Origin of the sequence: Mycobacterium sp. MAC_080597_8934 (assembly GCF_000523975.1) — a bacterium.
GTDB lineage: Bacteria > Actinomycetota > Actinomycetes > Mycobacteriales > Mycobacteriaceae > Mycobacterium > Mycobacterium avium.
Genome location: NZ_JAOS01000031.1, coordinates 1 through 111,393 on the forward strand (window position 1 = coordinate 1; position 111,393 = coordinate 111,393).

Annotated in this window: 119 protein-coding genes and 6 pseudogenes (1 of these 125 only partly in view); 34 read left to right on the forward strand and 91 right to left on the reverse strand. The window is 70.6% G+C overall.

The window, feature by feature from the left end:
- Together NF20_RS18285 and NF20_RS18290 are read left to right on the forward strand one after the other, a co-directional pair.
- A partial coding sequence (locus NF20_RS18285; protein ID WP_033717375.1) for a tyrosine-type recombinase/integrase occupies positions 1–952 on the forward strand: 952 nt, incomplete at its 5' end.
- Between the two features lie 43 nt (positions 953–995).
- Positions 996–1,217: pseudogene (locus tag NF20_RS18290) on the forward strand (transposase); the annotation flags it as partial.
- Positions 1,218–1,280: 63 nt separating this feature from the next.
- On the opposite strand, the pseudogene NF20_RS26575 reads toward NF20_RS18290, so the two are convergent.
- The 14 genes and pseudogenes from NF20_RS26575 to glmS form a co-directional block, all read right to left on the reverse strand.
- Positions 1,281–1,640 (reverse strand): annotated as a pseudogene (locus tag NF20_RS26575) (adenylate/guanylate cyclase domain-containing protein); the annotation flags it as partial.
- Positions 1,641–1,734: 94 nt separating this feature from the next.
- On the reverse strand, positions 1,735–3,351 hold the full coding sequence (groL, locus tag NF20_RS18295) for a chaperonin GroEL (protein WP_003873390.1): 1,617 nt from the start codon (positions 3,349–3,351) through the stop codon (positions 1,735–1,737).
- Positions 3,352–3,439: 88 nt separating this feature from the next.
- Positions 3,440–3,742, reverse strand: a complete 303-nt coding sequence (gene groES / locus NF20_RS18300; protein WP_019732443.1) for a co-chaperone GroES — start codon at positions 3,740–3,742, stop codon at positions 3,440–3,442.
- Positions 3,743–3,947: 205 nt separating this feature from the next.
- The gene (gene tsaD / locus NF20_RS18305) at positions 3,948–4,973 is read right to left on the reverse strand and encodes a tRNA (adenosine(37)-N6)-threonylcarbamoyltransferase complex transferase subunit TsaD (RefSeq protein WP_024637255.1); all 1,026 of its coding nucleotides are present in this window, start codon (positions 4,971–4,973) and stop codon (positions 3,948–3,950) included.
- Positions 4,970–5,440, reverse strand: coding sequence for a ribosomal protein S18-alanine N-acetyltransferase (gene rimI, locus NF20_RS18310; protein WP_003873393.1), 471 nt, complete (start codon positions 5,438–5,440; stop codon positions 4,970–4,972). Before rimI ends, tsaD begins: the two co-directional genes overlap by 4 nt.
- Positions 5,437–6,063, reverse strand: a complete 627-nt coding sequence (gene tsaB, locus NF20_RS18315; protein WP_033712140.1) for a tRNA (adenosine(37)-N6)-threonylcarbamoyltransferase complex dimerization subunit type 1 TsaB — start codon at positions 6,061–6,063, stop codon at positions 5,437–5,439. Before tsaB ends, rimI begins: the two co-directional genes overlap by 4 nt.
- A complete protein-coding gene (tsaE, locus tag NF20_RS18320; RefSeq protein WP_003873395.1) occupies positions 6,060–6,539 on the reverse strand; it encodes a tRNA (adenosine(37)-N6)-threonylcarbamoyltransferase complex ATPase subunit type 1 TsaE in 480 nt (159 codons plus the stop codon). Before tsaE ends, tsaB begins: the two co-directional genes overlap by 4 nt.
- Positions 6,532–7,581 carry an alpha/beta fold hydrolase gene (locus tag NF20_RS18325; RefSeq protein WP_011726034.1) on the reverse strand — a complete coding sequence of 350 codons (1,050 nt, stop codon included), beginning with the start codon at positions 7,579–7,581 and terminating at the stop codon, positions 6,532–6,534. The genes tsaE and NF20_RS18325 overlap by 8 nt, the downstream gene beginning before the upstream one ends.
- Before the next feature lie 52 nt (positions 7,582–7,633).
- Complete coding sequence (alr, locus tag NF20_RS18330) at positions 7,634–8,800, reverse strand: alanine racemase (protein ID WP_170945465.1); 1,167 nt, start codon at positions 8,798–8,800, stop codon at positions 7,634–7,636.
- A 110-nt stretch (positions 8,801–8,910) separates the two neighbouring features.
- Positions 8,911–10,302, reverse strand: a complete 1,392-nt coding sequence (locus NF20_RS18335) for a glutamate decarboxylase (protein WP_019732664.1) — start codon at positions 10,300–10,302, stop codon at positions 8,911–8,913.
- A 22-nt stretch (positions 10,303–10,324) separates the two neighbouring features.
- A complete protein-coding gene (locus NF20_RS18340) occupies positions 10,325–11,746 on the reverse strand; it encodes a bifunctional ADP-dependent NAD(P)H-hydrate dehydratase/NAD(P)H-hydrate epimerase (protein ID WP_033712153.1) in 1,422 nt (473 codons plus the stop codon).
- 63 nt (positions 11,747–11,809) lie between these two features.
- Positions 11,810–12,541: a rhomboid-like protein gene (locus tag NF20_RS18345; protein WP_023862258.1), complete on the reverse strand. Its 732-nt coding sequence runs from the start codon at positions 12,539–12,541 to the stop codon at positions 11,810–11,812.
- A gap of 66 nt (positions 12,542–12,607) precedes the next feature.
- Positions 12,608–13,498: a DUF4436 domain-containing protein gene (locus tag NF20_RS18350; protein WP_033712155.1), complete on the reverse strand. Its 891-nt coding sequence runs from the start codon at positions 13,496–13,498 to the stop codon at positions 12,608–12,610.
- A gap of 115 nt (positions 13,499–13,613) precedes the next feature.
- A complete protein-coding gene (gene glmS / locus NF20_RS18355) occupies positions 13,614–15,488 on the reverse strand; it encodes a glutamine--fructose-6-phosphate transaminase (isomerizing) (RefSeq protein WP_003879511.1) in 1,875 nt (624 codons plus the stop codon).
- Between the two features lie 13 nt (positions 15,489–15,501).
- Here glmS and NF20_RS27330 point away from each other — a divergent pair, with 13 nt between their 5' ends.
- From NF20_RS27330 to NF20_RS18370, 4 genes are all read left to right on the forward strand, one after another.
- Positions 15,502–15,804 (forward strand): hypothetical protein, encoded by a 303-nt coding sequence (locus tag NF20_RS27330; RefSeq protein ID WP_088294911.1) that lies wholly within the window; start codon positions 15,502–15,504, stop codon positions 15,802–15,804.
- A gap of 99 nt (positions 15,805–15,903) precedes the next feature.
- Positions 15,904–16,098 carry an Rv1535 family protein gene (locus tag NF20_RS18360; RefSeq protein WP_009978920.1) on the forward strand — a complete coding sequence of 65 codons (195 nt, stop codon included), beginning with the start codon at positions 15,904–15,906 and terminating at the stop codon, positions 16,096–16,098.
- A gap of 56 nt (positions 16,099–16,154) precedes the next feature.
- Positions 16,155–16,994, forward strand: coding sequence for a hypothetical protein (locus NF20_RS18365; protein ID WP_023900739.1), 840 nt, complete (start codon positions 16,155–16,157; stop codon positions 16,992–16,994).
- A gap of 25 nt (positions 16,995–17,019) precedes the next feature.
- Positions 17,020–18,060 (forward strand): LLM class F420-dependent oxidoreductase, encoded by a 1,041-nt coding sequence (locus tag NF20_RS18370; RefSeq protein WP_023900738.1) that lies wholly within the window; start codon positions 17,020–17,022, stop codon positions 18,058–18,060.
- Positions 18,061–18,064: 4 nt separating this feature from the next.
- Here NF20_RS18370 and NF20_RS18375 read toward each other — a convergent pair whose 3' ends face one another.
- The 9 genes from NF20_RS18375 to eccCb all read right to left on the reverse strand — a co-directional run bounded on the left by NF20_RS18375 (position 18,065) and on the right by eccCb (position 28,105).
- Complete coding sequence (locus tag NF20_RS18375) at positions 18,065–19,582, reverse strand: hypothetical protein (protein ID WP_179944215.1); 1,518 nt, start codon at positions 19,580–19,582, stop codon at positions 18,065–18,067.
- Positions 19,583–19,585: 3 nt separating this feature from the next.
- The gene (locus tag NF20_RS18380; protein WP_003873428.1) at positions 19,586–19,915 is read right to left on the reverse strand and encodes a hypothetical protein; all 330 of its coding nucleotides are present in this window, start codon (positions 19,913–19,915) and stop codon (positions 19,586–19,588) included.
- A gap of 48 nt (positions 19,916–19,963) precedes the next feature.
- Complete coding sequence (gene glmM / locus NF20_RS18385) at positions 19,964–21,298, reverse strand: phosphoglucosamine mutase (protein WP_023862253.1); 1,335 nt, start codon at positions 21,296–21,298, stop codon at positions 19,964–19,966.
- Between the two features lie 162 nt (positions 21,299–21,460).
- Positions 21,461–21,961 (reverse strand): 30S ribosomal protein S9, encoded by a 501-nt coding sequence (rpsI, locus tag NF20_RS18390; RefSeq protein ID WP_009978929.1) that lies wholly within the window; start codon positions 21,959–21,961, stop codon positions 21,461–21,463.
- Positions 21,958–22,401, reverse strand: coding sequence for a 50S ribosomal protein L13 (rplM, locus tag NF20_RS18395; protein ID WP_003873431.1), 444 nt, complete (start codon positions 22,399–22,401; stop codon positions 21,958–21,960). Before rplM ends, rpsI begins: the two co-directional genes overlap by 4 nt.
- Positions 22,402–22,623: 222 nt before the next feature.
- Entirely contained in the window at positions 22,624–22,920 is a 297-nt protein-coding gene (locus NF20_RS18400; protein WP_003873432.1) for a WXG100 family type VII secretion target, read from the reverse strand.
- A gap of 15 nt (positions 22,921–22,935) precedes the next feature.
- Positions 22,936–23,253, reverse strand: a complete 318-nt coding sequence (locus NF20_RS18405; RefSeq protein WP_009978933.1) for a WXG100 family type VII secretion target — start codon at positions 23,251–23,253, stop codon at positions 22,936–22,938.
- A 47-nt stretch (positions 23,254–23,300) separates the two neighbouring features.
- Positions 23,301–24,518, reverse strand: a complete 1,218-nt coding sequence (locus NF20_RS18410) for a type VII secretion-associated protein (RefSeq protein ID WP_033712919.1) — start codon at positions 24,516–24,518, stop codon at positions 23,301–23,303.
- The gene (gene eccCb / locus NF20_RS18415; protein WP_033717377.1) at positions 24,515–28,105 is read right to left on the reverse strand and encodes a type VII secretion protein EccCb; all 3,591 of its coding nucleotides are present in this window, start codon (positions 28,103–28,105) and stop codon (positions 24,515–24,517) included. The genes NF20_RS18410 and eccCb overlap by 4 nt, the downstream gene beginning before the upstream one ends.
- Positions 28,106–28,234: 129 nt before the next feature.
- Here eccCb and eccD point away from each other — a divergent pair, with 129 nt between their 5' ends.
- Genes eccD through mycP4 form a run of 3 tightly spaced genes read left to right on the forward strand, consistent with a single transcriptional unit; the run spans position 28,235 to position 30,887 of the window.
- Entirely contained in the window at positions 28,235–28,948 is a 714-nt protein-coding gene (eccD, locus tag NF20_RS28970; RefSeq protein ID WP_416332324.1) for a type VII secretion integral membrane protein EccD, read from the forward strand.
- The gene (locus tag NF20_RS28975) at positions 28,945–29,592 is read left to right on the forward strand and encodes a hypothetical protein (protein WP_416332325.1); all 648 of its coding nucleotides are present in this window, start codon (positions 28,945–28,947) and stop codon (positions 29,590–29,592) included. Before eccD ends, NF20_RS28975 begins: the two co-directional genes overlap by 4 nt.
- Complete coding sequence (gene mycP4 / locus NF20_RS18425; protein ID WP_104123821.1) at positions 29,589–30,887, forward strand: type VII secretion system ESX-4 serine protease mycosin MycP4; 1,299 nt, start codon at positions 29,589–29,591, stop codon at positions 30,885–30,887. The genes NF20_RS28975 and mycP4 overlap by 4 nt, the downstream gene beginning before the upstream one ends.
- Here the strand turns inward: mycP4 and eccB are convergent.
- A complete protein-coding gene (gene eccB / locus NF20_RS18430) occupies positions 30,852–32,222 on the reverse strand; it encodes a type VII secretion protein EccB (RefSeq protein ID WP_033712920.1) in 1,371 nt (456 codons plus the stop codon). The genes mycP4 and eccB overlap by 36 nt on opposite strands.
- A 118-nt stretch (positions 32,223–32,340) precedes the next feature.
- On the opposite strand from eccB, the gene NF20_RS18435 reads away from it, so the two are divergent.
- Together NF20_RS18435 and NF20_RS18440 are read left to right on the forward strand one after the other, a co-directional pair.
- Positions 32,341–33,210, forward strand: coding sequence for a cutinase family protein (locus NF20_RS18435; RefSeq protein ID WP_009978946.1), 870 nt, complete (start codon positions 32,341–32,343; stop codon positions 33,208–33,210).
- Between the two features lie 57 nt (positions 33,211–33,267).
- The gene (locus NF20_RS18440) at positions 33,268–33,888 is read left to right on the forward strand and encodes a cutinase family protein (protein WP_011726052.1); all 621 of its coding nucleotides are present in this window, start codon (positions 33,268–33,270) and stop codon (positions 33,886–33,888) included.
- Here the strand turns inward: NF20_RS18440 and truA are convergent.
- The 8 genes from truA to infA form a co-directional block, all read right to left on the reverse strand.
- Positions 33,885–34,727 carry a tRNA pseudouridine(38-40) synthase TruA gene (truA, locus tag NF20_RS18445; RefSeq protein ID WP_075362335.1) on the reverse strand — a complete coding sequence of 281 codons (843 nt, stop codon included), beginning with the start codon at positions 34,725–34,727 and terminating at the stop codon, positions 33,885–33,887. The two genes, NF20_RS18440 and truA, sit on opposite strands and share 4 nt — an antisense overlap.
- Positions 34,723–35,283, reverse strand: coding sequence for a 50S ribosomal protein L17 (gene rplQ / locus NF20_RS18450; protein ID WP_033712921.1), 561 nt, complete (start codon positions 35,281–35,283; stop codon positions 34,723–34,725). The genes truA and rplQ overlap by 5 nt, the downstream gene beginning before the upstream one ends.
- 28 nt (positions 35,284–35,311) lie before the next feature.
- Positions 35,312–36,355 (reverse strand): DNA-directed RNA polymerase subunit alpha, encoded by a 1,044-nt coding sequence (locus NF20_RS18455; protein WP_003873443.1) that lies wholly within the window; start codon positions 36,353–36,355, stop codon positions 35,312–35,314.
- A 78-nt stretch (positions 36,356–36,433) separates the two neighbouring features.
- The gene (gene rpsD / locus NF20_RS18460; protein ID WP_003873444.1) at positions 36,434–37,039 is read right to left on the reverse strand and encodes a 30S ribosomal protein S4; all 606 of its coding nucleotides are present in this window, start codon (positions 37,037–37,039) and stop codon (positions 36,434–36,436) included.
- Positions 37,040–37,047: 8 nt separating this feature from the next.
- On the reverse strand, positions 37,048–37,464 hold the full coding sequence (gene rpsK / locus NF20_RS18465) for a 30S ribosomal protein S11 (protein ID WP_003879486.1): 417 nt from the start codon (positions 37,462–37,464) through the stop codon (positions 37,048–37,050).
- A gap of 6 nt (positions 37,465–37,470) precedes the next feature.
- Complete coding sequence (gene rpsM, locus NF20_RS18470; protein ID WP_003873446.1) at positions 37,471–37,845, reverse strand: 30S ribosomal protein S13; 375 nt, start codon at positions 37,843–37,845, stop codon at positions 37,471–37,473.
- Positions 37,846–38,050: 205 nt separating this feature from the next.
- A complete protein-coding gene (gene rpmJ, locus NF20_RS26580; protein WP_003879483.1) occupies positions 38,051–38,164 on the reverse strand; it encodes a 50S ribosomal protein L36 in 114 nt (37 codons plus the stop codon).
- A gap of 25 nt (positions 38,165–38,189) precedes the next feature.
- A complete protein-coding gene (gene infA / locus NF20_RS18475; protein WP_003418601.1) occupies positions 38,190–38,411 on the reverse strand; it encodes a translation initiation factor IF-1 in 222 nt (73 codons plus the stop codon).
- A 254-nt stretch (positions 38,412–38,665) separates the two neighbouring features.
- On the opposite strand from infA, the gene NF20_RS18480 reads away from it, so the two are divergent.
- From NF20_RS18480 to NF20_RS18510, 7 genes are all read left to right on the forward strand, one after another.
- Positions 38,666–39,514, forward strand: coding sequence for an LLM class F420-dependent oxidoreductase (locus tag NF20_RS18480; RefSeq protein ID WP_003873448.1), 849 nt, complete (start codon positions 38,666–38,668; stop codon positions 39,512–39,514).
- A gap of 16 nt (positions 39,515–39,530) precedes the next feature.
- Positions 39,531–40,397, forward strand: a complete 867-nt coding sequence (locus NF20_RS18485) for an LLM class F420-dependent oxidoreductase (protein WP_033717379.1) — start codon at positions 39,531–39,533, stop codon at positions 40,395–40,397.
- A 27-nt stretch (positions 40,398–40,424) separates the two neighbouring features.
- The gene (rfbB, locus tag NF20_RS18490; protein WP_003873450.1) at positions 40,425–41,420 is read left to right on the forward strand and encodes a dTDP-glucose 4,6-dehydratase; all 996 of its coding nucleotides are present in this window, start codon (positions 40,425–40,427) and stop codon (positions 41,418–41,420) included.
- A 1-nt stretch (position 41,421) separates the two neighbouring features.
- Positions 41,422–42,027, forward strand: coding sequence for a dTDP-4-dehydrorhamnose 3,5-epimerase (gene rfbC, locus NF20_RS18495; RefSeq protein ID WP_003873451.1), 606 nt, complete (start codon positions 41,422–41,424; stop codon positions 42,025–42,027).
- Between the two features lie 232 nt (positions 42,028–42,259).
- A complete protein-coding gene (locus NF20_RS18500; protein WP_033712925.1) occupies positions 42,260–43,384 on the forward strand; it encodes an acyltransferase family protein in 1,125 nt (374 codons plus the stop codon).
- Between the two features lie 99 nt (positions 43,385–43,483).
- Positions 43,484–44,629, forward strand: a complete 1,146-nt coding sequence (locus NF20_RS18505; protein WP_033712926.1) for an acyltransferase family protein — start codon at positions 43,484–43,486, stop codon at positions 44,627–44,629.
- 84 nt (positions 44,630–44,713) lie between these two features.
- Positions 44,714–45,802, forward strand: a complete 1,089-nt coding sequence (locus tag NF20_RS18510; RefSeq protein ID WP_033712932.1) for an acyltransferase family protein — start codon at positions 44,714–44,716, stop codon at positions 45,800–45,802.
- On the opposite strand, the gene NF20_RS27725 is transcribed toward NF20_RS18510, so the two are convergent.
- The 6 genes and pseudogenes from NF20_RS27725 to NF20_RS18540 form a co-directional block, all read right to left on the reverse strand.
- Positions 45,723–46,127, reverse strand: a complete 405-nt coding sequence (locus tag NF20_RS27725; protein ID WP_075362336.1) for a hypothetical protein — start codon at positions 46,125–46,127, stop codon at positions 45,723–45,725. The genes NF20_RS18510 and NF20_RS27725 overlap by 80 nt on opposite strands.
- On the reverse strand, positions 46,124–47,044 hold the full coding sequence (locus NF20_RS18520) for a metallophosphoesterase family protein (RefSeq protein WP_019734348.1): 921 nt from the start codon (positions 47,042–47,044) through the stop codon (positions 46,124–46,126). Before NF20_RS18520 ends, NF20_RS27725 begins: the two co-directional genes overlap by 4 nt.
- Positions 47,041–47,427 carry a cupredoxin domain-containing protein gene (locus NF20_RS18525; RefSeq protein WP_263869621.1) on the reverse strand — a complete coding sequence of 129 codons (387 nt, stop codon included), beginning with the start codon at positions 47,425–47,427 and terminating at the stop codon, positions 47,041–47,043. Before NF20_RS18525 ends, NF20_RS18520 begins: the two co-directional genes overlap by 4 nt.
- A 30-nt stretch (positions 47,428–47,457) precedes the next feature.
- Entirely contained in the window at positions 47,458–48,165 is a 708-nt protein-coding gene (locus tag NF20_RS18530; protein ID WP_033712934.1) for a Rieske (2Fe-2S) protein, read from the reverse strand.
- Positions 48,162–48,701, reverse strand: coding sequence for an RNA polymerase sigma factor (locus NF20_RS18535; RefSeq protein ID WP_023862245.1), 540 nt, complete (start codon positions 48,699–48,701; stop codon positions 48,162–48,164). The genes NF20_RS18530 and NF20_RS18535 overlap by 4 nt, the downstream gene beginning before the upstream one ends.
- Positions 48,702–48,745: 44 nt before the next feature.
- A pseudogene (locus NF20_RS18540) lies at positions 48,746–50,166 on the reverse strand (NAD(P)-binding protein).
- 110 nt (positions 50,167–50,276) lie between these two features.
- Here NF20_RS18540 and NF20_RS18545 point away from each other — a divergent pair.
- From NF20_RS18545 to mmsB, 3 genes are read left to right on the forward strand one after another with little or no spacing between them, the layout of a single operon-like run.
- Positions 50,277–51,797: a CoA-acylating methylmalonate-semialdehyde dehydrogenase gene (locus NF20_RS18545; protein ID WP_033717382.1), complete on the forward strand. Its 1,521-nt coding sequence runs from the start codon at positions 50,277–50,279 to the stop codon at positions 51,795–51,797.
- 26 nt (positions 51,798–51,823) lie between these two features.
- On the forward strand, positions 51,824–52,984 hold the full coding sequence (locus tag NF20_RS18550; protein ID WP_033712939.1) for an acyl-CoA dehydrogenase family protein: 1,161 nt from the start codon (positions 51,824–51,826) through the stop codon (positions 52,982–52,984).
- A 12-nt stretch (positions 52,985–52,996) separates the two neighbouring features.
- Entirely contained in the window at positions 52,997–53,884 is an 888-nt protein-coding gene (gene mmsB / locus NF20_RS18555) for a 3-hydroxyisobutyrate dehydrogenase (protein WP_033712940.1), read from the forward strand.
- Positions 53,885–53,959: 75 nt separating this feature from the next.
- On the opposite strand, the gene NF20_RS18560 is transcribed toward mmsB, so the two are convergent.
- From NF20_RS18560 to NF20_RS18580, 5 genes and pseudogenes are all read right to left on the reverse strand, one after another.
- Positions 53,960–54,466 carry a MarR family winged helix-turn-helix transcriptional regulator gene (locus tag NF20_RS18560; RefSeq protein ID WP_009979012.1) on the reverse strand — a complete coding sequence of 169 codons (507 nt, stop codon included), beginning with the start codon at positions 54,464–54,466 and terminating at the stop codon, positions 53,960–53,962.
- Between the two features lie 8 nt (positions 54,467–54,474).
- Positions 54,475–55,533: a pyridoxal phosphate-dependent aminotransferase gene (locus tag NF20_RS18565; protein WP_003873466.1), complete on the reverse strand. Its 1,059-nt coding sequence runs from the start codon at positions 55,531–55,533 to the stop codon at positions 54,475–54,477.
- On the reverse strand, positions 55,527–56,552 hold the full coding sequence (locus NF20_RS18570; RefSeq protein ID WP_003873467.1) for a 3-oxoacyl-ACP synthase III family protein: 1,026 nt from the start codon (positions 56,550–56,552) through the stop codon (positions 55,527–55,529). The genes NF20_RS18565 and NF20_RS18570 overlap by 7 nt, the downstream gene beginning before the upstream one ends.
- A 4-nt stretch (positions 56,553–56,556) precedes the next feature.
- Entirely contained in the window at positions 56,557–57,204 is a 648-nt protein-coding gene (locus NF20_RS18575; RefSeq protein WP_019733687.1) for a hypothetical protein, read from the reverse strand.
- A pseudogene (locus NF20_RS18580) lies at positions 57,185–58,952 on the reverse strand (thiamine pyrophosphate-binding protein). Before NF20_RS18580 ends, NF20_RS18575 begins: the two are co-directional and overlap by 20 nt.
- A gap of 92 nt (positions 58,953–59,044) precedes the next feature.
- Here NF20_RS18580 and NF20_RS18585 point away from each other — a divergent pair.
- Entirely contained in the window at positions 59,045–59,740 is a 696-nt protein-coding gene (locus NF20_RS18585; RefSeq protein ID WP_019734455.1) for an ABC transporter ATP-binding protein, read from the forward strand.
- The gene (locus tag NF20_RS18590) at positions 59,737–62,235 is read left to right on the forward strand and encodes an ABC transporter permease (protein WP_033712942.1); all 2,499 of its coding nucleotides are present in this window, start codon (positions 59,737–59,739) and stop codon (positions 62,233–62,235) included. Before NF20_RS18585 ends, NF20_RS18590 begins: the two co-directional genes overlap by 4 nt.
- On the opposite strand, the gene NF20_RS18595 is transcribed toward NF20_RS18590, so the two are convergent.
- From NF20_RS18595 to secY, 8 genes are all read right to left on the reverse strand, one after another.
- Positions 62,222–62,848 carry a class I SAM-dependent methyltransferase gene (locus NF20_RS18595; RefSeq protein ID WP_033712943.1) on the reverse strand — a complete coding sequence of 209 codons (627 nt, stop codon included), beginning with the start codon at positions 62,846–62,848 and terminating at the stop codon, positions 62,222–62,224. The two genes, NF20_RS18590 and NF20_RS18595, sit on opposite strands and share 14 nt — an antisense overlap.
- Complete coding sequence (locus NF20_RS18600) at positions 62,845–63,411, reverse strand: DUF4389 domain-containing protein (RefSeq protein WP_033712944.1); 567 nt, start codon at positions 63,409–63,411, stop codon at positions 62,845–62,847. Before NF20_RS18600 ends, NF20_RS18595 begins: the two co-directional genes overlap by 4 nt.
- A 23-nt stretch (positions 63,412–63,434) precedes the next feature.
- Complete coding sequence (locus NF20_RS18605; RefSeq protein WP_033712945.1) at positions 63,435–64,676, reverse strand: FAD-dependent oxidoreductase; 1,242 nt, start codon at positions 64,674–64,676, stop codon at positions 63,435–63,437.
- Between the two features lie 15 nt (positions 64,677–64,691).
- A complete protein-coding gene (locus NF20_RS18610; RefSeq protein WP_003873476.1) occupies positions 64,692–65,411 on the reverse strand; it encodes an anti-sigma factor family protein in 720 nt (239 codons plus the stop codon).
- A 33-nt stretch (positions 65,412–65,444) separates the two neighbouring features.
- Complete coding sequence (locus tag NF20_RS18615; RefSeq protein ID WP_255250719.1) at positions 65,445–65,972, reverse strand: sigma-70 family RNA polymerase sigma factor; 528 nt, start codon at positions 65,970–65,972, stop codon at positions 65,445–65,447.
- Between the two features lie 87 nt (positions 65,973–66,059).
- Positions 66,060–66,860, reverse strand: coding sequence for a type I methionyl aminopeptidase (gene map, locus NF20_RS18620; RefSeq protein ID WP_033712946.1), 801 nt, complete (start codon positions 66,858–66,860; stop codon positions 66,060–66,062).
- 2 nt (positions 66,861–66,862) lie between these two features.
- Positions 66,863–67,408, reverse strand: coding sequence for an adenylate kinase (locus NF20_RS18625; protein WP_003873479.1), 546 nt, complete (start codon positions 67,406–67,408; stop codon positions 66,863–66,865).
- Entirely contained in the window at positions 67,405–68,730 is a 1,326-nt protein-coding gene (secY, locus tag NF20_RS18630) for a preprotein translocase subunit SecY (protein WP_033712969.1), read from the reverse strand. The genes NF20_RS18625 and secY overlap by 4 nt, the downstream gene beginning before the upstream one ends.
- A 213-nt stretch (positions 68,731–68,943) precedes the next feature.
- On the opposite strand from secY, the gene NF20_RS18635 reads away from it, so the two are divergent.
- Entirely contained in the window at positions 68,944–69,855 is a 912-nt protein-coding gene (locus NF20_RS18635) for a class I SAM-dependent methyltransferase (protein WP_019733043.1), read from the forward strand.
- Positions 69,856–69,858: 3 nt separating this feature from the next.
- Here NF20_RS18635 and NF20_RS18640 read toward each other — a convergent pair whose 3' ends face one another.
- Both NF20_RS18640 and NF20_RS18645 read right to left on the reverse strand, forming a co-directional pair.
- The gene (locus tag NF20_RS18640; protein ID WP_003879460.1) at positions 69,859–70,524 is read right to left on the reverse strand and encodes a GNAT family N-acetyltransferase; all 666 of its coding nucleotides are present in this window, start codon (positions 70,522–70,524) and stop codon (positions 69,859–69,861) included.
- A 26-nt stretch (positions 70,525–70,550) separates the two neighbouring features.
- On the reverse strand, positions 70,551–71,906 hold the full coding sequence (locus tag NF20_RS18645) for a xylulokinase (RefSeq protein ID WP_033712970.1): 1,356 nt from the start codon (positions 71,904–71,906) through the stop codon (positions 70,551–70,553).
- 30 nt (positions 71,907–71,936) lie between these two features.
- Between NF20_RS18645 and NF20_RS18650 the strand changes: the two genes are divergently transcribed.
- Both NF20_RS18650 and NF20_RS18655 read left to right on the forward strand, forming a co-directional pair.
- Positions 71,937–72,917 (forward strand): NAD(P)-dependent oxidoreductase, encoded by a 981-nt coding sequence (locus NF20_RS18650; protein ID WP_019732539.1) that lies wholly within the window; start codon positions 71,937–71,939, stop codon positions 72,915–72,917.
- On the forward strand, positions 72,914–73,567 hold the full coding sequence (locus NF20_RS18655; protein WP_019732538.1) for an L-fuculose-phosphate aldolase: 654 nt from the start codon (positions 72,914–72,916) through the stop codon (positions 73,565–73,567). Before NF20_RS18650 ends, NF20_RS18655 begins: the two co-directional genes overlap by 4 nt.
- A gap of 27 nt (positions 73,568–73,594) precedes the next feature.
- Here NF20_RS18655 and NF20_RS18660 read toward each other — a convergent pair whose 3' ends face one another.
- Positions 73,595–74,827: a zinc-dependent alcohol dehydrogenase gene (locus NF20_RS18660; RefSeq protein ID WP_033712947.1), complete on the reverse strand. Its 1,233-nt coding sequence runs from the start codon at positions 74,825–74,827 to the stop codon at positions 73,595–73,597.
- A 156-nt stretch (positions 74,828–74,983) separates the two neighbouring features.
- Here NF20_RS18660 and NF20_RS18670 point away from each other — a divergent pair, with 156 nt between their 5' ends.
- The 3 genes from NF20_RS18670 to NF20_RS18680 are packed head-to-tail and all read left to right on the forward strand — an operon-like array spanning position 74,984 to position 77,767.
- Entirely contained in the window at positions 74,984–75,928 is a 945-nt protein-coding gene (locus tag NF20_RS18670; RefSeq protein WP_011726069.1) for a class I SAM-dependent methyltransferase, read from the forward strand.
- Positions 75,921–76,841: a class I SAM-dependent methyltransferase gene (locus NF20_RS18675; protein WP_009979053.1), complete on the forward strand. Its 921-nt coding sequence runs from the start codon at positions 75,921–75,923 to the stop codon at positions 76,839–76,841. The genes NF20_RS18670 and NF20_RS18675 overlap by 8 nt, the downstream gene beginning before the upstream one ends.
- 11 nt (positions 76,842–76,852) lie before the next feature.
- Positions 76,853–77,767 carry a class I SAM-dependent methyltransferase gene (locus NF20_RS18680; protein ID WP_033712971.1) on the forward strand — a complete coding sequence of 305 codons (915 nt, stop codon included), beginning with the start codon at positions 76,853–76,855 and terminating at the stop codon, positions 77,765–77,767.
- Here the strand turns inward: NF20_RS18680 and sppA are convergent.
- Positions 77,764–79,551, reverse strand: coding sequence for a signal peptide peptidase SppA (sppA, locus tag NF20_RS18685; protein ID WP_033712950.1), 1,788 nt, complete (start codon positions 79,549–79,551; stop codon positions 77,764–77,766). The two genes, NF20_RS18680 and sppA, sit on opposite strands and share 4 nt — an antisense overlap.
- 38 nt (positions 79,552–79,589) lie before the next feature.
- On the opposite strand from sppA, the gene NF20_RS18690 reads away from it, so the two are divergent.
- On the forward strand, positions 79,590–80,516 hold the full coding sequence (locus tag NF20_RS18690; RefSeq protein WP_009979056.1) for an LLM class flavin-dependent oxidoreductase: 927 nt from the start codon (positions 79,590–79,592) through the stop codon (positions 80,514–80,516).
- A 13-nt stretch (positions 80,517–80,529) separates the two neighbouring features.
- Here the strand turns inward: NF20_RS18690 and rplO are convergent, their stop codons facing one another.
- From rplO to NF20_RS18760, 14 genes and pseudogenes are all read right to left on the reverse strand, one after another.
- Complete coding sequence (rplO, locus tag NF20_RS18695; RefSeq protein ID WP_003873493.1) at positions 80,530–80,970, reverse strand: 50S ribosomal protein L15; 441 nt, start codon at positions 80,968–80,970, stop codon at positions 80,530–80,532.
- Entirely contained in the window at positions 80,967–81,182 is a 216-nt protein-coding gene (gene rpmD, locus NF20_RS18700; RefSeq protein WP_003873494.1) for a 50S ribosomal protein L30, read from the reverse strand. The genes rplO and rpmD overlap by 4 nt, the downstream gene beginning before the upstream one ends.
- Positions 81,179–81,853: a 30S ribosomal protein S5 gene (rpsE, locus tag NF20_RS18705; RefSeq protein ID WP_003873495.1), complete on the reverse strand. Its 675-nt coding sequence runs from the start codon at positions 81,851–81,853 to the stop codon at positions 81,179–81,181. The genes rpmD and rpsE overlap by 4 nt, the downstream gene beginning before the upstream one ends.
- Positions 81,854–81,890: 37 nt before the next feature.
- On the reverse strand, positions 81,891–82,259 hold the full coding sequence (gene rplR / locus NF20_RS18710; protein WP_033712972.1) for a 50S ribosomal protein L18: 369 nt from the start codon (positions 82,257–82,259) through the stop codon (positions 81,891–81,893).
- Between the two features lie 41 nt (positions 82,260–82,300).
- Positions 82,301–82,840: a 50S ribosomal protein L6 gene (rplF, locus tag NF20_RS18715; RefSeq protein ID WP_003873497.1), complete on the reverse strand. Its 540-nt coding sequence runs from the start codon at positions 82,838–82,840 to the stop codon at positions 82,301–82,303.
- A 10-nt stretch (positions 82,841–82,850) separates the two neighbouring features.
- The gene (rpsH, locus tag NF20_RS18720) at positions 82,851–83,249 is read right to left on the reverse strand and encodes a 30S ribosomal protein S8 (protein WP_003873498.1); all 399 of its coding nucleotides are present in this window, start codon (positions 83,247–83,249) and stop codon (positions 82,851–82,853) included.
- 20 nt (positions 83,250–83,269) lie between these two features.
- Complete coding sequence (locus NF20_RS18725; RefSeq protein ID WP_003873499.1) at positions 83,270–83,455, reverse strand: type Z 30S ribosomal protein S14; 186 nt, start codon at positions 83,453–83,455, stop codon at positions 83,270–83,272.
- A 4-nt stretch (positions 83,456–83,459) separates the two neighbouring features.
- Positions 83,460–84,023 (reverse strand): 50S ribosomal protein L5, encoded by a 564-nt coding sequence (gene rplE / locus NF20_RS18730; protein WP_033712951.1) that lies wholly within the window; start codon positions 84,021–84,023, stop codon positions 83,460–83,462.
- Position 84,024: 1 nt separating this feature from the next.
- Positions 84,025–84,342: a 50S ribosomal protein L24 gene (rplX, locus tag NF20_RS18735; protein WP_003873501.1), complete on the reverse strand. Its 318-nt coding sequence runs from the start codon at positions 84,340–84,342 to the stop codon at positions 84,025–84,027.
- Positions 84,343–84,711, reverse strand: a complete 369-nt coding sequence (gene rplN, locus NF20_RS18740) for a 50S ribosomal protein L14 (protein WP_003403649.1) — start codon at positions 84,709–84,711, stop codon at positions 84,343–84,345.
- A gap of 250 nt (positions 84,712–84,961) precedes the next feature.
- The gene (locus tag NF20_RS18745) at positions 84,962–86,464 is read right to left on the reverse strand and encodes an HNH endonuclease signature motif containing protein (protein WP_033712952.1); all 1,503 of its coding nucleotides are present in this window, start codon (positions 86,462–86,464) and stop codon (positions 84,962–84,964) included.
- 87 nt (positions 86,465–86,551) lie between these two features.
- Positions 86,552–87,440 (reverse strand): annotated as a pseudogene (locus NF20_RS18750) (DUF4436 domain-containing protein).
- 183 nt (positions 87,441–87,623) lie between these two features.
- On the reverse strand, positions 87,624–88,514 hold the full coding sequence (locus NF20_RS18755) for a formylglycine-generating enzyme family protein (protein ID WP_033712953.1): 891 nt from the start codon (positions 88,512–88,514) through the stop codon (positions 87,624–87,626).
- Between the two features lie 28 nt (positions 88,515–88,542).
- Positions 88,543–89,484, reverse strand: a complete 942-nt coding sequence (locus NF20_RS18760) for a DUF4436 domain-containing protein (protein ID WP_033712955.1) — start codon at positions 89,482–89,484, stop codon at positions 88,543–88,545.
- Positions 89,485–89,751: 267 nt separating this feature from the next.
- On the opposite strand from NF20_RS18760, the gene pstS reads away from it, so the two are divergent.
- Complete coding sequence (gene pstS / locus NF20_RS18765; protein ID WP_080691747.1) at positions 89,752–90,879, forward strand: phosphate ABC transporter substrate-binding protein PstS; 1,128 nt, start codon at positions 89,752–89,754, stop codon at positions 90,877–90,879.
- A 12-nt stretch (positions 90,880–90,891) separates the two neighbouring features.
- On the opposite strand, the pseudogene NF20_RS18770 reads toward pstS, so the two are convergent.
- The 20 genes and pseudogenes from NF20_RS18770 to mftA all read right to left on the reverse strand — a co-directional run bounded on the left by NF20_RS18770 (position 90,892) and on the right by mftA (position 106,497).
- A pseudogene (locus NF20_RS18770) lies at positions 90,892–93,260 on the reverse strand (arylsulfatase).
- Positions 93,261–93,351: 91 nt separating this feature from the next.
- On the reverse strand, positions 93,352–93,702 hold the full coding sequence (gene rpsQ / locus NF20_RS18775; RefSeq protein WP_003873509.1) for a 30S ribosomal protein S17: 351 nt from the start codon (positions 93,700–93,702) through the stop codon (positions 93,352–93,354).
- On the reverse strand, positions 93,702–93,935 hold the full coding sequence (rpmC, locus tag NF20_RS18780; protein ID WP_033712958.1) for a 50S ribosomal protein L29: 234 nt from the start codon (positions 93,933–93,935) through the stop codon (positions 93,702–93,704). Before rpmC ends, rpsQ begins: the two co-directional genes overlap by 1 nt.
- Positions 93,935–94,351 carry a 50S ribosomal protein L16 gene (rplP, locus tag NF20_RS18785; protein ID WP_003873511.1) on the reverse strand — a complete coding sequence of 139 codons (417 nt, stop codon included), beginning with the start codon at positions 94,349–94,351 and terminating at the stop codon, positions 93,935–93,937. Before rplP ends, rpmC begins: the two co-directional genes overlap by 1 nt.
- Before the next feature lie 3 nt (positions 94,352–94,354).
- A complete protein-coding gene (gene rpsC / locus NF20_RS18790; RefSeq protein WP_033712959.1) occupies positions 94,355–95,197 on the reverse strand; it encodes a 30S ribosomal protein S3 in 843 nt (280 codons plus the stop codon).
- On the reverse strand, positions 95,197–95,739 hold the full coding sequence (gene rplV, locus NF20_RS18795; RefSeq protein ID WP_033712960.1) for a 50S ribosomal protein L22: 543 nt from the start codon (positions 95,737–95,739) through the stop codon (positions 95,197–95,199). Before rplV ends, rpsC begins: the two co-directional genes overlap by 1 nt.
- Positions 95,736–96,017, reverse strand: a complete 282-nt coding sequence (gene rpsS, locus NF20_RS18800; RefSeq protein ID WP_003873514.1) for a 30S ribosomal protein S19 — start codon at positions 96,015–96,017, stop codon at positions 95,736–95,738. Before rpsS ends, rplV begins: the two co-directional genes overlap by 4 nt.
- A 27-nt stretch (positions 96,018–96,044) precedes the next feature.
- Positions 96,045–96,887 (reverse strand): 50S ribosomal protein L2, encoded by an 843-nt coding sequence (rplB, locus tag NF20_RS18805; RefSeq protein WP_003873515.1) that lies wholly within the window; start codon positions 96,885–96,887, stop codon positions 96,045–96,047.
- Between the two features lie 22 nt (positions 96,888–96,909).
- Entirely contained in the window at positions 96,910–97,212 is a 303-nt protein-coding gene (gene rplW, locus NF20_RS18810; RefSeq protein ID WP_003873516.1) for a 50S ribosomal protein L23, read from the reverse strand.
- Complete coding sequence (rplD, locus tag NF20_RS18815) at positions 97,212–97,865, reverse strand: 50S ribosomal protein L4 (RefSeq protein WP_009979095.1); 654 nt, start codon at positions 97,863–97,865, stop codon at positions 97,212–97,214. The genes rplW and rplD overlap by 1 nt, the downstream gene beginning before the upstream one ends.
- Positions 97,865–98,518, reverse strand: coding sequence for a 50S ribosomal protein L3 (gene rplC, locus NF20_RS18820; RefSeq protein ID WP_003873518.1), 654 nt, complete (start codon positions 98,516–98,518; stop codon positions 97,865–97,867). The genes rplD and rplC overlap by 1 nt, the downstream gene beginning before the upstream one ends.
- Before the next feature lie 14 nt (positions 98,519–98,532).
- Entirely contained in the window at positions 98,533–98,838 is a 306-nt protein-coding gene (gene rpsJ / locus NF20_RS18825) for a 30S ribosomal protein S10 (RefSeq protein ID WP_003873519.1), read from the reverse strand.
- A 350-nt stretch (positions 98,839–99,188) separates the two neighbouring features.
- Complete coding sequence (locus tag NF20_RS18830) at positions 99,189–99,782, reverse strand: TetR/AcrR family transcriptional regulator (protein ID WP_080516368.1); 594 nt, start codon at positions 99,780–99,782, stop codon at positions 99,189–99,191.
- A gap of 153 nt (positions 99,783–99,935) precedes the next feature.
- Entirely contained in the window at positions 99,936–101,375 is a 1,440-nt protein-coding gene (gene mftG, locus NF20_RS18835) for a mycofactocin system GMC family oxidoreductase MftG (protein WP_033717385.1), read from the reverse strand.
- 9 nt (positions 101,376–101,384) lie between these two features.
- The gene (gene mftF / locus NF20_RS18840; RefSeq protein ID WP_003873522.1) at positions 101,385–102,803 is read right to left on the reverse strand and encodes a mycofactocin biosynthesis glycosyltransferase MftF; all 1,419 of its coding nucleotides are present in this window, start codon (positions 102,801–102,803) and stop codon (positions 101,385–101,387) included.
- The gene (mftE, locus tag NF20_RS18845) at positions 102,800–103,531 is read right to left on the reverse strand and encodes a mycofactocin biosynthesis peptidyl-dipeptidase MftE (protein ID WP_033712962.1); all 732 of its coding nucleotides are present in this window, start codon (positions 103,529–103,531) and stop codon (positions 102,800–102,802) included. Before mftE ends, mftF begins: the two co-directional genes overlap by 4 nt.
- 164 nt (positions 103,532–103,695) lie before the next feature.
- The gene (gene mftD / locus NF20_RS18850) at positions 103,696–104,880 is read right to left on the reverse strand and encodes a pre-mycofactocin synthase MftD (RefSeq protein WP_010950253.1); all 1,185 of its coding nucleotides are present in this window, start codon (positions 104,878–104,880) and stop codon (positions 103,696–103,698) included.
- A 2-nt stretch (positions 104,881–104,882) separates the two neighbouring features.
- On the reverse strand, positions 104,883–106,097 hold the full coding sequence (gene mftC, locus NF20_RS18855) for a mycofactocin radical SAM maturase (protein WP_033712963.1): 1,215 nt from the start codon (positions 106,095–106,097) through the stop codon (positions 104,883–104,885).
- Positions 106,094–106,423 (reverse strand): mycofactocin biosynthesis chaperone MftB, encoded by a 330-nt coding sequence (gene mftB, locus NF20_RS18860; protein WP_003873526.1) that lies wholly within the window; start codon positions 106,421–106,423, stop codon positions 106,094–106,096. Before mftB ends, mftC begins: the two co-directional genes overlap by 4 nt.
- Positions 106,408–106,497: a mycofactocin precursor MftA gene (gene mftA, locus NF20_RS18865; RefSeq protein WP_003873527.1), complete on the reverse strand. Its 90-nt coding sequence runs from the start codon at positions 106,495–106,497 to the stop codon at positions 106,408–106,410. The genes mftB and mftA overlap by 16 nt, the downstream gene beginning before the upstream one ends.
- A 101-nt stretch (positions 106,498–106,598) precedes the next feature.
- Here mftA and mftR point away from each other — a divergent pair, with 101 nt between their 5' ends.
- Together mftR and NF20_RS18875 are read left to right on the forward strand one after the other, a co-directional pair.
- Positions 106,599–107,192: a mycofactocin system transcriptional regulator gene (mftR, locus tag NF20_RS18870; protein WP_003879434.1), complete on the forward strand. Its 594-nt coding sequence runs from the start codon at positions 106,599–106,601 to the stop codon at positions 107,190–107,192.
- Positions 107,189–108,232, forward strand: a complete 1,044-nt coding sequence (locus NF20_RS18875; protein ID WP_033712964.1) for a DUF2332 domain-containing protein — start codon at positions 107,189–107,191, stop codon at positions 108,230–108,232. The genes mftR and NF20_RS18875 overlap by 4 nt, the downstream gene beginning before the upstream one ends.
- A gap of 33 nt (positions 108,233–108,265) precedes the next feature.
- Here the strand turns inward: NF20_RS18875 and NF20_RS18880 are convergent, their stop codons facing one another.
- Positions 108,266–109,126 carry an aldo/keto reductase gene (locus NF20_RS18880; RefSeq protein ID WP_011726085.1) on the reverse strand — a complete coding sequence of 287 codons (861 nt, stop codon included), beginning with the start codon at positions 109,124–109,126 and terminating at the stop codon, positions 108,266–108,268.
- Between the two features lie 445 nt (positions 109,127–109,571).
- On the opposite strand from NF20_RS18880, the gene NF20_RS18885 reads away from it, so the two are divergent.
- Positions 109,572–110,399 carry an inositol monophosphatase family protein gene (locus NF20_RS18885; protein WP_023862235.1) on the forward strand — a complete coding sequence of 276 codons (828 nt, stop codon included), beginning with the start codon at positions 109,572–109,574 and terminating at the stop codon, positions 110,397–110,399.
- 15 nt (positions 110,400–110,414) lie between these two features.
- Here NF20_RS18885 and NF20_RS18890 read toward each other — a convergent pair whose 3' ends face one another.
- Positions 110,415–111,393, reverse strand: the 3' portion of a protein-coding gene (locus NF20_RS18890) for an NAD(P)/FAD-dependent oxidoreductase (protein WP_033712965.1). 218 nt of this gene lie beyond the right edge of the window; only the last 979 of its 1,197 coding nucleotides appear in the window; its start codon lies beyond the right edge, outside the window; the stop codon is at positions 110,415–110,417.

The window sequence follows — 111,393 nt, forward strand, 5'->3', positions numbered from 1 at the left end:
CCCCAAACTCGACCAGCCGTTGCCACGCGCGCTAGCACCCGATGTGGACGCGGCAGTGATGAACGCCGTTGCCCACCTGCAGGATCCGTTCGCCCGCATCGGCCTGACCGTGCTGCGTGGTGCCGGCCTGCGGGCGGGGGAACTGCTCGACCTCGAACTGGGCAGCATCATCGACTACGGACCGGCCGGAACCTGGCTGAAGGTGCCACTGGGCAAGCTCGCCACCGAACGCATGGTCCCGCTCTCCGCCGCGACCCTCGCCGCGCTCGACGAGTGGGTCGCCCTCCGCGGCACGCACCGGCCGCTGCCGCACCCACGCACCGGCGTGCTCACCGACTTTCTGTTCACCCGGCACGGACGCCGCCTGGGCTACACCCGGCTGCGCAACGGGCTGCTCACCGCCGCTGAATCCGCCGGGTTGCACCGTCCCGACGGCGGCGTCCTGATGGTCACTCCACATCAGTTGCGCCACACCTGGGCCACCGAACTCGCCAACGCCGGGATGAGTCTGCAGGCCTTGATGTCCTTACTCGGGCACGTCACTCCACAAATGACGATCCGCTACGCCACCCTGGCCTCGCCCACCCTGCGCGCGGCCTACGACGAAGCGATGGGCAAGATGCGCCGCCAGTTCACCCTCACCCCGGTCGGCAAACCGATCCTGCCCGACAAGGTCGGCTGGCTGCACAGTGAAATGCTGAAAACCCGCGTTGCACACGGATACTGCGCTCGCCACGAATCCGCGGGCGCGTGCCCTTATGCCAACATCTGCGAAACCTGCGACAACTACGTCACCGCCCCCGAATTCCGCGACACGCTCACCGACCAACTCGCCGACGTCCAGGCCCTCAGAACCGACGCCGAGTGCCGCGGCTGGACCGACGAAGCCGCCCGCCACGACCGCGTCGTCGCCCACGCCCTTACCGACCACCTCCAGCGCCTCGATCGATGAACATCCCACCCCGACGGGTTGACCCGCCCCCGAGGGCCGGATAATGGAGCGATTGAACAAGGAAATCAAACGCCGCACCGACGTCGTCGGCGTGTTCCCCAACCCCGCCGCGCTGTTACGGCTGGCCGGCTCGGTACTCGTTGAGGCCCACGACGAATGGCAGGTCGCCGACAAGCGCTACCTCTCCGAGACCAGCCTCGCTCTGCTCGACGTCAGTGACCAAAGTGCCGAAACCATTGCCCCCACAGCCGCTCTCACGGCATAGTGGCTACCACAGAGCCACACGCGGACACGCGACCGCTCTTACACCACTCCACAGGACGTGACCGACAATCGCGAAAAACGTTGCAGCCCAAATGGGTACAAACCACAACTGTCTGATGCGCGCTGTCCGACCCCACACGTACGTTTCGTTGAGCGCTTGGAATCGATCGACCTGGTCACTGGCCGACACCGGCCGCATCAAGCGAAATCGTCGCCGAACAGGCAGCACCACTAATGACTGCAATACAACGCCCACACCGGTGACGACGACCGCTTCGAGATAGTGACTCGATCTCTCGTAACAGGTGATGACCAGCGACCAAAGGGCATAGGTCACGAACATCGATGTGAACCCGAATGCCCAGATGACCCAGGGATACTTCGCGCCGTGCCGATCCCACACCCACTGCCAGATGCGATCCATGCCGCGAGACTAAACGTCCGCCGTAGGGAACGAGAAGACGCAAAAGCCCCCGCACGCAAGGGGTGTCGGGGGCGTTTGCGTCTGCTCGGCAGACCTAGTGATGGTGATGACCGTGGCCGTGGTCGTCGGCCTCCTCGGCCGGCTTGTCGACCACCGCCGTCTCGGTGGTGAGCACCATCCGCGCCACCGAGGCCGAGTTGAGCACCGCCGAGCGGGTCACCTTGACCGGGTCGATGACGCCGTCGGCGATCAGGTCGCCGTAGCTGAGCTTCTCGGCGTTGAGCCCGTGACCGGCGGGCAGCTCGGCGACCTTGTGCACGGCCACCGCGCCGTCCAGCCCGGCGTTGCTGGCGATCCAGTACAGCGGCGCCCCCAGCGCCTCGGCGAAAACGTCGACGCCCAGCGCCTGATCGCCGCTCAGCGATCCGCGCAGCTCGTCGAGGGCCTTGCGGGCCTGCAGCAGCGCCGACCCGCCGCCGGCGACGATGCCCTCCTCGACCGCGGCCTTGGCGGCGGCCACCGCGTCCTCGACGCTTTCCTTGCGTTCCTTGAGCGCGGTCTCGGTGGCCGCACCGACCTTGATCACCGCCACGCCGCCGGCCAGCTTGGCCAGCCGCTCCTGCAGCTTCTCGCGGTCCCAGTCGGAGTCGGTCTTCTCGATCTCGGCGCGCAGCTGCTTGATCCGGTTGGCCACGGCGTCTTTGGCGCCGCCGCCGTCGACGATGATGGTGTCGTCCTTGCTGACCACCACCCGCCGGGCCGAGCCGAGCACCTCGGTGCCGACCTCGCGCAGCAGCAGGCCGGTGTCGGGGTTGATCACCTGCCCGCCGGTCACGATGGCCAGGTCCTCCAGGAACGCCTTGCGCCGGTCGCCGAAGAACGGCGCCTTGACCGCAACGGCTTTCAGCGTCTTGCGAATCGAGTTGACGACGAGGGTGGCCAGCGCCTCGCCCTCGATGTCCTCGGCGATGATCAACAGCGGCTTGCCCGACTCGGCGACCTTCTCCAGCATCGGCAGCAGGTCGGGCAGCGAGCTGATTTTCTCCTGGTGCAACAGGATCACCGGGTCATCCAGCACGGCCTGCTGGGCGTCGAAGTCGGTGACGAAGTAGGCCGACAGGAAGCCCTTGTCGAAGCCGACGCCCTCGGTGAACTCCAGCTCGGTGTTCAGCGTCGAGGACTCTTCGACGCTGACCACGCCGTCGACCCCGACCTTGGTCATCGCCTCGCCGACCAGCTCGCCGAGCACCTGGTCGCGCGACGACACGGTCGCCACCTGGGCGATCGCGTCCTTGCCGGACACCGGGGTGGCCGAGGCCAGCAGCGCCTCGGACACCGCGTCGGCGGCCTTGGAGATTCCGGCGCCGAGCTCGATGGGGTTGGCGCCCGCCGCCACCAGCCGCAGGCCGCCCTTCACCAGTGCCTGCGCCAGCACAGTCGCGGTGGTGGTGCCGTCGCCGGCGACGTCGTTAGTCTTGGTCGCCACCGACTTCACCAGCTGGGCGCCCAGGTTCTCGAACGGGTCCTCCAGGTCGATTTCCCGCGCGACGGTGACGCCGTCGTTGGTGACGGCCGGCCCGCCGAATGCCTTGGCCAGCACCACATGCCGGCCCCGCGGACCCAGCGTCACCCGGACCGCATCGGCAAGCGTGTTGACGCCGGCCTCGATGGCGCGGCGCGCGGTCTCGTCGTACTCAATGATCTTGCTCATCAGGCTCCTTCAAACCGGGCTGTAACGCATGCCGCCCCGGAAATCACCCGCGTGGGGACGCGGGGATCGCCGGGGCGGGACACGGTTGTTACTTGGAGACGACAGCCAGCACGTCGCGCGCCGACAGGATCAGGTACTCCTTGCCGTTGTACTTGATCTCGGTGCCGCCGTACTTGCTGTAGATGACGGTGTCGCCTTCCGAGACGTCCAGCGGAATGCGCTTCGCGCCGTCGTCGTCCCACCGGCCGGGACCGACGGCGACGACGGTGCCTTCCTGCGGCTTCTCCTTGGCGGTGTCGGGAATGACCAGACCGGATGCGGTCGTGGTCTCGGCCTCGTTGGCCTGCACGAGAATCTTGTCCTCGAGTGGCTTGATGTTCACCTTCGCCACGATTGGAGCCCTCCAGTGTTTGGGTCGGGTCCGGGGCGCGCCCCGAACATGCCGAATAATCAGGTGTTCGGCATTCGTCCATGCCCGAGCGCCGTCGTCGCGGGTGCCGACACCGGGCTTGGTCGATTGCCACCTAGCACTCTATACATGCGAGTGCTAGCACTCAAGGGCACTCCGCTGCTTCTCGTGTGTTCGCCGTCGGCGATCAGCTGACCTGCGCTTTCACCACCGGCAAGCCCGGATCGGTGGGCACGTCCAACGGCGACGGCGGCGCCCCGGCGGCCACCAGATGCGCGGCGAACGACGCGATCATCGCCCCGTTGTCGGTGCACAGCGCCGGCCGGGGGATGCGCAGCGTCAGCCCGGCCGCCGCGCAGCGCTGCTCGGCCAGCTCGCGCAGCCGCGAGTTGGCGGCCACTCCTCCGGCGATCAGCAGGGTGGCGACGCCGAGGTCGGTGGCCGCGCGCACCGCCTTGCGGGTCAGCACGTCGGCCACGGCCTCCTGGAAGCCGGCCGCGACGTCGGCGTTCACCGCGTCCGGGTGGCTTTCCAGGTACCGCGCCACGGCCGTCTTGAGCCCGGAGAAACTGAACGCGTACGGGGCGTCACGCGGGCCGGTCATGCCGCGCGGGAACACGATCGCCTCCCGGTCGCCGGTGCGGGCCAGCTCGTCGAGCACCCGGCCGCCCGGGTAGCCCAGCCCCAGCAGCCGCGCCACCTTGTCGTAGGCCTCGCCCGCGGCGTCGTCGACGGTGCTGCCCAGCTCGACGATCGGGTCGCCGAGCGAGCGCACCTGCAGCAGGTGGGTATGGCCGCCGGAGACCAGCAGCGCGACGCACTCGGGCAGCGGCCCGTGCTGGTAGACGTCGGCGGCCAGGTGCCCGCCCAGGTGGTTGACGGCGTAGAACGGCACCCCCCAGGCCGCCGAATACGCTTTGGCCGCAGCGACTCCCACCAGCAGGGCACCGGCCAGCCCGGGCCCGATGGTGGCCGCGACGACGTCGGGTTTGGTCACGCCGGCGGCGGACAGGGCGCGGCGCATGGTGGGCCCCAGGGCCTCCAGGTGTGCGCGCGACGCGATCTCGGGCACCACGCCGCCGAACCGCACGTGCTCGTCGACGCTGGAGGCGACCTCGTCGGCCAGCAGGGTCACCGCACCGTCGGCGTCCAGCCGCGCGATGCCGACTCCCGTTTCGTCGCAAGAGGTTTCGATCGCCAGGATGGTCGTCATTGCCGGGCCTTTCTGCGCATGGTGTAGGCGTCGGCGCCGCTGATGCGGTAATAGCGCCGGCGCAGGCCGATCTGCTCGAACCCGACGCTGCGATACAACCCGATGGCCGGCTCGTTGTCGGTGCGCACCTCCAGATACACCACACCGCCGTCGGCGAACTCGAGCAGCCGGTCGAGCATCAGGCGGCCGATGCCCCGGCCCTGATATGCCGGGTCCACGCCGATGGTGTGGATCTCGTACTCGTACGGCGGAACCCGGCCCAGCCGGGAGATGCCGGCGTAGCCGACCAGTGTGTCGCCGACCCGCGCGCCGACGTAATGGTTGTGCGCACTGGCCAATTCGCGGTGGAACGCCGCGGCCGGCCACGGGTCGTCGCCGTCGAAGAGCTGCGCCTCCAGTTCGGCGCAGCGCCGTGCGTCGGCCCGCGTCAAGGCGCCGACGGTGACCGGTTCGCCGCCCGCGGTCATGGCCGGGCCGCCCGCGGTGTGGCGTCCGGGCGGCGCAGATACAGCGGCACCAGCGGCTGCGGCCGGACCGACCAATCGCCGACTGCCGCAACCAGTCCGGCCGGCGTCGGGTGCGCGGGTCCGGTGACCGGCAGGCCGAACAGGCGCGCGTGCTCCGGGGAGCCGGCCACCGCCTCGGCCCCACCCGGGTCGACGTCGGCGGGGGCGGCGACGGCCGGACCATCGGTGCGCACCCCGTCGCGGTAGCGGGCCCAGTACACCTCGCGGCGCCGCGCGTCGGTGACCACCAGCGTGTCGCCGGTGGTCTGCCCGCCGATGGCGTCCAGGCTGCACACGCCATGCACCGGGATGCCCAGCGCGTGGCCGTAGGCGGCGGCGGTGGCCATCCCGGCCCTCAGGCCGGTGAACGGGCCCGGGCCGCAGCCCACCACGACGGCCGCCAGATCCGTCATATTCAGCCCCGAATCGTGCAGGGCAGCAAGCACATTCGGCGTGAGCCGTTCGGCGTGCGCCCGGGCGTCCACGGTGATCCGCTGGGCCAGCACGGACAGGTCGTCGCGGCGCACGATGCCGGCGGTCACCGCCGGCGTGGAGGTGTCCAGGGCCAGCACCAGCGGGCTCATGACGGCTCCCCGCCCGCCCAGCGCCAGGTCGCGATCCGCACGTCGGATCCGCTGACCCGCTCCAGCCGGATGTCCAGGTGCCGCGGCGCGAGACGCTCGACCAGGCCCTCACCCCACTCCGCCACCACGACGGCGTCGTCCAAATCGCTGTCCAGGTCCAGCGAGTCGAGCTCACCGAGCAGGTCGGCACCCTGATTGCCGGTGTGGTCGAGCAACCGGTACAGGTCGACGTGGATCATCGTCGGCGCGCCGGGCCGCCGCGGCGGGTGCACCCGGGCCAGCACATAGGACGGCGAGGTGACCGGGCCGTCGACATCCATAGCCGCGGCAATTCCCTTGGCCAGCACCGTCTTTCCAGCACCGAGCGGGCCGGACAGCACCACCACGTCGCCGGCGCGCAGCTGCTCGGCCAGCCGCGCGCCGAGCGCGGCGGTGTCCTGCGCGGTGGGCAGCGTCGCGGTGCCGGATTCAGCCACGGCGCCACAACCTTTCCCCGATTCGCCGCAGCGCCAGTGCGGCCCGGCTCGGGGTGGCGCGGCGGACCAGCCGTACCAGCCCACCGTTGATGGCCTCCGGCTTGTCCAGCAGCGCCAGGTGACTGGCCCCGGCGACGATGACGAGCTCGGACTGCGGCAGGCTGGCCGCCATCTTGCGGGAATACTCGTCCGGGGTGAGCAGGTCGTGGTCGCCGCAGGCGATCAGGGTGGGGACCCGCAGCAGCGTCCACAGCCCGGCGGTTTCGTCGTGGTGTTCCAATGCGTCCAGAAAGCCCACCATGGTCGGGATGGGTGTGCTGTTCATCATCCGCTGGGAGAACGCGTCCAGGCTCCGGCTGACCTGCAGGTCGCTGAAGGAGGCGGCCCGCAACACCGGGCCGATCAGCGAGCGGGACACGTTGCGGCCCCGGTGCATCAGCTTGGGCGCCGACCGGGCGGCAACCCGAACCGCCTCCAGCGCAGGGTTTTTCAGGATCTCACCCAGCGGCGAACGCGAAACCCCTTCGGCCGCAGACGAAATCAGCGCGGCACCGACGATCCGGCGGCCGTACTGCTCGGGGAACTGGCGGGCGTGTGAGAGCACGGTCATGCCGCCCATCGAGTGGCCCACCAGCACCACCAGCCCGCGCGGCGCCACCACCTGCAGCACGGTTTGCAGGTCCCGGCCGAGCTGGGTCAGCGTGTAGCTCTCGGGTGCGGCCTCCCCGGATCTGCCGTGCCCGCGCTGGTCGTAGAAGACCATCCGCACGTCGGGTCCCAGCTGTTCGGGCAGCCGGGTCCGCTGAAAATGGAAGGCGCCCATCTGCAGACAGAACCCGTGGACGAACACCATGGTCAGCGGCGCGTCGGGCGGGCCGGCTTCGCGGACCGCCAGCGGCACCCCGTCGGGTGTGGTCACCACCAGGGCGCGGTCACCGTCGAAGGTGTTGAAATCCTCGTCGGCGTAAGGGTCTTCGATGGTGGCCCGCTGGGTCATGGACCGGCGGGCCGAGGCCCCGACGATGGTGGCGACCGCGGTCACCCCCGCGCCCCCCGCAAGCCAGGTCCTGCCCTTGTGGCGCTTGCGGGTTCGGTCAGGACTCAACGGTGTGCGCCTCGCGGTAGGTCCTGGTGATCCGCCCGCGGGGGCTGGTCACCACTTCGTAGTGGATGGTGCCGAGCAGATCGGCCCAATCCTGGGCGGTGGGTTCACCGCTGCTGCCCGGCCCGAACAGGATCGCCTCGTCGCCCTCGGCCACGTCGGGGCGGCCCGGGCCCAGGTCGACGACGAACTGGTCCATGCAGATCCGGCCGACGCCCGGCCGCCGCCGGCCGTTGATCGACACCTGCAGCCGCCCGCCCAGCGACCGGAAGATGCCGTCGGCGTAGCCCACCGGCAGCAGCGCCAGGTTGGTGTCGCGCTGCGCCGTCCAGGTGTGTCCGTATGACACGCTTTCCCCCGCACGTATCGACTTCACCAGTGCCACAGTACATTTCACCGTCATCGCGGGCACCAGGCCCATGTCGCCCAGCTCGGGGACAGGGCTGAGGCCGTACACCGCGATACCGGGGCGCACCATGTCGAAGGCCAGGTCGGGACGCGACATGGTGGCCGACGAATTCGACAGGTGGGCCACCTCGAAGCGCACCCCCTGCTCGCGCGCCTGGGCCAGCATGTCGGTGAACCGTTGCGCCTGAACGTCATTCACCGGGTTGGCGGGTTGGTCGGCGTACACCATGTGAGACATCAGGCCGCGCGGCACGATGGCCTCCTCGGCGACGGCGCGGCGCAGCGCGGTCAGCATCGACGGGTACTGCGCCGGCGGCACGCCGTTGCGGTTCAGCCCGGTGTCGACCTTGACGGTGACCGTGGCGGTCCGGCCGGTGTCGCGCACCGCGGTCAGCAGCTCGTCGAGCTGGCGCTGCGAGGACAGGCCGATCTGCACGCCGGCCAGCAGCGCGGGCCGGAAGTCGATGCCGGGCGGATGCAGCCAGGCCAGCACCGGCGCGCTGATCCCCGCGGCGCGCAGCGCCAGCGCCTCGTCGACGGTGGCCACGCCCAGCTCGGCGGCCCCGGCGGCCAGCGCGGCACGCGCCGTCTGCACGGCCCCGTGGCCGTAGCCGTCGGCCTTGACCACGGCCATCACCTGCGCGCCGCGGGCCTGCTCGCACAGCAGCCGCACGTTGTGCTCGATGGCGCCCAGGTCGACCAGCGCCTCGGCGAGGACGCCCGGGGTCAGGGATATCGGCGTAACGGCCACGGCGGCCATTGTCCCAGAAACGCGCGCGTGCTCTCTCCCAGTGCCCAACGTGCACTCATGGCGAAAAAATCGCGAAAAACTCGCCGTGGCTGCACGCTCGGCGCAAAGTCTCAGTGCGCGAAGTGCTGGGCGTCGTAGTGGCCGCCCGGCTTGACCTTGTCCAGCGAGGTCAGCGCCGAGACGGCGTCGTCGTGCAGCGCCCGGGCCAGGTCGGCCGACAGCCCCTCACGCACCACGATGCGCAGCACCGAGACGTCGGTGGCGTTGTCGGGCATGGTGTAGGCGGGCACCTGCCAGCCGTAGGTGCGCAGCTCATGGGAGACGTCGAACTCGGTGTAGCCGCGGTCCTTGGCCAGCCGGAAGGCGACCACCGGGATCGCCGAGCCGTCCGAGATCAGCTCGCAGTGCTCGCTGACCCGCAGCTGCTCGCCCAGCCAGCGCGCCGTGCCGGACAGCGTCTGCATCACCTTGGTATAGCCCTCGCGGCCCAGCCGCAGGAAGTTGTAGTACTGGCCGACCACCTGGTTGCCGGGGCGCGAGAAGTTCAGCGTGAAGGTCGGCATGTCGCCGCCCAGGTAGTTGACCCGGAACACCAGCTCGTCGGGCAGGTACTCCTTGCTGCGCCACACCACGAAGCCGACGCCGGGATAGGTCAGCCCGTACTTGTGCCCGCTGACGTTGATCGACACCACCCGGGGCAGCCGGAAGTCCCACTTGAGCTCGGGGTGCAGGAACGGCACCACGAACCCGCCGCTGGCGGCGTCGACGTGCACCGGGACGTCCACGCCGCCGGCTGATGCTGGTTTGAGGGCCAGCTTGTCCAGCGCGCCGCAGATGTCGGCGACCGGTTCCAGCTCGCCGGTGTAGGTGGTGCCCAGGATGGCCACCACGCCGATGGTGTCCTCGTCGACGGCGTCGACGACCTGTTCGGGGGTGATGACGTAGCGGCCCTCCTCCATCGGCAGGTAGCGGGGCTCGACGTCGAAGTAGCGGCAGAACTTCTCCCAGACCACCTGGACGTTGGAGCCCATCACCAGGTTCGGGGTGCGCTTCTTCCAGTCCTTGGTCTTGGCGCGCCACCGCCACTTCATCGCCAGCCCGCCCAACATCACCGCCTCGCTGGACCCGATGGTGGACACCCCGCAGGCGCTGTACGGGTCGGCGTCGTTCAGACCTTCGGCGTGGAACAGGTCGGCGACCATGCACACGCAGCGCTGCTCGATGGCCGCGGTGGCCGGGTATTCGTCCTTGTCGATCATGTTCTTGTCGAACGTCTCGGCCATCAACCGCCCGGCCTCGGGGTCCATCCAGGTGGTGACGAAGGTGGCCAGGTTCAGCCGGGAGCTGCCGTCGAGCATCAGCTCGTCGTGGATGAACCGGTAGGCGGCGTCGGGATCCATCGACTCGTCGGGCATCCGCAGCGCGGGCACCGGCGCGGTGAACAGCCGGCCGGTGTAGGCCGGGGCAATGGCATGCGCGGGCAGCGAAGGATGTTGGGGCACTGGGGAATTCCTCTCTATAGGTCTACAGGGCGGCCAGGGCGGCCCGGATGTGCGGAACCATGCGCGACGAGGAGGTGGGCGCCTCGCCGGGGCCGGGGTCGGCGGCCGAAAGCGCCGCGGCGCGGGCGTGCACGAAGGCCGCGGCCGCGGCGGCCTCGCCGGCCGGTAATCCGGAGGCGAGCAGCGCGCCGATCATCCCGGACAGCACGTCGCCGGAGCCGGCGGTGGCCGCCCAGGATTGGCCGGCCGGGTTGAGGTAGACGGGGCCGCCGGGGTCGGCGATGACGGTGACATTGCCCTTCAGCAGCACGGTGACACCCAGGGTGTCGGCCAGTCTGCGGGTGGCGCCGACGCGGTCGTCGCCGGGCGGGCTGCCCGCCAGGCGGGCGAATTCCCCGGCGTGCGGGGTCAGCACCGTCGGCGCCGCCCGGTTGGCCACCAGCTCGGGGTGGGCCGCCAGCATGGTCAGCCCGTCGGCGTCGACGATCACCGGCAGGTCGGTTTCCAGGGCGAACCACAGCGCGGCGGCCCCGGCGTCGTCGGTGCCCAGCCCCGGGCCGACCACCCAGGACTGCACCCGCCCGGCCGACGCCGGGGTGGGCGACGCGATCACCTCGGGCCAGTGCGCGAGCACCTCCCGGTGCGCGCTGCCGGCGTAGCGGACCATCCCGGAGGTGGCCGCGACGGCCGCGCCGGTGCACAGCACGGCCGCGCCGGGATAGGTGGCCGAGCCGGCCATCACGCCGGTGACGCCCTGGGTGTACTTGTCGTCGTGCGGCCCGGGCACCGGCCAGCGGGCGGCCACGTCGGCGGCCTCGAACCCCAGCACGTCGGTCTGCGGCAGGTCGAGCCCGATGTCGATCAGCTTCACCCGTCCGCAGTCGCCGAGCGCGTGCACGGGTTTGAGCCCGCCGAAGGTGACGGTCAGCACCGCGTGCACGGCGGGGCCGCTTGTCGCCCCGGTCGCCGCGTCGATGCCGCTGGGGATGTCGACGGCCACCACCGGAATTCCCGCGTCGTCGACGGCGGCGAACACCTCGGCCGCCGCGGGCCGCAGCGCCCCCGAGCCGGAGATGCCCACCACCCCGTCGATGACGAGATCCGTTGTCGGCGAAACGCTTTCGACGATGCGACCACCGGCCTTTCCGAATGTGGCCAGGCCCTTGCGGTGGGCGCGCTCGGGGTTGAGCAGGATGGCGTCCGCGGCGGCGCCGCGCCGGCGCAGGAAGGTGGCCGCCCACAGCGCGTCACCGCCGTTGTCGCCGGAGCCGACGACCGCGCACACCCGCCGCCCGGCCACCCCGCCGGTGCGGGCGGTCAACTCGGCGGCGATCTCGGTGGCCAATCCGAAGGCCGCCCGGCGCATCAGGGCGCCGTCGGGCAGGCTGGCCAGCAGCGGCGCCTCGGCCGCACGGATCGCGTCCACGCTGTAGTAATGCCGCATCAGAGCCAGATTACGTGCACGTGCTTGGCGCGCGGCACCTTTCGTTACCGGCCGGAGTCGTCGTTACCGGCCGGAGTCGACGTCGGGCCGGGCCGGCGGCGCCACGCGCCGGCGCAGCATGGTGCGCAGCCGCGCCGGGCTGAGCTGCCGCCCGCCCTTGGCGCGGGTCATCGGGTAGAAGCACAGGCCGATCAGGATCGAGGTGAAATGCCCGATCGCGGTGAAGTTCAGCTCGACGCGGTCCATGGTGAGCAGCGGGAAACCGAAGATGAGGAACAGCACCCCGAGATAGCCCCACCGCCACGGCCGGGCGATGTGGAAGGTCAGCACCGCCATCACCCCGACCAGGAAGTAGCTCACCCCGATGTCGCGGGCGTGCACCAGCCGCTCCGACGCGTCGTGTTTCTCGATGGCGAAGTAGAGAATGCCCTCGCTGATGTAGGTGGCCAGGATGTGCGAGCTCAACCCCACGGTGAGCCAGCGCAGCTGACCGAGCCAGTGTTCGGCCGGCGCCAGGAACAGGGTGAACAGCAACAGGTAGGGCTCGAAGTTCTTGCCGTCGATCCACAGCAGGCTGGAAAACAGGACGTCCAGCGGATCCCGGCCCAGCTCGTGAATGTTGGTGGAGCGGTGCAGCAGTACCGAATGCAGCTGCCGGCCGGTGAGCTGGTTCTGGATGATGGTGGTGATCATCAGCACCAACAGCCAGCCGTAGGTCAGCGGGGCACTGATGACGAAGTGCCACACCGCCCGCGTCATGCCGCGCACTCGCCCCCGCACCGATGCCTGCCCCACGACATCAACCTTGGCATGCGTGGCATGTCATGCGTACGACTTCGGGGGCGAACACGCCGCCGCTCGTCAGCCGCCTGTCGTCGCGGGGGCCGGCTGGGCCGGCGCGGCGGCCGGCGGCGGGTTCAAATGCCGCCACCAGCAGCCGATGTAGAGCACCATCGAGATCGCCAACGCGACCAGCACCCAGATCACCACGGTGATGTCGACCCAGCTGCCGAACGGCGGCGAACCGGGCAGCGCGTTGCGCAGCGGCACCACCGCGAACAGCATCGCCGCGTACCACGTCGTCATCGGCGGCTGGAACGGCCGCCGGTCCCGGGTGGTCTGGATCGCCACGAACAGGGCCAGGCTGGCGATCGCGATCAGCACGCCGAGGATGACGATGGCGAACGCCGCGGTGCTCATCGAGCGCCGCACGTGCAGCCGGTAGGGGCCGTCGGCCTGGGGCCGGGTCGCGGTGAGCTGCCAGCCGGACAGGTGGTCGACGAAGGTGACGGGGACGTGGTCGGGGTCCCGGTCGGTGTCCGGGCCGTAGAAGATCTCGACTTCCAGCGGGCCCGAGTGGTATTGGTCGAACGGCCAGCGCTCGATCTGGCCGGCGATGGTCAGCGGGACGGCCATCAGGCCGGGCAGCATGCCCTTGGTCCAGGTGTGCCGGGACGGCATCGCCGAGGAGCGGACCCGCAGGCTCAGATCCTCCTTGAGGTGGTGGGTCTTCGGATCCAGCAGTGCCGACCCCGGATTGAAGGCCAGGTTGACGGCGAGCACGCTGTTGTTCGACTGGATGTCTTCGACGTTGATCGTCGCCGACGGCCGGTCCCCGTCCATCGTCGGGTTGGCCTCGTCGATCCGGCGGCCGGTGCCGCTTTGCGCGTACAGCACGACCGAGCCGATGTATGCGGCCAGGACAAGCACCACCAGGCCAACGACGCCGTATCTCATGCCGGCCGATCGCATACTTCCTCCCGAACGGGCATGGGCGCCTTGCTCACTGGCGCCGAAATGCTGTCCCAGGGCAATGTAATCGATCGACCGCGGATGCGCGGCTTATCCGGGTGAAGCCGTTGCCCGGCTATTCCACCGTGACGGACTTGGCCAGGTTTCGCGGCTTGTCCACGTCGTAGCCGCGGGCCTGGGCCACCGACGCAGCGAACACCTGCAGCGGGATGGTCGACAGCAGCGGCTGCAGAAGCGTTGACACCGAGGGGATTTCGATCAAGTGATCGGCGTACGGCCGCACCGTGTCGTCGCCCTCCTCAGCGATCACGATGGTGATCGCGCCGCGGGCCTGGATTTCGCGGATGTTGGACAGCAGCTTGGCGTGCAGCACGGCCGACCCTTTGGGCGACGGCATGATGACGATGACCGGCAGGTCGTCCTCGATCAGCGCGATGGGCCCGTGCTTGAGCTCGCCGGCGGCGAATCCCTCGGCGTGCATGTAGGCCAGTTCCTTGAGTTTGAGCGCGCCTTCCAGCGCCACCGGGTAGCCGACGTGGCGGCCCAGGAACAGCACGGTCGGCGACTGGGCGAACCGCTGGGCCAGCGCGGCCACCGGCTTGATCGTCGCCAGCACCCGCGCCACCAGGTCCGGCATGGCTTCCAGCTCGTGGTATTCCCGCTCGACCTCGTCGGGGTATTTGGTGCCGCGGGCCTGCGCCAGCGCCAGGCCGACCAGGTAGTTGGCGGTGATCTGGGCCAGGAACGTCTTCGTGGAGGCGACGCCGATCTCCGGGCCGGCGCGGGTGTAGAGCACGGCGTCGCATTCGCGCGGGATCTGGCTGCCGTTGGTGTTGCAGATCGCCAGCACCTTGGCCTTCTGCTCCTTGGCGTGCCGCACCGCCTCCAGGGTGTCGGCGGTCTCGCCGGACTGCGAGATGGCGACCACCAGGGTGCTGCGGTCCAAAACCGGGTCGCGGTAACGGAATTCGCTGGCCAGCTCCACTTCCACCGGCAGCCGCGTCCAGTGCTCGATCGCGTACTTGGCCAGCAGCCCGGAGTGGTAGGCGGTGCCGCAGGCCACCACGAACACCTTGTCGACCTCGCGCAGTTCCTGATCGGACAGCCGCTGCTCGTCGAGCACGATGCGGCCGTCGACGAAATGGCCGAGCAGCGTGTCGGCCACCGCGGCGGGCTGCTCGGCGATCTCCTTGAGCATGAAGTACTCGTAGCCGCCCTTCTCGGCGGCGGCCAGATCCCAGTCGATGTGGAATTCGCGGTACGCCCCGGGCCCCAGGTCGTCGTTGCCGTCGAAGTCGGTGATGCGGTAGCCGTCCGCGGTGAGCACCACGGCCTGGTCCTGGCCGAGCTCGATGGCGTTGCGGGTATGCGGGATGAACGCCGCCACGTCGGAGCCGACGAACATCTCGCCGTCGCCGATGCCGATCACCAGCGGGGTGGAGCGGCGGGCGGCGACGATGGTGCCGGGTTCGTCGGCGTTGGCGAACACCAGGGTGAAGTGGCCGTCGAGGCGGCGCAGCACGGCGAGCACCGAGGCGGCGAAGTCGCCGGCCGTCGGGCCGTGCCGGTAGGCCTGCGCCACCAGGTGCACGGCGACCTCGGTGTCGGTGTCGCTGGCGAACTCCACGCCGTCGGCCTCCAGCTCGTGGCGCAGGCCGGCGTAGTTCTCGATGATGCCGTTGTGCACCACGGCGATCTTGCCGGCGGCGTCGCGGTGCGGGTGCGCGTTGCGGTCGGTGGGCCGGCCGTGGGTGGCCCACCGGGTGTGGCCCAGGCCGGTGGTGCCGGTCAGCGCCGACGGCGGCAGCTGCGCCACCGCCTCCTCGAGGTTGGCCAGCCGGCCGGCGCGGCGGCTCACCGTCAGGGTGCCGTCGCCGTTGACCAACGCGACTCCCGAGGAGTCGTAACCGCGGTACTCCATGCGGCGCAGCGCGGCCATGACGACCGCGCAGGCGGGCTGCTGCCCGACGTAGCCGACGATTCCGCACATTCTGCTCAGGGTAGTGCAGGCGCAGGGCCGGGCCGCCAGTCCGCGGGCGCCCGCCGGCGCCGCCGCGGCCGTCATGACCGTCGCTGCCGACGGGAAAATGTTTTCACCTGATGTCTTTGTGACGTTTTCGTTCGCTTCATCGGGTTCGCGGTGCGTGTTTCTAACATTCGAGGGGAAAGCACCGTCGGCGAGTACCGAGGCAACCGGAAAGGACGAGCTGCTTGAAGCCCGCCCGATCGCGATTCCGCAGCGTGCCGGCCACGAAACCGTGGTCAACCATTCGGATTCAGGGCTTTACCGGAAATGGACCGGATAATTCCGGCTACCGAAGCCATGTCTTTTGCCGAGCCACCAATTCAGCCGGAGAAGAATTGACTTTCTCCGACCGGCCGCCGGGCGCCACGAGGAGGCAATCATGACCGCAATTCGGTGCGACGATGTGGTGACCGCCACCCGGGTGCCGGCGGCCCGGGCGGCCCGCCCGCCGCGGCCCGCGCCGGCGGACTCGGGCAACCCGTTGATGGACATGACCACCCGCCTGCTGGCCATCCCGCTGCACCAGTTGTACGCGGTGCTGTGGCGGGTGGGGATCATCGAGGTCAGGGCCTGAGCGGGGGCCGGGCCGCGTTTCCCCGGCGCCGGGATGCGATGCGCTAACGTCGACGCGTGGCCCGCATCCGCAAGCTCGTCGCAGCGCTTCACCGCCGTGGTCCGCACCGGGTTTTGCGGGGTGACCTGGCCTTTGCCGGACTGCCCGGGGTGGTGTACACGCCCGAGGAGGGGCTGAATCTGCCCGGAGTGGCGTTCGGCCACGACTGGCTCACCGGCGCCGCCCGCTATGCGAACCTGCTGGAGCATCTGGCGTCGTGGGGCATCGTGGCCGCCGCCCCCGACACCCAGCGGGGGTTGGCGCCGTCGGTGCTGAACTTCGCCTTCGACCTGGGCACTGCCCTGGACATCGTGTCGGGGGTGCGGTTGGGGCCGGGCAAGATCAGCGTGCATCCGGCCAAGCTGGGGGTGGCCGGGCACGGTTTCGGCGCCTCGGCGGCGGTGTTCGCCGCGGCGGGAATGCCGGCCAACCCCGCGGCGGTGGCGGCGGTCTTTCCCAGCGTGACCAGCCCGCCGGCCGAGCAGCCGGCGGCGACGCTGCGGGTGCCGGGCGTGATCTTCACCGCGCCGGGTGACGCGAAGACGCTGAACTCCAACGCGCTGGCGCTCGCCGAGGTGTGGGACGCCGCCACCGTGCGTGTCATCAACAAGGCCGAACCGGGTGGGCTGGTCGAGGGCCGGCGGCTGACCAAGGTCGTGGGCCTCGCCGGCGCGCACCGGCGCACCCAGCGATCGGTCCGGGCGCTGCTGACCGGATACCTGCTCTACACGTTGGGCGGCGACAAGAAGTACCGCGACTTCGCCGATCCGCACGTGCAGCTGCCCGGGACGGCGGCCCCCGATCCCGAGGCCGGCGCCGTGCCGCTGGAAGAGAAGATCGTCGCCCTGCTGAAGTGAGGTGGCGGCGTGGTAAGCATCTTTGATGCGGATCGGGATCGCTCTTAACTATTCGGGTGGCTTTCACGAGGCCGTGGACCGCGTGGTCGAACTCGAGAAGGCCGGCATCGAGGTCGCGGTGGTGGCCGAGGCGTATTCCTTCGACGCCATCAGCCAGCTGGGCTATCTGGCCGCCAAGACCCGCACCGTCGAGCTGGCGTCCGGGGTGCTGCCGCTCTACATCCGCACGCCGTCGCTGCTGGCGATGACGGCCGCGGGGCTGGATTACGTGTCCGACGGGCGATTCCGCCTGGGCATCGGCACGTCGGGCCCGCAGGTGATCGAGGGGTTCCACGGCGTCCCGTTCGACGCGCCGATCGGCCGCACCCGCGAGATCGTGGAGATCTGCCGCATGGTGTGGCGGCGCGAACGCGTGCAGTACGCCGGCAGGCACTACCAGCTGCCGCTGCCCCCGGACCGCGGCACGGGCCTGGGCAAGCCGCTGCACCTGATCAATCATCCGGTGCGCGAACGGATTCCGATCAGCATTGCCGCGCTGGGGCCCAAGAATGTGGAGCTCACCGCCGAGATCGCCGAGGGTTGGCAGCCGGTTTTCTATCTTCCGGACAAGGCCGGGTCCATCTGGGGTGGGGCGTTGGCGGCCGGTGCCGCCAAGCGTGATCCGGCGCTGGGCCCACTCGATGTGATGGTGCACGCGTCGCTGGCGATCGGCGACGACGTCGACCAGCGGCTGGCCTGGGTCAAGCCGCAGCTGGCTCTCTACATCGGCGGGATGGGCGCCAAAGGCCGCAATTTCTACCACAATCTGGCCACCCGGTACGGGTTCGGCGAGGTCGCGGACCGGATCCAGGAGCTGTACCTGTCCGGCCGCAAACAGCAGGCCATCGACCTGGTGCCCGACGAGCTGGTGCGGGGCATGTCGCTGGTGGGCCCGCGCGGATACGTCGCCGAACGGATGGCCGCGTTCGCCGAGTCCGGGGTGACGACGCTGTTGTTGAGCCCGCTGGCCGCCGACCGGGACGAGGCCCTGGGCTTCGTCGAGCAGGCGCTGCAGTTGCGGCCGTGACCGGTCACTGTCCGGCCTGCGGAAGCTGGTCTGCGGCAATCTGACACGGCGTCGATCCCGGCTCCGGCGCGGGCTGGGCCGCGGCAGGGCCGGGCCCGGGTCGGCCGGCGGCTCGGCCGGTGGCGCGCCGGCGGTGGCGCGCCCGGCGGCGGCGCGGCCGGTGGTGTGGCCGCGACGGGTTGGGCCGGCTCACCGGTCGGCGCGGCCTCGCCGCTCGGAGCGGGCTCGCCGTTCGGTTCGGCTTCGCCGGCGGGCGCGGGCGATCCGGCGCGCCGGGTTCGTCGGCGGCCGTCTCGTCAGCGTCATCGCCGGCGTCCTTGGCGTCGGCGGGGTCATCGGCGTGAAAAGGATCGCCGTGAAAAGCGTTGTCGTCCAAGGGATCCTGGTCGCCGAACGGGTCCGCTCCGTCCAGGCCGTCGCCCACCGACCCGAGCAGACCACCCATCGCGTCGACGATCTTCCCGGCCAGCCCGAGCAGACCCCCACCCCCGCCGAGCCCACTTCCGAGTCCGCCGCCCAGCCCACTTTCGGCGAGCCCACCGAGGTCACCCGCGGGCATCCCGGCGACGTCGCCGAGCGCGGCGCCCCAGTCCGCGGCTGGGGCGGCCGTGGCGGGCGGGGCGGCCGCGGGGGTTGGGGCGGCCGCGGGGGTTGGGGTGGCCGCGGGAAGCGTTGCGGCAGCAGCGGGTTCGGACACGGCGGCCGGCAGCGTCGGCGCGGCATCCAACGGCAGCGTCGGCGCGGCATCCGGCAGCGTGGGCTCGGCATCCAACGGCGGCATGGGCGCGGCAACCAGCGGCCGGGTGGCCGGCACCGGGACCAATCCCGACCCGAGATCACCGGGGAACTCGAACCGCGCCGCGGGCGCGGCGGCCATCCTGTCGACCACCATGGCGTAGGACGTCTGCACCCCGTCGGTGGCCGAGCGCATCGCCGGCAGCCACTCGTTGCGAATATCGTTGTCCACGTAGGGGATAACCTGCTGACGGATGACATTGTAGGCGTCATCGCGGTCCGGCTGTCCCGCCGCCACCGCGGCGGCGGCGGCCAGCCATTCCGGCCGCTGCGCGCGGGTGCGGTCATCCACGGCGATGGCCGTCGCCGCCTTGGCATCGATGAGATACCACAGGTTGTCGCGCAGCGACTCACACCGCTGCGCGGCGGCGCGCAGCTCGGTGGCGAGCGCCTCCGCGGTGTCGCAGTGCCGCTGCAGCAGCTGCACCGCCGCCTCGCCGCCCGCACCCGTCCACGCCACGGCCAGCTCGGCCACCTGGGCGCGCTGCAGCCGCAGCGCCTCGGCTGCCACCACGCCCGCCGCCCGCAGCTCGGCGCAGTCGCGGTCGAGCGCGCGCAGGTCGAGACCGTCCTCGCCCGCATACCATTCGCGGACCTGCGCGGGATGCGCCGTCAGGTCGGGATGTTGGTAGCCCAGCGCATGGCAGGCCTGCACGTAGGTCTGGGTGTGCTCGACGCCGGCCCGGCCCTGGGCGAGGCGCCCGGCGACGTCCAACCGGTCGGCCATGAGCTACGCGATCCGCGCCGCGGCGTACAGCTCGGCGTCGGCGTAGCGCTCGGCGCTGGACCGCAGCGCGGCGGCGATCTCACCGGATGCCCGCGACCATTGCGACACCTGCCCGGCCAGCCGCTGCAACTCGACGTGCAGAGCGTCGCCGCGCTCGGTGTGCGCCCGCCCGGCGACCGCGCCGCCGAACGCCAGCCGGGCCAGGTGATCGGTCACCGCGCGGTCGAGGAATTCGGCCGCCACGGCGAATTGGTTGGCCACCCGCTGCGCGGCGGCCACGTCGATCTGGGTACGGGCAACGGCGCCGGGCCGTGTTGCCCCAAGGGATTTCATGCCTAATCCGACGCCCGCGGGCGCGTCGGGGTTCCGTTCGGGTGCGCCTCAGCGCGCGGCGCTGACCGCCTCGGCGACCCGGGTGGCGAGTCGCTGCGCGATGTCTTTCTCGGGTGCTTCCACCATGACGCGGATCATCGGCTCGGTTCCGCTCGGGCGCAACAGGATTCGGCCGGTGTCGCCCAGTTCGGCCGCGGCCTGGCCGACGGCGGTCTGCACCGACGGTGCGGTGGCGGCGGTGGCCTTGTCGGCGACCGTCACGTTGATCAGCACCTGGGGCAGCGTCTGCATCGCCGACGCCAGATCGGACAGCGGCGAGCCGGTCTGCGCCATGCGCGTCATCAACCGCAGCCCGGTGACGATGCCGTCGCCGGTCGAGCCCAGCGCGGGCATCACGATGTGCCCGGACTGCTCACCGCCCAGGCTGTAGTCACCGGCGCGCAGCTCCTCGACCACGTAGCGGTCGCCGACACCGGTGGTGCGCACCGTGATTCCGGCCGACCTCATCGCCAGGTGCAGTCCCAGGTTGCTCATCACGGTGGTCACCAACGTGTCGGACGCCAGCTCGCCGGCCTCACGCATCGCCAGCGCGAGCACCACCATGATGTGGTCGCCGTCGACCAAGTTGCCGTCGGCGTCGACGGCCAGGCAGCGGTCGGCGTCCCCGTCGTGCGCCAGGCCCAGGTCGGCGCGGTGGGCGACGACGGCGGCGCGCAGCGAATCCAGATGCGTCGACCCGCAGTTGTCGTTGATGTTGAGCCCGTTGGGGTCGGCGTTGATCGCGATCACCCGCGCGCCGGCCGCGCGGTAGGCGCGCGGGGCCACGGCGGAGGCCGCGCCGTGCGCGCAGTCGACCACCACGGTCAGCCCGTCCAGGCGCAGCGTGCTGGCCTTGCTCAGGTGGCGCAGGTAGCGGTCGGCGGCGTCCTCGGCGTCGATCACCCGGCCGATGCCCGCGCCGACCGGCCGCGGCCCGGCGTCCCCGACCAGGGCTTCGATCCGGTCCTCGGTGCCGTCGTCGAGCTTGTGGCCGCCGGGGCCGAAGATCTTGATGCCGTTGTCGGGCATCGGGTTGTGCGACGCCGAGATCATCACCCCGAAGTCGGCGTCGTAGGCGCCGGTCAGGTAGGCCACCGCGGGGGTGGGCAGCACCCCCACCCGCAGCGCGTCGACGCCTTGACTGGTCAGCCCGGCGATCACCGCGGCCTCCAGCATCTCGCCGCTGGCGCGTGGATCGCGGCCGATCACCGCGACCCGCCGGCCCGGCGCGGACCCGCTGGCCAGCTGCCGCGCCGCCGCGGCGCCCAGCGCCAGCGCCAGCTCAGCGGTCAACTCGCGATTGGCGACCCCGCGCACGCCGTCGGTGCCGAATAGTCGACCCATGCGGACAAACCTCTCACAGTTGACGGGCTAGCACCTAACGTGCCCGTTTCCTTGTGGCCGAAACTGTGGCCGAAACGGGGTGCGTCCGGGCGCAGACACGCCGCAACCGGCCACAACTTGTCCATCGACGATGCCAAGTTGTGGCCGGAAAGCGACCGCTGATCAGCGCTTGCTGTACTGAGGCGCCTTGCGGGCCTTCTTCAGCCCGTACTTCTTGCGCTCGGTGGCGCGCGGGTCCCGGGTCAGGAAGCCGGCCTTCTTCAGCGCGGGCCGGTCGTCCGGCGAGGCCAGGATCAGCGCCCGGGCGATGCCCAGCCGCAGCGCACCGGCCTGCCCCGAGGGGCCGCCGCCGTGCAGGTGGGCGTAGATGTCGAAGCTGTCCACCCGGTCCACGGTGACCAGCGGGGCCTTGATCAGCTGCTGGTGCACCTTGTTGGGGAAGTAGCCCTCCAGGGTGCGGCCGTTGAGGTTGAACTTGCCGGTGCCCGGCACCAGCCGCACCCGCACCACGGCCTCCTTGCGGCGACCGACGGTCTGGATAGGCCGCTCGAACACGTAGGACTCCGCCGGGACGGCCTCGACCGGGGCCTCGGTCACCTCGGCGGCTGCGGTCTCGGCGTCCGGGTTGTCCGGGTTCTCCAGGGCCTCGGTCGTTTCGGTCACTGGGCCACCTGCTTGATCTCGTACGGAATGGGCTGCTGGGCGGTGTGCGGGTGCTCCGGTCCGGCGTAGACGCGGAGCTTGCGCTGGATCTGGCGGCTGAGCTTGTTCTTGGGCAGCATGCCGACGATCGCGTCCGCCACGACCCGGTCCGGGTGCTTTTGCATCAGCTCGCCGATGGTGCGGCTGCGCAGACCGCCGGGGTACCCCGAGTGGCGGTAAGCCAGCTTCTTGTCCAGCTTCTGGCCGCTGAAGGCGACCTTGTCGGCGTTGACGACGATGACGAAGTCACCGCCGTCGACGTTGGGGGCGAACGTCGGCTTGTGCTTGCCGCGCAGCAGGTTGGCTGCCGCGACGGCAAGACGGCCAAGCACCACGTCCGTGGCGTCGATGACGTACCACGACCTGGTGGTGTCACCCGCCTTTGGCGCGTAAGTGGGCACAGCGCTTACCTTCTCTTCTCGAGGTGGATCCCGGGTCGAGCCGGGTGCCGATCAGGCGTTTGCGGTGGGGTGAGATCTCGGCGACCGACATTGACCCGAGGCCCCGGCGTACCGCACGCCAACCGAGCAGCTTACCGACGGGTGTCCCCGCAGGTCAAAACGGCTGTGTGGTCCCGACGGCTCTCCTCCGTCGGGACCACACAGACGTTGACGGGCGCGCCGCTAGCGCGCCCAGACCCCGGCCGCCCGACGGTCGGCGTCGGCCACCTCCTCCGCCCCGTCGCGGACCGCGTCGCCGAGCTGGACCAAGATCTCGTTGAGCGCCGTCGCCGACCGGTGCCATTTCAGCTGCTCGGCCTGGTAGGCGGTGGCGGCCTCGCTGGTCCACAGCTGCTGCAGCGGGGCTATTCGCGCTCTCAGCTCGTCCAGCGCGGCGTTGAAGCGGGCCGAGGTGGTGTGGATCTCCTGGCGCACCGAGTGTTCGATTTCGCCGAAGTTGTAGGACAGCGTCGGGTCCACGGAATCCTCTCCCCCTTACAGGTTGCCGCCGGCGGCGGCGATGTGGTCTGCATGGTTTTGCCCGGCCTCCTGCAGGGTGGCCGCGTTGTGCCGGATGGTCTCGGCGATGGCGTGCAGCGCGTGGTAGAGCCGCACCGACTCGGCGTTCCAGCGGTCGATCACCTCTTTGAAGCGGGCGGCCGCGAGCCCACCCCATGCTGCGGGCGGCACGCCGCTCATCCGTCCGATGAAGGCCTGCAGCATCGCCCTGATCTCCTCGTTGCGGGCGTCGGTGGTGCCCGCCACCGAGCGCATCAGGTCGAAGTCGGTGCTCACTGTGTTGGATGTGGCCATACCTGATTCGACCCCCAGGGCGCTCGATCGGTTCCGCGGAATTTTCGTCATCCGATCGCGTGGGCGGATCGCACCGCCAGCTCGCAGGCCTCCCGGACGGCGTGCTCGGCGCCGGGCCGGCTCTGGCATCCGATGCTGATCCGCACCGGGCCGTCCAGCAGCACCGTCCAACGCACCTGGTGGGCGGGGCGGATCTCGCGGTAGGTCACCGCGGGGCGGCCGACGCTGGTTGCGGTCGGGTCGAAGTCGACGAACACCCCGGCGGGTGCGGCGTCGATCGCCTGTTTCAACCGTCGCGCGGTGTCGCCGAGCGTCTCACCGACGACCGGCGACTGGGTGATGTGCAGGGCCACTTCGGGATCCGTCGGCGAGGTGACCTGCACCCGCGCCGAACCCGGTCCGCCGACCAGCCGTTGCGTCGGCCAATCGTTGGGCACCGACAGCGCCACCCGCCCTTCGACCAGGGACGCCCCGGGCATGGGCCGGGCCCGATCCGGCGCGGCCGTGATGGCGAGCGGGGCCGCCGCGGCGGCGATGACGGCGGCCGCGCCGAGCCCGCTCAGTAGGCGCGGCCGCGATCGGGCGGGCGCCGCCGCGCTGCGGTCGGGGCCCGCGGGGGCGTCGTCACCGTCCGACGCCGAGCACGCCAGCCGGGCCAGCCGAATGTCGTTGATGTGCACCATCTCTGCGCGGATCCGCCCGCGCAGCGCGTCGGCGACGAGCGGGCCCAGCTCGGCCGCCCCGGCGATCGGGTCCGGGAGGTCGATCAGCACGACCGCCGGCGCCAGGCTCGCGACGGCACGGGCGACGCCGTCGGCCACCGATCGCGGCGGGGCGGTGCGCGGGACGGCCGTGACGGTCGCGGGTGCAGGCTTGCAGATGGCCACCACCCGCTCGGCGACCTCGACCACGACGGTGTCCTCCGGCGCGGCGCGGGACGCGCGGGCCAGCAGCCATGACCGGGGCCGGGCGCGCGCCTCGCCGGCCAGGGTCGCGGCGGCCGCGCTCACCGTCCGCACCCGCGCCGGCGGCCACCAGGACGGATGCACGACGACCGCGCCGTCGCAAGCACAGCACGCGGACCGCAGCGCGGTTTTCCACAACGCCTCGACGGCCACCGGCCGCTCCCCCACCAGCGCGACGGGGTCGTCGATCGCGTCCAGCGCCGCCTCGATCACCTCCCGGTCCGCCGGTGTTCTTGTGCCGCAACACAATCGGCGGATCGTGGCGGGTCCGGTCTCGACCACGGCCCGGTGTGGACTCACGATGGGCTCCAGGCCACCTGGACGAGTTCGTCGGCGCCGGCCCGGGTGGTCAGCACGCCGCGGCCGGGGCAGCGGCGGGCGGCAGCGAACGGCGCCGCCTCGCTCATCGTCAGCGACATGCAGCCGAGGTCACGCAGGCCCGCCAGCAGCGGCTCGAACATCGCCCGCTCGGCGCCGCCGCTGCGCCGCGCGATGATCAGGTGCAAACCCAATTCGCTTGCGTACGGCAGGAATTCGACGAGCGGCGCCAGCAGGTTGCCGGACGGCGAGGCCACCAGGTCGTAGTCGTCGACCACGACGTAGACGTCCGGCCCGCTCCACCACGACCCTGCCCGCAGCTGGGCCTGGCTGGCGTCGGGAGGCGGCATCCGGCCGCTCAGCAGGTCGAGCAGGCCGGGCAACAGCGCGGTCAGCGCGGCCGGCGACATGGCGTATCCGCGCAGCTGTTCGGACTCGACGATGCCGAGCAGCGCCCGCCGGAAGTCGACGATCACCAGCTGGGCTTGCGCGGCGGTGTTGGTCCGGACGAGTTCGCGGCACAGGGTGCGCAGCGCGGCGGTCTTGCCGCAGCCGTTGGCGCCGAGGATCAGCAGGTGCGATTCCCGCGCGAAATCGATTGCCAGAGGCTGCAGTTGGCGTTCCTGCAGGCCGAGCAGCGGGCGGCCGGCGAATTCGTCGCCGGATCCGCGCCGCACGGCGTCGAGGTCCACCCGCGCCGGCAGCAGCGGTATCGGCGGCGCCACCGATTCGCCTGCGGCGACGTCGGCGACGGGTGAGGCGATCACCATGTGCAGCCCGTCGTGGGACAGGCCGCGGCCCGGGCTGTCGCGCGGCACGTGCGCGGCGGCCCTGCGGTCGATCTCGGAGTCGGCCGGGTCGCCGAGCCGCAGCTCGATGCGGGTGCCGATCTGATCGCGCAGCGCGGGTCTGATGTCGGCCCAGCGCGACGCCGACAACACCAGGTGCACACCGAACGAAAGACCTTGTCCGGCAAGGGCGATGATCGATGCCTCCAGCGTCTCGAAGTCGCGGCGCAGCACGGCCCAGCCGTCGATCACCAGAAAGACGTCGCCGAACGGATCGCTGCCGGGGCGCCGCTGCCGGTAGTCGGCGATCGAGGCGATGGCGTGCTCGCCGAAGAACGCTTCGCGGCGGCCCACCACCGCCTCGCATTCGGCGACGATCCGCCCGACGCGGCGCGGTTCGGCCCGGCCGGCGACCGCGCCGACGTGCGGCAGCGTGTGCAGCGACGACAGGGCACCGCCGCCGAAGTCCAGGCAGTAGAACTGCACGCGGGCCGGATCGTGCGTCGCCGCCAGGGCGGTGATCAGGGTGCGCAGCGCCGTCGACTTGCCCGATCGCGGTGCGCCGACGACCGCGACATTGCCTGCGGCACCGGACAGGTCGACGATCAGCGGGGTCCGGCATTGCTCGAAGGGGCGGTCGACAAGGCCGACGGGCACGGTCAGGTCCGCGGCGCCGCCCAGCAGGGTGCGCAGTTCCGGCGGCCGGCCCAGCGGGGGCAGCCACACCCGGTGCGCGGCCGGGCCGTGGCCGGCCAGCCGGTCCAGCGCCGCAGCGGAGATGCTGCGCCCGGACGGGTGGGCCGCCTCGACCGGGCGGCTGACCGGGCCGACCACCCGGGTGCCAAACACCCGCACCATTGCCGGCGGCCGCGGGGCGGTGTCCGGGCGCAGCGGCCCGGACACCAGAGCGGCCTGGAAGCGGATCGGTGCGCCGGCGCCGACCCGCAGGTAGCCGGCGCCGGGATCGGTGGGCAGGTGGTAGGCGTCGAGATTGCCCAGCACGGCGCGGGATTCGGCTTCGGACAGGGTTTTCAGGCACAGCCGGTAGGACAGGTGCGCGTCCAGTCCGCGCAGCCGGCCCTCGTCCAGGCGTTGGCTGGCCAGCAGCAGGTGGATGCCCAGCGACCGGCCGAGCCGGCCGATCGCCACGAAGGTGTCGGCGAAATCCGGTTGCTGGCTGAGCAATTCGGAGAACTCGTCGACGATCACGAACAGGGTGGGCAGCGCCGGCAGCGCGGCGGCGCTCCGGCGCGCGCGTTGGTAGGCGGCGACGCTGTCGCAGCCCGCCGTTCGCAGCGCCTCCTGGCGGCGGTTCATCTCCCCGGCCAGCGCGGCTCGCATCCGGGCCACCAGCGGGGCGTCGTCGGCGAGGTTGGTGATCACCGCGGCGACGTGCGGGGCGTTCGCGTAGTCGAGAAACGTTGCGCCGCCCTTGAAGTCGACGAGCAGCAGGTTGAGCACATCCGGCGAGTTGCGGGCCATCATGCCCAGCGCGATCGTGCGCAGGAGCTCCGACTTGCCCGAACCGGTGGCGCCGACACACAGCCCGTGCGGGCCCATCCCGTGTTCGGCGGGCTCTTTGATGTCGAGCTCGACCGGCGTGCCGTCGGCGGCGACGCCGAGCGGAGCTCGGAGCCGGTCGCGCCCGGTTTGCCGGCCCCACAGCGTCGCCGGGTCGAAACCACTCACATCGGCCAGCCCGACCAGTCCCGGCCAGCCGCCGTCGCCATCGCCGGCGGTCACCCGCTGCCCGGCCAGCCTGCGCGCACACGTCAGGGCGTCAGCGGCGGTCATCCGGTCCGGGCGCGACGGCGACACCGTGCCGGCGGCGGTGCGGATCGTCACCGGCGCGCCGTCGTCACCCGCGCCGATCGCGATCACGGTGGCACCGGCGATCGGTGCGACGGCCCGCTCGGCGACCAGCACCAGCCGCGCCACCGGCAGGCCGGCAAGTGCCTGTTGTGCTTGCGCCGCAGTCGAATACACCATCCGCATCGGGCCCAGCGCATCGTCGTGTGTGGGATGCCGGTTGTGCGGCAGCCATTTCAGCCAATCCCAGTGCGCGCGATCGCCGTCGCCGACCACGGCCGCGATGCCCACCCGATCGGGCGCATGCAGCACGGCGAGCTGGCAGACCACGGCGCGCAGCACGGCACGCGCGGCACCGACATCGCCGTCGATCATCACCGGCGAACCCGCACCCAGGTCGACGGTGACCGGGCCCGGCACCGTCGCATGGGTATGCAGGAAGCGGCGCAACGCCGTCGCGGTGACCGGATCGCGAACCTCCTCGGCGGGCACGGGCGGGGCCACCACGCGACGGGCCAGCGGCAGGACACCCATCCCGACCCGCACGACGCAGAAGTCGGGGTCGGTTGGTCGGCGCCGCCACATTCGGGGGCCGCCGATCAGCGTCCACAGCGTGTCGGGATCGGGATGGTCGCGCAGCGCGGACGCGCACTGCGCCGCGGCGATCTCGGAGACGGACCGCCCGAGCTGATTCAGGTATTCCAGATACCGGCCGCGATCGGCGTCGAGTCCGCCGCCCCCGCGGCGGCTCCGACCGATCAGCGCCGCCGCCACCGTCGAAACCAGCATCGCCGCCGGGAACGCCAGGAACGCGGGCTGGCGGCCCGCCGCGCCACCCGAGGCGAACACGACCGTCATGACGCCCATGCCGGCCACCGACAGCGCCACCGGCAGCAGGCGGGCCGGCAGGCCCGTCGACTCCGGCGCCGGCAGTTCCGGCGGAGCCTCGACAACGATGTCGGCCTGGGTCATCGCGCATCCCCTCCCGGCCGACGACGGTAGGGAGCACCGGAATCGGCGGCAACTCACCTGTGGACAGCCGAATACCGGGGCGCCGAGACCCGGCTATGTTCTGCGCAATCCGAGCGAAGGAGAGTGGCGTTGGCCGTATCGACTACCGGGCTGTGCCGGGTCAGTGTGCACTGGGAAACCCAGGCCGTCGACGTGTCCCTGCCCGCCGAAATCGCTGTCGCGGAGCTGATTCCGTCGCTCGTCGACATGCTCGGGGCCGGCGACGGCGGCGCCGGGCGCTACCGGTTGTCGGCCCCGGGCGCCGCCGCGCTGGATCCGTCGACGACGTTGGCGCACAACCACATCGGCGACGGCGCGATCCTGGTGCTGAGCCGGATCGACGTGCCGCTGCCCGCACCGCGCTACCGCGACATCGCCGACACCGTGTCGGCCGCGCTCGATGCGACGGCCCGGCCGGGTGCTGCGGTCCGGCGGGTCGCGGGCGCGGCGGCGGCCGCGTCCTTCGTCGCGACGGGCGGGCTGCTGCTGGTGCGAAACACGTTCAGCGCCAGCGTTGTTCGCGATTCCGGCGGTACGGTCGCGGTGCTGGTATCGACCACCCTGCTGACGCTGGGGGCGGCCGCGGTCGCGCACCGCGGCTATCGGGACCGGGGCGCCGCCCTGGCGCTCGGCGCGATCGCCACCGCGTTCGCGGGGCTGGCCGGTTTCGTGGCGGTGCCCGGCGTGCCGAGCCTTTCCCACGTGTTGCTGGCCGCGGCGGCCGCGGGCCTCGCCGCGGTGTCGGCGATCGGGCTGTCGGGTTGCGGCGCGCCGGGTTGCTCGCGCTCGCCTGCTGGTGCGTGATCCTCGCCGCCGCCGCGCTGGCCGGCGTGCTCAGCGGCGCGCCGCTGCCGGCCGTCGCCTCGGCGGCCGGGCTGGTGTCGCTGTGCCTGCTCGGGATGGCGGCGCGCGCGTCGCTCACCCTGGCCGGGCTGTCGCCCCGGCCGGCCACCGCACCAGCCGGCGGTCCCGAGCCCGGCGAGGCGTGGGTGTCCGCCCGCGCGCGCCGCGCCGACCGGTGGTTGACCGGCCTGCTGGCCGGGTTGTCGTCGTCGGCCACCGTTGCCGCCGCCGTCACCGTGCTGGCCGGCGCGCCGCGGCTGTGCTGCCTGGCGTTCGGAACCGGCACCGGCGCGCTGTTGCTGCTGCGCTCGCGTGGCGGTGACGGCACCCGGGCTCTGGTCTTCGCCGCCGGTGGAATCGTCACCACCGCAACGACATTCGCTGTCGTGGCCTGGCGCGCACCGCTGCCCGGCCCCTGGGTGGCGGCGACGACGGCGACGCTGGTCGCCGCGGCGCTGTACCTCGGCTGCGCGGCCCGAACCTGCTCGCCGGTGCTGAGCCGGGCGGCCGACCTGCTGGAGTGGCTGGCGCTGGCCGCCCTGGTGCCGCTCACCTGCTGGATCGCCGGGCTGTACGGCACGGTTCGGGGACTGACGCTCGGGTGAGGGTCGTGCGGCTGCTGGCGGTTTCGGCGCTGACGATGCTTCCGGTGTTCGAAACCCCTCCCGCGCACGCGGTTTCGCCGCCGGCCGTCGACGACAAGTGGTTGCCGAAGCCGGCCCGGCCGGCGCCGCCGTGGCCGACCGCGCAGCGCGAGGTGTGCGCGACGCTGACCGCCGACTCGGGCCCGGGCCGGCGCGGCCCGGCGGGCGGGTCGGACCTGTCGGCGGTGTGGCAGCTCAGCCGCGGCACCGGCCAGCGCGTCGCGGTCATCGACACCGGGGTCGCACGGCACCGCCGGCTGCCCGCAGTGGTGCCCGGCGGCGACTACGTGTCCACCGGCGACGGCATCCAGGACTGCGACGCGCACGGCACGCTGGTCGCCGGAATCATCGCCGCCGCAGCCGATCCCAAGTCCGACGAATTCAGCGGCATCGCACCGGAGGCGACGCTGATCAGCATCCGCCAGTCCAGCGCGAAGTTCGGGCCCGCCGGCAACCGGTCGGGCGGCGGGGTCGGCGACGTCGACACCCTGGCCAAAGCCGTTCGCACCGCGGCCGATCTCGGCGCGTCGGTGATCAACATCTCCTCGGTGGCCTGCGCGCCGGTGGTCTCGGCGCCCGAAGACCGGGCGCTGGGCGCCGCGCTGGCCTACGCCGTCGACGTCAAGAACGCGGTCGTGGTGGCCGCCGCCGGCAACACCGGCGGCCCGGGGCAATGCCCGCCGCAGCGGCCGGATGCCACCTGGCAGACGATCACCGTCGCCGTCAGCCCCGCCTGGTACGACGACTACGTGCTGACCGTCGGTTCGGTGAACGCCGACGGAGCCCCGTCGACGTTCAGCCTGGCCGGCCCGTGGGTGGACGTCGCGGCGCCCGGCGAGGCGGTGACGTCGCTGGCGCCCGAACCGGTGTCCGGCACCAGCTATGCCGCCCCGGTGGTGAGCGGGCTGGCCGCGCTGATCCGGGCCCGCTTCCCCGCGCTGACCGCGCGCCAGGTGATGCAGCGCATCGAGGCGACGGCGCATCATCCGCCCGCCGGGTGGGATCCCCTGGTCGGGCACGGCACCGTCGACCCGCTCGCCGCGGTCAGCGCGGAGACGGGCGCGCCGCCGCCCGCCCCCAGAGCCGCGGCGGTGCCGATCGCGGCGCCGCCGCCGGCGCCCGCCCGTGATTCGCGCGCCCGGGACATCGCGGTGCGCGGAGCCGCGTTCTGCCTTGTCGCGCTGACGCTCGCCGCGGCCGCCGGGGCGGTCCGGGCCCGGCTACGGCGCGCCCGCGACGGTGTCGCGGGCGACTGAGGCGTTCGGTCTGCTCAACTCCGGCCCGGCCGGCAGCAGGGTGAGCAGCGGCCACGGCGCCGGGCTCGGCTGCCCCAGACCCAGGTCGGCCGCGGCGTCGTCGTCGGGCACGGCGAACCGGACCCCGGTGTCGGTGATCAGGTAGCGGGTGCCGGCGTTCGCACCGGCCCGTACGTAGGCGCTGCGGCCGGGCGGCAGGTACACCGCGTCCAGCGCGGGTCCGCGGCCGTCGGCCTGCGCCAGGGTCACCGGCGCCCGACCGGGCAGCACCGGAACCGCCGCCCCGGTCAGGAACGCGACGGAACGGGCGTCTCCCCAGCCGGCGCAGATCGTGGCGGCCGGCTCCGACACGGCCGGCGCCCGGTCGGGGAAGCCGGCCACCGGCAGCGCCGCGACCACCGGGGCGGTGCGCAGTGCGTCGGGTGCGACGGTCACGGCGTCGGCGCCGCCCTGCGGGTTGCTGAGCCGCAGCAGGTCGGCGGCCACCCGGCCGATGCGCTGCACGCCGCCGGCCAGCACCGCGTAATACTCGTCACCGTCGGCGCGGATGATGCGAAGCACAGTGCCAATCGCGAATCCCGGCAGCCCCGGCGCCGCGCCGCCCAGGCCGGGTATCCGCGGAACCGCGATCGGCGCCGCCTCCGGCACGGCCTCCAGCAACGACTGCGAGACGAGCCGCGGCGCCCGGCCCTCGAGCCGCAGCGTCCGCACCACCGCGGCGTCGGCCAGGTCCACCCGGGCCCGGTGGCCGTCGTGCAGCAGGTAGGCCGGCGAACCCGCGGCGGCCGCGACCAGCATGGCCTGCCCGCCGCCCAGCACGCGCATCGAGGCGGCGTCCGTGCGGCCGAGCAGGATCGTGGTTGCGCCGGCGCCGTCGCTGTCGCACAACGACCACGCCGTGTCCGCCGCTGCCAGCGGCCGGCCGAGGAACGCGGGCGCGCCCGGAATGCCCAGCAGCGGACCGCGTTTGCTGCCGTCCAGGTCGGCCTGGCGGATGGTGAGCGGATCGACGGCCGACGCGGCGATGAGCCGCGCCGAGGCCAGGTTGAGCACCGGATGCCAGGTGTCGCCGACCCGGACGAACAGGGCACCGGAATCCCGGGCCAGCACGACCCGCGCCCCGTCCAGCGCGACGTGCGGCCGCAGCAAACCCAGCAGCGTCGCTGCGGCCAGCGCGGCCGCCGTCAGCACCGCCCCCGCCGCCAGCGCCGCGGGCTGGCCGCGGGCACGCATGCCGGCCGCGGCCGGGTCCTGGCCCAGCAACGCGCATTCCAGCCGGCGCGACAGGTACCGGTACGCGCTGACCTGCAGCCACGTGGTGGGCCGACGCGGCACTGCTCCCCTTCCCCGCGAATCCGTTGCGCACAGGCTAGGCCGCCGGGCGGCGCCGCCGAAGCGGTTATCCACAGGTCGCGGGAGTTTCGCCGGGCCGCGATTTGGGTAAAATTGCCCGGTGAAAACTCACCGGATCGGCCGACTCCTCGGTCTGGGCTCATCGGCGCTGATCACCGCCGCCGGCCTGCTCGGCGCCCCGGCCGCGGTCCCGGTGGCCTCCGCCGACGATTGCCCCGACGTCGAGGTCATCTTCGCCCGCGGCACCAACGAGCCCCCCGGCATGGGCCGGGTCGGCGACGCCTTCGTCGAGTCGCTGCGCCAGCAGACCAGTGGGCTGAACATCGACACCTACGGGGTCAACTATGCCGCCAGCAAGCTGCAGCTGCACGGCGGCGACGGCGCCAACGACACCATCAACCGGATCAAGCAAGCGGTGCAGAAGTGCCCCAACACCAAGATCGTGTTGGGCGGCTACTCGCAGGGCGCCTCGGTGATGGACATCGTGGCCGGCGTGCCTATCGGCGGCATCAACTGGGGCAGCTCGATCACCCCGGATCTGGCCAGTCACGTCGCGGCCGTGGCCACCTTCGGCGACGTTGCCGACCGCGCCGGCGGCACGCTGCCCAGCCAGAGCGCGCTGCTGGGCTCCAAGGCCATCGACCTGTGCAACCCCAACGACCCGATCTGCCACGCCGGCCCCGGCAACGAGTGGAGCGGGCACACCGAGGGCTACGTCCCCGTGTACACCACGCAGGCGGCGGCGTTCGTCGCCTCCAAGCTGATGGGCGCGGGCCAGTCGGTGCCCGGCTACGGGCCGTCGGTGCCGGGTGCGGGCCCGCAGTCGCCCGGCTACGGCCAGCAGTCGCCGGTGTACGGCCAGACCCCGCCGGGTTCGGGTCCCTCGATCCACGACAACGCCCCCGGCCCCGGCACGGCGCCGGCCCCGGCCGTGCCGAGCACGCCGCCTTCGCAAGCACCTCTCGTCTGAATCGTTACCGGCCCGCGACCAACGCGCCCCTAACATCGCTGTGTGAGGCTTATCCCTGTGGGGCTGGGCGTCGGGCTGCTCGCGGGCGCAGCGGTTTTGATTGCCCCCCAATTGATTCCGCTCGCGTCGGCATCGTGTCCGGGCGTTGAAGTGGTGTTCGCCCGGGGAACGGACGAGCCGCCCGGGGTGGGGAAGGTGGGCGGCGCGTTCGTCAGCTCGTTGCGTGAGCAGACCCGCAAAAGCGTTGGCGCATACGGGGTGAACTACCCGGCGAACAAGGACTTCCTGGCCGCCGCGGACGGCGCCAACGACGCCAGCAACCACATCCAGCAGATGGCCGGCAACTGCCCGAACACCAAACTGGTGCTGGGCGGGTATTCGCAGGGCGCCGCCGTCATCGACATCGTCACCGCCGCACCGGTGCCGGGCCTGGGCTTTCGCAACCCGTTGCCGCCGCAGGCCGCCGATCACGTCGCCGCCGTCGCCCTGTTCGGGAATCCGTCGGGCCGGGCCGGCCGCCTGATGAGCGCCCTGACCCCGGATTTCAGCGGCAAGACCATCGACCTGTGCAACCCGGGCGACCCGATCTGCTCGGGCGGTTACCAGTGGGCGTCGCACCTGAGCTATGTGCCCGGATTGACCAACCAGGCAGCCAGGTTCGTCGCCGCCCGGGTCTAGCGCGAGCGCACGTCGCGGGTGATCAGGTTGCGCGCCGCCAGCTGGTCATCCGGCGGGTAGTCGACCCCGACCAGGGTCAGCCCGTGCGCCGGTGCGGTGGCGTAGTCACTGGATCGGTTTGTGGCGCTGAGCAATTCGCGACACCAGGACACCGGCCGCCGGTTCTCCCCGACCGCCAGCAGCGCCCCGACCAGGGAGCGCACCATCGACCAGCAGAACGCGTCGGCGCTGACCCTCGCAATGATCAGGTCGCCGTCGCGGGTCCAGTCCAGGCGCTGCAGGTCGCGGATGGTGGTGGCGTTCTCGCGGTGACGGCAGAACGCGGCGAAGTCGTGCAGCCCCAACAGGTCTCGCGACGCGGCGGCCATCGCCTCGACATCCAGGGGGCGGGGCCAGGCGGTGACGTAGCGGGCCTGCTGCGGCAGCACACCCCACGGGGCCGTCGAGAGCCGGTAGACGTAGTGGCGCCGCAGCGCCGAGAACCGGGCGTCGAAACCCGCTGGCGCGCGGGTGATGTCGACGACGCGGACATCGGTGGGCAGGAACCGGCCCAGCCGGCGCAGCAGCGGCCCGAATTCGGCTTCGCCGACGTGCGGTGCGCGCGGGTAGGCGTTCGGCAGCGCGGTGCCCGGCACGTCGAGATGAGCGACCTGCCCGGTGGCGTGCACCCCCGCGTCGGTGCGGCCCGCGGCGCGCAACCGCACCGGCGTGCGGAAGACGGTCGTCAGCGCCTCGTCGAGCACCCCGGCCACGGTCCGCTGGCCGGACTGAGTAGCCCAGCCCGCGAAACCTGTTCCGTCATAGGCGATATCGAGCCGCAGACGGACGTCCTCGCTAATCCTCGCTGGACCCTTCGGCCTCGTCCGCCGGCTGCGGCGCCGCGGCCTCCGCTTCCGGCGCGGCTTCCGGTGCGTCCGGCGCCGGCGCGGTCTCGACCGCTTCCGGCTCGACCGCCGCCTGCGGCGCCGCCGCCGCGGCCTCCGGGGCCTTCTTCGAGGCCTTCACCCGGCGCGCCCGGTCGGCCTCCGAGGTGACCGTCTTCTCCCGCACCAGCTCGATCACGGCCATCGGAGCGTTGTCGCCCTTGCGCGGCTCGACCTTGATGATGCGGGTGTAGCCGCCGTTGCGGTCGGCAAAGAACGGGCCGATCTCCTCGAACAGGACGTGCACCACGTCCTTGTCGCGGATCTTCTTGAGCACCTCGCGGCGGTTGTGCAGCGCACCCTTTTTCGCGTGCGTGATCAGCTTCTCCGCATACGGACGCAGCGCACGCGCCTTGGGCTCGGTCGTCTTGATCCGGCCGTGCTCGAACAGCGAGGTGGCCAGGTTGGCCAGAAGGGCCTTCTGGTGCGAAGACGACCCGCCGAGGCGAGGCCCCTTGGTGGGCTTGGGCATTGCTGACGCTCCTTAGGTCAAAGCCGTGTTACAGCTGTTCGGTTTCCGCGTAGTCCTGGTCGTCGTAGGCGGCCTCGGTGGACCAGGTGCCGGTGGCGACGTCGTAACCCGCGACCTGCGACGGGTCGAAGCTCGGCGGGCTGTCCTTGAGCGACAGGCCCAGCTGGTGCAGCTTGACCTTCACCTCGTCGATGGACTTCTGGCCGAAGTTGCGGATGTCGAGCAGGTCGGACTCGGTGCGGCTGACCAGCTCGCCGACGGTGTGCACACCCTCGCGCTTGAGGCAGTTGTAGGACCGCACCGTCAGGTCCAGGTCGTCGATCGGCAGCGCGAACGACGCGATGTGGTCGGCCTCGGCCGGCGACGGCCCGATCTCGATGCCCTCGGCCTCGACGTTGAGTTCGCGTGCCAGGCCGAACAATTCGACCAGGGTCTTACCCGCCGACGCCAGCGCGTCGCGCGGCGTGATCGAGCTCTTGGTCTCCACGTCCAGGATCAGCTTGTCGAAGTCGGTGCGCTGCTCGACACGGGTGGCGTCCACCTTGTAGGTGACCTTGAGCACCGGCGAGTAGATGGAATCGACTGGGATACGGCCGATTTCGGCGCCCGAGGCGCGGTTCTGCACGGCCGGCACGTAGCCGCGGCCGCGCTCGACGACCAGCTCCACCTCGAGCTTGCCCTTGTCGTTCAGCGTGGCGATGTGCAGCTCGGGGTTGTGCACGGTGACGCCGGCGGGCGGCACGATGTCACCCGCGGTGACCTCGCCGGGACCCTGCTTGCGCAGATACATGGTGACCGGCTCGTCCTCCTCCGAGGACACCACCAGGCTCTTGAGGTTCAGGATGATCGCGGTGACGTCTTCCTTGACGCCGGGCACGGTGGTGAACTCGTGCAGCACGCCGTCGATGCGGATGCTGGTGACGGCCGCCCCCGGGATCGAGGACAGCAGCGTGCGGCGCAACGAATTGCCCAGGGTGTAGCCGAATCCCGGCTCCAGCGGCTCGATGACGAACTGGGAGCGGTTGTCGGTGAGGACTTCCTCCGACAGGGTGGGTCGCTGAGAGATCAGCATGGTGTTTCTTCTTCTCCTTCTCGGCACCCGCTATTTGATGCCGCTAAGTACCCTGCGCCGGGTTCAGCGCAGGGGTTCTTACTTCGAGTAGAACTCGACGATCAGCTGCTCGGTGAGCGGCACGTCGATCTGCGCCCGCTCGGGCAGCTGGTGGATGAGGATGCGCTGCCGCTCCCCCACCACCTGCAGCCAGCTCGGGACGGGCCGGTCGCCCGCAGTCTCCCGCGCGATCTGGAACGGCACCGAGTTCAGCGACTGCTCGCGAACGTCGATGATGTCGTACTGCGACACCCGATAGCTGGGCACGTCGACGCGCACGCCGTTGACCGTGAAGTGGCCGTGGGTGACCAGCTGGCGCGCCATCCGGCGGGTGCGGGCCAGGCCAGCCCGGTAGACGACGTTGTCCAGGCGGCTTTCCAGGATCCGCAGCAACTCCTCACCCGTCTTGCCGGGCTGGCGGACGGCCTCTTCGTAGTAGCGGCGGAACTGCTTTTCCATCACGCCGTAGGTGAAGCGGGCCTTCTGCTTCTCCTGCAGCTGCAGCAGGTATTCGCTCTCCTTGATCCGCGCGCGGCCGTGCTGGCCGGGCGGGTAGGGGCGCTTCTCGAACGCCTGGTCGCCACCGACGAGGTCGGTGCGCAGCCGGCGCGACTTGCGGGTAACGGGTCCGGTGTAACGAGCCATGATTTCTGCTAGACCCTTCTGCGCTTCGGGGGGCGGACGCCGTTGTGCGGCTGGGGGGTGACGTCGGAGATGGCGCCGACCTCCAGCCCGGCGGCCTGCAGCGACCGGATCGCCGTCTCCCGGCCCGAGCCCGGGCCCTTGACGAACACGTCGACCTTGCGCACGCCGTGTTCCTGCGCCTTGCGGGCCGCGTTCTCGGCGGCCAGCTGGGCGGCGAACGGGGTCGACTTCCGCGAGCCCTTGAACCCGACGTGACCGGACGACGCCCAGGCGATGACGTTGCCCTGCGGGTCGGTGATCGTCACGATCGTGTTGTTGAACGTGCTCTTGATGTGGGCCGCGCCGTGCGGGACGTTCTTCTTCTCCCGGCGGCGGGTCTTCTGCCCCTTCTTGGGGGCAGCGGCTGCCTTCTTGGCTGGTGGCATGGGTGGTTACCTGGCCTTCTTCTTGCCGGCGATGGTGCGCTTGGGGCCCTTGCGGGTGCGCGCGTTGGTCTTGGTCCGCTGGCCGCGCACCGGCAGGCCGCGGCGGTGCCGCAGGCCCTGGTAGCAGCCGATCTCGATCTTGCGCCGGATGTCGGCCTGGACCTCGCGGCGCAGGTCACCCTCGACCTTGAGGTTGGCCTCGATGTAATCGCGCAGGTGGGTCAGCTGGTCATCGGTGAGATCGCGGGTGCGCAGGTCCCGGTCGATGCCGGTGGCCGCCAGGATCTCGTTCGACCGGGTGCGGCCGACACCGTAGATGTAGGTCAGGGCGATCTCCATCCGCTTATCGCGCGGCAGATCGACGCCGACTAGTCGAGCCATGGGTGGCGTTCCTCTTTTTCTCTGCGGAGGTCTGATCCCAGCCCGTTCCCGGTTCCCCTGGGGGATTCGCGGGGCCCGGCCTCCGTCCGGGCGTGTCCGAGCGGCGCTGATTCGTCTTTTTTGGCGCTTGACGCGCCAGGCAGCTCGGTGGTGCTGGGAGGTCTGCATTCAGTTGTGTCGGGGGCCGGGCGAACCCGGCCGCGGCTCAGCCTTGTCGCTGCTTGTGGCGCGGATCGGAGCAGATCACCATGACCCGCCCATGCCGACGGATCACCCTGCACTTGTCACAGATTGGCTTGACGCTCGGGTTGACCTTCACGGCTGTTCGATCCTGTTCTGTGTCGTTACTTGTAGCGGTACACGATGCGGCCCCGGGACAGGTCGTACGGAGACAACTCCACGACCACCCGGTCCTCGGGCAGGATGCGGATGTAATGCTGCCGCATCTTGCCGCTGATGTGGGCAAGCACCTTGTGACCGTTCTCCAGCTCAATGCGAAACATCGCATTGGGCAGGGGCTCGACCACGCGGCCCTCGACCTCTATGGCGCCGTCCTTCTTGGCCATAACTGGTTAAAAATCCTCGTCGTTTAGTCTCGTTCGGGTATGCGCCCAGGTCGGCGCACCATTGCACACCGACTTGGAACGTGAGCCGGTGACAGGAAATTCCTAGGACTGGACACACAAAAAGTCGGCGCGGATGCCGCACCGTCGTTCTACGATACCTGGTTTTCGGCCGCCACCAAAATCCTCCTGACGAGCGCAGACCCCCGGCCGGCGGGGGCCGGAATAGCGGCCCGCGGACGCCGGTTGCCACGACCATGACCCAAGCAGCAGGCAAGCCCGATCTCGGCCGGTTCGGATCGTTCGGACGCGGCGTCACACCCCAGCAAGCCAAGGACATCGAGGCGCTCGGCTACGGCGCCGTCTGGGTGGGCGGTTCCCCGCCGGCCGAGCTGGCCTGGGTGGAGCCCCTTCTGGAGGCGACGACGACGCTGCAGGTGGCCACCGGCATCGTCAACATCTGGACCGCGCCCGCCGGGCCGGTGGCCGAATCCTTCCACCGGATCGAGGCGGCCTACCCGGGCCGCTTCCTGCTGGGCATCGGCGTCGGGCATCCCGAGGCGCACACCGAATACCGCAAGCCCTACGACGCGCTGGCCGACTACCTGACCCGGCTCGACGAGTACGGCGTGCCGGCCGGCCGCCGGGTGGTGGCGGCGCTGGGGCCGCGGGTGCTCAAGCTGTCCGCCGAGCGCTCCGCCGGGGCGCACCCCTACCTGACCACGCCCGAGCACACCGCCCGGGCCCGCGAGCTCATCGGCCCGTCGGCCTTCCTGGCGCCCGAGCACAAGGTGGTGCTGACCACCGACGCGGAGCACGCCCGGGCGGTCGGCCGCAAGGCGCTCGACATCTACTTCAACCTCGCGAACTACCGAAACAACTGGAAGCGGCTGGGTTTCACCGACGACGAGATCACCCGGCCGGGCAGCGACCGCTTGGTCGACGCGCTGGTGGCATATGGCAGCGTGGACCGGATCGCCGCGCGGCTGCGCGAGCATCTGGACGCCGGCGCCGACCACGTGCCCGTGCAGGTGCTGACCAAGGATGAAAACCTGGTCTCGGCGCTGGCCGAACTGGCGGGGCCGCTCGGACTGAAACCGTCCTGACCACAGGGGGAGCCGGATGACTGAGGGAGTTTCGCTCAAGCCCGACCTGGGCCCGTTCGGCGTGTGGCTGTCCACCCGGTCCATCACCGCCGAACTGGCCGCCCGGATCGAATCGCTGGGCTACGGCGCCGCCTGGATCGGCGGGTCACCCGACGCCGAGCTGTCCTGGGTGGACCCCGCCCTGGCCGGCACCACCTCGCTGCACCTGGCCACCGGGATCGTCAACATCTGGTCCGCGCCGGCCGCGGCCGTCGCCGAGTCGTTCCACCGGATCGAAAGCGGCCACCCCGGAAGGTTTTTGCTGGGCATCGGGGCCGGCCACCGCGAGCACACCCGGGAATACGTCAAGCCGTACGACGCGGTGGTCTCCTACCTCGACGAGCTCGACGCGGCGGTGATCCCGACCAGCCGGCGGGTGCTGGCCGCGCTGGGACCGCGGATGCTGCGGCTGGCCGCTCAGCGCAGCGCCGGCGCGCACCCCTTCCTGACCACCCCGGAACACACCGCCAAGGCGCGCGAATTGGTGGGCGGCTCGGTCTTTTTGGCGCCCGCGCACAAGGTCGTGCTCACCACCGACCGGGACCGGGCGCGGGCGGCCGGCCGGCAGGCCATCGAGCACAACCTGGGCCTGAGCAATTACGTGCACAACTGGCTGCGACTGGGGTTCACCGAGGCCGACCTGCGCCCACCGGGCAGCGACCGGCTGATCGACGCGGTGATCGGCTACGGCACCCCGCAGGCCGTCGCGGCGCGACTGCGGGAGCATCTGGACGCCGGGGCCGACCACGTGGCGATCCAGGTGCTGGGCGGGGATTCCGAGGAGACGCTGCTGCCCGCGCTGACCGAATTGGCCGATGCTCTGGGGCTGACTCGGACGAACTGACCGATCGGCTCCGTTAGGGTTTGGGTCATGCGGTTACTGGTCACCGGCGGCGCGGGTTTCATCGGCGCCAACTTCGTGCACAGCACCGTTCGCGAGCATCCCGAGGACTCGGTGACGGTGCTCGACGCCCTGACCTACGCGGGCCGGCGCGAGTCGCTGGCCGGCGTCGAGGATTCCATCCGGCTGGTGGTCGGCGACATCACCGACGCCGAGCTGGTGTCGCGGCTGGTCGCCGAGTCCGACGCCGTGGTGCACTTCGCCGCCGAGAGCCACGTCGACAACGCGCTGGCCGGCCCGGAGCCGTTCCTGCACACCAACGTGGTGGGCACCTTCACCATCCTGGAGGCGGTGCGGCGTCACGGCGTGCGGCTGCACCACATCTCCACCGACGAGGTGTACGGCGACCTCGAGCTCGACGACCCGAACCGGTTCACCGAGTCGACGCCGTACAACCCGTCCAGCCCGTACTCGGCCACCAAGGCGGCGGCCGACATGCTGGTGCGGGCCTGGGTGCGCTCGTACGGGGTGCGCGCGACAATCTCCAACTGCTCCAACAACTACGGCCCGTATCAGCACGTCGAGAAGTTCATCCCGCGCCAGATCACCAACGTGCTCACCGGCCGCCGCCCCAAGCTGTACGGCACCGGCGCCAACGTGCGCGACTGGATCCACGTCGACGACCACAACAGCGCGGTGCGCCGCATCCTGGAATCCGGCGAGATCGGCCGGACCTACCTGATCAGCTCGGAGGGTGAACGCGACAACCTGACCGTGCTGCGGACGTTGCTGCAGATGATGGGGCGCGACCCCGACGACTTCGACCACGTCACCGACCGCGTCGGACACGACCTGCGCTACGCTATCGACCCGTCCACGCTGTACGACGAATTATGTTGGGCGCCAAAGCACACCGACTTCGAGGAGGGCCTGCGTGAGACCATCGACTGGTATCGCGCGAACGAATCGTGGTGGCGGCCGTTGAAAGACGCCTCGGAAGCGCGCTACGAAGAACGCGGGCAGTGACGTGTCGGCCCGCGAACTGAAAGTCCCCGGCGCCTGGGAGATCACCCCCACCGTGCACGGCGACGCCCGCGGCCATTTCTTTGAATGGCTGACCGACAAGGGGTTTCGCTCCTTCGCCGGTCATCGGCTCGACGTCCGGCAAGCCAACTGCTCGGTGTCCGCGGCGGGTGTGCTGCGCGGCCTGCACTTCGCCCAGGTGCCGCCCAGCCAGGCCAAATACGTGACCTGCGTGCGTGGTTCGGTGTTCGACGTGGTCGTCGACATCCGGGTGGGTTCGCCCACGTTCGGGCAATGGGATTCGGTGCTGCTCGACGACGCCGAGCACCGCACGATCTACATCTCCGAGGGTCTGGGGCACGGATTCCTTGCGCTGCAAGACAATTCGACGGTGATGTACCTGTGCTCGGCGGAATACAACCCGGGGCGCGAACACACCATCTGCGCCACCGATCCCGCGTTGGGGATCGACTGGCCGCTGGTGGCCGGCGCCGCGCCCACGCTGTCCGAGCGCGACGCCGCGGCCCCCAGCCTGGAGGAGGTTCGCGCCTCGGGGTTGCTGCCCACCTGGGCGGAGACGCAAGCATTCATCGAGGGTTTGCCGCGCTGATCGTCTCGACCCGCATTGCCCGCAACCGTTATCCCGCAACGCAGTTGGCGCTCGCCGTGCGCACAAGCCGGGATCGCCACCCGACCGTTTTATTCAACACGTATCAAGTAACGCCGCGGTTGCAGCGCCCTGATCGGCCCAGTAGCGTGAACCGGCCCAATTCGGCGTTCGGTGACGTTAGGATGGCGCCGATGATGCCGATGATGCCCGTTTCGGATGACGGGAAACGTCGATGAAACTCGGGCAGGTGTTCGACCCGCGCAGCAACGCACTCAACGCGTGGCGGTTGGCGCTCGCGGCCGAGGTCATCTTCTGGCACACCTTCCCGATCCGCGGTCACCTCCCGTCGGTGCGGGCCGTCCTGCAGCTGTTGCTCTGCGTCGGCGTCGACGGGTTCTTCGCGATCTCGGGCTTCCTGATCACCGCGAGCTGGCTGAGCAATCCGCAGCTGCGGGCCTACCTGGCCGCCCGCGCGCTGCGCATCCTGCCCGGCTTCTACGTCTGCATGATCGTGACCGCGTTCGTCTTCGCCCCGCTCAGCGTGGCGATCCAGGGCGGGTCGCCGGCTAGGCTGTTGTTCTCCTACGCGCCGTTCGAGTACGTGCTGAAGAACATCGCGGTGTTGTGGCTCAAACCCGACGTCGGGGGCACCCCGCACGACATCCCCAACGCGGGCATCTGGAACGCCTCGCTGTGGTCGCTGTTCTGGGAGGTGATGTGCTACCTGGTCGTGGCCGCGATCGGCGTGGCCGGACTCGCCAACCGCCGCTGGGTGTCCCCGGTGATTCTGGTGGCGGCGGCGATCGGGGCGTCGTTCCTGCCGCCGGTCACCTTCCCTGAGGTGTTCCACCACCCGGAGGGCAACGTCGCGACCGCCCTCGTCTTCCTGGCCTGCCGGGCGGCCATCATGTTCTCGGCGGGCGCGCTGCTGTACCAGTGGCGCGACGTCATTCCGGCCCGCTGGTCGCTGGTGGCGGTGTGCGTGGTCATCGTGCTGGTCGCCGGCCAGCTGCCCGACTACCGGGTGGTGGCCGCCCTTCCGCTGGCCTACGCCGTCGTCGTGTCCGGCTCCCTGCTGCACAACCGGCGGTTGTGGTTTCGCACCGACCTGTCCTACGGCATGTACATCTACGCCTACCCGGTGCAGCAGCTGCTGGCCGTGCTCGGGCTGCTCAGCCTCAACCCGGTGGTGTTCTGCCTGGCCGTCGCGGCGGCCACCGTGCCGCTGGCCGCGGCGAGCTGGTTCCTGGTGGAGAAGCCGGCCCGCGCGCTGAAGACACGGTTGAAAAGGAAGGCCGCCGCCACCGCCGAGCAGGCGGCGATGGTGCTGCCGCCCGAGGTCCCGGGTGTGGCGTAGCGGCGCGGCCGGGCACCCCGTCGCCCGCGTCCCCTGCTCGCCGCCTTCGGCCGATACGATGGCGCCGACGGCGCGCGGTGGGCACGGAAACGGAGGCGGATGAAGCTCGGGCAGGTATTCGATCCGCGGCGAAACGCGCTCAACGCGCTTCGGCTGGTGCTGGCCGCCGAGGTGATGCTGTTCCACTCCTGGCCGATCACCGGTCACATGCCGCCCAAGTCCATCCTGCAGCTGTTCTTCTCGGTGGGTGTGGACGGGTTCTTCGCGATCTCCGGTTTCCTGATCACCCGCAGCTGGCTCAGCGACCCCCGGCTGCGTGACTATCTGACCGCCCGCGCCCTGCGCATCCTGCCGGGCTTCTATATCTGCCTGATCGTGACGGCGTTCGTGTTCGCCCCGCTCAGTGTGGTGATCCAGGGTGGCTCGCCCGCCAAGCTGCTCGGGTCCGCCGCCCCGCTGGAGTACGTCCTGAAAAACAGCGCGATCGTCTATCTGCAGCCGAGCATCGACGGAACGCTGCACGGGGTGCCGGGCGGCAACGCCTGGAACGGTTCCATGTGGTCGTTGATCTGGGAACTGCTGTGCTACCTCGTCGTCGCCGCTATCGGCGTGGTGGGGCTGGGCTACCGTCGCTGGATTTCCCCGTTGATTCTGGTGCTGGCCACGTTGGGGGCATTGGTCGTGCCGCCGCTGACATTTCCCGGGGTGTGGACCATCCCGCAGCTCGCGGTCCGCTCGGCCATCATGTTCTCGGCCGGGGCGGTCATGTATCAGTGGCGAGACGTCATCCCCGCCCGCTGGTCGCTGGTCGCGGTCGCCCTCGCCATCGTCGCCGCGGCCGGGTTCCTGCCCGACTACCGGGTGGTCGGTGCCCTCCCGCTGGCCTACGCCGTCATCGTGACCGGTTCCCTGCTCAAGAGCGAGCGGTTGGTGCTGCGCACCGACCTGTCCTACGGCGTCTACATCTACGCCTTCCCCACCCAGCAGCTGCTGGCCGTGTGCGGGCTGGCGACGCGGTTGCATCCGGCCCTGTTCTTCCTCGCCTCGGTGGCGGCCACGCTGCCGCTGGCGGCGGCCAGCTGGTTCCTCATCGAGAAGCCGTCGATGGCCCTCAAACGCCGCCTCAAGCGCAAGTGGACCGGCCCGCGGGCCGCCGAAAGCGACCCGCGGGTGTCGCAGGCCGAGCCCGCCCCGGCCGACGTGCTCGCCGACCGCCCGGCCCCAGAGGCGCCGGGACACTTCTAGCCGCGGCTCGGCCGGTGCCGGTAATATGCCGCCCCAGTGCGGGGGGCGTCCATAGTGCGGGGGGCATAGGACAGGCGGAGGCCGATGACCCTCGGGCAGGTGTTCGATCCGCGGCGCAACGCGCTGAATGCGTGGCGGCTGCTGCTGGCGGCCGAGGTGATGCTGTGGCATTGCTGGCCGATCACCAACCGGTTGCCGCCGGCGGCGACGCTGCAGCTTCTCTTCTCGGTCGGGGTGGACGGGTTCTTCGCGGTCTCGGGGTTCCTGATCACCCGCAGCTGGCTAGACGATCCGCGACTGCGCGACTTTCTCGCCGCGAGGGCCCTGCGTATCCTGCCCGGCTACTACGTGTGCCTGATCGTCACCGCGTTCGCGGTGGCCCCGCTCAGCGTGGCGATCCAGGGGGGCTCGGTGGGCGCGCTGCTGTCCTCCGGCGCGCCGCTGGAGTACCTCGCGAAGAACAGCGCGGTGGCCTACGTCCACCTGAACATCGGCGCAACACCCGGCGGCGTACCGCATCCGGGGGTCTGGAACGGCTCGTTGTGGTCCCTGGTCTGGGAGGTGGCGTGCTACCTCGCCGTCGCCGCCATCGGCGTGGCCGGGCTGGCGGATCGCCGGTGGATGTCCGTCGCGGTGTTGGCGCTGGCGGTGGTCGGGGCGGCCTTGGTGCCGCCGCTGACCTACCCGGGGCAATGGACCGTCGCGCAGCTGGCGGTGCGCTCGGCCATCATGTTCGCCGCCGGGGCCGTGGTCTACCAGTGGAAGGACGTGATCCCGGCCCGATGGTCGCTCGTCGCGGTGTGCGTCGTCGTCGTGGCGGCGGCCAGCCGGCTGCCCGACTACCGGGTGGTGGCCGCGCTGCCGCTGGCCTACGCGATCATCGTGTCCGGCGCCCTGCTGCGCAACCGCCGGCTGCGGCTGGCCACCGACCTGTCCTACGGCGTCTACATCTACGCGTTTCCGGTCCAGCAGCTGCTGGCGGTGTGCGGGCTCGCCCGGCTGCCGGTGGCGGTGTTCTTCCTGACCGCCCTGGCCGCCACCCTGCCGCTGGCCGCGGCCAGCTGGTGGTTGATCGAAAAGCCGTCAATGGCGCTCAAACGCCGGCTGCGCCGGAAGTGGTCTGCGGCCACCACCGCCGAACGCGGGCATCCGGCAACCACAGCAGCACGGTGAGCACCTCGGCGGCCACGCTGATCGCCGCGTACGGCGCCGGATCCCAGCCCCGCTCGGCGAAGCCGAACAGCCCGACCGTACGTGACGCCGCGAACGCTGCCAGCGAGCCGCCGGCCACCGCGGCGCCGGCCCAGCTCAGCCAGCCCGGCCCGCCGGCGCAGATCAGCAGCGCGACGGCGAACGACACGCTGGCCTGCACCAGGAACGCGACCCCGATGCCCGGAATGTGTTGGTAGCCATGCACATACAGGTAGGCGTGGCTGAGCGCGCTGACCGTCAACGACGCGGCGATGCCGAACCGAGTGGCTATTGTCGTCAAAGTCATTGCAGGGTCCGCTCTTTCAGTGCCAGAACGGTGTCGCCCCGGCTGTAGGCGACCTCGCGCACGCCCAGCGCGTCGCGCAGCCTGCCGGCGGGCAGGGTGACCGGCTTGGGTGCCGGCCCGTCGCCCGGGTGCGGGAGCGGGTAGGCGGTGGTGGTGCCGCTGTGAAAGGTCACGTTGTCCTCGGTTTTGGAGAACAGTTGGTGCACATGGCCGTTGAGGCAGGTAACGGAGGCGAACCGGCGCAGATAACTCAGTGCCTGCGCGGCGTCGTCGGTGCCCCAACCCCATTGCGGGTACATCGCGAACAACGGGATGTGGCTGAACACGATGATGGGAGTGTCGCTGGACAGGCGGGCGACGTCCTTTTTGACGAACTCCAACTGGTCGGCGCCCAGGTGCCCGAGCTTGCGCAGATTCAGCGTGTTGACCAGCGCGATCAGGTGCACGCCGGCCACGTCGAGGCTGTACCAGCCGTCACCGGCCGAACCCGCCCCGAAGACGCTGCGGTACTTCTGCCCCGCGTCGTCGACCGAATCGTGCTCGCCGGGCACGGTGAACACGTGCGGGGTCTTGAGCGCGCTCATCATCTGCTTGGCCTGGTCGAACTGCTCGGGGGTGGACAGGTGGGTGAGATCGCCGGTGTGGATGACGAAATCCGGGGTGTAGCCCAGGTTGTTGACCTGGTCGATGGCCCGGCCGAAGGTGCCCGCCACGTCGGGGTTGGGGGCGCCGGTGAAACCGAGGTGGCTGTCGCTGATCTGGGCGAACCGCAGGGTGGGCTGGGCGCGGGTGTGCTGTGCGGCCGCCCGGCCGGCGACGTGGGAGATCACCTCGCCCCCGGTCACGGCGAACCCCACCGCCGCCCCGAACCACGCCGTGTGCCGGATCAACTGCCGGCGGCTCATGTTCGGATTCATCCCGTCACCACCACGGTGCCGCGCATCATCGGGTGAATCGAGCAGACGTAGTCGAAAGTTCCCGCGGCGGAGAAGGTGTGGGTGAAGACGGCCCCGGTGCCCATGCCCGGTGAGTGGAACGACCCGTCGCTCGCGGCCACCGTGTGAGGTTCCTCGTCGCGGTTGATCCAGGTGACGGTGGTGCCGGCGGGCACGGTCAGGGTGGCCGGCGCGAACGCGAAGCCGTCGATGACGACCTGATTGGGGCCGGCCGCCGCCGGCGCCGCGGTGACCGGCGTCTGGGTGCTGGACGTGCCGCCGCCCGCGGCGGGCCGCGGAGCCGAGCAGCCGGCCACCGCCACGGCGACGGCCAGCGCCGCGGTCAACGATTTTGCAAGGGTCATGCCCACAGATAGGGCCGCGGGTTACACGGCTCAGGTGCGGCGCACCGGGGCGAACACCTCGATGACGCCGTCGGCCTCGCGAACCATCAACGCCGGCAACGGTTTCGGCTCGATCGGCAGCTGGTGGGTGAGCACCTTTCCGCTGGGCGAGAACGACGTGGTGTGGCAGGGGCAGCGCAGCGTGTCGTCGGGCGCGTCGAACCACAGCTTGCATCCCTGATGCGTGCACACCCCGGATATCGCCTGCACCTTGCCGTCGACGCGGCGGACGAACCCGCTCACCGCGCCCAGGTCGAAGGCGCGCAGGACGCCGTCGGACACCTCCGAGCTGGCCGCGACCCGCTGCCAGCTGCCCTGGTTGGGGGCCAGCGTCCCGGACGCGGTCTGCGGGGCGCGATCCGGGCCGGACTGCCCGGCGATCACGGTGCGGTCGATGGACACCGCGGCGACCGCGGCGGTGGCGGCCGCCGAGGTGCCGACGATCACCTGGCGGCGGGTGCTGCCGCGCCCGGGCCGCGGTCGGGTCGGCGCGCCGGACATCTGCTCGGCCAGCCGCCGGTGCAGATCGGCGAGGAATTCCGGGCGCGGCGCGTCGGCCACTTCGGAGTCCGGCCGGGCCGCCCGCAGCTCGATCGCGGTGCGCAGCTGGGCCGCCTCGAAATCGTCGGGCAGGAACGGCCGGGGCCGGCGGCCCCGCAACAGGTCGTCGACGTAGCGCCGCAGCCCTCGCGCGTTCATGGCCGGCCTCCCTCGTTGACCTGTGCCGCCAGCCGCAGCGCACGGTGCTGCAGCACCTTGGCGTTGGCCACGCTGATTCCGAGTTCCGCGGCTGCCTCCTTGATCGAATTACCTTGCAGGAAGCGCGATTCCAGGATGCGGCGATAGCGGTCCGGCAGGCTGTCCAGCACCCGGGCGACGCGCTGCGGGGCGGTGCTGATCGCGTCGGGGTGCTCGGGCGGTTGTTCGATGTCCTCGATCGAGGTTATCTCCCGCCCCAACGTCTCGCGCCAGTGCGCGGCCAGCACCGTGCGGGCGGTGGCACGCAGGTAGGCGCGCACCTCGGCGGCGCTGGCGGTCAGCCGCAGCGGCCGCAACGCGGCCAGGAAGACCTCGGCGGTGAGGTCCTCGGCGTCGGCCCGGTTGCCGACCCGGGCGAACAGCGTGCGATACACCCAGGCCGCGTTGTCGGAGTAGACGGCTTCCCAGTCCGGGTAGCCGCCCTCGGGCACCGCGCGCAGCGGTCGCGGGCCGACGGGTTCGTTGTGTGCCGCCACCTGCCTCCTTCACCGCTATGAAGTATCGGCTCGGGTTACACGGGTCAGCTCGCGGCGAGTGCAGCCTCGGCAGCCAGCAGTTCGCCCAGCCTGGCGGCGGTGGCTGCGAACACCGACTTGGCGATGCCCAGGATCCGCGCCCGCACCCGGGGTTTGGCCGACGCCGACGGCAGCAGGTGGCCGATCAGATGCCCGAACAAATCCAGCCGCGCGCCGGACAACCACGTCATCAACTCCGGGTCGTCGAACCAGCGCAGCTGATTGGTGTAGTCGGCCAGCGCCAGCCGCAGCCAGTCGACGTCGGTGTCGGGGTGCGGCAGGGGCACGCAGAGCTCGTTTCGGCGCGCGTCGTCGCCGTAGCCGGCCTCCACGTGGGCGATCAGCGCGGCGGAGAAAATCTGCTGACAGCCGCGCACGCTTTGCAGCGTGATTCGCCCGGGTGTGAAAATCGGTGTGGCTGGCCGCTTTTCGGCGCCATCGGCGGTGCAGTCCAGGTAGAGCGCGCGACCGTCGACCGCGACGGCGCCGCCGTCGAGCTCCATCGCGCCCGGCTCGACGGAGCGCAGGTGGCCAGCCGCACCACGTCGGTGATCCGGCGCAGCTGCTCGAGTTCGAGCCGGGTGACGGTCGCGCAGCGGTACATGGTGGGCCGCACCGCCGGATCGATGCGCAGCAGCAGGCCGGCGCCCTCGAGCCGGGAAAACAGCTCGGCCACCGAACCGGCTTCGTTGATGGCGCGCAGCTGGGCGGTGAAGCTGTGTTTGATCTGCTCGGCGAACAACGCGCCGGGCTGCATCGTCGCGCGATCCAGCAGCCAGGAATCCCGGGGCATGATCCAGGTCAGCCGGTCCGGCTCGACGCCCTGGCCCAGCAGCCACAGGCAGGTGTCGATGCCGGTCTTGCCGGCCCCGACGACGACGTAGCGCTGATACCCGGGCCGGCGCGGCAGCTCGTTGGGCGGCACACAGTCGACGCCGTCGCCGACGGTGTAGGGCGGTGGGCGCATCGCCGGCACGCTGACGTGCATGTAGGTGGCGTCGACGATGCGGCGGGTCACCTCGACGGTGTGGTCGGCGCCGGCCAGCGTGCGAAACCGCCCGTCGCCGCGGTACTCGCTGTCCGGGAAGTAGCGCACGCGCCCGGTCGGCAGCAGCCGGGTGCGCATGACGCGGTCGTAGTAGGCGCAGATCTCGTCGGCCGTCGCCAATTCGTAAAGGCCGCGGTTCCAACCGATTTGGTCGATGCTGTCGCCGCCCAGGCGCAGGGAGTTGACGCCGTAGAACGCCGAGGGTTGGTGCAGCCGCACGAACGGATACGCCATGGTCCAGTGCCCGCCCGGCGCGTGATGGCGGTCCACCACCACGACACGGGCCTGCGACGCGGTCTCGGTGACCAGCGTGTCGATGAACGCCATGCCCATGGCGCCGGCGCCGACCACCAGGTAGTCGGCCTCGATGGTGTGCATACAGGCCTCAGGCTAGCCCCGGGCGCCGCTTGCCAAGGCCGGAACCGGGTTACTAGGATATGCAAGTATCCGCGTCACGTCCCGTGCCGTCCACCACATTCGAGGGCCCCATGACCACACAGATTCCGCACTTCATCGACGGGCAGCGCACCGCCGGGCAATCCACTCGCACCGCCGAGGTCTTCGACCCCAGCACCGGGGCCGTCCAGGCGCAGGTGCCGATGGCGGGCCGGGCCGACATCGATGCCGCGGTGGCTTCGGCCATCGAGGCGCAAAAGGGTTGGGCCGCAACGAATCCGCAACGCCGCGCCCGGGTGCTGATGCGTTTCATCGAGCTGGTCAACCAACACAACGACGAGCTGGCCGAGCTGCTGTCGCGCGAGCACGGCAAGACCCTGGCCGACGCCAAGGGCGACATCCAGCGCGGCATCGAGGTGATCGAGTTCTGCGTCGGCATCCCGCACCTGCTCAAGGGTGAGTACAGCGAGGGCGCCGGGCCCGGCATCGACGTCTATTCGCTGCGCCAGCCGCTGGGCGTGGTCGCCGGCATCACCCCGTTCAACTTCCCGGCAATGATCCCGCTGTGGAAGGCCGGGCCAGCGCTGGCCTGCGGCAACGCGTTCGTGCTCAAGCCCAGCGAGCGCGACCCGTCGGTGCCGGTGCGGCTGGCCGAGCTCTTCGTCGAGGCGGGCCTGCCGCCGGGCGTGTTCCAGGTGGTGCACGGCGACAAGGAGGCCGTCGACGCCATCCTGAACCACCCCGACATCCAGGCGGTCGGGTTCGTCGGCAGCTCGGACATCGCCCAGTACATCTACGCCGGGGCCGCCGCCACCGGCAAGCGCTCGCAGTGCTTCGGCGGCGCCAAGAACCACATGATCGTGATGCCCGACGCCGACCTGGACCAGGCCGTCGACGCGCTGATCGGCGCCGGGTACGGCAGCGCCGGCGAGCGCTGCATGGCGATTTCGGTCGCGGTCCCGGTCGGCGACAAGACCGCCGACCGGCTGCGGGCCCGGCTCGTCGAGCGGATCAACAACCTGCGGGTGGGGCACAGCCTGGACCCCAAGGCCGACTACGGCCCGCTGGTGACCGAGGCCGCGGTGGCGCGGGTGCGCGACTACATCGACCAGGGCGTGGCCGCCGGCGCCGAGATCGTGGTGGACGGCCGCGAACGCCGCAGCGACGACCTGACTTTCGGGGACGCCAACCTCGAGGGCGGCTTCTTCATCGGGCCCACCCTGTTCGACCACGTCACGCCCGACATGTCCATCTACACCGACGAGATCTTCGGGCCGGTGCTGTGCATCGTAAGGGCGCAGAACTACGAGGAGGCGCTGCGGCTGCCCTCCGAGCACGAGTACGGCAACGGGGTGGCGGTGTTCACCCGCGACGGCGACGCCGCCCGCGATTTCGTGTCCCGGGTGCAGGTCGGCATGGTCGGGGTCAACGTGCCGATCCCGGTGCCGGTGGCCTACCACACCTTCGGCGGCTGGAAGCGCTCCGGCTTCGGCGACCTCAACCAGCACGGGCCGGCGTCGATCCAGTTCTACACCAAGGTCAAGACCGTCACCTCGCGGTGGCCGTCCGGCATCAAGGACGGCGCCGAATTCGTGATTCCCACAATGGATTAGAACCGAGAAGGAATTCCGGCCCCACTATGTTTACCCTGGACGACGACGAGCGGGTGATCGCCGAGACGGCCGGCGCGTTCGCCGCCAAGCGCCTGGCCCCGCACGCGCTGGAATGGGATGCGGCCGAACACTTTCCGGTCGACGTGCTGCGCGAGTCGGCCGAGCTCGGGATGGCGGCGATCTACTGCCGTGAGGACGTCGGCGGCAGCGGGCTGCGCCGGCTGGACGGGGTCCGCATCTTCGAGCAGCTGGCCATCGCCGACCCCACCACGGCGGCGTTCCTGTCCATCCACAACATGTGCGCGTGGATGATCGACAGCTACGGCACGCCCGAACAGCGCAAGGGCTGGGTGCCGCGGCTGGCGGCGATGGACGTCATCGCCAGCTACTGCCTGACCGAGCCGGGCGCGGGGTCCGACGCCGCCGCGCTGAGCACCCGCGCGGTCAGACAGGGCGGCGATTACGTGCTGGACGGCGTCAAGCAGTTCATCTCGGGCGCCGGGGCCTCGGACGTCTACCTGGTGATGGCCCGCACGGGCGGTGAAGGGCCGCGCGGCATCTCCGCGTTCGTCGTCGAAAAGGGTTCTGCTGGGCTGAGTTTCGGTTCGCCCGAGGAGAAGATGGGCTGGCACGCCCAACCCACCGCGCAGGTGATCCTGGAGGGGGTGCGGGTGCCCGCCGACGCGATGCTGGGCGGCGCCGAGGGTGAGGGCGCCGGATTCGGCATCGCGATGAACGGCCTCAACGGCGGCCGGCTCAACATCGCCGCGTGCTCGCTGGGCGGCGCGCAGGCGGCCTTCGACAAGGCCGGAGCCTACGTGCGCGATCGGCAGGCGTTCGGGTCGCCGCTGCTCGACGAGCCGACCATCCGGTTCGCCCTGGCCGACATGGCCACCGGCCTGGAAACGTCGCGAATGATGTTGTGGCGGGCCGCCGGTGCGCTGGACGCCGACGATCCCGACAAGGTCGAGTTGTGCGCGATGGCCAAACGCTACGTCACCGACACCTGCTTCGAGGTCGCCGACAAGGCGCTGCAGCTGCACGGCGGCTACGGCTATCTGCGCGAGTATGGTCTGGAAAAGATCGTGCGCGACCTGCGGGTGCATCGCATCCTGGAGGGGACCAACGAGATCATGCGGGTGGTCATCGGCCGGGCCGAAGCGGCGCGGTTCCGGGCCACCGCATAGAAAGGCCGTCGGATGACCGAGCGCGTGGTGGTGGCTTTCCTGGGCCTGGGCAACATGGGCGCGCCGATGGCGGCGAATCTCGTTGCGGCCCAACATGCGGTGCGCGGATTCGATCCGGTGCCCGCGGCGCTGTCGGCCGCCACCGCGTCCGGTGTCACCGGTTTCGACACCGCCACCGACGCGGTGACGGGGGCCGACGTGGTGATCACCATGCTGCCCAACGGCGAGGTGGTCAAACGCTGCTACGCCGAGATCCTGCCCGCCGCGCGCCCGGGCGCGCTGTTCATCGACAGCTCCACGATCTCGGTCGCCGACGCCCGCGAGGTGCACGCGCAAGCGCAGTCGCACGGGGTGGCGCAGCTCGACGCGCCCGTCTCGGGCGGGGTGAAGGGTGCGGTCGCAGGCACGCTGGCGTTCATGGTGGGCGGCGAACCCGAGGCCCTGGAGCGGGCCCGGCCGGTGCTGGAACCCATGGCGGGCAAGATCATTCACTGCGGCGCGGCCGGGGCCGGGCAGGCCGCCAAGGTGTGCAACAACATGGTGCTGGCGGTGCAGCAGATCGCCATCGGCGAGGCATTCATCCTGGCCGAAAAGCTCGGGTTGTCGGCGCAGTCGCTGTTCGACGTGATCACCGGGGCGACCGGCAACTGCTGGGCCGTGCACACCAATTGCCCGGTGCCGGGCCCGGTTCCGACGTCGCCGGCCAACAACGACTTCAAGCCGGGCTTCGCCGCCTCGCTGATGAACAAGGACCTGGGTCTTGCGATGGACGCGGTGACCTCGACCGGCGCAGCCGCCCCGCTGGGCCGGCACGCCGCGGAGATCTACGCGAAATTCGCCGCCTCCCACGGCGACAAGGACTTCAGCGCGGTCATCGAGATGCTGCGCGGCGCTTACTAGCACCGAGCGTCACGCCGGCGTGGCATCCCGGCGCGACGGTCACGCTGGCGTGACGCTCGGCGCCGCGGGGCGAGCTCAGAAGTCGCCCGCGTTGCGGCGCAACGTCTCGATCGACGACGCCAGCTGCTGCGACTCGGTGTCGCTCATCCCGATGTCGGCGAACACCTGCTTGTTGAGGGTGACGGTGGCGTCCTCGACGGTGGAGCGACCCAGCTCGGTGATCTGCACCAGCGTGGTGCGCCCGTCGGTGGGGTGCGGCACCCGCTGCACCAGCCCGTCGGCCTCCAGCCGGCGGATCGCGTGCGTCACGCTGGTGACGTGCACCTGCAGCCGGTCGGAGGCCTTGGTGATGGGCAGCGCCCCGGTCCGGCTGAACGCCAGCAGCCGCAGCAGTTCGTAGCGGGAGAAGCTCAGGTCGTACGGGCGCAGCGCCGTCTCGACCCGGGCCAGCAGGATCTGGTGCGCGCGCATCACCGAGGTCACCGCGACCATGCCCGGCGCCACGTCGCCCCACCCGGCGCGCTCCCAGTTGGCCCGGGCGGCGGCGATCGGATCGCGTTCGTGAGGACGTGAGTCGGCCACGCCCTTTCTTACCGCACTTGCCGCTCCAGCGTGGCCTTTCCCACCGCCGACAGCACCGCCACCGTGGAGGCGCGGCTGCCCACCGTCAGCCGGGCCGCGCCGTCCGGGTAGTAGCGCGCCCGGACGCCGCCGCGGGCGAAGACCCGCTGCCACGCGCGTCCTTGCGGATCGGGCGGCAGGTAAACGAAGTTCGCGTGCGCGTCGGTGGTGTAGACGCCCAGCGCGCTCAGCCGCATCCGCAGCCGGCGGCGTTCGGCGGTGATCGACCGGATGCGCCGGGACAGTTCGTCTTCGGCCCGATACGACGCCGTGACGGCGAGCAGGCTGGTGATCGCGATGCCGAACGGCAGCTGCTGGTCCCACAGCGGCCGCGCCAGCCGCGGCGACGCCACCCCGTAGCCGATCCGCAGCCCGGCCAGGCCGTACGCCTTGGAGAAGGTGCGCACCACCACCACATTGGGGAAGCACGCCACCAGCGCCGCCACGTCGATCCGGTGCTCGGGCGCGGTGAATTCGACATAGGCCTCGTCGAGCAGCACGACGGTGTCGCGCGGCACCCGGCGCAGGAACCGGAAGACTGCGGCCGCGGGCTCCACGGTTCCGGTCGGGTTGTGCGGCCGGCACAGCACCACCACGCGGGCGCGCGCGGCCGCGTCGGCGAGCCCGTCCAAGTCGTGCTGCCCGTGCTCGTCCAGCGCGACGGCGATGGTGTTCAGCCGGGCCATCCGCGCCACGATCGGATACCCGTCGAAGGTGGGGGTGGCCATCGCGATGGCGTCCCCCGGCGCGGTCAACGCCTGCAGCACCTGCAGCATCACGCCGGTGGCTCCGGCGCCCAGCACCACCAACTCGGCCGGCACACCGATGTGCTCGGCGATCACCCCGCGCAGTCGCTCGGGCAGGAACTCCGGATACCGGTTGGCGGTGCACACCGAACGGATCAGCGCCGCGCGCACCGCCGGCAGCGGCGGGAAGGGATTCTCGTTGAGCGACAAGGCAAACGGGTCGACCGCGTCGGGCAGCGCCTCGCCGATGCCGCCGGCGGCCGGGCGCGGGACGGTCAGCATCCGCCCCGCCCGCCCCAGCGCACCGCGGCGGCGCCGGCGAAATCGCCGGCGTGCGCGAACGCCGCCATCATGACCACGTCCCCGGCTTTGATCCGCTGCTCGGATATTGCGCGGTCGAGGTTGACCGGGATCCCGGCACCGAACAGGTTGCCGCACTCGTCGAAGGTGTCGAGGTGCCGCGCCGGCGGCAGCTCCAGCGCGTCGCGCCAGTTGCGCAGGAACGCCCGGTTCGGCTGGTTGGTAACCAGCAGGTCGATGTCCTTGGCGGGCAACCCGATTCGATCGCACACCGCCAGCGCCACCTCGGGGACCTGCCGGTTGCCGCGGGCCAACACCTTGGTGATCTTGCTGTCGGTGAAGCCGATGCTGCCCTCGCCTGGCCCGGCCTGCCACCACTTGCGGGGCGGGTCGTAGGACAGCGTCATCTCGCCCGCGTATTCGCCGTAGCTGCGGCACTCGACGTCGAGGACGGGCGAGGAGTCGCCGACGGTGACCAGGCCCACCGCGGCGCCGTCGCCGGGCACCGCCGCCTGCGCCTTGCGCCGGATCGTCGGCTGGTCGAAGAACTGGCCGGCCGCGTTCTGGGCGATCGCGATCAGCGCGGTGCGTCCCTGGCCCGACGACAGCAGTGTGCGAGCCACGTTGAGCGCCAACACGAATGCCGCGCACCCGCCGTTGTTGAGGTCGAGCACCCACGACGGGCGCATGCCCAGCCGGTGCGCGATGCCGCCGCCCTGGCCGTAGAACGCCATGTCGGGCACCTGGGTGTGGGTGATCAGCACGTCGGCGCCCTCGATGACGTCGTGGCCGTGCCGCTCGATCAAACCCTGTGCCGCGCGTTCGATCATGTCGATGGAGCTCTCGTCGGGGCCGACGTGGTGGCGGTACTTCGGGGCGCGGAACATCACGTTGTCGCGCAGGTCGTCGGATTCGGCGAATTGCGCGTAGTAGTCGGCGGGGATCGGCTCGCCCGGCAGATAGCTGGCGACGTCGATCAGGCTGACGGTCGACGCATTCATCGCGTCACCTCATCCACACCGGGGTGACCGGCAGGCCGTGCCGATGGCGGTATTCGGCGATCGCCTTGAGGTTGCGCAGCTCCAGCAGATGGCCGGCGCCGAACATGTCCCAGAAGTCGCCCACCCACACCGGGCGCTGCGGCGGCGCGGTCTGCGGGTACGGGTTGTGGTCGTAGAACGGGTGATGGCAATTGGTCCACAGCACAACCGATCCCGGCTTGTCGAGCACGGTCTGGGCGTCGACGACGCGCATCAGGTAGATCATCCACAGGTGGTCGCCCTGGTCCCAGGCGCAGTGGTAGTCCACGGTCCGCGCCTGCGCGTTGGCGACGGTGCGGGTGTAGATCTTGGTTTCCGAACCGAGCCGGTCGTGGGCCAGCCACAACCCGGGCTCGTCGGTGGGGGTGAACCCGCGCAGGCTGTAGGTCCACTCCTCCAGGCTGCGGGTGTCGGCCATGTACTCGAACAAGTCGTCGGGTGGACAGTCGATGTAGTCGTTGACGGTGCAGTACTGTCCGAAGATCTGGTCGTGCGGGTACACCGACCGCATCATGTCCATGATGATCGGCGTGGCCTTCTCCCGGGGGCTGGTCTCGATGCGGGTGACCCCGTCGATGAGGTCGCCGATGTCCTCAAGCGCTGGCAGCGACATTGGTGCGGATCTCCTTTGTAACTGAATTCTGTTTGACGGCGGCATCTTTGACCGCCGACGTGGTGAGAAACGGGGCGAACGGCGGGATCTCGTCGGCGGCGCACTCGACGCTGACCACCGCCGGGCCGTCGACATCGAGCGCCGCGGCCATCGCGGCGGCGAACCCGTCGACGTCGCCGACCTCCACCGAGGTCAGGCCGGGGAACATGGCGGCCAGCCCGGCGCCCAGCCGGCTGGGCCGGAAACGGTTGTAGCTGTAGCGGTCGCCGTAGAACAGCTGCTCGCGGGTCACGCACATGGCGTGCGCGTTGTTGTTGAACAGCACGAACGTCATCGGTAGCCGGTATTGCACGGCGGTGTGCACCTCCATGCCGTGCATGAAGAACGCGCCGTCCCCGGCGATGACGACGGTGCGCCCGCCGGGGCGTCCACTGTTGTTGCGCCCCAACGCTATTCCGATCCCCGCCCCGAAGCTGTAGCCCATGCCACCCATGCCGAGCGCGACGACGAACCGGCCGTCGCGGCGCACCGGCAGGTAGTGGATCGCGGCCGCGCCGGTGTTGCCGGCGTCGACCACGATGTCGGCGCCGCGCGGCAGCACGCCGTCCAGCACCGCCATCGCGTCGCGGTAGCGCACCCCCGGCCCCCTGCACGGCGGCGGCGTCAGCTCGGTCGGCCGGCCCCGCCGTGCCGGCCGGCGCGACCGGCCGCCGGTGGCCGCGCAGCGCGCGGATCAGCAGCCGCAGCGAGCCGCGCAGGTCTCCGGTGTGCACGTGGGTGCAGGCGAGATAGGGCGGCGCCGACCCGATCGAGACGGTGCGCACCGCGGCCAGCGCGTCGTCCAGGCCGCTGCGCGCGGTGACCGCCAATCGGGTCCCGACGATGAGGCACACCGCGCTGCCGGCCACCGCCTCGGCCACGTTGCGGTGGCCCATCACGCCGGTCACTCCCAGCGTCCGCCCGTCCGGCCCGGGTGCGCCGGCGACGTCCTTGGCGTCCGGCACGGTGGCCACCCGCGCCCCCAGCAGCGCGCGCAGCTCCTCGAGCTCGGCCCGGGCGTCGTCGCGGGCCACCTGTTCGCCGGCGATGATGGCGATCTCGCCGGTCACGCGGCGCAATTGCGCCGCGATCGGGTGCGGGTCGCCGGCCGGGGGCCGCCATTGCGCCGCAATCGCGACTCGCCCGCCGGGTGCGCCGTGGCCGTTGCGCTCGCCGACGCCGACCCGGGCCTGCTGAATGTCCTTGGGCAACAACAGCACCGCTGGGCCTCCGGCCCGCGCCGCCGAAATGGCCTGCGGCAGAAGCGAAACGATGTCGTCGGGGGTTTGCACCCGCCGGCAGAACACCGAGACCGCCGAGAACAGCGCGCCGGCGTCCAGCGATCCGTTGGCGCCGCTGGTGTCCTGGAAGCTGCCCCGACCGTCCAGCGCGGCGGCGGGCTGGCCGACCAGCGCCAGCACCGGCACCCGGCTGGCGAGCGACTCGCCGAGTCCGGCCACGAGATTCAGCGATCCGCCGCCCGAGGTCGCGGCCACCACCCCGAGTCCCGCTCCGCTTCGGCTGTATCCGTCGGCCATCGCGGCGGCGGAGAACTCGTGCTTGGCCAGCACCGCGGTGAGCTCCGGCCGGAAATGCGCCGCGTCGTAGAGGTCCTCGATGTTGGCGCCGTCCACCGCGAAGAGGTGGTCGGTTCCGATCGCCGCGAGGTGGCCGACGATGTGGTCGACCACCCGGTGCCTTCCGAGCATGTGGGAAGACACGAGGCGGGCCGCCGATGGGTTCACGATCGTCGCGCGGCGGGGCCGGTGAACCGTTCGTCGGCCGTCACCGTGGTGCCTAGATGACCATCGAAATGGCCGGCGTGGTGCGCGAGTACCGGGTGGGCGGTCAACCGGTGCGGGCCCTGGACCGGATCAGCCTGCAGCTGGCCGGTGGGCAGTTCGTGGCGGTCGTCGGGCCCTCCGGCGCGGGCAAGAGCACGTTGCTGCATCTGCTGGGCGCGCTGGACTCCCCCGACTCGGGTTCCATCCTCTTCGACGGCGAGGAGATCGGCCGGCTCGGCGACGAGGCGCAGTCGCGGTTCCGCCATCGCCGGGTGGGCTTCGTGTTTCAGTTCTTCAACCTGTTGCCCACCCTGTCGGCCTGGGAGAACGTGGCGATCCCGCGGTTGCTCGACGGGGTCCGGCTGGGTCGGGCCAAGCCGGACGCGCTCCGGCTGCTGGACCGGGTGGGCCTGGGCAACCGCACCGAACACCGGCCCGCGGAGCTGTCCGGCGGCCAGATGCAGCGGGTCGCGGTGGCGCGGGCGCTGATGATGGACCCGCCGCTGATCCTGGCCGACGAGCCGACCGGCAACCTGGATTCCTCCACCGGCGCGGCCATCCTGGAGCTGCTGGCCGAGGTGGCGCACGAGGGCGGCGGTCACCGGCTGGTGGTGATGGTGACCCACAACAGCGACGCCGCGGCGGCCACCGATCGGGTGATCACGCTGCAGGACGGCCGGGTCGGTTCGGACGTGATGGCGGTCGCCGGGTGAGGTCGGGGCGTGCGGTCACGGCCGCGGCGAGCCGGCTGCGCGTGTTCAGCCTGCGCGAGATCGCCGTGCATCGACGCCGCACCATCGCGTCGATCGCCGTGATGGCTGTCTCCGCAACGTATTTGGTGGCGGTCTTCGGCATCTTCGGCTCGATCACCGAATCGGTGAGCCGGCTGGCCGACGGGATCGCCGGGGTGGCCGCGCTCGAGGTCTCCGGCATCACCGACGCCGGATTCGCCGACTCGGTGCTGGCCGATGTCGCCGCGGTGCCCGGGGTCGCCACCGCCGCGCCGATGATCCGGACGACGGCGGCCACGCCGTCCGGGCCGGTCCTGCTGCTGGGCGCCGACGCCCGCACCGCCGCGCTGGGCGGCGCCCTCACCGACGCGGTGTCGCGACCGGTGCGGGAGCTTTCCGCGTCGCCGGACGGCGTGCAGGTGGGGCCGCGGGCCGGGTATGCGAAAGGTCAAGCGTTCCAACTTGGTTCGGCCCCGGTCACCGTCACCGAGGTGCTGGCCGGCAGGCAGTTCGCCGAACTCAACGGCGGACACTATGTGCTGGCGCCGCTGGCGTTGGCGCAGCGCGTCACCGGGCGCGCCGGGCAGCTGGACTCGATCTTGATCACCCTCACGCCGGGCGCCGACCCGGCCGCCGTCCGCGCCGCGGTCGGCGCCGCCGTGGGCGGGCGGGCGATCGTGGCGGCGCCCAGCTCGCGGGCGGCCCGCGCCGGCGACGGCGTCCGGCTGATGAACTACATGGCGCTGCTCGGCGCGGCGGTGGCGCTGGTGGTCGGCGCGTTCCTGATCTACACCACGATGACGATGGCGATCACCCAGCGCCGCCCAGTCATCTCGATGCTGCGCGCGCTGGGCGGGCGGCGCCGCGCCGTCGTCGGCGACCTGCTCGCCGAGGCCGCCGTTCTCGGGCTGATCGGCGGGGCGTTGGGGTGCGGCGCCGGAATCCTGGCCGGGCGCATGGCAATTGGCCGGCTGCCCCCGGCCGTCACGCAGGGACTGGAAGCCCGCGTCGAGTACTGGCTGCCCGGCTACGCCGTCCCGCTGGCGCTGGCGGCGACGGCGCTCACCGCCGTGGCGGCCGCGGCGATGGCCGCGCGGCAGGTGTACAAGGTCTCCCCGGTCGAGGCGCTGGCGCCGGTCGGGGCGTCGGCGGCCGACGCGGTGCCGCCGTGGCTGCGGGCCGCCAGCGGGGTCGGCGCGCTGGCGCTGTTCGCGGTGCCGGCCCTGGCGGTCCCGGCCGGCGCCCCGGCGGGCGTGCTGCTGGGCGCCGTGCTGGTCGCCGAGCTGGCGGCGGGCTTCGCGCTCACCGTGCCCATCGTCACCGCCACGTCCGCGCTGTCCCGCGTGTTCGGGTCGTGCGGTGCGCTCGCCGCCGCGACCATCCGGCGCGCACCGCGGCGGGTGTGGGCCACCGTGATGACGGTGTTGATCGGGGTGCTCACCACGGTGGTGATCACCGGCACCAACACGGACATGATCGGGTCGGCGCGTGCCATCTTCGCGCCGGTCGCCGAGGCTGACGTGTGGGTGAGCGCGGATCCGCCCGACAGTTTCCCCACGGATGTTCTGCCGCAAGGGCTTTCGGAAAGACTCGCCGCGCTGCCCGGTGCGGCGCGGGTGACCGAGGGGGCGTGCGGGTTCGCCGTCGTCGCGGGCACCCGGGTGCTGCTGGACGGGTTCGCCGCGGGCAGCCGGGACGCGTTGTTCCGCGCGCTCGACGACCGGGTGCGCGCCGAGGTGCTGGCCGGGCGGGGTGTGGTGCTCACCCAGAATCTGGGCAGGGCGCTCAACGTGCGGGCCGGCGACCGGCTGCGGTTGCAGACCCCGCACGGCCCGCGGGAGGCGGCGGTGCTGGCGGTGGTGCCGTTCTTCTCGACGGTCATCGGCACCGTCGGGATGGATCTGGCCCAGCTGCGGGCATGGTTCGATCGCCCGGCGGCGACGACGCTGCAAATCACGGCGGCCCCGGGAGTGGATCCGCGGCGGCTGCTGGCTGACGTCCGCGCGGCGGTGCCGGCGCCCAACCACGTCTACGACGGCCGCGCCGCGCTGGCCGGGCTGCAGGCCCCGCTGCACCAGAGCATGTTCATCGCCAACGCGGTATGGATCATCGTGGTGGCGGTGGCCGCGGTCGCCCTGCTCAACACGTTGACGCTGTCGGTGACCGAGCGGCGCCGCGAGATCGGTGTGCTGCGGGCGATGGGCGCCGGCCGCCGGTTCACCCTGTGCATGGTGCTGGCCGAGGCGGCCGGAATCGGTTGTGTCGGCGGTGGTTTGGGGTTGCTGCTCGGGCTGGCGGACCAGTGGTTGTTCAGCCGCATCAGCGGGGACATGATGAACTTCGCGGTGGCCTTCCGGCTCAGCCCGCTGGCGCTTGCCTGCACCGCCGGGGCGCTGGGGATCACCCTGCTCGGTTCGGTGCCGCCCGCGCGGCGGGCGGCGCGGCTGAACATCATCGAGGCGGTCAGCGTGGACTGAGCACGGCGAATCCCTGCAGATGGGGTTTGCACGGGAAGGGCACCGGGGTGCGGGGCACGCTGCGCAGCGTCGAGGTGTCGAACCCGGCGGCGGCGATGGCCGCCCCGGTCCGCCGGTTGGGCTCGCAGCCGCCGGCCAACCAGGACCACGGCCGGGCGATCAGATCCTGCAGCCGGCCCGTCAGCCCGTCCCCGCGCACATGCTCGAGCACCACCAGCCTGCCCCCGGGCACCAGCACCCGGCGGATCTCGGCCAGGGTGGCCCCCACGTCGCGCACCGAGCACAGCACCAGCCCGATGTGCACCGAGTCGAAACTGTTGTCCGGGAAGGGAATCGACTCGCCGGACCCGGCGACCACGTCGACCGCGACCCCCTGGCGGGCGGCCAGCCGGGCGGCCATCCGGCGAAACGACGCCTCGGGCTCGACAGCCGCCACCGACGTCACCGCGGCGGGCAGGAACATCAGGTCGGTGCCCGGCCCCAGGCCGACCATCAGCAGCCGCCCGGTGGCGTGACTCATCGCCTGCCGCCGATACCGCTGGTAGAAGAGCCGGTCGAACACCGGCTGCCCGAACCGGTACACGTAGGGGAACAGCACGTTGCGGAATCTCATCGGGAGCCCAGATCCATTCGGAACGGCGGATATTCGTCACGCATCAACGACACGTAGACGGCCACCCGGTACCGCCACCGCACGATGCCCATCAGCAGATCGAACATGCCGGGCGGGACGGTGCCGGTGCACAGCAACGTCAGCGCGGCGGTCAGGCACAGCACCTGCAGCAGCGGCTCCATCGACCAGCAGACCAGCACGTGCGGGATCGCCAGCAGCCACTTGACCGGCACCGCAAGCCTTTTCAGCCGTCGCGGATAGTCGACGGCGAGGTCGCCGGGATAGTCGGGCGAGGCCGCGAGCCTGAACGGCGGGTATCGGTCCGTGCTGTTCATCGGGAATCGGTAGTTCATCACCCGCCAGGACCAGCGCAGCACGCCGACGTTGAAGTCGAAGAGCCGCCGCGGATACCGACCGGTGCAGATGATCGCGATCCCGGCGACGACGGTGCACAGCGGGTACACCAGGTAGAGCCCGATCAGGATCGGGTAGTGCGGCACCGCCAGCACGCACCACTTCACCAGCCACAGCCAGCGCGACGGGGCGTCGAAATCGCCTCGCACCCTTACGGATTCGCTCGTGCCGTTCACCGGCGTGACGGAATCTTCGGCGCTTCCCCCAAGCTGCGGTTGATCGCTTCCCCCACGCTGCGGTTGATGTGGTCGGACATGCGGCGGTGGCTGGTCCAGCGCAGGAACATCGTCAGCGCGGCGGCCTGCAGCTGGTCGGAGACCAGCGCGGCCGGGCGCAGCACGGCCTCGCCGTGCGACACCGGCAGCGAGGCCACCCAGGACACCGCCCGGACCCGGCGGCGCCGGGTCTTCTCGTACCAGCGCAGCGCGTTCGCGACCTCGGCCTGGCCGCCGGGTGTCCCCCGCCCGAAATCGGCCAGCGCCTGGCACAGCACCATCGTGTCGAGCAGCGCCTGGTTGGTCCCCTGCGCCAGGGTGGGCGGCATGGTGTGCGCGGCGTCGCCGAGCAGGGTGACCCGGCCCCGCCCGGGGCGCGGGATCGGATGCCGAAAATGCGGGAACGGCGACGCGGCCAGATCCTCGTCGGTCAGGATCGCCAGCACCCGATCGACCGGCTCGGACCATCCGGCGAAGTGCGAGCGGATCGTCTCGATCGGGTGTTGCGGCCGGACGAACCCCGTCGACCACGGCAGGTCGAACCACCACTGCACCTCGGCGCCGCCGGCCGGCCACAGGCCGAGGTTCCCGCCGCCGCCGATCATCATCAGGGCGGCGTCGGACTCGGCGATCTCCGGGAGGCTGACCAGGCCCTGCCAGCTGCACCAGCCGGTCGCCTTGGCGTGCCGGGCCCCGACCCACTCGCGCACCATCGAGTGCAGGCCGTCGGCGCCGATCAGCACGTCGCCCTCGGCCACGGTGCCGTCGGTGAATTCGACGCTGACCCCGTCGCGGGAGGTGGCCAGTGCGACCGCGCGACGGTCACAGTGGATGCGCCCGGGCGGGAATCCGTCCAGCAGCCGCTCCAGCAGCACCCGGCGCGGCACCATCCGCACGGGCGCGCCCAGCCGCCGCGCCATCGCGGTCACGTCCAGCGTGGCCAGCGCCCGGCCCGTCGACGTCACCGCCCGCACGCTGGACAGCTGCCGGCCGGCGCCGTCCATCTCGACGCCCAGCTGGCGCAGCACCGTCTCGCCGTTGGACCACACCGTCACCGCGCCACCGGCGGCCGCCAGCCGCGGGCGGCGCTCGAAGACGGTGACGTCGTGGCCGTCGCGCAGCAGTCCGCGGGCCACCGAGATGCCGGCCACGCCGGCGCCCACCACCAGTACCCGCAGCGGACGCGCGTCGCCGACCACGCTGGCTCCGATCGTTTACAGGGAACGCTGCAGCAGCACCTGGCCGCTGTCGGCGGCCACCACTTGCACGGCGGCGATCTGGTCCACCGGCGTCGAGATCGACCCCGCCGGTGACGCGGTGTGGCCGGGCACGGCCACCCAGGTCGCCAGCCGGGTGCGGCTGCCGTCGCGGCCCACCACCACCATCGCCAGGGTGTCGTGGTGGGCGTTGAGCGGGGCCAGGCACACGCACCTCAGGTTGATCGAGGTGCCCCAGTGCTGGCCGCTGACCTGCACGGTCGAGGTCAGCAGGGTGGTGCCGACCTGGGCCATCGGCTCGGCCGACGCGGTCACCTGCCGCGCCGGAGTCGACGACCACCCCTCGAGGCCGACGAACACGCCGATGGCCAGCACCGCCGCCGCGGCAGCCGATGCCACCCAGGTCGCCACCCGGCCGCGCCGGCGCCGCCGGCGCACCGCGGTCAGCAGGGACGGCAACAGGTCGGCGGACAGCTGCGGGGCGGGGCCGGCCTCGTCGATGGCGGCCACTTCGTCGTGGTCGAGCCGGGACAGCAGCGCGGGCACCCCGCTGATGTCGGCGACCGCCTCGCGGCAGCCGCGGCAGTGGGCCATGTGTTGCTCGAATTCGCGGCGCTGCGCGGCGGACAACGAACCCAGCACGTACGCGGCATCCCACATCGCGTAGCGGTCTTCGGGAGGGCCGACGTCGTGCACCGGCGTCCTCATTTCATCCATGTCTGCTCACCCCTCAAACATTCGGAAAGTCCCTCATCGGGTGACCCCGAGTTCCTGCAGAGTGAGTCGCAACGCCCGCACCGCATAGTGTAGTCGCGACTTCACCGTTCCCTCGGCGATGCCGAGGTCTGTAGCTATCTGCGCGGTGGTCCAACCGCGGTAGTAGGACCGTTCGATCACGGCGCGGTGCTCGGCCGACAGCTGGGCCATCGCGTCGGCGATCAGCAACCGGTCCAGCGCCGCGTTGACCTCGTCCGGCGTGGACTGTTCGGGCGCCCCCGCGGTGTCGGTCGAGCCGACCACGTTGCGGAACCGCGCGCTGCGCCGGTCGTCGATGATCATGTTGCGGGCCACCGTGAACAACCACGCCCGGGCCGAGCGCTCGGTGTCGCCGATGACCTCGGGATGCTGCCAGGCCCGCAGCAACGTCTCCTGCACCACATCCTCGGATTGGCTCGCGTCGCCGGTCAGCCGCAGCGCATAGCGCCACAGCACCGCGGCGTGTTCGTCGTAGAGCGCCTTCATCAGAGCGGCCTCGGCGGTCCCGGACGCCCTGGAAATGCCGACCACACGAGCCACTCGATCACCTCCTGCCGGGGAAACGAGCCCGGCGAAGGTTCGGTTCAACGGCCCCGACCCGGTGCGCCCCTACCCGAGCGTCAGGATGCGCGGCCCGGCGTCGGTGACGGCAACGGTGTGCTCCCAGTGTGCCGCACGCGAGCCGTCGGTGGTGATGACCGTCCACTGGTCGTCGAGCACCACGGTCTTGCCGGTGCCCAGGGTCAGCATCGGCTCGATGGCCAGCACCGAGCCGGGGGCCAGCAGCGGACCGCGGCCCGGCGAGCCCTCGTTGGGCAGGAACGGGTCCATGTGCATCTGCCGGCCGATGCCGTGCCCGCCGTAGCCCTCGACGATGCCGAACGCCCGCCCGTGCCGGGTCTCGGCGGCGCGGGTGCCCAGCTCGATGGCGTGCGAGACGTCGGTCAACCGGTTCCCGGGCACCATCGCCGCGATCCCGGCTTCCAGCGACTCCCGGGTGGCCTGGCACAGCGCCTCGTCGGCCGGGTCCAGGGCGCCCACCCCGAACGTGATCGCCGCGTCCCCGTGCCACCCGTCCAGCACCGCGCCGCAGTCGATAGACACCAGGTCGCCGGGCGCCAAAACCTCTGCGGCCGAGGGGATTCCGTGCACCACCCGGTCGTTGACGGAGGCGCAGATGGAGGCCGGGTAACCGTGGTAGCCCAGGAACGACGGCACCGCGCCGGCATCCCGGATCACCGACTCGGCGATCTGGTCCAGGCTCAGCGTCGACACCCCGGCGACCGCGGCCGCGCGGACCGCCTGCAGCGCGGCGGCCACCACCGCGCCCGCGGCGGCCATCGCGTCGAGTTCGCCGTCGCTGCGCTGCGGCACCACCTTGCGGCCGCGCAGCCGCGCCAGCGCGTTCATCCCTACTTGCCCAGCGCGCGCAGCGCCCGGGCGAACACCTCGTCCAGGGTGCCGACGGCGTCGACCGTCTTGAGCTGGTCGCGGTAGTAGTCCAGCAGCGGCGCCGTCTCGTCGCGGTACACCTTCATCCGGTTCAGAATCACCTCGTCGGTGTCGTCGGCCCGGCCACGCGCCTTGAGCCGCGCCAGCAGCTCGTCCTGGGACACCCGGAACTCCAGCACCGCGTCGATGTCGGTGCCGCGGCGTTCCAGCATCTCGTGCAGCGCCTTGGCCTGCTGCAACGACCGGGGAAACCCGTCCAGGATGAAACCGTTGGCGGCGTCCGGCTCGCTGAGCCGGTCGTCGACGAGCTGGTTGGTCAGCTCCGCGGGCACCAGGTCGCCGGCGTCCAGGTAGCGCTTGGCCTCCAGCCCCAGCTTGGTCCCGTTCTCGATGTTGCTGCGGAACAGCTCACCGGTGGAGATCTGCGGGATCCCGAGCTTCTCGGAGAGCTTCTGGGCCTGCGTCCCCTTGCCCGCTCCCGGCGGCCCCAGCAAAACGACTCTCACTTGAGGAACCCTTCATAGTTGCGCTGCATGAGCTGACTCTCGATCTGCTTGACCGTATCCAAGCCCACGCCGATCATGATCAAAACCGCGGTACCGCCGAACGGCAGGTTCTGCACCGCCCCGCCGTTGCCGATCTGCAGGAACAGGTTGGGCAGCACCGAGATCGCACCCAGGTAGAGGGAGCCGGGCAAGGTGATCCGGCTCAGCACGTAACGCAGGTAATCCGCGGTGGGCTTGCCCGGCCGGATGCCGGGGATGAAGCCGCCGAACTTCTTCATCTCGTCGGCGCGCTCGTCGGGGTTGAACGTGATGGACACGTAGAAGTACGTGAAGAAGATGATCAGCCCGAAGTAGATGCCGATGTAAACCGGGTCGCTGGGGTCGGACAGGTAGCTGCCGACGAACTTGTCCCACCAGCTGTTACCGACGCCGCCGCTGCCGCTGCGGATCAGCTGGGTGATCAGGTGCGGGATGTAGATCAGCGAGGACGCGAAGATCACCGGGATGACGCCGGCCTGGTTGACCTTGAGCGGCAGATACGTCGAGGTGCCGCCGTACATGCGCCGGCCCACCATCCGCTTGGCGTACTGCACCGGGATCCGGCGCTGCCCCTGTTCGACGAACACCACGCCGACGATGATGATCAGCGCGGCCACCAGCACGGCGGCGAAGATCATGCCGCCGCGGCTGTCCAGGATGGTCTTGCCCTCGGCGGGGATGCGGGCCGCGATGCCGACGAAGATCAGCAGCGACATGCCGTTGCCGATGCCGCGTTCGGTGATCAGCTCGCCCATCCACATCACCAGCGCCGCGCCGGCCGTCATCACCAGCACGATGACGACGAGGGTGAAGATGGATTGGTCGGCGATGATGTCCAGCGAGCAGCCCTGCAGCAGCCCGCCGTTGGCGGCCAGCGCCACGATGCTGGTGGCCTGCAGGATGGCCAGCGCGATGGCCAGGTAGCGGGTGTACTGCGTCATCTTGGCCTGACCGGACTGGCCTTCCTTGCGCAGTTCCTCGAAGCGCGGGATGACGACGGTGAGCAGCTGCACGATGATGCTGGCGGTGATGTAGGGCATCACCCCGACGGCGAATACGGTGAGTTTGAGCAGCGCGCCGCCGGAGAACAGGTTGATCAGCGAGTAGATCTGCCCGGCCGCGCCGCCGCTGGCTTCCTTGATGCACTGCTGGACGTTGGGGTAGTTGACGCCCGGGGACGGCAACGCGGCCCCGACCCGGTACAGCACGACGATGCCCAGCGTGAAGAGGATCTTCCGTCTCAGGTCGACTGTCCGCAGCGATGAGATGAAAGCCGAAAGCAACTCTTCCTCCTGCGCAGCCGGGATTTCCTGCATCACGCGCCCAACACCCGCAGGCCAGGACGTACGGCCCGACTCAATTACAGCGCGTCAAACCGTGTACGAGACTAACAGCTGGTCCGGCCGGGTCCGGTCAGGGCCTTTCCAGGAAGCCGTAAGCCGCGGAGCGTACAGTGCGGATGAATCGTTGCATTTGCTAAGTAACTTGGGAGCAGCATGACACGCACCGACCAAGACAGTTGGGACCTGGCCTCGAGCGTGGGCGCGACGGCGACGATGGTGGCCGCGGCCCGCGCGCTGGCCAGCACGGGCGAGCGCCCGATCATCAACGACCCGTTCGCCGCGCCGTTGGTGCGGGCGGTCGGCCTGGATTTCTTCCGCCGCCTGGTCGACGGCGAGGTGGCGCCCGCGGATCCGCAACGCGGGGAACGCGACCTGCAGCTGGAGACCGATTCGATCGCGGTGCGCACCCGATTTTTCGACGACTTCTTCACCGGCGCCGCCCGGGACGGGATCCGCCAGTCGGTGATCCTGGCCGCCGGGCTGGACGCCCGCGCCTACCGGCTGGACTGGCCGGCCGGCGCCGTGGTGTACGAGGTCGACCAGCCCAAGGTGGTGGAGTTCAAGACCAACACCATGGCGGCGCTAGGCGCCCGCCCGGCCGCGCAGCTGCGCACGGTCAGCATCGACCTGCGCGAGGACTGGCCGGAAGCATTGCGCGCCAACGGTTTTGACGTGACACAGCCGACGTCATGGAGCGCGGAGGGCCTGCTGATGTACCTGCCGCCGGAGGCACAGGACCGGCTGTTCGACAACATCACCGCCCTGAGCGCGCCCGGCAGCCGGCTGGCCACCGAATATCACCCGGACGCCACCGGCACGACGATGGCGCAGCGCGCGCAGGAGTTCAACGATCGGTGGGCCAGGGTGGGCTGTGACATCGACCTGTCCGGGCTGTTCTTCGACGGCGAGCGCAGCAACGTCGTCGAGTACCTGACCGGGCGCGGATGGCGGGTCAGCGCCCGGCCACGCCGGGACCTGTTCGACGACTACGGCCTGGCCTACCCCGAGGACGACGAGACGGCGCAGTTCCCCAACATCGTCGCCGTGAGCGCCGAGCTGGGCTGACCGTCAGGCGGGTTTGGCGGCGGGCGCCCGGACGACCAGCGGGACGGCGGGGAAACACCACGCCATCTCGGTGCGCGACTTGCGCAGCGCGGCGGTGCCGTAACCCCGCTTGCGGAAATCGGGGTGGATCCAGATCCGCACGTTGACCTCGCCATTGAGCAGCTCGCCGAACACCATGCCGACCTTCTGACCGGAATCGACGGCGACGAACCAGGCGGCCTCCTCGTCGTCGAGGCGGGCCGTCGCCGCGCGGATCTCGTCGTCGAGGTCGCCGGCGGGCCCGCCGGATCCGTCGCCGGCCGAGCCCATGTCCTGGGTGCGGGCGGCGAAGATGTCGCGGTCCTCGGTGGCCGAGAACGGGCGCAGCTCCAGGGTCTCGCCCGAGCTGGCCGGGCGCTCGCCCACGGTGAAGCTCAGCTGCTTGTTCAGGTCCTCGAGTTCGGCCAGGATCTTGCGCCGCGAGTCGATGGTGAGCTGATCGAACGACATGCCCATCACCGCCTCGGCGGCCAGGTGCGAGGTGTCCAGCAGCCGCACGATCGCCTCCACCGCGGCCGCCTTGTTCTCCGATTCCACCACCACGTCGGCGATTTCATGCCGTCGTTCCAGCGCTTTCAACAGGGCATCGGCGATTTCCCGGCGGGCGGCTTTGCGGTCCTGGTCGGTCATTGCACCAGCCTAGAACGCCGGTGCGGCTACCGCGCCACAACCGCGGGACACGGGCGGTTTCCCAACTCCAGGAACCGTTGGTAGCGGTCCTGCACCGGGGCGGCCCAGGCCGGGTCGGGCTCGACGACGCGCTCGGTGCGGACCCAGCGGGCGGCGTCGGTGAGGGTGGTCTCCAGACCGGCGGCCATCCGGGCCAGGAACGCGGCGCCCAACGCGGCGCCCTCGGCCACCGCGGACACCTCGACCGGGCGCCCGGTGGCATCGGCGATGGCCTGCAGCCACGGCCCCACCCGGGTGCCGCCGCCGGTGGCCACGATGCGCGACACCGGCGCGCCGGACAGCTCGATGAGCTGGCGCACCACGAACCCGGACGCCTCGTAGGCGGCCCTGCGCAGCGCGGCGGCGTCGTGGGTCAGGTCCAGCGCCTCGAGCACGCCGCGGCGGTCCGGGTCGTGGAACGGGCTGCGCTCGCCACGCAGGTAGGGCGCGAACACCGGCACCCGCCCGGGCTGGGCGGATGCCGGATCCGCTTGTGCCACAACGCGATCCACCCAGCCGAGGAACAGCCCGCCGGCGTTGCTGGCGCCGCCGATCTGGCTCTTGCCCGGCGTGGTGTGCGGGATGGTCCACAGCCCTGGCATCTGCCGGGCCTGGGAAATGGTGGCCCACACGATCAGCGTGGTGCCGCACATCACCAGCACGTCGCCGTCGCGGTCGGCGCCGGCCACGAGCTGTTCGCACAGCGCGTCGATGCCGCCGGTGGCCAGCGCCGCGCCGCCCGGCAGCTGCCCGACGACGGCGCCCATGCTGTGCACCCGCGGCATCTGCTCGACGCGCGCGCCGCGCTCGGCGCACGCGGCGGCGTCCCAGCCGGTCCCGTCGAACAACGGGAAGGCGGTGGCGGCGGTGGCGACGTCGATCACCGCCTGGCCGGCCAGCGCGTGGTTGGCCACCGCGGGCGCCGGCCAGTAGCCGGCGGCACTGGGAGCGCGGGCCGCCGTCCAGCGCAGGAACTCGGCGGCCTCGCCCAGCGCGGGCAACGGCTGGTTTTGCGGGCCGCCCGGGGTGCGGCCCCGGCCGTCGCCGTAGAGCAGTCCCGGGGTGACCGGCGTGCCGGAGCCGTCGACGGCCGTCATCGACGGCACCATGGCCGCGACCGCCACCGCCGCGACGCCGGGCTGGTGCAGCAGTTCGTCCAGGGCGGCCGACGGGCCGCGCCGCCACGCCGCCTCGGCGTCGTGCTCGAGCCGGTCGGGTGCCGGTATCCGCAGTTCGTGCGGGATGCGCACGCGGGCCATGACCCGGCCGTCGGCATCGGCGGCTAACGCCTTGACCGCGGTGCTGCCGACGTCGATGCCGATTGTGACGTCCTTGCGTGACACGGGCGTCACCGTACGCCAGCATTGGCAGGCGTGACGTCCAAACCGCGCGCCTTGGTGACCGCCCCGCTGCGCGGGCCGGGCCTGGACAAACTGCGGGCGCTGGCCGAGGTGGTCTACGACCCCTGGATCGAGCAGCGGCCGTTGCGCATCTACAGCGCCGAGCAGCTGGCCGAGCGGATCGCGGCCGAGGAAGCCGAAATCGTGGTGGTGGAAAGCGATTCGGTGCGCGGCCCGGTGTTCGAGCTCGGTGTGCGCGCGGTCGCCGCGACGCGCGGCGACCCCAACAACGTCGACATCGACGGCGCCACCGCGGCGGGCATCCCGGTGCTGAACACCCCGGGCCGCAACGCCGACGCCGTCGCCGAGATGACCGTGGCGCTGCTGCTGGCCGCCACCCGTCACCTGCTGCCCGCCGACGCGGATGTGCGCGGCGGCAACATCTTTCGCGACGGCAGCATCCCGTATCAGCGGTTCCGCGGCGGCGAGATCGCGGGCCTGACCGCGGGGCTGGTGGGCCTGGGCGCGGTCGGCCGCGCCACCCGGTGGCGGCTGACCGGGCTGGGTCTGCGGGTCATCGCGCACGACCCCTACCACCCCGAGGCCCGGCACGGTCTGGACGAGCTGTTGGCCGAGTCCGACGTGGTGTCGCTGCACGCCCCGGTCACCGACGAGACCACCGGCATGATCGGCGCCGAGCAGTTCGCGGCCATGCACGACGGCGTGGTCTTCCTCAACACCGCCCGCGCCCAGCTGCACGACACCGACGCGCTGGTCGAGGCGCTGCGCGCCGGCAAGGTGGCCGCCGCCGGGCTGGACCACTTCGTCGGTGAGTGGCTGCCGACCGATCACCCGCTGGTCGGCATGCCGAACGTGGTGCTGACCCCGCACATCGGCGGGGCCACGTGGAACACTGAGGCCCGGCAGGCGCAGCTGGTGGCCGACGACCTGGAAGCGCTGCTGGCCGGCGCGACGCCCGCCCACATCGTCAACCCGGAGGTGTTGGCCCGATGAAGTTCGTCGACGACCCGGAACAGGCGGTGCTCGACGCCGCCAAGGACATGCTGCGCCGCGGCCTGGTGGAGGGCACCGCCGGCAACATCTCGGCGCGCCGCTCCGACGGCAACATCGTCATCACGCCGTCGTCGGTGGACTACCGCGACATGCAGCTCGACGACCTGGTGCTGATCGACCCCGCCGGTTCGGTGCTGCAGGCCGCGCAGGGCCGCTCGCCGTCCACGGAGATGCAGCTGCACCTGGCCTGCTTCGCCGCGTTCGACGACATCGGCTGCGTCATCCACAGCCATCCGGTGTGGGCGACCATGTTCGCCATTGCGCACCAATCGATTCCGGCGTGCATCGACGAGTTCGCGGTGTATTGCGGCGGCGACGTGCGCTGCGCCGAGTACGCCGCCTCCGGCACCCCCGACGTCGGCGCCAACGCGGTCAAGGCGCTGCAGGGCCGCGGCGCCGCCCTGATCGCCAACCACGGCTTGGTGGCGGTGGGCCCGCAGCCCGACAAGGTCCTGCACATCACCGCGCTGGTGGAGCGGACCGCCCAAATCGTCTGGGGCGCAAGGGCTCTCGGCGGTCCGGTGCCAATTCCCGAGGACGTCAACCGCAACTTCGCCGCGGTGTACGGCTATCTGCGCGCCAACCCCTGACGCCTCGGATCCCCGTGGCGCGCTGGGCTAACGCTGGTCGAACGCCACCTTCACCGCGCCGGTCCGGCCCTGGTCGGCCAGGGCGCGGAACGCGTCGCGCCAGCGGTCCAGCGTGAACGTGTGGGTGAGCATCGGGCGCAGGTCCACCCGCCCCGCCGCGGCCAGGTCGAGGTAGTGCGCGATGGCGTGCCGGCGCTGCCCGTCGACCTCCTCGACCCCGAAGGCGTTGGAGCCGACCAGCGCGATCTCCTTGAAATACAAGGGGCTGTCCTCCCAGCGCCCGGGCGCGTGCACACCGGCCTTCACCAGGGTGCCCCGCGACCGCAGCAGGCGGACGGCGACCTCTAACGTCTCGGGTTTGCCGACGGTGTCGTAGACGACGTCGACCGCGCCGGGGTGGGCCATCGGCAGCCCCAGCAGCGGCCGGCGCAGCCGGCCACCGCCCCAGCCGACCATTTCTTCGATGACGGCCGTACGCGGTTCGTGCGCAACGACTTTGGCGGCGCCGAAGCGCCGGGCCAGCTCCGCCTGGGCATCGAAGCGGGCCACCACGGCCACGGCCACTTCCGGGTAGAGCGCCCGCAGGATCGCCACCGCGCACAGCCCGAGCGAGCCGGCGCCGTACACCAGCGCCCGCCCCGAGCGCGGCGGCGGGTGGCGCGTGATCGCGTGCAGCGACACCGAGAACGGGTCGGCGAACACGGCCATCTCGTCGGGGACCCGCTCCGGCACCGCGAACAGCATGCTGTCGTGGGCCGGCATCAGCTCGGCGTAGCCGCCGGTCACGTCGGCCGAGACGCCGGTGTGGATGCCGGGTTTGAGGTCGCCGTCGGCGAAGCTCCAGCACAGGCTGTAGTCGCCGGCTTCGCATGCGGGGCAGGGCGGTTGGATGCCGCGCGGCCCGCAGGACAGCCACGGGTTGAGCACCACCCGCTGCCCCACCGCCAACCCCCGCGCCCGGGGTCCCAGCGCCACCACGTCGGCCACCACCTCGTGGCCCATGACTTGCGGGAACGAGCAGAAGGCGGACAGGGCGTTGTCGGCGTCGCCCGCGCCGAAGTCCATCAGGATCTGCTTGGCGTCCGACCCGCAGATGCCGGTCAGCCGCGGCCGGGTGAGCACCCAATCCTCGTGCGGCAGCACGGGTTCCGGCACGTCGCGCAGCCCGGTCGGGGTGCGGGCCAGGTTCTGGACCAGCGGGTTGGCGTCGTCGGGCACCGCGACAAGCTCCGGCGCGACGCCATAGACCAGTGCCTTCATGGCGCCGCCGCCCCGGCGATCGGCACCCGCTTGCCCGCGTACGTCATCAGTAAAGGTTGCCGCGAATCGCGGGAAGCGTACAGTGGGAGCAGCTTGTTATATCGGCTAAATATTAGCTTGGCTACTACCTCGACGATCTCCGATAGGGGTGCGCACATGACTTCCACCAGGTACGAGGGCGACACCTGGGACCTGGCCTCCAGCGTGGGGGTGACCGCGACCATGGTCGCGGCGGCCCGCGCGATGGCCACCCGGGCGGACAACCCGCTGATCAACGACCCGTTCGCCGAACCGCTGGTCAAGGCGGTCGGCGTGGACCTGCTGTCCCGGCTGGCGGGCGGCGAGCTGGACCCGGCCGAGCTGAACGACGTGCACGACGGCGCCGCCGGGTCGGCCGGGGCGATGTCGCGGATGGCCGACAACATGGCCGTGCGCACCAAGTTCTTCGACGAGTTCTTCCTGAACGCGACCAAGGCCGGCATCGCGCAGGTGGTGATCCTGGCCTCCGGGCTGGACGCGCGCGCCTACCGGCTGGCCTGGCCGGCCGGCACGGTGGTCTACGAGGTGGACCAGCCGCAGGTCATCGACTTCAAAACCACGGCGCTGGCGCAGCTGGGCGCCGCGCCCACGGCCGAGCGCCGGGTGGTGGCCGTCGACCTGCGCGACGACTGGCCCGCCGCGCTGCGCGCCGCCGGGTTCGACCCGACCCGGCCGACCGCGTGGAGCGCCGAGGGGCTGCTCGGCTACCTGCCGCCGGAGGCGCAGGACCGGCTGCTGGACACCATCACCGAGCTGTCCGCGCCCGGTAGCCGGCTGGCCACCGAGAGCGCGCCCAACCCCGCGCCCGGCGAGGAGGAGAAGCTCAAGGAACGCATGCAGGCGATCTCGCAGCGCTGGCGCGCGCACGGGTTCGACCTCGACATGGCCGGACTGGTCTACTTCGGCGAGCGCAACGAGGCCGCCCCGTATCTGGCCGGCCACGGTTGGCGGCTGAACAGCGTCACCATCCGGGATCTGTTCGCGGCCAACGGACTTGACCCGCTCGATGACGACGACACCCGGATGGGTGAGATGCTCTACACCTGGGGGATCTATGAGTGAGGGACGCACCGACGGCGACACCTGGGGTCCGGCGCAGAGCGTGGGAGCGACGGCGACCATGGTCGCCGCCGCCCGCGCGGTGGCGTCGCAGGGACCCGACGCGCTGCTCGACGATCCGCTGGCCGAACCGCTGGTGCGGGCGGTGGGACTGGATCCGTTCATCCGCATCGTCGACGGCAAGCTCGACTTCCCCGACGACCCGCTGTTCAACCGCCGGGCGCGGGCCGAGCAGATCACGGTGCGCACCAGGTTCTTCGACGACTTCTTCATCGACGCCACCGAGGGCGGGCTGCGCCAGGCGGTGATCCTGGCCTCCGGCCTGGACACCCGGGCCTACCGGCTGGCCTGGCCGGCCGGCACGGTGGTCTACGAGATCGACCAGCCGCAGGTCATCGCGTTCAAGACCGACACGCTGGCCAACCTCGGCGCGGCCCCCACCGCCGAGCGCCGCACCATCAGCATCGACCTGCGCGACGACTGGCCCGCGGCCCTGCGCGAAGGCGGTTTCGACGTCACCCGGCCGACGGCCTGGAGCGCCGAGGGGCTGCTGCCCTATCTGCCGCCGGAGGCCCAGGACCGGTTGTTCGACAACATCACCGCCCTGTCCGCGCCGGGCAGCCGGCTGGCCACCGAGCACGTGCCGGACCCCAACGCGTTCTCCGACGAGCGGTTGGCCCGCATCTCGGAGCGCTGGCAGCGTCTCGGTCTCAACCTCAACGCCGCCGACCTGTTCTACCGGGGCGAGCGCAACGTCGTCGCCGACTACCTCACCGGCAAGGGCTGGCGGGTGACGCCGCATCCGGCCCGACAGTTGTACGCCCGCAACGGTTTCGAGTTCCCCGAGGACGAGATGAGGGCCACCTTCGGTGAGATGAGCTACGTCGACGCCACCCTCACCGGTGGCCGCGGCTAAGGTTGCTCGCGATGACACGCACGCATGACGACGAGTGGGACCTGGCGTCCAGCGTCGGCGCCACCGCGACGATGGTCGCGGCCGGACGCGCCATGGCGACCAAGGATCCCCGCGGTCTGATCGACGATCCGTTCGCCGAGCCGCTGGTGCGCGCGGTCGGGGTGGACTTCTTCACCAAGATGATGGACGGCGAGCTCGACCTGGATGCGATCGAGAACGCCACCCCGGTGCGGATTCAGTCGATGGTCGACGGGATGGCGGTGCGCACCAAGTACTTTGACGACTACTTCGTCGACACCACCGACGCCGGGGTGCGTCAGGTGGTGATCCTGGCCTCCGGCCTGGATTCGCGCGCCTACCGGTTGCCGTGGCCGGCGGGCACGGTGGTCTACGAGATCGACCAGCCGCGGGTGATCGAATTCAAGAGCAACACGCTGGCCGAGGTCGGTGCCGAGCCCACCGCGACCCGGCGCACCATCCCCATCGATCTGCGCGGCGACTGGCCCGCCGCGCTGAGCGCCGCCGGATTCGATCCGGCCGCGCCGACGGCCTGGTTGGCCGAGGGCCTGCTGATCTATCTGCCGCCGGAGGCCCAGGACCGGCTGTTCGACAACATCACCGCGCTGTCCACGCCGGGCAGCACCATCGCCACCGAATTCGTGCCCGGCATCGTGGATTTCGACGCCGAGCGGGTGCGGGAGATGTCCGGCTCGTTCCGGCAGCACGGCGTCGACATCGACATGGCGTCGCTGGTCTACGCCGGCGAACGCAACCACGTCATCGATTACCTGAACGGCCTCGGGTGGCGGGCCGAGGGTGTGACCCGCACCGAACTGTTCCACCGGCACGGCATCGAGGTGCCCGCCCCCGAGAACGACGACCCGCTCGGCGAGATCATCTTCATCAGCGCCACGCGGACCGGCTAGAGCCGCGACGGCCCCAGCCACAGCGCGCTGGCACCGCTGCAGGATCGCTCGACGTTGTCCAGGATCGCGCCCAGGGTCTTGACCGTCAGGGCGCCCAGCGCGTCGGGCAGCGACACCGCCGCCGGTTGCGACGAGGCCCGCGGCCGCAGCACGTCCAGCAGCGAGCCGCTCGGATAGGTGACGATGCGCACGTCGGCGTCCTCGTCCAGCCCGGCGAGAATCTTGGCCCGCCGCACCGCGATTCGAAAGCCGCCCAGTTCGTCGACCAGCCCCCGCTCGTGGGCGTCGGCGCCCGTCCAGACCCGGCCCCGGGCCACCCGTTCGACGGCGTCGGTGGTCAGGTTGCGGCCCTCGGCCACCCGGGACACGAAGTCGGTGTACACCAGGTCGGCCTCGGCCTCGCGGTGGGCGCGCTGCTCCGGGGTGAACGGCGCGTCGATCGACCACGCGTCGGCATTGGCGTTGGTGCGCACGGTGTCCGACCCGACGCCCAGCCGCCCCAGCAGGTCGCGGATCACCAGCTTGCCGGTGATGACGCCGATCGAACCGGTGATCGTTGCCGGGTTGGCGACGATCGCGTCGGCGGCCACCGACACGTAGTAGCCGCCGGAGGCGGCCACCGCACCCATCGACGCCACCACCGGCTTGCCGCGTTCACGGGCCCTTTTCACTTCGCGCCAAAGGGTTTCCGACGCGGTGACCGAGCCGCCGGGGCTGTTGACCCGCAGCACGATCGCCGACACCGCATCGTCGGCGGCGGCCTCCCGCAGCGCCGGCGCGATGGTGTCGCTGCCCACGGTGGCGGCGCCGAACGGCAGGAAATGGGGCCCGCCGCGCCCGTCGACGAGGGTGCCGTCGACGTTGATGACCGCCACCGTCGGTGGGCGGCGGCGCCCCGGTAGCGAGGGCACCGGCGGGGACAGCCGGGACCGGGCCGCGCCGGCGTAGCGCGACACATACAGCCGGGGCGGCTCGGTGTCCGGTGAAACATCTTGTACGCCAACGAGTTCTGCGATCCGGTCGTACGCCTGGTCGCGGAAGCCGATCCGGTCGACCAGGCCGGAGTCCAGCGCGTCCTGGCGCAGCAGCGGCGCGCGGTCGGCCAGCGCGTCCAGCGCGTCGGTGTCGAGCTTGCGTGATTCGGCGACCGCCTGCCACACCTGTTCCTGGACGCTGTCCAGCATCCGGGTAACGGCCTCGCGGTGCGCCTCGGTGAAGCCGTGTTCGGTGAAACGGTTTACCGCGGACTTGTATTCGCCGCGGGCGACGAATTGGGCCTCGATGCCGGCCTTGTCGAGCGCGTCGCGCAGGAAGGTGGCGTTGCTGGCGAAGCCGATCAGCCCGACGCTGCCGCCGGGCTGCATCCAGATCTCGCCGAACGCCGACGCCAGGTAGTACGACAGCGTGCCCGGATAGGTCTCGGCCCAGGCCAGGGACGGCTTGGCGGCGGTGAAGGCGACGATCGCCTCGCGCAGCTCCTGCACCGCGGCCGACGGCGACGGCGCCAGCTGCACCCGGGCGATCAGCCCGGCCACCCGCGGGTCCTCGGCCGCCCGGTGGATGGCGTCCACCGTGTCGCGCAGCGATGCCGACCGGCTGCCGCCGGTGACGAGCGCCAGCGGGTCGAAGCCGGACGTCTCCGGCGGCATCGACCGCAGATCCAGCTCGAGCACACAGCCGTTGGGCACGCCGTGATGGCGGGCGGTGTCGACGCGCCCGGCCAGGGCACGGATCTCGTCGGCGCCTTTGGACAGGCCGGGTATCGAGGACAGCACAGCGAACATGTCTGCAGACTACCGACGAACGGCCGTACGGTGGTCGGGTGAGGTTTTCCATCGCCATCCCCCAGTTCGACTACGACGGCTTTGACGGGGCGGGGCTGCGTTCCTTTTTGACGCGCGCCGAGCAGCTCGGGTTCGAGGGCGGCTGGGCGCTCGAGCAGATCATCGGTCCGGCGCCGCTGCTGGCGCCGCTGGAGCTGCTCGCCTACTGCGCGGCCTGCACCGAGCGGCTGCGGCTGGGGGTCGCGGTGTTGGTGACGTCGCTGCACGATCCGCTGCAGCTGGCCTCGGCGGTCACCGCCGTGGACCGACTCAGCCACGGCCGGTTGGACATTGGCGTCGCACCCGGCGGCGGCACCCGCAAGTTCGCCGCCTTCGGAGTCGACAAGGACACCTTCGTCGCGTATTTCACCGAGGGCTTGAAGCTGATGAAGGCGGCTTGGTCCGACGACCCGCGGGTGACGTTTCACGGGCGGTTCCGCGACGTCGACGACCTGCCGATCGCGCCCAAGCCGGTGCAGCGCCCGCACCCGCCGATCTGGTTCGGCGGGCTGGCGCCGAAGGCGCTGGCCCGCGCGGTCCGGCACGGCGACGCGTTCATGGGCGCGGGCTCGTCGACCACCGAGGCGTTCGCCGGGGCGGTGGCCGTGCTGCGCCGCGAACTCGACGAACAGCAAAGAGACCCGGCCGAATTCACGATCGGCAAGAGGGTTTACCTGACGGTCGACGACGACGCGGCGCGGGCCCGCGAGCGGGTGCTGGCCGGGCTGAGCCGCATCTACGGGCGGATGCCCGGCGTGGCCGACGTGCCGGTGTCCGGCACGCCCGGGGACGTGGTCCGGGGGCTGCGCGAGGTCATCGACGCCGGGGCGCAGACGCTGCTACTGAACCCCGTCGGCGCCGATGTCGCGGAGAACCACGAGCAGATGGAACGCCTTGCCGCGGAAGTGATTCCGCAGCTGAATTAGCCGCGCGGGCCGACTACAGCTCGGTGACCGAGCCGCCCGCGGCGGTGATCTTCTCGCGTGCGCTGCCGCTGAACTTGTGCGCGGACACCTCGACCTTCACGGTCAGCTTGCCGTCGCCGAGAACCTTGACCAGCGAGTTGCGCCGGACCGCGCCCTTGGCCACCAGCTCGTCCACCCCGACCGAACCGCCTTGCGGGAAAAGGCGATTGATGTCGCCGACGTTGACGATCTCGTACTCGGTGCGGAACCGGTTACGGAATCCCTTGAGCTTGGGCAGCCGCATGTGGATCGGCATCTGCCCACCCTCGAAGGTCACCGGCACGTTCTTGCGGGCCTTGGTGCCCTTGGTGCCGCGGCCGGCGGTCTTGCCCTTCGAGCCCTCACCGCGGCCGACCCGGGTGCGGGGGGTCTTCGATCCGCGCGCCGGCTTGAGGTCGTGCAGCTTGATCGTCATTTCTTGCTACCTCCGGTGCCCGCGGAGCTCGCGTCGGCCGGCGCCACCTCGACGAGGTGGCTGACCACCGCGATCAGACCGCGGGTCTGCGGGTTGTCCTCGCGGATCACCGAGTGGCGGATCCGCCGCAGGCCCAGGGTGCGCAGGGACTCGCGCTGCTTCCAGCGGGCTCCGATGGTGCTGCGCACCTGGGTGATCTTCAGTTGACTCATTGCGCCGCCGCCTCTCTCGCCGCCGCCGCACTGGCCAGCGCGTCACTTTCCCGGCGCGCCTTGAGCATTCCGGCCGGCGCCACGTCCTCGATGGGCAGGCCGCGCCGCGCGGCCACCTCCTCGGGCCGCTGCAGCAGCTTGAGCGCGGCCACGGTCGCGTGCACCACGTTGATGGCGTTGTCGCTGCCCAGCGACTTGGCCAGGATGTCGTGCACCCCGGCGCATTCCAGCACCGCGCGGGCGGCGCCGCCGGCGATCACACCGGTACCCGGGCTGGCCGGGCGCAGCAGCACCACGCCGGCGGCCGCCTCGCCCTGCACCGGGTGGGTGATGGTCCCGCGGATCAGCGGCACCCGGAAGAAGCCCTTGCGGGCCTCCTCCACGCCCTTGGCGATGGCGGCGGGAACTTCCTTGGCCTTGCCGTAGCCGACACCGACCATGCCGTTGCCGTCGCCGACGATCACCAGTGCGGTGAAGCTGAATCGCCGACCGCCCTTGACCACCTTGGAGACCCGGTTGATGGCGACGACGCGCTCCAGGTAGTTGCTCTTGTCGCCGTCGCGGTCGCGGCCCCCACGACCGCCGTCGCCGCGCCGACCGCGGCTGTCGCGGTCACCGCGCGAGTCGCGGCTGTCGCCGGCGCCCTGTCCGCCGGCCGGCTGCTCCGCCATCATGCGGTCCTTCCAGTCGTGTTCAAGTTCTCGATCATCAGAAATGCAATCCGTTCTCGCGGGCGGCGTCGGCCAGCGCCGCGATCCGTCCGCCGTAGGTGTATCCGCCGCGGTCGAAGACCACGCTGTCGATACCGGCGGCCTTGGCCCGCTCGGCGATCAGCTGGCCGACCCGCACGCTGCGGGCCTTCTTGTCTCCCTGCAGGCTGCGCACGTCGTCCTCGATCGACGACGCGGCGGCCACCGTGGTGCCGTTCTCGTCGTTGACCAGTTGCACGTGGATGTGCCGCGCCGACCGGTTGACCACCAGCCGCGGCCGCTCGGGGGTACCCGCGATCTTCTTGCGCAGGCGCGCGTGCCGGCGCAGCCGAGAGACGCGCCGGGTCGCGGATACGCTCTGCCCCACCGGCTTTCGCGCGGCGGTGTCAGCTTGTGTTTGCGCCATGGTTACTTACCTGTCTTTCCGACCTTGCGGCGGATCTGCTCGCCCTCGTAGCGCACGCCCTTGCCCTTGTACGGGTCGGGGCGGCGCAGGCGGCGGATGTTCGCCGAAATCTGGCCGACCTTCTGCTTGTCGATCCCGCTGATGGAGAACTTCGTCGGGGACTGGACGGCGAAGGTGATGCCCTCGGGCGCCTCGATCACCACGGGGTGGCTGTAGCCCAGCGCGAACTCGAGGTTGGAGCCCTTGAGCTGCACCCGGTAACCGACGCCGAAGATCTCCATCTTGGTGGTGTAGCCCTGGGTCACGCCGGTGACGAGGTTGGACACCAGGGTGCGGGACAGCCCGTGCAGCGAGCGGTTGCGCCGCTCGTCGTTGGGGCGGGTCACCACGATCGCGCCGTCGTCGTTGCGCGACACGGTGATCGGCTCGGCGACGGTCAGATCCAGGGTGCCCTTGGGTCCCTTCACCGAGACCTTCTGGCCGTCGATGGTGACGTCGACTCCGGCGGGGACCGGAACCGGTTGCTTACCAATACGCGACATGTCTACCCCCTCACCACACGTACGCGAGGACTTCGCCGCCCACGCCCTGCCGGGCCGCCTGGCGATCGGTGAGCAGGCCCGAGGAGGTGGAGATGATCGCCACGCCCAGGCCGCCCAGAACGCGCGGCAGGTTGGTGGATTTCGCGTACACCCGCAAACCGGGCTTGGACACGCGGCGCAAGCCGGCGATGCTGCGCTCCCGGCTCGGGCCGTACTTGAGCTGAACGATCAGCGACTTGCCGACCCGGGCATCCTCGGTCCGGAAGTCGCTGATGTAACCCTCGTTCTTGAGGATCTGGGCGATGTTGGCCTTGAGCTTGGAGTGCGGCAACGTCACCTCGTCGTGATACGCCGAATTGGCGTTGCGCAGACGGGTCAAGAAGTCTGCGATCGGGTCCGTCATAGTCATGGTTTAGCCCCTGTGTCCCGTCACCAGCTGCTCTTCTGCACGCCGGGCAGCTCGCCCGCATGCGCCATCTCGCGCAGGCAGATCCTGCACAGACCGAATTTGCGGAAGACCGCGCGCGGCCGGCCGCACTTGTTGCAGCGTGTGTAGCCGCGCACCGCGAACTTCGGCTTGCGTGCGGCCTTGTTGACCAGTGCCTTCTTTGCCATCTGCTCAGTTCTCCTTGAAGGGAAAGCCGAGGGCCCGCAACAGCGCTCGTCCTTCGTCGTCAGTCGTCGCCGAGGTGACGACGTTGATGTCCATGCCGCGGACCCGGTCGATCTTGTCCACGTCGATCTCGTGGAACACCGACTGCTCGGCCAGCCCGAAGGTGTAGTTGCCGACACCGTCGAACTGCTTGGGCGAGAGCCCGCGGAAGTCGCGAATACGGGGCAGCGCGATCGAGGTGAGCCGGTCGAGGAACTCCCACATCCGGTCCCCGCGCAGGGTGACCCGGGCGCCGATCGGCATGCCCTCGCGCAGCTTGAACTGCGCGATGGACTTGCGCGCCCGGCGGATCTCGGGCCGTTGCCCGGTGATCAGCGCCAGGTCGTTGACGGCACCGTTGATCAGCTTCGCGTCGCGCGCCGCCTCACCGATGCCCATGTTGACCACGACCTTGGTCACCGTCGGGATCTGCATGACGTTGGGGTATCCGAACTGCTGCTGCAGCGAATCGCGAATCTCGTTGCGGTAGCGCTCTTTCAGGCGCGGCTGAACTTTCTCTGTCGTGGTCATCTCAGATGTCCTTGCCGTTGCGCTTGGAGATACGGACGCGCTTGCCGGTCTCCTCGTCGAGGCGGTAGCCGACCCGGGCGGGCTTGCCGTCGGAGTCGACCACCATGACGTTGGAGACGTGGATGGGCGCTTCCTGGGTGACGATGCCACCGGACTGGGCGCCGCGCTGGTTGGTCGAGATCGCGGTGTGCTTCTTGATCCGGTTGACGCCCTCGACCAGGACGCGCTCGCGGTCCGGGTAGGCCTTGAGCACCTTGCCCTTGGCGCCCTTGTCTTTGCCTGCGATGACCAGGACGGTGTCGCCTTTGCGGACCTTCATTTACAACACCTCCGGGGCAAGCGAGATGATCTTCATGAACCGCTTCTCGCGCAGTTCCCGGCCGACCGGCCCGAAGATGCGCGTCCCGCGCGGGTCGTTATCGGGCTTGATGATCACCGCGGCGTTCTCGTCGAACTTGATGTAGCTGCCGTCGGGACGCCGGCGCTCCTTGACGGTGCGCACCACGACGGCCTTGACGACGTCCCCTCGCTTGACGTTGCCGCCGGGAATGGCGTCCTTGACGGTGGCGACGATGACGTCACCGATGCCGGCGTAGCGTCGCGACGAACCGCCGAGCACACGGATGCACAAGATCTCCTTGGCGCCGGTGTTGTCGGCGACCTTCAGCCGCGATTCCTGCTGAATCACTCGATCTCCTGACCTGGTTGCGTGTACACGGCAGGAGAACCCACCGAAGTGGGCATTCGGCGAGCATGACCCACCAAAAAACCTGACGTGCGCGGTCTTGTAAAGCGGTTAGTCACCGAAGGGCACGCGGGGCCGATTCGCACCGGCCGAGGTCTGCCCAAGGCAACCCCTAGAGTCTAGGGGACGACCAGCTCAGAGCCAAATTCCGGGTGCAGGGCTCTCAGCCGGCGAGATTTCGCAGCTAGAGCGGCTAGAACGGCGGCGGGTCGGCGTCGGGCCCGTAGCCGGCCGGCCAGGACTGGCTCGCCGCAGGGGCCGGCCGAGTTGCCCGGGCCAGCCGGGCGGCGCGGTTGGCCCGGCGTTCGGCGGCCACCCGGGCGGCGCGATTTTGGCCGCGGGTGCGCCGGCGGGTGGGCATCATCGCGGTGCGCTCACCGCACGGCTGGGATCCGGCCGCGACCGGCCGGGCCGGCTCACCGGTGGGCACGCACAACGACGGGAACAGCAGCGCGCTGCCCGGGGTGGTGACATAGGTCCGCCCGGCCGGCGAGGTCAGGATCAGCGTCGCATCCGGCAGCTGTTGTTCCCGCCAGCCCCAGAAGGTCTTCACCAAATGGTGAGTTCTGCAGTAGCACTTGAGGTTTGACGCGTGGGTGGGCCCGCCCTCGGCGTAGGGAACCGTATGGTCCAGGTCGCACTCGGTGGCCGGGCGGTCGCAGCCGGGCCAGCGGCAGGTCAAATCCCGGCAGCGCACGAAGTCGGCCAGCGCCGCCGACGGCGTGTACCGGTTCTCCGGCGGCGCATCGGCGGGGTGGACCAGCGGCATCAGCCTGGCCGACGCGGCCAGCTCGGCGACCAGCTGCGCCGGGAGGAGACCCTCGGCGCCGACCTCGACCGCCGGCCCGCCGCCGGTGCCCTCGACGCTGGCCCGCTCGGCGATCAGGTGGATCACCACCGGCCCGGCGGCGGGCCGCGTACCGGCCGCACAATCGGCGCGGCCACACCGGCAGCCCAACCGGTCGGCCCCGGCGGCCAGCGCCCCCAGCGCGTCGGCGCGGCGCTGCTCACCAGTGCGCGGGTCGTGCTCGCACACCGTGGCGGCCAACGCATCCAGCCGTTTGTCCAGCGCGTGCGCGTCGGGACTCGACACCGTGCCCTCCAGATGCGACAGGCCCTCACCCATCTCGGCGATCCAGACTTGCCGGCTCGCCGCCTGCTTCTCGGCGCGCCGCACCGCGTCGGCGTCGGCCTTGGCCACCACCGCGTCCACCCGGGCGGCCAACCGCGCCCGGGTCATCGACGGCCAGCGCGCCGCCGTCGCGGCCAACTCGGCGTCCACGGCCGCCAGCACCCGGCGATCGGTAATTAGATCGGTGCGATACACGATCGTGGCGAACAGCCGGAAGTCGATCTCCCCGGCCCGAAAAACCTCACCCACCCGGGGCAGCCGTTCGCGCATCGCCCGCGCGTAGCGCACCTTGGCGGCGGCCAGCCCCTGCCCGATCCGCAGCTGGGCCGCCACCTCCGCGCTCACCGCGGCCTCGGTGTCGACCGCCCAGTCCTCGCACTCCGAGCAGCGCGACAGCCGATAGGCGAACAGCTCCCCAATGGCCGCCAACTGCTCGGCCGCCGCCCGGTTCTCCACCCGCGCGAAGACACCGATCCGCTGCACCAGCGCCGCCGACTCCGGCGTCGCCGACGGGTAGCACCGCTCCATCAGCTCGTCGAACCAGGCGGTCGCGTCTTCGAACATATGTGCGAGAGTAGCACCGTCCGCCGACTCGGGCGCTTGGCAGGACCGCGACCTGTGGATAACCGGGGCACCGCGCGTGCGCGGCCGTCAGTCGCCCTGCCGCACCCACGCGATGATGTACAGGGTCATCGCCGCCACCAGCGCGATCAGCACCCACTGCACGATCGCCTGGTCGATCCAGGACCCGGGCGGCGGCGCCCCGGGCAGGATGTTGCGCAGCGGCACGATGGCGAACAGGTTGGCCGCGTACCAGGTGGCGAACGGCGGCAGGAATTTGCGTCGGCCCATCGCCATGGGAATCGCGACCAGCAGCGCCAGGGTGGGGCAGGCTGATCAGCACCAGGCAGATCCCGAGATCGAAGATCAGCGGCCCCTTGGCCCGCTTCAGCGTGATGACGACGTCGCCGTTGTCGCTGCCCCGTTGCGTCGGCAGCGCCGCGGGGTCGCGGACGCGATCGACGGTGATCTGCCAACCGTCCAGGGCCCCGGTGACTTCCACCCGGGCGGGCACCTTCTTCAGGTTGTCCCCGGAGCCGACGAATGCGTCCGCGGAGATCGGCTCGGTGCGGTAGGAGTCGAACGGCCAGTTCCCGGGATCGCCGTGCGCCTCCACGGTGGTGCTCAGTTGCGCCGGCGCCTTGCCCTTGGGGTAGTGCAGATCGCCCAGATCGCTTGTGGGATAAAGGCGCACCGCAACGTCATTGGCCAGGACGTCGAATCGGTTGTCGTACTGGGCAACTCCGGGATAGACCAGGACGTTGACCGAGAGCCGATTCGCGACGGGCTTGAGCTCCTCGAGGCGCAACTGCACGATGGTGGCGTCCCCGCCGCCCTGGCTCAGATCCAGCGGCGGCAGCGGCCCCTCGGAGCGCTGCAGGAAATGCACCCCGAACAGCGACAGCACGTAGACGATGACGACGCCCGCCAGGATGCACACCCCGATCGCGATCCGCGGCCTGTCCCGCTTCTTCGTCACGGGCGCTTGGGCTGCCACCGCCGTTGCTGTCATCAGGCCAACACCATTTGGGTTGCGCGGTGCGACATGTCGTCAGATGCTAGCGAACGCAGGGGTCCGGTGCGCGGTGAAATCTCTTGTCCACCAAGGCATCACGTGGGCGTCACCGTGCCGCCATCCGCCGTTCACGCCTCGCCGGGTTTGCTAGTTCGAACCCACTTCGGCCACGCAGCGAAAGCCGATGTGGGTGGTCGCCGAGTCCTGCGACTGCGGCGAACGCGCCGCCGGGCGGTAGCGGTGGCAGTACTCCGGCGCGCACAAATGGCTGCCGCCCTTCAAGGTCTGGTTGACGCTCGGGTCGGCGGGGCCCGACGGGGCGCAGCAGGGCTTGGTCGCCGCCCCGATCCGGTGATGGGTGGAGAACTCGGTGGTGGTCCACTCCCAGACGTTGCCGATCATGTCGAGCAGGCCGAACGCGTTGGGCGCGAAGACGCCGACCGGCGAGGTGCCCACCCAGCCGAGCGCCCCGTCGTTGCGGTACGGGAAGCGGCCCTGCCAGGTGTTGGCCATCAGCCGGCCGTCGCTGGTGGGCTCGTCGCCCCAGGGGTAGGTGGTGGTGGTCCCGGCGCGGGCGGCGTATTCCCACTCGGCCTCGGTGGGCAGCCGCCGCCCCGCCCAGCGGGCGTAGGCCGCGGCGTCGGGGTAGGCCACCTGCACCACCGGATGGTCGGCACGATCGGCGACGTCGCTGTCCGGCCCGAAAGGATGGCGCCAGCTGGCCCCGGGCACCCAGTGCCACCACTGCCTCCAGTCGCGCAGGTCCACCGGCCCCGGTGTGGGCCGGAAAACCATTGCACCCGGCTGTAATTGGGACGGGTCGGCGCCCGGGTACAGCGCCGGGTCGATCGGTTGCTCGGCCACCGTCACGTAGCCGGTGGCGGCGACGAACTCGGCGAACTGCGCGTTGGTCACCGGGTGGTGTTCGATCGCGAAGGGCTCCACCGTCACCGTGTGGATGGGCGCCTCTTCGGGATAGAAGCTCGTCGAGCCCATCCGGAACGACCCGCCCGGCAGGTCCACCAGCTCGCTGCGCACCCCTTCAGGGTAGGACCCTGACGGGAACTCAGTCCGTGCGCCGGTACCAGGTGATCAGGAACAGGACCATCGACGTCACCAGCGCGATCAGCACCCAGAGCACCAGGGCCTGGTCCACCCAGGCTCCGGCGGGCGGTGACCCGGGCAGGAAGTTGCGGATGGGGATGACGGCGAACAGCAGCGCCGCGAACCAGGTCACGAACGGCGGCAGGAAGCCCCGCTTGCCGGTCAGCATCAGCAGCGCGATGGTCAGCGCCATGGCGGGCAGGGCGAACAGCACCAGGCAGATTCCCGCGTCGAAGATCAGCGTGCTCTTCGACCGGTGCAGCGTGATGATGACGTTGTCGGCGCGGTCCGATTCCTGACTGGCTTCGCCGACCCGCTGCACGCTGACGTCCCAGCCGTCCAGCCCGCCGGTGACCTCCACCCGCGCCGGGATGTAGTGGCGCGCATCCCCTTGTCCCACAAGAACTTCGGCGGACATGGTGTCGGTGCGGTAGGAGTCGAACGGCCAGTTGTTGGGGTTGCCGTGCGCCTCGATGGTAGTCGCCACCTGCGCCGGTGACTTGCCGGCCGGATACTGCAGGTCGCCCAGGTCGTTCGGCGGGTCCATCCGCACCGCGGTGTCGGTGGTCAGCACGTCGAGGCGTTTGTCGAACATCGACTCCTCGGGGATCACCAGCACCTTGACCGTCAACCGGTTGGCGATGGTGTCCAGCTTCTCCAACCGCACCAGCACCACCGTGTCGCCGGTGGCGTTGAGGTCCGGCGGCTTGAGCGGCCCGGCCGTCTTGGCCAGCAGGTGCACACCGAACAGCGAAAGAACGTACACGGCAACGAATCCCAGCACGACGGCCGCGGCGATGACCGGGCGGCGGCGCCGCCGCGCGGGCGGGGCGTCCGGCGGTGCCGCGGGCGGTTGCTCGGAGGGCACCGAAGGCGGCGGCGCGGGGGGCGCTTGATGGGTCATGTCATACCTCCAGAGGGGAATTCGGGCCCTAGAGCAGGGATGCTAGCGAACTCGGCCCCGGTGCGCGGCTGCTTGGGAATTTCGTCATGTGTAGGTAATTTCCGCCCGCACGCCGCGCTTGGGCACACCGCCCAGCGAAACCGCACCGCCCGAACAGCCCGGGCCCGCCGCCCGGCGGGGACGGCGCACTCGTTCATCCGACGTTTGTTTGCCTGTTCATCCGGTCGCGGTACATCTCGGTACCCGGACTGTCAAGGTGCCCTCGTCGTGATGCGCACCCGATCGGCGGTCATCGCCGGCGTGCTGATGGCAACCACCCTGGTGGTCTCGGCGTGCGGCGAGACGCCCGCCAGCCTGCCCTACACCGCCGGCGCCAAGGTCGATTGCGGCGGCAAGCAGACCCTGTCCGCCAGCGGCTCCACCGCGCAGGCCAACGCGATGACCCGGTTCATCGCCGCCTACCGCACCGCGTGCCCGGGACAGACGCTCGACTACACCGCCAACGGGTCGGGCAACGGAATTGCCGACTTCCTCGCGGGCAGAACGGATTTCGCGGGGTCGGACACGCCGTTGTCGGGCGACCAGTATGGCGCCGCCAAGCGACGCTGCGGCGGAGCCGACGCCTGGAACCTGCCGGTGGTATTCGGCCCGCTGGCCATCACCTACAACCTGGCCGCGGTCGACTCCTTGGTGCTCGACGCGCCCACCCTGGCCAAGATCTTCAACGGCACCATCACCCGCTGGGACGATCCGGCCCTGGCCCTGCTCAACGCCTCCATGCCGGCCGAGGACATTCGCGTCGTCTACCGCAGCGACGGCTCGGGCACCACCGACAACTTCCAGGCCTACCTGCAGTCGGCCGCCGGCGGAGTGTGGAACAAGGGCGCGGGCAAGACCTTCAACGGCGGCGTGGGCACCGGCGCCGTCGGCAACACCGGCACCGCCGCGGCCGTCAAGAGCACCGAGGGTGCGATCAGCTACAACGAATTGTCCTTCGCGCTGCAGCAGGGCCTGTTCGCCGCCGAGATCAAGACGCCGGCGAGCCGCCGATCGCTGCGTCCGGTGCGGATCGGCACCGATATCTTCGGCAAGACGATCAAGGGCGCCCGGATCGTCGGCACCGGCAACGACCTGGTGCTCGACCTGTCGTCGTTCTACAACCCCGCCCAGCCCGACGTCTACCCGATCGTGTTGGCCACCTACGAGATCGTGTGCTCGAAATACCCGGGCTTCGACGTGGCCAAGGCGGTCAAGGCGTTCCTGCAGGCCGCCATCGGGCCCGGGCAGGTCGAGTTGGCCAGGACCGGCTACATCCCGCTGTCGGCGGACTTTCAAGCCAAGGTGTCCGGCGCCGTCGACGCGATCAGCTCACCGCAGGCGCCCAACCCGGACTGACCGGTCGCGGCTTCAGTCCCGCGAAAAAGCAAGGGCGATCTCGGTTTCCACGTCGCGATAGGGCCGGCCGGACAGGTCGAGGGTGACCCGGGCGATGGTGCCGCCGGTGAACACGAACGGCGCCTTGAACCGGCTGGACACCCCGATCCGCCGTTGCGGCCCACGGTGATTCCGGCACCCGCCAGCCCGAACGTCCCCGGGTGGGTGCTCACCCCGGCCAGGGTGCCGACGACCTCGTCGTCGATGAACAGCGTCAGGTCACCGAGCGGGGTGTGGCTGTCGGGGACCGTCCCCGTCCGTGCATAGCTGGCGCCGAACAGATGCCTGCCCAGCGGCACGGGCACCGACGAGGAGACCTCCTGCTGGCGTTCGCCGAGGAAGTTGTAGACGTAGTGCAGCCGCCCGTCCTGGATGAACAGCACGTGCCCGCCGTGCGCCCCGCCCTGTTTGAACAGCACCCCCTCGGCGCCGGTGGTGTCGACGGTCGCCTCGGCCAGCACCGAGAACGATCGGCCGCGGATCTCGGCGGCGGCGCCGATGCCGACGTCGGCGCAGTCGGGGTAGTAGACATAGCTGTCCCGTTCGCCGACCAGGTACGGCCGGGACCGGGTCATGGTCTCCAGGATGTTCAGGTCCGACAACGGCAGCCCGTTGTACCTGGCCGCCTCCGCGAACCACAACGCCTTGAGTTCTTCGAGTTTGTCCGGGTTTTCGGCGGCCAGGTCGTGGCATTGGCTGCGGTCGGCCTCGATGTGGAACAGCTCCCAGCGGTCGGCGTCGAAGTGCGACCAGCCGGCCGGGGTGGCCGCGTGCACGGTGTTGGCGAACCAGCCCTCATGCCAGATGCCGCGGGTGCCCAGCATGGTGTAGAACTGGGTGGTCTTTCCGGTGTCGGCGTTCGGATCGTCAAGGGCCGCTTTGAAACTCACGCCGTCCAGCGGCTTCTGGGCGATCCCCTTGACGGTTTCCGGCGGGGACATGCCCAGCAGGTCGTACACGGTCGGGGTGATGTCGCAGACGTTGACGTAGTTGTCGCGGATCTCGCCGTGCGCGGCGATTCCGTTGGGCCAGGAGATGATCGCCGTGTCGGCGATGCCGCCCTCATGCGAGGCGTACCGCTTGTACAGCTTGTAGGGGGTGTTGAACGCCATCGCCCAGCCGATCGGGTAATGGTTGTAGGTCTGTGGCCCGCCGAGCTGATCGAACAGCTTCATGCTTTCCTCGACGGTGTCGATGTAGCCGTTGAAGAACTTGCCCTCGTTGACCGATCCGTTCGGGCCACCCTCGCCGCTGGCGCCGTTGTCGGAGATCACCACGATGATGGTGTCGTCCAACTGGCCCGACTCCTCGAGATAGTCCAGGATCCGGCCGATCTGGGCGTCGGTGTAGCTCAGGAAGCCGGCGAACACCTCGGCCATCCGGGCGAACAGCTTCTTCTCCTCGTCGTTCAGCGAGTCCCACGGCCGCACCGTGTCCTGCAACGGCCAGGGCTCGCCGTTCGGCCCCGTCACGTCCAGATACGGGTTCACCGGCGACAATACGGTGTCGGACGGCACGATCCCCATCGCCTTCTGCCGCTCCAGCACCACCTCGCGGTAGCGCTCATAACCCATGTCGAAGCGGCCGGCGTAACGGTCGGCCCATTCCTTGAACACGTGATGCGGCGCGTGCCCGGCGCCCGGGCACACGTAGGAGAACCAAGGCTTTTCCGGCGCAATCACTTTGGCGTCGCGGATGAACTCGATCGTCTTGTCGGCGAGGTCCTTGGAGAGGTGGTAGCCGTCCTCCGGGGTGGCCGGCGGGCTCACCGGATGGTTGTCGTAGACCAGGTCGGGGTACCACTGATCGGTCTCGCCGCCCAGGAAGCCGTAGAACCGCTCGAAGCCGCGCGAGGTCGGCCAGTGCCGCTTGGTCGAGGCCATGTTGGATTCTTCCAGCGGCGTCAGGTGCCACTTGCCGACACAGTAAGTGTTGTAACCGCGTTCGGCGAGCGCCTCGGACAGCAGCGCGGTGTCGAACGGGATGCGGCCGTTGGCATTGGGGAAGCCCTCGGTGAACTCCTCGATGGTGGCCATCCCGACGGTCGTGGCGTGGCGACCGGTGAGCAACGCCGCCCGGGTCGGCGAGCACAGCGCGGTGGTGTGGAACTGCGAGAGCCGGACGCCGCGTTCGGCGATGCGCGACATGGCCGGCATCTCCACCAGACCGCCGAAGCAGTCCCACGTCGCGATCCCGGTGTCGTCCCAGACCAGATACAGGATGTTGGGCGCGTTCGGCGGGGCGGTCGGCGCGGCGTAGGGTCCCCAGTCCGGTTCGGAATCCCGGATGTCGAGCTCGACCCGGCCGGAAAAATCGGCGGATTGCCCCGAACCAGCCACCATCGTCAGCCTCACTCTCGTCGCGGACTCACCGCGCGTCGCGTGCAGACTACACCCCGGGGCCGGGCGTTTCGGTGCCTCTTGCGGGGAAGGGTTACTTCGCCTTTTCCAGGATTTCGACCAGCCGCCAACGCTTGGTCGCCGACGTCGGGCGGGTCTCCATCAGCGAGACGCGGTCGCCGATCCCGGCGATGCTGTTCTCGTCGTGCGCCTTGACCTTCTTGGTGGTCCGGATGATCTTGCCGTACAGCGGGTGCTTCACCCGGTCCTCCAGCTCGACCACGATGGTCTTCTGCATCTTGTCGCTCACCACGTAGCCGATGCGGGTCTTGCGCCGGCCCCGCACCTTGGGGTTGGGCGGAGTGTGCTTGGGCCCCTTGGCATCTGCGTCCTTGGACGCGGCCGTGGCGGCCTTCTTGGGGGCGGCCTTCTTCGCTTCTGCCATCACGATTCCTTACCGTCCGGCCCGCTTGCCAGGCCCAGTTCACGTTCCCGCAGCACGGTGTAGACGCGCGCGATCTCCTGACGCACCGTGCGCAGCCGGCGGTTGTTGGTCAGCTGGCCGGTCGCCATCTGGAAACGCAGATTGAACAGCTCTTCCTTGGATTCGCGCAACCGCTGGGTCAGCTCGTCGTCGGTGAGCTCACGCAGTTCGCCAGGCGAAATTCCCACTGCCATCAGAACTGATCCTCTCGGGTCACGATGCGGGCCTTGATCGGCAACTTGTGGATCGCGCGGGTCAGCGCCGCCCGGGCGGTCTGCTCGTTGGGGTAGCTGAGCTCGAACAGCACCCGGCCCGGCTTGACGTTGACCACCCACCATTCCGGTGAGCCCTTACCCGAACCCATCCGGGTCTCGGCGGGCTTCTTGGTCAGCGGGCGGTCGGGGAAGACGTTGATCCACACCTTGCCGCCACGCTTGATGTGCCGGTTGATCGCGATACGCGCGGACTCGATCTGCCGGTTGGTGACGTAGGCGTGCTCAAGCGCCTGGATGCCGTAGTCACCGAAGTTCACCGCCGTGCCGCCGCTGGCGATGCCGCGCTGGCGGGGGTGGTGCTGCTTGCGGTGCTTGACCTTGCGGGGAATCAACATGATTCAGCTCTCCGTGCTTTGCGGTTCGGCGGGGGGCGCGGCCTCGGCGGGTTGCCCGGCCGCGGTGCTCTCGTCGGCGCTCGCGGCCGCGCGGCCGGCCTCGGTGCCGGTGGCCGTGGTGCCCGACGCGCCACTGCGCCGGGGACGGGTGCCCGACGGGCGCTCGCGGCGCGGACGCTCGGCGCCCGCCGGGGCGGCAGCGGCCAATTCGCGCTTGCCGCCGACGACGTCTCCCTTGTAGATCCACACCTTCACACCGATCCGACCGAAGGTGGTCTTGGCCTCATACAGCCCGTAGTCGATGTCGGCGCGCAGCGTGTGCAGCGGCACCCGGCCCTCGCGGTAGAACTCCGAGCGGCTCATCTCGGCGCCGCCGAGCCGGCCGGAGCACTGCACCCGGATGCCCTTGACGTTGGGCTGACGCATCGCCGACTGGATGGCCTTGCGCATCGCGCGACGGAACGCCACCCGGTTGCTCAACTGCTCGGCCACGCCCTGGGCCACCAATTGTGCTTGCGACTCGGGGTTTCTCACCTCGAGGATGTTGAGCTGCACCTGCTTGCCGGTCAGCTTCTCCAGGTCGGCGCGGATCCGGTCGGCCTCGGTGCCGCGGCGGCCGATGACGATGCCCGGACGCGCGGTGTGGATGTCCACCCGGACCCGGTCGCGGGTGCGCTCGATCTCCACGTCGGCGATGCCGGCCCGCTCCAGGCCGGTCGACAGCAGCCGGCGGATGGCGACGTCCTCCTTGACGTAGTCCGCGTACTGCTTGTCGGCATACCAGCGGGACTTCCAGTCGGTGGTGATGCCGAGGCGGAAGCCGTGCGGATTGATCTTCTGGCCCACTAGTCTGAGCCTCCCTTCGCGTCAGAAGTCTCAGACGTCGTCGCCGGTGCCTTCTTGGCCGCGGTCTTCGCGGGCGCCTTCTTGGCGGGTGCCTTCTTGGCCGGTGCCTTCTTGGCCGGCGCCTTGGCGGCGGCCTTGCTGGCCTCGGCGCGGCGGGTCCTGGACGACTTCGCCGAACGCTGGTCCTTGGCCGGCCGGCTTTCCACCACCACGGTGATGTGACTGGTGCGCTTGCGGATTCGGAACGCACGCCCCTGCGCGCGCGGACGGATGCGCTTGGCGGTCGGGCCCTCGTCGGCGTAGACGGTGGCGACCACCAGGGTGGCCGGGTCCAGCCCATTGTTGTTCTGCGCGTTGGCCGCGGCGCTGGCGATCACCTTGGCCACCGGTTCACTGGCGGCCTGCGGCGCCCACCGCAGGATGTCGAGTGCGTCGGTCACCGAGCGGCCGCGCACCAGGTCGATCACCCGGCGTGCCTTTCTCGGCGACACCCGCACGAAGCGTGCCTTGGCCACCGCCGAAGGGAATTCCGTTGTGGTCATCGCCGTTTGGCCTTCCGGTCGTCCTTGATGTGCCCCTTGAAGGTGCGGGTGGGCGCGAATTCACCAAGCTTGTGGCCGACCATCGCCTCGGTGACGAACACCGGCACGTGCTTGCGTCCGTCGTGCACGGCGAAGGTGTGCCCGATGAAGTCAGGAATGATCGTGGAACGCCGCGACCATGTCTTGATGACCTGCTTGGTGTTCTTCTCGTTCTGCGCGTCCACCTTCTTGAGCAGGTGGCCGTCGACGAACGGGCCCTTCTTCAGGCTGCGTGGCATGTGCTACTCCTGAACTTCCATCTCGCGCTAGCGACCGTGCTTCTTGCCGGTGCGCCGGCGCCGGACGATGAGTTTGTTGCTGGCCTTGTTCGGGTGGCGGGTGCGGCCCTCCGGCTTGCCCCAGGGGCTCACCGGGTGGCGACCACCGGAGGTCTTACCCTCACCACCGCCGTGCGGGTGGTCCACCGGGTTCATCACCACACCGCGGACGGACGGGCGCTTGCCCTTCCACCGCATGCGGCCGGCCTTGCCCCAGTTGATGTTGGCCTGCTCGGCGTTGCCGACCTCGCCGACGGTGGCGCGGCAGCGCACGTCGACCCGGCGGATCTCGCCGGACGGCATCCGCAGCGATGCGTAGCTGCCCTCCTTGCCGAGCAGCTGGATGCTGGACCCGGCCGACCGGGCCAGCTTGGCGCCACCGCCGGGCCGCAGTTCCACCGCGTGGATCACGGTACCGGCCGGGATGTTGCGCAACGGCAGGTTGTTGCCGGGCTTGATGTCGGCGTTGGGACCCGACTCCACCACGTCGCCCTGCGAGAGTCCCTGTGGGGCAATGATGTAACGCTTCTCGCCGTCCAGGAAGTGCAGCAGCGCGATGTTGGCGGTCCGGTTGGGGTCGTACTCGATGTGCGCGACCTTGGCGTTGACGCCGTCTTTGTCGTTGCGGCGGAAGTCGATCACCCGGTAGGCGCGCTTGTGGCCGCCGCCCTTGTGGCGGGTGGTGATGCGGCCGTGCGCGTTGCGGCCACCGTGACCGTGCAGCGGACGCACCAGCGACTTCTCCGGGGTGGAACGAGTGACCTCGGAGAAATCCGACACGCTGGCGCCGCGACGGCCCGGGCTCGTCGGCTTGTACTTACGAATTGCCATGTCTAATCAGGTCTTTCTCTCGCTACGCCGGTGCCCCGAACAGATCGATCGGCTTGCTGCCCGGCGCCAGGGTGACGATGGCCCGCTTGGTGCTCTTGCGTTTGCCGAAACCGGTGCGGGTGCGCTTGCGCTTGCCCTGCCGGTTCGCGGTGTTCACCGAGGCGACCTTGACCGAGAAGATCTTCTCGATGGCGATCTTGATCTGCGTCTTGTTCGAGTCGGGATGCACCACGAACGTGTACACGTTGTCGTCGAGCAACGAATAGGACTTCTCCGAGATCACCGGAGCCAAGATGATGTCGCGGGGGTCCGTGACGGTCGCCATCAGGCCGAAACCTCCTCGGGAGTACCGGTGTTGGCCGCGATGTAGGCGCGCAGCGCCTCGACGCTGAACACCACGTCGTCGGCGCGCAGCACGTCGTAGGTGTTGAGCTGGTCGGGAGCCAGGATGTGCACACCAGGCAGGTTGCGCACGCTCTTGGCGCCGGCTTCGTCGCTGCGGCCGATCACCACCAGCACCTGCTTGCGCTCGGTCAGCGTGCCCAGGAACGCCTTGGCGCTCTTGGTCGACGGGGTCTGGCCGGACACCAGCTCGGTGATCGCGTGGATGCGCCCGTTGCGGGCCCGGTCGGACAGCGCGCCGCGCAGCGCGGCGGCGATCATCTTCTTGGGCGTGCGCTGGCTGTAGTCGCGCGGCTTGGGGCCGTGCACCACGCCACCGCCGGTGAACTGCGGAGCGCGCGTCGAACCCTGACGGGCCCGGCCGGTTCCCTTCTGCCGGTACGGCTTACGGCCACCGCCGCTGACGTCGCCGCGCGTCTTCGTCGAGTGCGTGCCCTGGCGCGCCGCCGCCCGCTGCGCGGTCACCACCTGGTGCATCAGCGCGATGTTGGCGGGGGCGTCGAACAATTCGGCCGGCAGCTCGATCGAACCCTCGACCTTGCCGCCCGGCGCCTTCACGTCAAGCTTGAGTGCCATTACTTCTCACCTCGTTTGACCGCGCTGCGGACCATGACGAGTCCGCCGGTGCGGCCGGGGACCGCGCCCTTGATCAGCAGCACGCCGTTCTCGGTATCGACCTTGTGCACCAACAGGTTCTGGACCGTCACCCGGTCGTTGCCCATCCGGCCGGCCATCCTGGTGCCCTTGAACACCCGGGCGGGGGTGGCGCAACCGCCGATGGAACCCGGCCGCCGGTGCACCGCCTGGGCGCCGTGGCTGGCGCCCTGACCGCGGAAGCCGTGCCGCTTCATGGTTCCGGCGAAGCCCTTGCCCTTGGAGGTTCCGGTGACGTCGACGTAGCTGCCGTCGGTGAAGATCTCCGCCGTCAGCTCCTGGCCGACCTGGTATTCGGCCGCCGCGTCCGGGTTGTCCAGCCGCAGCTCGGCCAGAAACCGGCGCGGGTTGATGCCCGCCGCGGCGTACTGGCCGGTCACCGGCTTGTTCACCTTGCGCGGACTGATCTCGCCGTACGCCAGCTGCACCGCGCTGTAGCCGTCCTGCTCGGGCGTGCGGATGCGGGTCACCACGTTCGGCCCGGCCTTGACCACCGTCACCGGCACGACCCTGTTGTTCTCGTCGAATACCTGCGTCATGCCCAGCTTGGTACCGAGAATGCCCTTACGCGCCATTGCTCTGTAACTCCCTACTGGATGTTGACGTCGACACTGGCCGGAAGGTCGATGCGCATCAGCGCGTCGACGGTCTTCGGCGTCGGGTCGAGGATGTCGATCAGCCGCTTGTGCGTACGCATCTCGAAGTGCTCCCGCGAGTCCTTGTACTTGTGCGGGGAGCGGATGACGCAATACACGTTCTTCTCGGTCGGCAGCGGCACCGGCCCTACGACGCTGGCACCCGTGCGGACGACGGTCTCGACGATCTTGCGCGCCGAGGCGTCGATAGCCTCATGGTCGTAGGCCTTAAGCCTGATGCGGATCTTCTGTCCCGCCACGCTTCTCCTACCCTCACTCCGCGTTGAGGCCCGGTGTCCGGGCTCAACTAATCCGTGTCCTCAGTGCCACCGGCGCGCCGATCGGGCCGGCCAACTCTGGGCCGATCGAGCGTTGCGCCGGATTGTGCGCCGCTGTTTACCTGTCGTGGTCCACCGGCCCCCGCGGTCGGGCGTGTCACCCTCACGCAGCCTCATCGGCGCAAATTTCGGGATCGAAATTCGTCGCTCTCAAAGGATGGGACCGGACGCGCCCGTTTGGACGCTGGTCGTATGCCCGACCAGGCGCAAAACCCGGCTCAAGGCAACCTGAACAGTATGCCTCAGATCCCGGCCCGAACAAAATTCGGCCGTCAGGCACCTGCGGATTCGACCCTCGCCGCCCTGGCCCGGGCGGACTGGACGTGCAGGAAGCCGTCCACCGCCGCCAGCGCGCACTCGCGGTAGTCGAAATCGGGCAGGGTGGACAGCCGGCCCAGCACCAGCGGGCCGATCAGCAGGGCGATCGCCCGGGACCGGTCCACCTCCCCCAGTTCGGCGGCCTCCGGGCTGTCGAAGATGACGTCGAACGGCTCGGAGTACTGCTGGGCGATGCGCTCGCGCAGCGTGGTGATCGCCACGCTGTCGTCGGCGCGGGGTTGCGGCCACGCCTCCAGGTCGCGGCCCAGCGCCAGCCAGGTCATGGCCGTCATCATGGTCGGGGCCTGGGCGACGGCCTCGGCCTGGGCCAGTACCACCGCGACCAGCCGGTCGCGCAGCGACCCCTCGGCGGGCGGGGTGGGCGAGGCCGGGATCAGGCTGTTGAACGCCGCCGCCAGCAGATCGTTTCCGCTCGGGAAGTGCCGGTACAGCGTCGCCCGGGCCACGTTGGCGGTGCGGGTGACCGCGTCGACCGTCACCGCGCTGGGACCACCGGCACGCAGCAGCGTGACGGCGGCTTCGAGCAGCCGGGCCCGCGACCGGGCGGGCCGTGGATCGGACGTCGCGGCAGAAATTGTGCGCCACCTCCCGTATTGCGAACCGTATTGCCAATGAGACCATCGGTCGAGCTACGAGACTATCGGTCTGGATGGGCCCGGCGATAGCTCCCGGGTGGGGCGTCACCGCACGAATTCCGCGGCCCGGTGCCCGATCATCACGATGGTGGCGTGCGGGCCGCGGCTGGTGATGGCGGGCAGCACCGAGCCGTCGATCACCCACAGGTTGTCGATGCCGCGGACCCGGCACCGCGGGTCGACGACCGCCCGCGGGTCGCCGTCGACCCCCATCGGCGCCGTGCCGCAAAGGTGTTGGGAGGTCGACCAGATGGCCGCCGCGGCATCGGTTGTGCCGCCGGCCAATTCGCGGGCCAACTCGGCGCCGCGGGCCAGCGCGGCGACGTCGCCGGGCTCGCTGTCGTAGCGGTGCTCGATGCGGGGCGGCACGGCGGGATCGGCCGACATCAGCGTCAGGCAACCCCGCGCGCGGGGTTGCATCAGCGCCACCCCGAGGTGCGGCCAGTCGGCGTGCCCGGCGGTTCCGTCGCCGGTCATCGCCACGAACCCGCCGGTGTACGGCCTGATCTCGAGATCGTCGGCGGTGCTGAGCACCACCTCGAGCACCGGCCGTCCGGGAGCCACCGGCCAATCGGTGGGCAGCACCCATTCGGCGTGATCGCTGAACGACGTCCCCACCGGCAGCGCCACGCGCACCGGCACCCCGGCGGCGCGCAGCATGCCCGGCTCGCCGATGCCGGACAGCATCAGCAGGTGCGCCGTTTCAATGGCGCCGGCGCACAACACGATTCGGTCGGCGGTCAGCGTAGCCCGGCCGTGCGGGCCGACCACGTCGGCGCCCCGGGCGACGGTGCCGGCGAAACGCAGCCGCGCCACCCGGGTGTGCGTCTGCACGCGCAGGTTGGGCCGGCTCAGCGCGGGGATCAGATACCCCGCACCCGAGCCCTTGCGGACGCCGTCGACGATGTTCAGCGGGACCGCGCCGATCCCCGAAACCGGTTGGGCCGCAGCGTCATTGAGGTCGTCGATCCAGCCGAATCCGGCGCGCCGCGCGGCGTCGATGAAACGCTCTGTGGTTCCGGTCATTTCGCGGGTGCGGCGGACCAGGATAGGGCCGCTGCGGCCGTGCGCGGGTCCGTCGAAGTCCAGGTCGGTCTCGATGGCGCGGAAGCTGTCCAGCACGTCCGACCATGCCCAGCCCGGCAGGCCGAGGCGGTCGAAATCGCGGGGCAGCCCGCGGCAGAAGTAGCCGCCGTTGATCGCGCCCGAGCCGCCGATGGTGGCGCCGCGCACCAGCGGGTGCCGGCGGGCGGGCCGCTCGGTGAGCTGGGTCTGGTATCGGCGCACCAGCGGGCTGCCGACGCCGATCGGCAATTGCAGCCCGTTGGCGGTCCGGGCGAGCAGCGCCGGGTCGTCGAGGGACGGGCCCGCCTCGACCACGGTCACCGTGCACCCTGGATCAGCGGAAAGACGTTCGGCGACAACCGATCCGGCGCTGCCGGCGCCGACTATCAGCACATCGCTGTGCGAGACGGCGTCATTCAAGGGCGGGGGCTAACTCCGGATCTGGGGTTTGAGGGCGCGCGCGTTGCGCTCCCGTAGCACACCCCACCACAACCCGAGCCCGTACGCCAGGTCGTCCACCCGCTTGAGCACCAGATAGGTCGGCAGCCCGATCGGTTCGACGTCGTCGCCGACGGCATCGCGGCGGCGCAGCCAGTCGACCACCCCGTCCATCACGGCCGCCACCAGCACCACCCGTCTGAAATGGCGCGACATGGTGGCGGCCAGCAGCGCCAGCGGCCAGTAGTGCCGGCACAGCGCCGAGGCCAGCTGCAACGCCGCCGACCACAGGCCGCGGCCGGCCACCGTCACCACGTCGGTCATCGACGTCTCGGCGCTGCGCATCGCCCGGGCGATCCGCCGGCCCGTCAGGACGGCCAGCAGCAGGGAGGCCAGCCGCGACAGCGTGGAGCCGAAGGCCATCAGGATCCAGGTCATCAGCGCCCAGCCGGAGATCACCACCGGTGCCGTCTTGTCCGGGTGGCGCACCGACAGCGGGGCCGCCGATCCGCCGTAAAACGCTTTGCGCGCAAGCCAATCCCGCAATTCGGTGCGGTGGTCGTGGCCCACCAGGGCGATGGGCTCGTAGCGCAGCCGGACCCCCGCCTCGATCAGCCGCCAGCACAGGTCGACGTCCTCGCCGGACTGCAGCGTCTCGTCGAATCCGCCGATCTCGCGGATCGCCGAGCACCGGCAGATGATCGCCGCGCTGGGCACGTAGGACACCGTGCTGTGCGGCAGCACCGGCGCCTCGCGCTCACCGAGGTCGAGCGAGGAGTGCACCGCCTCGTAGCGGGCCACCACGTTCTCGCTGTGCGACAGGCCGACGATGCGCGGCGCGACCAGCCCGACGGTCGGGTCGCAGAAGTGGCCGAGCAGCGCTTCCAGCCAGCCCCGGCGCGGCGCGACATCGGAGTCCAGGAAGGCGACGAAGTCCGTCCGGCAGGCCGCCAGCCCCGTGTTGCGCGCCGCCGCCGGTCCCTTGCTGCGGTGGTGGCGCAACACCTCGATGTCGCAGTGCGCGCCGACGAAGTCTTCCGGCTCGATCGGCGGGAACGATCCGTCGTCCACCACCACCACGCGCAGACCGCGCAGCGAGCTCACCAGCCGCCGCACGCCAGAAAGGTTGTCCCGCACCGGAATTACCACGGTGACGTCGTGGTGCGAGGGCCCGCCCGCGGGCCGCGGATGCGCCACGGTGGCGTCCAGCAGGGTGCGGGCCAACTGCGCGCTGACGTCGTCGCGGACCTTCAGCCGGCCGTCGCACAGCAGGTCCTGGGCGGCCGGGGCCAGCTTCAGCAGCCGGGTTGGCGACCCGCCGAGCAGTGCCGAGCCGTCGCCGAGCACCCGCACCCGGCGATCGACCTGGACGGCGAACCCGTCCGGCAACCGGGGCGCCGGCGCGGTCATGCGAGCATCCCGTCGGGCCCGGGCCGCCACCGGGCGACCCGGCGGACGCACTCGTTCACCATCTCGGACAGGATGCGCTCGCCCTCGGCGGCGGTGGCGGTGGTCGGGTCGCCCAGCACGCCGACCGGGCTGACCGCCGCCACTCCCCCGCGGCGCATCGATCCCAGCAACTCGGGCAGCGGCGCCCGGTTGCCGGCCTGCCACTGCCCGGTGCGGACCTCGGCGGGCGAGATATGCAGCAACACCGATGTTTCGGTATGACCGGCGTGGGCGTCCCCGCCGGCGGCCACACACGGGCACCATCCGGCGTCGCGGCCCTCGGCGCGCAGCGTGCCCACCGCGCGGCCCAGCGCGGCGACGTTGCCGCCGTGGCCGTTGACGAAGACGACGCGCTGCGCCCAGCCGGCCGCCGAGCGGCCGTACTCGATCAGCAGCAGCGTCAGCGCCTCGGTGCCGATGGAGACGGTCCCGGCGAAGCTCTGGTGCTCGCCGCTGGCGCCGTAGGCGATGGCCGGCGCCACCAGCCACCCGTCCGCCAGCCGCGGCGCGGCCCGGCCGGCCACCGCCGACGCGATGCGGGTGTCGGTGTCCAGCGGCAGGTGCGGGCCGTGTTGCTCGGTCGACCCCAGCGGAACCAGCAGCGAGACCGCCGTGCCGGACAGCTGGCTCGACGTCACGGTTCCCAATTCGCCGAGTACGGACACTCGGTGATGGTAGGACGAATTCACCTGGCGTGCACCAATTGTTGAGGCGGGAAAATAACTTTTTTTCTCCGGCCGTTCATCGGGCGTTCGAACGGTGGGCTCGTTCGTCACGGTTACCCCGCCCGTACCAGGATTACCGCGGCCGTCAAATAATCCCGGCCAAGCCGCCCCTGATGGCCCGGCTTTGCTCAGCCGGCCGGCGGCACGCCCAGCGCCCGGGTGAACCCGGGCGGCACCAGGATGTCGCTCGGCCCGAGATCGTGCACCGAGGAATGCCCCAGACCCATCAGCGCCGAGTCGATGCCCCCGCGCAGGATGTCGAGGACGTTCTCCACCCCGGCCTGGCCGGCGGCGGCCAGGCCCCACAGGTAGGCCCGGCCGATCATCACCGCGCGCGCCCCCAGCGCCACCGCCTTGACGACGTCGCTGCCGCGCCGGACACCGCCGTCCAGCAACACCTCGATCTGGTCGCCGACCGCCTCGGCGATCGCGGGCAGGGCGCGAATCGACGCCGGCGTGCCGTCCAGGTTGTTGCCGCCGTGGTTGGACACCGAGATGGCCGAAACCCCGGCATCCACCGCCCTTTTGGCGTCGTCCACGCGCATCACGCCCTTGAGCATGAACGGCCCGCCCCACAGCTCACGCAGCCAGGCGATGTCCTCCCAGGTCGGCGGGGGCGTGCCCATCCACTCGCCGTAGGCGGCGAAGAACGGCGGGCCGGGCTCGCCGCGGCGGCCCTGGTTGGGCACCCGCAACTCCGGCGGCCGCAGCGTCTTGCCGAACTTCCACAGCCAGCGGGGCTTGAACACCGCCTCCGGGGACAACCGCAGGATGGTGCGCAGGTTCATCTCCTCGGGGATCTTGGGGCTGCCCCAGTCCCGCCCGTGCGAGAACGACCAGTCGGTGGTGACGATCAGCCCGACCGCGCCGGCCTGCCGGGCCCGCTCCACCCGCTCGGCGATCGCGTCGCGCCCACCCAGCCAGTACACCTGGAAGAACACCTTGGGGTTCACCGCGATGACTTCCTCGATCGGCTTGCTGGCGAAGGAGGACAGGCCCATAGCGGTGCCGCGGGCCGCGGCGGCGCGCGCCACGGCGACCTCGCCGTCCGGGTCGACGGCCTGCACACCGGTCGGCGAGATCAGCACCGGCATCGAGATCTCTTGTCCCATAACGGTTGTCGTCAGCTCACGCTTGGCCGGGGCGCCGACGACATGCGGGGCGAAACCGAGTTCGCCGAACGCTTCGACGTTGTCGGAGACCGTGATTCCCTTTTCGCTGGCCGCGATCAGGGCCGCGTAAACGGATTTCGGCAACCGCCGCTTGGCCCGTTGCTGGGCGATGGCGACGGTTTCAAACCATTCGTCGGCCACGGTCAGACCGGGCTTTCGTTGCACAACCGGGCCGGCGGCGCGGCGGGGGTCAAGACCGGCGGCCGCACCGAGAGGGTGAGCGGCACGGGTTGGCGGATGCGCTTGCCGCGGGAGTGGTCGGCCCGGGGTCGGGGCGCCTCGCGGTCGCCCGCCAGCGCCGCCGCGCTGTGGCCCTGCACGCACTCGGGGTCCGGGCCGTCCAACGGCAGGCCGGTGAAGAACTTGGCCGCCATGCACCCGCCCCGGCAGCTGTCGTAGTGCCCGCAGCTGCCGCAGGCGCCCGCCGACTGCGGTTCGCGCAGCTCGCGGAACAGCGGGGCGTTCTTCCACACGTTGTCAAAACTGCCGTCGCTCAACACGTTTCCGGCCAGGAAGCGGTCGTGGATGGCGAACGGGCAGGCGTACACGTCGCCGACCGGGTCGATCAGGCAGACGACGCGGCCCGCGCCGCACATGTTCAGACCGGCCAGCGCGCCGGACTGGCCGAGCGGGGCCAGGTGGAAGAACGAGTCGCCGGTGAGCACCCGTTCCCCCTTGGCGACCAGCCAGTCATACAGTTGCACCTGCTGGTCGGCGGTGGGGTGCAGCTCGTCCCAGACGTCGGCGCCGCGGCCGGACGGGCGCAGCCGGGTGATGCGCAGCGTGGCCCCGTAACGGCTTGCCAGCGCGGCGAATTCGTCCAGCTGCCCGACGTTGTGCCGGGTGACGACCACCGAGATCTTGGCGCCCCCGTTCTGGGTGAAGCCGGCGTCGGCGAGGTTTTGCAGCGCCCGCACCGCCATGTCGAACGAGCCGGGCCCGCGCACCGCGTCGTTGACCTCGGCGGTGGCGCCGTCCAGCGAGATCTGCACGTCCACGTAGTCGCTGGCCGCCAGCCGGGCGGCCACCTCGGGCGTGATCCGGACCCCGTTGGTGGAGAACTTCACGCCGACGTGGTGTGCGGTCGCATAGTCGACCAGCTCCCAAAAGTCCGGCCGCACAGTGGGTTCCCCGCCACCGATGTTGACGTAGAAGACCTGCATGCGTTCCAGCTCGTCGATGATGTCCATGCACTGACGGGTGGACAGCTCGCGCGGGTCGCGCTTGCCCGACGAGGACAGGCAGTGCACGCAGGCCAGGTTGCAGGCGTAGGTGAGCTCCCAGGTCAAGCAGATGGGCGCGTCGAGGCCGTGCTCGAACTGCTCGATCAGCCGGGGCACAGGGGCCGCTGTGGTCATGGATGGTCCTCCCGGGGCACCAGCATGTTGGAGTCGGCGAGCACGCCCAGCGCGTGCAGGTACGGCGCCTGCCCGGCGTCGTCGATGCCCGCCGCGCGGCATGCGCACCGGACATCGGGGTACTCGGCCAACGACTGCACCACCGTGAGGATGGTGCGGTTCTTCAGAAACGACAGCTTGCGGGTGCCGAAGTGGTAGAGCAGCGCGCCGAACGGTTCCGGCCGCACCGCCACCTGCGGGTGCAGTCGCCAGCCGCGGTCAGGATCGAAGGCGGCACCGGCCGCGCGAGCCTGCGCGGGCGCCGGCACGGTCAGTAGACCCCGCACATGCCGTCGATGGACACCTCTTCGACCAGGGTCTCGGTGACGAGTTGGGCGTCGGTTTCGGTCTCGTGCTCCACGGGGCCTTGCCTTTCCTGCGGTCTTGACGACGATGGGTCTGAGTCACACTCGCGGCCAGAATATGGCATCGAGTGCCGAAATGGAAGGGCCGGGGTCCGGGATGCCGCAGCAGCGGGTGGGCAGGCGCCGCTCGACCACGCCGCACCACATCACCGACGTCGCCATCGACCTGTTCACCGCCCGGGGTTTCGCCGAGGTCAGCGTGGACGACGTCGCGGCGGCCGCCGGCATCTCGCGGCGCACCCTGTTCCGCTACTACGCCTCCAAGAACGCCATCCCCTGGGGCGATTTCGACACTCATTTGGCCCGGCTGCGCGAGCTGCTGGACAACGTCGAATCCCGGGTACCGCTGGGCGATGCGCTGCGCACCGCGTTGTTGGCCTTCAACACCTTTGACGAATCCGAGACCGCGCGGCACCGACAGCGCATGCGCGTCATCCTGCAAACCGCTGAGCTGCAAGCGTATTCGATGACGATGTACGCCGGATGGCGCGAGGTGATCGCCGGGTTCGTGGCCCGCCGCTGCGAGTGCAAGACGACCGACCTGGCGCCCCAGACCGTCGCCTGGATGATGCTGGGGGTGGCGCTGTCGGCCTACGAGCATTGGCTGGGCGATGAGTCAGTGCCGTTGCCGGTGGCCCTGGGCAACGCCTTCGACGTGGTCGGCGCCGGGCTGAACGGGCTGGACCGGTGAGCGCCGAGCACCTGGTGCACATGCTGCGGGCGCAGGGCAGCTTCTGCGCCTCCTCGGGCTCGCCGATGTACGGCGACCTGTTCGAACTGGTGGCCTCCGACGTCGAGGCCGGCGGGGTGTTCGCCGACATCCTGTCCGGGCACCGGGACGCCCCGTCGCGCGACGCAATTCCGCTGCGGCTGCTCGGCGGCCTGCACCGACTGGTGCTCGACGGCCGCGCCGGCTCCCTGCGCCGCTGGTATCCCAGCACCGGCGGCAGCTGGGACGCCGGGGCGGCGTGGCCGCCGATCCTGGCCGCCGCGGCCGAGCACGCCGCCGCGCTGCGCGCGGCGCTGGACCGCCCACCGCAGACCAACGAGGTGGGCCGGTCGGCCGCGCTGATCGGCGGGCTGCTGCACATCAATGAATCCTGTTTGCCGGTAAGACTTTTCGAGATCGGGTCGAGCGCGGGGCTGAACCTGCGGGCCGACCACTACCGGTACCGGTATGCCGGCGGCGGGTGGGGACCGGCCGACTCGCCGGTTTGCATCGACGACGCCTGGCGCGGCGCGCTGCCGCCGGCGCGCGGGGTGCGGATCGTCGAGCGGCACGGCTTCGACATCGCGCCCGTTGACGTCGGGAACCCCGACGGCGAGCTGACGGTGCTGAGCTACGTCTGGCCCGACCAGGCCGCGCGGCTGGCGCGGCTGCGCGGCGCCATCGAGGTCGCCCGCCGGGTCCCGGCCACCCTCGAGCGCCGGACGGCGGCCGACGCGGTCGGGCGCCTGAGCCTCGCCGAGGGCGCGTTGACCGTGCTGTGGCACTCGATCACCTGGCAGTACCTGTCCGCCGGGGAACGAGCCGCGGTGTGCGCCGGGGTGGACGCGCTGGGCGCACGGGCCGGCGCGTCCGCCCCGTTGGTCCACCTGACCATGGAGCCGGCCCGGGACGGGCCGGGCGCACCGATCAGGTTCCTGGTGCGCGCCCGCGGCTGGCCGGACGGCGGGCCGCGCGCGCTGGCGCAGTGCCATCCGCACGGCCCGCCGGTCGACTGGCTCTAAAAACCAAGGGGGGCTGCGGTTTTCGCGAAACCGTCAGGTTCCCATGAAGGTCATCGGGTCGTGCAGCACCCGGGTGCCGTCGTGCAGTCCCTCGATGGCCTCCATGTGCTCGGGCTCCAGGGTGAAGTCGAACACGTCCAGGTTCTCGGCGACCCGCTCCGGCTTGGACGACCGCGAGACCACGACGTTGTCCAGTTGCAGGTTCCACCGCACCAGCACCTGCGCCGGCGTGCGGCCGTACTCGGCCGCAATCGTCGTCACCGTCGGCTCCTCGATCAGCCGGCCGACGCCCAACGGGCTGTAGGACTGCGTCGTCACGTCGTGCTGGGCGTGCACCTGACGCAGCTCGGCCTGGTTGAGCCGCGGGTGCAGCTCGACCTGGTTCACCGCGGGCACCTCGTCGGTCTCCTCGATCACCGTGGCCAGCAGGTCCTCGGTGAAGTTCGAGACGCCGATCGAGCGCACGTGGCCCCGCTCGCGGGCCTCGATCATGCCCTCGAAGCTCTCCACGTACTTGCCCAGCTTCGGGGCCGGCCAGTGGATCAGGTAGAGGTCGAGGTAGTCCAGCCCCAACCTGTCCAGGCTCTCCTTGCACGACTCCTGGGCACTGTGGAAGCCCTGCCGCGAGGTGCCCAGTTTGGTGGTGACGAACAGTTCCTCGCGAGGGATGCCCGACGCGGCGATGGCCCGGCCGACGGCGGCTTCGTTTCCGTAGGAGGCAGCGGTGTCGATGAGGCGGCAGCCGGCTTCCAGCGCCGCGAGAACCGAGCTTTCCGTCTCCTCATCGGACAGCTTGGCCACCCCCAAGCCGAGTACTGGCATCTTCGCCTCGTCATTGAGAGCGACGGTCGGAATCGCGCTGGAAGAGCTGTATATCTCATCAATCACTGTCACTGGTCAATCACCTGCCTGCCAAGTCGCGTGCTGGATTTTCCTTCGATGAGAACGATTCGGAGCCGACTTGCCCGAAGGCCCCTCGATATCGCCCGACAGCAGACCCTAACCGAGCTCTGCAGCCGCTGCACCGAACCCGAGAACCGATGCGGCCACAGCAAAAATCGTCGCGGGTCAGCGTTACGCTTTTCCAGCGCAATGGTTTTGGCGTGCGGTCGTTGGCAATTTTGTGACCCGCGCTACAGCGGCGTCACGCTCCCCACGACGAGCGAGCTCAAACATTCACCTGGAGTGAACTGCATCACCGTCGAAAGTGTCGATGGCTTAAGCTTTTTCGCGTTAGTTCAGCACGACGCCGGGGTGCGCGAGACGCGAAATCGCCGAGCCCGTATGATCGAACGACGCCGAACGCACGCCACCACTGGAAGCGAGGCAAGTCTCTCCCATGAAGTCAATGCAAGAGCTTTTTGAAATAGCTTGGCAGGCAACGCAAATCGGTGCCACGACGTTGAAGAAAACGCAGCCGAGCTCGGTGCAGCACAAGGGTGACCGCGACCTGGTATCCGATGTCGACCTGACCATCCAGCGTGACATCGCCAACTACCTGTCCCAGACCACGCCGGACGTCGCGCTGCTGGCCGAGGAGTCCGACCACCAACCCGACATCGAAACCGCCGAGTGGCTCTGGGTTCTCGACCCGGTGGACGGCACGTCGAATTTCGTGCACGGGCTGCCGCTGTGCGCGGTATCGCTGGCCCTGCTGCACGCCGGCCGCACCGTGGTGGCCGTCACCCACGCTCCCCTGCTGGGCAAGACCTACCACGCGATCGAGTCCAAGGGCGCGTTCGTCAACGGGGAACGGATCACCGCCAGCGCCACCGACAGCCTCAGCGGGGCGATCGTCTCGCTCGGCGACTACGCCGTCGGCCACGATGCGGGCCGGCTCAACGCGCACCGGCTGGCGCTCACCGCCGAGCTGGTGCCCCGGGCGGAGCGGATCCGGATGATCGGCGCCGCGACGCTCGACCTGGCGTTCGTCGCCGAGGGCGCCCTGGACGCCTGCGTGATGATGTCCAACAAGCCGTGGGACACCGCCGCGGGGACGCTGATCGCCCGCGAAGCCGGAGCGCGGCTGACCGACGCGCAGGGCAACCCGCACACCCACAAGTCCGCGTCGACCGTCGTCGCCGCGCCGGGCATCGCCGAGCAGCTGGCCACCGTGATCCGCAACACCGAGGTCCCCAGCGACCAGTACGCGGCCGCCGTCGGCTGAACGCCCGCCGTCGGCTCAGCCGAGCATCTCGGCGATCGGCACGGCCGCGGCGATCTTGGCGCGGGTCTTCATGACCTTGCCCGGCATGCCGCCACCGACCACCCCGACCAGGGCCCCGTCGCGTTCGTAGTAGGCCAGGAACTTGCGGCCGTCGTCCTCCACGATGTGGACGATGTCGCCGGCCTCCGGTTCACCCAGGCACTGGATCTTGACGTCGTACTGGTCGCTCCAGAAGTAGGGCACCACCACCACCGGCGGCACCTCCTTGCCCAGCATCGCCGGCACCACCACCCGGGCCTGGTCCGCGACGTTGCTCCAATGTTCCACCCGCCCTTGGTGTCCCGTCGCGTCGCGCCACGACGCGACGTCGCCGAGCGCCCACACGTTGGGGGCGCTGGTGCGTCCGGCCTCGTCGCACAGGACGCCCCGGTCGACGCTGTCGATCGCCACGCCGCTGCCCTCGAGCCAATCGGTGGCCGGACGCGACCCGATGCCGATCACCACCACGTCGGCCGCCAGCTCGGTGCCGTCGGTCAGCACCACCGCCTCGACGTGCCTGTCACCGCGCACCTGTGCCACCCCGACACCGAGGCGCACGTCGACGCCCTCGGCGCGGTGCAGCCGGGCCACCAGCTCGCCGATCTGCTCGCCCAGCACCGCGGCCAGCGGGGTCGGTTGCGGCTCGACCAGCACCACGTCCACGCCCAGGCTGCGCAGGCTGGCGGCCACCTCGCAGCCGATGAAGCCGGCGCCGATGATCACCGCGCGCTGCGCCGCGGACGCGTGCTCGCGCAGCGCCAGGCTCTCGTCGAAGGTCCGCAGCACCCGGATGCCGTCCAGGTCCGGGATGGTCGGGATGCGCCGCGGCACCAGGCCGGTGGCGATGACGAGTTCGTCGTAGCCGAGCGTGGTGCCGTCCTCGAGCGTCAGCGTCTGCGCCGCGGTGTCCAGGCTGCGCGCGGCCGACCCCAGCCGCAGCGTGATGTCGTTGTCG

Bases quoted from the DNA above. Each gene is read 5' to 3' on its own strand.
- NF20_RS18680 (WP_033712971.1), top strand. From the start codon at position 76,853: ATGACACGCACGCATGACGACGAGTGGGACCTGGCGTCCAGCGTCGGC.
- NF20_RS18530 (WP_033712934.1), bottom strand. From the start codon at position 48,165: ATGAACGCGCGAGGGCTGCGGCGCTACGTCGACGACCTGTTGCGGGGC.
- NF20_RS18570 (WP_003873467.1), bottom strand. From the start codon at position 56,552: ATGAATGCGTCGACCGTCAGCCTGATCGACGTCGCCAGCTATCTGCCG.
- rplE (WP_033712951.1), bottom strand. From the start codon at position 84,023: ATGACCACGACAGAGAAAGTTCAGCCGCGCCTGAAAGAGCGCTACCGC.
- NF20_RS18375 (WP_179944215.1), bottom strand. From the start codon at position 19,582: ATGGCCGACCGGTTGGACGTCGCCGGGCGCCTCGCCCAGGGCCGGGCC.
- rpsM (WP_003873446.1), bottom strand. From the start codon at position 37,845: ATGGCTCGACTAGTCGGCGTCGATCTGCCGCGCGATAAGCGGATGGAG.
- rpsH (WP_003873498.1), bottom strand. From the start codon at position 83,249: ATGACTATGACGGACCCGATCGCAGACTTCTTGACCCGTCTGCGCAAC.
- NF20_RS18550 (WP_033712939.1), top strand. From the start codon at position 51,824: ATGTTTACCCTGGACGACGACGAGCGGGTGATCGCCGAGACGGCCGGC.
- NF20_RS18455 (WP_003873443.1), bottom strand. From the start codon at position 36,355: ATGCTGATCTCTCAGCGACCCACCCTGTCGGAGGAAGTCCTCACCGAC.
- NF20_RS18485 (WP_033717379.1), top strand. From the start codon at position 39,531: ATGACTGAGGGAGTTTCGCTCAAGCCCGACCTGGGCCCGTTCGGCGTG.
- NF20_RS18745 (WP_033712952.1), bottom strand. From the start codon at position 86,464: ATGTTCGAAGACGCGACCGCCTGGTTCGACGAGCTGATGGAGCGGTGC.
- rplV (WP_033712960.1), bottom strand. From the start codon at position 95,739: ATGACCACAACGGAATTCCCTTCGGCGGTGGCCAAGGCACGCTTCGTG.
- NF20_RS18575 (WP_019733687.1), bottom strand. From the start codon at position 57,204: ATGTCGCTGCCAGCGCTTGAGGACATCGGCGACCTCATCGACGGGGTC.
- rplO (WP_003873493.1), bottom strand. From the start codon at position 80,970: ATGACGATCAAGCTGCACGACCTCAAGCCGGCGCGCGGATCGAAGACC.
- tsaD (WP_024637255.1), bottom strand. From the start codon at position 4,973: ATGACGACCATCCTGGCGATCGAAACCTCTTGCGACGAAACGGGAGTC.
- NF20_RS18360 (WP_009978920.1), top strand. From the start codon at position 15,904: ATGACCGCAATTCGGTGCGACGATGTGGTGACCGCCACCCGGGTGCCG.
- tsaB (WP_033712140.1), bottom strand. From the start codon at position 6,063: ATGAGCCCGCTGGTGCTGGCCCTGGACACCTCCACGCCGGCGGTGACC.
- mmsB (WP_033712940.1), top strand. From the start codon at position 52,997: ATGACCGAGCGCGTGGTGGTGGCTTTCCTGGGCCTGGGCAACATGGGC.
- eccCb (WP_033717377.1), bottom strand. From the start codon at position 28,105: ATGACCCAGGCCGACATCGTTGTCGAGGCTCCGCCGGAACTGCCGGCG.
- rpsS (WP_003873514.1), bottom strand. From the start codon at position 96,017: ATGCCACGCAGCCTGAAGAAGGGCCCGTTCGTCGACGGCCACCTGCTC.
- rpsQ (WP_003873509.1), bottom strand. From the start codon at position 93,702: ATGGCAGAAGCGAAGAAGGCCGCCCCCAAGAAGGCCGCCACGGCCGCG.
- sppA (WP_033712950.1), bottom strand. From the start codon at position 79,551: ATGTTCGCTGTGCTGTCCTCGATACCCGGCCTGTCCAAAGGCGCCGAC.
- NF20_RS18635 (WP_019733043.1), top strand. From the start codon at position 68,944: ATGACACGCACCGACCAAGACAGTTGGGACCTGGCCTCGAGCGTGGGC.
- rplW (WP_003873516.1), bottom strand. From the start codon at position 97,212: ATGGCGACCGTCACGGACCCCCGCGACATCATCTTGGCTCCGGTGATC.
- rplB (WP_003873515.1), bottom strand. From the start codon at position 96,887: ATGGCAATTCGTAAGTACAAGCCGACGAGCCCGGGCCGTCGCGGCGCC.
- rplQ (WP_033712921.1), bottom strand. From the start codon at position 35,283: ATGCCCAAGCCCACCAAGGGGCCTCGCCTCGGCGGGTCGTCTTCGCAC.
- map (WP_033712946.1), bottom strand. From the start codon at position 66,860: ATGAACGCGCTGGCGCGGCTGCGCGGCCGCAAGGTGGTGCCGCAGCGC.
- rfbB (WP_003873450.1), top strand. From the start codon at position 40,425: ATGCGGTTACTGGTCACCGGCGGCGCGGGTTTCATCGGCGCCAACTTC.
- groL (WP_003873390.1), bottom strand. From the start codon at position 3,351: ATGAGCAAGATCATTGAGTACGACGAGACCGCGCGCCGCGCCATCGAG.
- NF20_RS18370 (WP_023900738.1), top strand. From the start codon at position 17,020: ATGCGGATCGGGATCGCTCTTAACTATTCGGGTGGCTTTCACGAGGCC.
- NF20_RS18340 (WP_033712153.1), bottom strand. From the start codon at position 11,746: ATGCGGCATTACTACAGCGTGGACGCGATCCGTGCGGCCGAGGCGCCG.
- rimI (WP_003873393.1), bottom strand. From the start codon at position 5,440: ATGACCGCGGGCGGCGAACCGGTCACCGTCGGCGCCTTGACGCGGGCC.
- NF20_RS18675 (WP_009979053.1), top strand. From the start codon at position 75,921: ATGAGTGAGGGACGCACCGACGGCGACACCTGGGGTCCGGCGCAGAGC.
- NF20_RS18640 (WP_003879460.1), bottom strand. From the start codon at position 70,524: ATGACCGACCAGGACCGCAAAGCCGCCCGCCGGGAAATCGCCGATGCC.
- NF20_RS18725 (WP_003873499.1), bottom strand. From the start codon at position 83,455: ATGGCAAAGAAGGCACTGGTCAACAAGGCCGCACGCAAGCCGAAGTTC.
- NF20_RS18405 (WP_009978933.1), bottom strand. From the start codon at position 23,253: ATGGCCACATCCAACACAGTGAGCACCGACTTCGACCTGATGCGCTCG.
- NF20_RS18545 (WP_033717382.1), top strand. From the start codon at position 50,277: ATGACCACACAGATTCCGCACTTCATCGACGGGCAGCGCACCGCCGGG.
- glmS (WP_003879511.1), bottom strand. From the start codon at position 15,488: ATGTGCGGAATCGTCGGCTACGTCGGGCAGCAGCCCGCCTGCGCGGTC.
- mftF (WP_003873522.1), bottom strand. From the start codon at position 102,803: ATGACCGCGCCGGCGCCCCGGTTGCCGGACGGGTTCGCCGTCCAGGTC.
- rpsK (WP_003879486.1), bottom strand. From the start codon at position 37,464: ATGCCACCAGCCAAGAAGGCAGCCGCTGCCCCCAAGAAGGGGCAGAAG.
- NF20_RS18505 (WP_033712926.1), top strand. From the start codon at position 43,484: ATGAAGCTCGGGCAGGTATTCGATCCGCGGCGAAACGCGCTCAACGCG.
- NF20_RS18885 (WP_023862235.1), top strand. From the start codon at position 109,572: ATGAAGTCAATGCAAGAGCTTTTTGAAATAGCTTGGCAGGCAACGCAA.
- NF20_RS18500 (WP_033712925.1), top strand. From the start codon at position 42,260: ATGAAACTCGGGCAGGTGTTCGACCCGCGCAGCAACGCACTCAACGCG.
- NF20_RS18610 (WP_003873476.1), bottom strand. From the start codon at position 65,411: ATGGATGAAATGAGGACGCCGGTGCACGACGTCGGCCCTCCCGAAGAC.
- rpmC (WP_033712958.1), bottom strand. From the start codon at position 93,935: ATGGCAGTGGGAATTTCGCCTGGCGAACTGCGTGAGCTCACCGACGAC.
- infA (WP_003418601.1), bottom strand. From the start codon at position 38,411: ATGGCCAAGAAGGACGGCGCCATAGAGGTCGAGGGCCGCGTGGTCGAG.
- NF20_RS18565 (WP_003873466.1), bottom strand. From the start codon at position 55,533: ATGCTGACCGTCCCGCGCCCGGCCGCCGGCGGCATCGGCGAGGCGCTG.
- mftC (WP_033712963.1), bottom strand. From the start codon at position 106,097: ATGACCACAGCGGCCCCTGTGCCCCGGCTGATCGAGCAGTTCGAGCAC.
- NF20_RS18525 (WP_263869621.1), bottom strand. From the start codon at position 47,427: ATGACCCTTGCAAAATCGTTGACCGCGGCGCTGGCCGTCGCCGTGGCG.
- NF20_RS18655 (WP_019732538.1), top strand. From the start codon at position 72,914: ATGAAGTTCGTCGACGACCCGGAACAGGCGGTGCTCGACGCCGCCAAG.
- rpmD (WP_003873494.1), bottom strand. From the start codon at position 81,182: ATGAGTCAACTGAAGATCACCCAGGTGCGCAGCACCATCGGAGCCCGC.
- NF20_RS18660 (WP_033712947.1), bottom strand. From the start codon at position 74,827: ATGAAGGCACTGGTCTATGGCGTCGCGCCGGAGCTTGTCGCGGTGCCC.
- NF20_RS18595 (WP_033712943.1), bottom strand. From the start codon at position 62,848: ATGAGATTCCGCAACGTGCTGTTCCCCTACGTGTACCGGTTCGGGCAG.
- rplF (WP_003873497.1), bottom strand. From the start codon at position 82,840: ATGTCGCGTATTGGTAAGCAACCGGTTCCGGTCCCCGCCGGAGTCGAC.
- NF20_RS18670 (WP_011726069.1), top strand. From the start codon at position 74,984: ATGACTTCCACCAGGTACGAGGGCGACACCTGGGACCTGGCCTCCAGC.
- NF20_RS18350 (WP_033712155.1), bottom strand. From the start codon at position 13,498: ATGCGATCGGCCGGCATGAGATACGGCGTCGTTGGCCTGGTGGTGCTT.
- rplX (WP_003873501.1), bottom strand. From the start codon at position 84,342: ATGAAGGTCCGCAAAGGCGACACCGTCCTGGTCATCGCAGGCAAAGAC.
- rplD (WP_009979095.1), bottom strand. From the start codon at position 97,865: ATGGCACTCAAGCTTGACGTGAAGGCGCCGGGCGGCAAGGTCGAGGGT.
- mftR (WP_003879434.1), top strand. From the start codon at position 106,599: ATGCCGCAGCAGCGGGTGGGCAGGCGCCGCTCGACCACGCCGCACCAC.
- rplP (WP_003873511.1), bottom strand. From the start codon at position 94,351: ATGTTGATTCCCCGCAAGGTCAAGCACCGCAAGCAGCACCACCCCCGC.
- NF20_RS18585 (WP_019734455.1), top strand. From the start codon at position 59,045: ATGACCATCGAAATGGCCGGCGTGGTGCGCGAGTACCGGGTGGGCGGT.
- NF20_RS27725 (WP_075362336.1), bottom strand. From the start codon at position 46,127: ATGACTTTGACGACAATAGCCACTCGGTTCGGCATCGCCGCGTCGTTG.
- NF20_RS18380 (WP_003873428.1), bottom strand. From the start codon at position 19,915: ATGAAATCCCTTGGGGCAACACGGCCCGGCGCCGTTGCCCGTACCCAG.
- glmM (WP_023862253.1), bottom strand. From the start codon at position 21,298: ATGGGTCGACTATTCGGCACCGACGGCGTGCGCGGGGTCGCCAATCGC.
- rpsE (WP_003873495.1), bottom strand. From the start codon at position 81,853: ATGGCGGAGCAGCCGGCCGGCGGACAGGGCGCCGGCGACAGCCGCGAC.
- NF20_RS18760 (WP_033712955.1), bottom strand. From the start codon at position 89,484: ATGACCCATCAAGCGCCCCCCGCGCCGCCGCCTTCGGTGCCCTCCGAG.
- rplC (WP_003873518.1), bottom strand. From the start codon at position 98,518: ATGGCGCGTAAGGGCATTCTCGGTACCAAGCTGGGCATGACGCAGGTA.
- rpsD (WP_003873444.1), bottom strand. From the start codon at position 37,039: ATGGCTCGTTACACCGGACCCGTTACCCGCAAGTCGCGCCGGCTGCGC.
- NF20_RS18480 (WP_003873448.1), top strand. From the start codon at position 38,666: ATGACCCAAGCAGCAGGCAAGCCCGATCTCGGCCGGTTCGGATCGTTC.
- NF20_RS18510 (WP_033712932.1), top strand. From the start codon at position 44,714: ATGACCCTCGGGCAGGTGTTCGATCCGCGGCGCAACGCGCTGAATGCG.
- NF20_RS18520 (WP_019734348.1), bottom strand. From the start codon at position 47,044: ATGAATCCGAACATGAGCCGCCGGCAGTTGATCCGGCACACGGCGTGG.